At 57.6% G+C, this 113,647-nt stretch carries 112 protein-coding genes, 1 tRNA gene, 1 pseudogene and 1 riboswitch (1 of these 115 only partly in view); of the genes and pseudogenes, 61 read left to right on the top strand and 53 right to left on the bottom strand.

Features of this window, described 5'->3' with window-relative positions:
• Positions 1–18: 18 nt before the first annotated feature.
• From radC to SLH49_RS15255, 4 genes are all read right to left on the bottom strand, one after another.
• The gene (gene radC, locus SLH49_RS15270; RefSeq protein WP_320270025.1) at positions 19–780 is read right to left on the bottom strand and encodes a RadC family protein; all 762 of its coding nucleotides are present in this window, start codon (positions 778–780) and stop codon (positions 19–21) included.
• Positions 781–821: 41 nt separating this feature from the next.
• The gene (gene dnaJ / locus SLH49_RS15265; protein ID WP_320270024.1) at positions 822–1,958 is read right to left on the bottom strand and encodes a molecular chaperone DnaJ; all 1,137 of its coding nucleotides are present in this window, start codon (positions 1,956–1,958) and stop codon (positions 822–824) included.
• A gap of 75 nt (positions 1,959–2,033) precedes the next feature.
• Positions 2,034–3,944, bottom strand: a complete 1,911-nt coding sequence (dnaK, locus tag SLH49_RS15260; protein ID WP_320270023.1) for a molecular chaperone DnaK — start codon at positions 3,942–3,944, stop codon at positions 2,034–2,036.
• Positions 3,945–4,148: 204 nt separating this feature from the next.
• Positions 4,149–4,970 (bottom strand): ABC transporter permease, encoded by an 822-nt coding sequence (locus SLH49_RS15255; protein WP_320270022.1) that lies wholly within the window; start codon positions 4,968–4,970, stop codon positions 4,149–4,151.
• Positions 4,971–5,094: 124 nt separating this feature from the next.
• On the opposite strand from SLH49_RS15255, the gene cysQ reads away from it, so the two are divergent.
• The 7 genes from cysQ (at position 5,095) to SLH49_RS15220 (ending at position 12,930) form a co-directional block, all read left to right on the top strand.
• Positions 5,095–5,892, top strand: a complete 798-nt coding sequence (gene cysQ, locus SLH49_RS15250) for a 3'(2'),5'-bisphosphate nucleotidase CysQ (protein WP_320270021.1) — start codon at positions 5,095–5,097, stop codon at positions 5,890–5,892.
• Positions 5,892–6,692, top strand: a complete 801-nt coding sequence (gene kdsB / locus SLH49_RS15245; protein ID WP_320270020.1) for a 3-deoxy-manno-octulosonate cytidylyltransferase — start codon at positions 5,892–5,894, stop codon at positions 6,690–6,692. The genes cysQ and kdsB overlap by 1 nt, the downstream gene beginning before the upstream one ends.
• A 122-nt stretch (positions 6,693–6,814) precedes the next feature.
• On the top strand, positions 6,815–7,708 hold the full coding sequence (locus tag SLH49_RS15240) for a UTP--glucose-1-phosphate uridylyltransferase (RefSeq protein ID WP_320239692.1): 894 nt from the start codon (positions 6,815–6,817) through the stop codon (positions 7,706–7,708).
• 8 nt (positions 7,709–7,716) lie between these two features.
• Positions 7,717–8,754 carry a glycosyltransferase family 2 protein gene (locus SLH49_RS15235; protein ID WP_320270019.1) on the top strand — a complete coding sequence of 346 codons (1,038 nt, stop codon included), beginning with the start codon at positions 7,717–7,719 and terminating at the stop codon, positions 8,752–8,754.
• 86 nt (positions 8,755–8,840) lie between these two features.
• Positions 8,841–9,800, top strand: a complete 960-nt coding sequence (locus tag SLH49_RS15230; protein WP_320270018.1) for a glycosyltransferase family 2 protein — start codon at positions 8,841–8,843, stop codon at positions 9,798–9,800.
• The gene (locus SLH49_RS15225; protein ID WP_320270017.1) at positions 9,797–11,500 is read left to right on the top strand and encodes a beta-1,6-N-acetylglucosaminyltransferase; all 1,704 of its coding nucleotides are present in this window, start codon (positions 9,797–9,799) and stop codon (positions 11,498–11,500) included. The genes SLH49_RS15230 and SLH49_RS15225 overlap by 4 nt, the downstream gene beginning before the upstream one ends.
• Complete coding sequence (locus tag SLH49_RS15220; RefSeq protein WP_320270016.1) at positions 11,497–12,930, top strand: sulfotransferase family 2 domain-containing protein; 1,434 nt, start codon at positions 11,497–11,499, stop codon at positions 12,928–12,930. Before SLH49_RS15225 ends, SLH49_RS15220 begins: the two co-directional genes overlap by 4 nt.
• Before the next feature lie 6 nt (positions 12,931–12,936).
• On the opposite strand, the gene SLH49_RS15215 is transcribed toward SLH49_RS15220, so the two are convergent.
• The 10 genes from SLH49_RS15215 to SLH49_RS15170 form a co-directional block, all read right to left on the bottom strand.
• On the bottom strand, positions 12,937–13,401 hold the full coding sequence (locus SLH49_RS15215) for a PTS sugar transporter subunit IIA (RefSeq protein WP_320270015.1): 465 nt from the start codon (positions 13,399–13,401) through the stop codon (positions 12,937–12,939).
• A 27-nt stretch (positions 13,402–13,428) separates the two neighbouring features.
• Entirely contained in the window at positions 13,429–14,013 is a 585-nt protein-coding gene (gene hpf / locus SLH49_RS15210; RefSeq protein ID WP_320270014.1) for a ribosome hibernation-promoting factor, HPF/YfiA family, read from the bottom strand.
• Positions 14,014–14,246: 233 nt separating this feature from the next.
• Entirely contained in the window at positions 14,247–15,008 is a 762-nt protein-coding gene (lptB, locus tag SLH49_RS15205; protein ID WP_320270013.1) for an LPS export ABC transporter ATP-binding protein, read from the bottom strand.
• Positions 15,008–15,493: an LptA/OstA family protein gene (locus tag SLH49_RS15200; protein WP_320270012.1), complete on the bottom strand. Its 486-nt coding sequence runs from the start codon at positions 15,491–15,493 to the stop codon at positions 15,008–15,010. Before SLH49_RS15200 ends, lptB begins: the two co-directional genes overlap by 1 nt.
• A gap of 31 nt (positions 15,494–15,524) precedes the next feature.
• A complete protein-coding gene (locus SLH49_RS15195; protein WP_320270011.1) occupies positions 15,525–16,124 on the bottom strand; it encodes a hypothetical protein in 600 nt (199 codons plus the stop codon).
• 2 nt (positions 16,125–16,126) lie between these two features.
• A complete protein-coding gene (locus SLH49_RS15190; protein WP_320270010.1) occupies positions 16,127–17,095 on the bottom strand; it encodes a KpsF/GutQ family sugar-phosphate isomerase in 969 nt (322 codons plus the stop codon).
• Entirely contained in the window at positions 17,095–17,706 is a 612-nt protein-coding gene (locus SLH49_RS15185; RefSeq protein WP_320270009.1) for a ribonuclease D, read from the bottom strand. Before SLH49_RS15185 ends, SLH49_RS15190 begins: the two co-directional genes overlap by 1 nt.
• Before the next feature lie 57 nt (positions 17,707–17,763).
• Positions 17,764–19,815, bottom strand: coding sequence for a bifunctional diguanylate cyclase/phosphodiesterase (locus SLH49_RS15180; RefSeq protein ID WP_320270008.1), 2,052 nt, complete (start codon positions 19,813–19,815; stop codon positions 17,764–17,766).
• Between the two features lie 54 nt (positions 19,816–19,869).
• Positions 19,870–20,403 carry a GNAT family N-acetyltransferase gene (locus SLH49_RS15175; RefSeq protein WP_320270007.1) on the bottom strand — a complete coding sequence of 178 codons (534 nt, stop codon included), beginning with the start codon at positions 20,401–20,403 and terminating at the stop codon, positions 19,870–19,872.
• The gene (locus SLH49_RS15170) at positions 20,400–20,990 is read right to left on the bottom strand and encodes an HD family hydrolase (RefSeq protein WP_320270006.1); all 591 of its coding nucleotides are present in this window, start codon (positions 20,988–20,990) and stop codon (positions 20,400–20,402) included. Before SLH49_RS15170 ends, SLH49_RS15175 begins: the two co-directional genes overlap by 4 nt.
• 373 nt (positions 20,991–21,363) lie before the next feature.
• Here SLH49_RS15170 and ahcY point away from each other — a divergent pair, with 373 nt between their 5' ends.
• Both ahcY and SLH49_RS15160 read left to right on the top strand, forming a co-directional pair.
• Positions 21,364–22,749 carry an adenosylhomocysteinase gene (gene ahcY, locus SLH49_RS15165; RefSeq protein ID WP_320270005.1) on the top strand — a complete coding sequence of 462 codons (1,386 nt, stop codon included), beginning with the start codon at positions 21,364–21,366 and terminating at the stop codon, positions 22,747–22,749.
• Positions 22,750–22,755: 6 nt separating this feature from the next.
• Positions 22,756–23,538: an extensin family protein gene (locus SLH49_RS15160; protein WP_320270004.1), complete on the top strand. Its 783-nt coding sequence runs from the start codon at positions 22,756–22,758 to the stop codon at positions 23,536–23,538.
• A 51-nt stretch (positions 23,539–23,589) separates the two neighbouring features.
• On the opposite strand, the gene SLH49_RS15155 is transcribed toward SLH49_RS15160, so the two are convergent.
• Positions 23,590–24,120, bottom strand: a complete 531-nt coding sequence (locus SLH49_RS15155) for an outer membrane protein (RefSeq protein WP_320270003.1) — start codon at positions 24,118–24,120, stop codon at positions 23,590–23,592.
• A 267-nt stretch (positions 24,121–24,387) separates the two neighbouring features.
• Here SLH49_RS15155 and SLH49_RS15150 point away from each other — a divergent pair, with 267 nt between their 5' ends.
• Complete coding sequence (locus SLH49_RS15150; protein ID WP_320270002.1) at positions 24,388–24,729, top strand: DUF2853 family protein; 342 nt, start codon at positions 24,388–24,390, stop codon at positions 24,727–24,729.
• 222 nt (positions 24,730–24,951) lie between these two features.
• On the opposite strand, the gene SLH49_RS15145 is transcribed toward SLH49_RS15150, so the two are convergent.
• From SLH49_RS15145 to tsaD, 5 genes are read right to left on the bottom strand one after another with little or no spacing between them, the layout of a single operon-like run.
• Positions 24,952–25,347: a DUF1761 domain-containing protein gene (locus SLH49_RS15145; RefSeq protein ID WP_320270001.1), complete on the bottom strand. Its 396-nt coding sequence runs from the start codon at positions 25,345–25,347 to the stop codon at positions 24,952–24,954.
• Between the two features lie 51 nt (positions 25,348–25,398).
• Positions 25,399–25,818: an EVE domain-containing protein gene (locus SLH49_RS15140; RefSeq protein ID WP_320270000.1), complete on the bottom strand. Its 420-nt coding sequence runs from the start codon at positions 25,816–25,818 to the stop codon at positions 25,399–25,401.
• Positions 25,818–26,090 (bottom strand): YciI family protein, encoded by a 273-nt coding sequence (locus tag SLH49_RS15135; RefSeq protein WP_320269999.1) that lies wholly within the window; start codon positions 26,088–26,090, stop codon positions 25,818–25,820. The genes SLH49_RS15140 and SLH49_RS15135 overlap by 1 nt, the downstream gene beginning before the upstream one ends.
• The gene (locus SLH49_RS15130; RefSeq protein ID WP_320269998.1) at positions 26,091–27,053 is read right to left on the bottom strand and encodes an NAD(P)H-dependent glycerol-3-phosphate dehydrogenase; all 963 of its coding nucleotides are present in this window, start codon (positions 27,051–27,053) and stop codon (positions 26,091–26,093) included.
• On the bottom strand, positions 27,050–28,132 hold the full coding sequence (tsaD, locus tag SLH49_RS15125; protein WP_320269997.1) for a tRNA (adenosine(37)-N6)-threonylcarbamoyltransferase complex transferase subunit TsaD: 1,083 nt from the start codon (positions 28,130–28,132) through the stop codon (positions 27,050–27,052). The genes SLH49_RS15130 and tsaD overlap by 4 nt, the downstream gene beginning before the upstream one ends.
• 67 nt (positions 28,133–28,199) lie before the next feature.
• On the opposite strand from tsaD, the gene SLH49_RS15120 reads away from it, so the two are divergent.
• The 4 genes from SLH49_RS15120 (at position 28,200) to SLH49_RS15105 (ending at position 31,959) form a co-directional block, all read left to right on the top strand.
• Positions 28,200–28,916 carry a uroporphyrinogen-III synthase gene (locus SLH49_RS15120; RefSeq protein WP_320269996.1) on the top strand — a complete coding sequence of 239 codons (717 nt, stop codon included), beginning with the start codon at positions 28,200–28,202 and terminating at the stop codon, positions 28,914–28,916.
• 90 nt (positions 28,917–29,006) lie between these two features.
• The gene (locus SLH49_RS15115) at positions 29,007–30,239 is read left to right on the top strand and encodes a hypothetical protein (protein WP_320269995.1); all 1,233 of its coding nucleotides are present in this window, start codon (positions 29,007–29,009) and stop codon (positions 30,237–30,239) included.
• Between the two features lie 11 nt (positions 30,240–30,250).
• Positions 30,251–31,735, top strand: a complete 1,485-nt coding sequence (locus tag SLH49_RS15110) for a heme biosynthesis protein HemY (protein WP_320269994.1) — start codon at positions 30,251–30,253, stop codon at positions 31,733–31,735.
• A 148-nt stretch (positions 31,736–31,883) separates the two neighbouring features.
• Positions 31,884–31,959 (top strand) — tRNA-Thr (locus SLH49_RS15105).
• A 789-nt stretch (positions 31,960–32,748) separates the two neighbouring features.
• Here SLH49_RS15105 and kduD read toward each other — a convergent pair.
• The 3 genes from kduD to SLH49_RS15090 form a co-directional block, all read right to left on the bottom strand.
• Entirely contained in the window at positions 32,749–33,504 is a 756-nt protein-coding gene (gene kduD / locus SLH49_RS15100) for a 2-dehydro-3-deoxy-D-gluconate 5-dehydrogenase KduD (RefSeq protein ID WP_320269993.1), read from the bottom strand.
• Between the two features lie 13 nt (positions 33,505–33,517).
• Positions 33,518–34,897: an MATE family efflux transporter gene (locus tag SLH49_RS15095; RefSeq protein WP_320269992.1), complete on the bottom strand. Its 1,380-nt coding sequence runs from the start codon at positions 34,895–34,897 to the stop codon at positions 33,518–33,520.
• A 61-nt stretch (positions 34,898–34,958) separates the two neighbouring features.
• Positions 34,959–35,651: a GntR family transcriptional regulator gene (locus SLH49_RS15090; RefSeq protein ID WP_320269991.1), complete on the bottom strand. Its 693-nt coding sequence runs from the start codon at positions 35,649–35,651 to the stop codon at positions 34,959–34,961.
• Positions 35,652–35,808: 157 nt separating this feature from the next.
• Between SLH49_RS15090 and SLH49_RS15085 the strand changes: the two genes are divergently transcribed.
• The 10 genes from SLH49_RS15085 (at position 35,809) to uxuA (ending at position 46,928) form a co-directional block, all read left to right on the top strand.
• Positions 35,809–36,885, top strand: coding sequence for a sn-glycerol-3-phosphate ABC transporter ATP-binding protein UgpC (locus tag SLH49_RS15085; protein ID WP_320269990.1), 1,077 nt, complete (start codon positions 35,809–35,811; stop codon positions 36,883–36,885).
• Between the two features lie 4 nt (positions 36,886–36,889).
• Positions 36,890–37,900: a sugar ABC transporter permease gene (locus SLH49_RS15080; protein WP_320269989.1), complete on the top strand. Its 1,011-nt coding sequence runs from the start codon at positions 36,890–36,892 to the stop codon at positions 37,898–37,900.
• A 9-nt stretch (positions 37,901–37,909) separates the two neighbouring features.
• Positions 37,910–38,791, top strand: a complete 882-nt coding sequence (locus tag SLH49_RS15075; protein ID WP_320269988.1) for a carbohydrate ABC transporter permease — start codon at positions 37,910–37,912, stop codon at positions 38,789–38,791.
• Positions 38,792–38,816: 25 nt separating this feature from the next.
• Positions 38,817–40,376 carry an extracellular solute-binding protein gene (locus tag SLH49_RS15070; protein ID WP_320269987.1) on the top strand — a complete coding sequence of 520 codons (1,560 nt, stop codon included), beginning with the start codon at positions 38,817–38,819 and terminating at the stop codon, positions 40,374–40,376.
• A gap of 79 nt (positions 40,377–40,455) precedes the next feature.
• The gene (locus SLH49_RS15065; protein ID WP_320269986.1) at positions 40,456–42,777 is read left to right on the top strand and encodes a DUF4962 domain-containing protein; all 2,322 of its coding nucleotides are present in this window, start codon (positions 40,456–40,458) and stop codon (positions 42,775–42,777) included.
• 16 nt (positions 42,778–42,793) lie between these two features.
• Entirely contained in the window at positions 42,794–43,126 is a 333-nt protein-coding gene (locus SLH49_RS15060; protein ID WP_320269985.1) for a cupin domain-containing protein, read from the top strand.
• Positions 43,127–43,163: 37 nt separating this feature from the next.
• Positions 43,164–44,045 carry an NAD(P)-dependent oxidoreductase gene (locus tag SLH49_RS15055; protein ID WP_320270121.1) on the top strand — a complete coding sequence of 294 codons (882 nt, stop codon included), beginning with the start codon at positions 43,164–43,166 and terminating at the stop codon, positions 44,043–44,045.
• Between the two features lie 44 nt (positions 44,046–44,089).
• The gene (locus SLH49_RS15050) at positions 44,090–44,833 is read left to right on the top strand and encodes a glucose 1-dehydrogenase (RefSeq protein WP_320269984.1); all 744 of its coding nucleotides are present in this window, start codon (positions 44,090–44,092) and stop codon (positions 44,831–44,833) included.
• Positions 44,834–44,845: 12 nt separating this feature from the next.
• Positions 44,846–45,787 (top strand): sugar kinase, encoded by a 942-nt coding sequence (locus SLH49_RS15045; RefSeq protein ID WP_320269983.1) that lies wholly within the window; start codon positions 44,846–44,848, stop codon positions 45,785–45,787.
• Positions 45,780–46,928, top strand: a complete 1,149-nt coding sequence (gene uxuA / locus SLH49_RS15040; protein WP_320269982.1) for a mannonate dehydratase — start codon at positions 45,780–45,782, stop codon at positions 46,926–46,928. Before SLH49_RS15045 ends, uxuA begins: the two co-directional genes overlap by 8 nt.
• Here the strand turns inward: uxuA and SLH49_RS15035 are convergent.
• The 3 genes from SLH49_RS15035 to SLH49_RS15025 all read right to left on the bottom strand — a co-directional run bounded on the left by SLH49_RS15035 (position 46,925) and on the right by SLH49_RS15025 (position 49,802).
• Positions 46,925–48,208 carry a TRAP transporter large permease gene (locus SLH49_RS15035; protein ID WP_320269981.1) on the bottom strand — a complete coding sequence of 428 codons (1,284 nt, stop codon included), beginning with the start codon at positions 48,206–48,208 and terminating at the stop codon, positions 46,925–46,927. The genes uxuA and SLH49_RS15035 overlap by 4 nt on opposite strands.
• A gap of 10 nt (positions 48,209–48,218) precedes the next feature.
• Complete coding sequence (locus tag SLH49_RS15030; protein ID WP_320269980.1) at positions 48,219–48,746, bottom strand: TRAP transporter small permease; 528 nt, start codon at positions 48,744–48,746, stop codon at positions 48,219–48,221.
• Positions 48,747–48,818: 72 nt separating this feature from the next.
• Entirely contained in the window at positions 48,819–49,802 is a 984-nt protein-coding gene (locus SLH49_RS15025) for a TRAP transporter substrate-binding protein (RefSeq protein WP_320269979.1), read from the bottom strand.
• Positions 49,803–50,059: 257 nt separating this feature from the next.
• Between SLH49_RS15025 and SLH49_RS15020 the strand changes: the two genes are divergently transcribed.
• From SLH49_RS15020 to SLH49_RS15000, 5 genes are all read left to right on the top strand, one after another.
• Positions 50,060–50,740 carry a GntR family transcriptional regulator gene (locus SLH49_RS15020; protein WP_320269978.1) on the top strand — a complete coding sequence of 227 codons (681 nt, stop codon included), beginning with the start codon at positions 50,060–50,062 and terminating at the stop codon, positions 50,738–50,740.
• A 21-nt stretch (positions 50,741–50,761) separates the two neighbouring features.
• Complete coding sequence (locus tag SLH49_RS15015; RefSeq protein ID WP_320269977.1) at positions 50,762–51,280, top strand: redoxin domain-containing protein; 519 nt, start codon at positions 50,762–50,764, stop codon at positions 51,278–51,280.
• Between the two features lie 108 nt (positions 51,281–51,388).
• Positions 51,389–52,795, top strand: a complete 1,407-nt coding sequence (gene uxaC, locus SLH49_RS15010) for a glucuronate isomerase (protein ID WP_320269976.1) — start codon at positions 51,389–51,391, stop codon at positions 52,793–52,795.
• A 49-nt stretch (positions 52,796–52,844) separates the two neighbouring features.
• The gene (kduI, locus tag SLH49_RS15005) at positions 52,845–53,672 is read left to right on the top strand and encodes a 5-dehydro-4-deoxy-D-glucuronate isomerase (protein WP_320269975.1); all 828 of its coding nucleotides are present in this window, start codon (positions 52,845–52,847) and stop codon (positions 53,670–53,672) included.
• Positions 53,669–55,033 (top strand): mannitol dehydrogenase family protein, encoded by a 1,365-nt coding sequence (locus SLH49_RS15000; RefSeq protein ID WP_320269974.1) that lies wholly within the window; start codon positions 53,669–53,671, stop codon positions 55,031–55,033. Before kduI ends, SLH49_RS15000 begins: the two co-directional genes overlap by 4 nt.
• Positions 55,034–55,331: 298 nt before the next feature.
• Here the strand turns inward: SLH49_RS15000 and SLH49_RS14995 are convergent, their stop codons facing one another.
• Positions 55,332–56,603 carry a hypothetical protein gene (locus SLH49_RS14995; RefSeq protein WP_320269973.1) on the bottom strand — a complete coding sequence of 424 codons (1,272 nt, stop codon included), beginning with the start codon at positions 56,601–56,603 and terminating at the stop codon, positions 55,332–55,334.
• 155 nt (positions 56,604–56,758) lie between these two features.
• Between SLH49_RS14995 and SLH49_RS14990 the strand changes: the two genes are divergently transcribed.
• The 15 genes from SLH49_RS14990 (at position 56,759) to SLH49_RS14925 (ending at position 69,139) form a co-directional block, all read left to right on the top strand.
• Positions 56,759–57,130, top strand: coding sequence for a hypothetical protein (locus SLH49_RS14990; RefSeq protein ID WP_320269972.1), 372 nt, complete (start codon positions 56,759–56,761; stop codon positions 57,128–57,130).
• 38 nt (positions 57,131–57,168) lie between these two features.
• On the top strand, positions 57,169–58,119 hold the full coding sequence (locus SLH49_RS14985) for a hypothetical protein (protein ID WP_320269971.1): 951 nt from the start codon (positions 57,169–57,171) through the stop codon (positions 58,117–58,119).
• A gap of 8 nt (positions 58,120–58,127) precedes the next feature.
• The gene (gene pseG, locus SLH49_RS14980) at positions 58,128–59,189 is read left to right on the top strand and encodes a UDP-2,4-diacetamido-2,4,6-trideoxy-beta-L-altropyranose hydrolase (RefSeq protein WP_320269970.1); all 1,062 of its coding nucleotides are present in this window, start codon (positions 58,128–58,130) and stop codon (positions 59,187–59,189) included.
• Positions 59,186–59,698: a UDP-4-amino-4,6-dideoxy-N-acetyl-beta-L-altrosamine N-acetyltransferase gene (gene pseH, locus SLH49_RS14975; RefSeq protein WP_320269969.1), complete on the top strand. Its 513-nt coding sequence runs from the start codon at positions 59,186–59,188 to the stop codon at positions 59,696–59,698. The genes pseG and pseH overlap by 4 nt, the downstream gene beginning before the upstream one ends.
• 48 nt (positions 59,699–59,746) lie before the next feature.
• A complete protein-coding gene (locus tag SLH49_RS14970) occupies positions 59,747–60,676 on the top strand; it encodes an ATP-grasp domain-containing protein (RefSeq protein ID WP_320269968.1) in 930 nt (309 codons plus the stop codon).
• A complete protein-coding gene (locus SLH49_RS14965) occupies positions 60,673–61,713 on the top strand; it encodes an N-acetylneuraminate synthase family protein (protein ID WP_320269967.1) in 1,041 nt (346 codons plus the stop codon). The genes SLH49_RS14970 and SLH49_RS14965 overlap by 4 nt, the downstream gene beginning before the upstream one ends.
• A complete protein-coding gene (locus tag SLH49_RS14960) occupies positions 61,698–62,579 on the top strand; it encodes an NAD(P)-dependent oxidoreductase (protein WP_320269966.1) in 882 nt (293 codons plus the stop codon). Before SLH49_RS14965 ends, SLH49_RS14960 begins: the two co-directional genes overlap by 16 nt.
• Positions 62,579–63,382 (top strand): inositol monophosphatase family protein, encoded by an 804-nt coding sequence (locus SLH49_RS14955; RefSeq protein ID WP_320269965.1) that lies wholly within the window; start codon positions 62,579–62,581, stop codon positions 63,380–63,382. Before SLH49_RS14960 ends, SLH49_RS14955 begins: the two co-directional genes overlap by 1 nt.
• On the top strand, positions 63,382–64,056 hold the full coding sequence (locus tag SLH49_RS14950; RefSeq protein WP_320269964.1) for a PIG-L deacetylase family protein: 675 nt from the start codon (positions 63,382–63,384) through the stop codon (positions 64,054–64,056). Before SLH49_RS14955 ends, SLH49_RS14950 begins: the two co-directional genes overlap by 1 nt.
• A 27-nt stretch (positions 64,057–64,083) precedes the next feature.
• Positions 64,084–64,851 (top strand): hypothetical protein, encoded by a 768-nt coding sequence (locus SLH49_RS14945; protein ID WP_320269963.1) that lies wholly within the window; start codon positions 64,084–64,086, stop codon positions 64,849–64,851.
• 186 nt (positions 64,852–65,037) lie between these two features.
• Positions 65,038–65,193, top strand: coding sequence for a hypothetical protein (locus SLH49_RS22390; RefSeq protein ID WP_413785301.1), 156 nt, complete (start codon positions 65,038–65,040; stop codon positions 65,191–65,193).
• A 426-nt stretch (positions 65,194–65,619) separates the two neighbouring features.
• Positions 65,620–65,835: riboswitch (cobalamin riboswitch) on the top strand.
• Between the two features lie 122 nt (positions 65,836–65,957).
• The gene (locus SLH49_RS14940; RefSeq protein ID WP_320269962.1) at positions 65,958–66,353 is read left to right on the top strand and encodes a DUF1636 domain-containing protein; all 396 of its coding nucleotides are present in this window, start codon (positions 65,958–65,960) and stop codon (positions 66,351–66,353) included.
• Entirely contained in the window at positions 66,350–67,150 is an 801-nt protein-coding gene (locus SLH49_RS14935) for an ABC transporter ATP-binding protein (RefSeq protein ID WP_320269961.1), read from the top strand. Before SLH49_RS14940 ends, SLH49_RS14935 begins: the two co-directional genes overlap by 4 nt.
• Positions 67,147–68,082 carry an ABC transporter substrate-binding protein gene (locus SLH49_RS14930; RefSeq protein ID WP_320269960.1) on the top strand — a complete coding sequence of 312 codons (936 nt, stop codon included), beginning with the start codon at positions 67,147–67,149 and terminating at the stop codon, positions 68,080–68,082. The genes SLH49_RS14935 and SLH49_RS14930 overlap by 4 nt, the downstream gene beginning before the upstream one ends.
• Before the next feature lie 55 nt (positions 68,083–68,137).
• Positions 68,138–69,139: an iron ABC transporter permease gene (locus SLH49_RS14925; RefSeq protein WP_320269959.1), complete on the top strand. Its 1,002-nt coding sequence runs from the start codon at positions 68,138–68,140 to the stop codon at positions 69,137–69,139.
• 4 nt (positions 69,140–69,143) lie between these two features.
• On the opposite strand, the gene SLH49_RS14920 is transcribed toward SLH49_RS14925, so the two are convergent.
• The 3 genes from SLH49_RS14920 to SLH49_RS14910 are packed head-to-tail and all read right to left on the bottom strand — an operon-like array spanning position 69,144 to position 71,181.
• On the bottom strand, positions 69,144–69,941 hold the full coding sequence (locus SLH49_RS14920; protein ID WP_320269958.1) for a metal ABC transporter permease: 798 nt from the start codon (positions 69,939–69,941) through the stop codon (positions 69,144–69,146).
• A complete protein-coding gene (locus tag SLH49_RS14915; protein ID WP_320269957.1) occupies positions 69,941–70,666 on the bottom strand; it encodes a metal ABC transporter ATP-binding protein in 726 nt (241 codons plus the stop codon). The genes SLH49_RS14920 and SLH49_RS14915 overlap by 1 nt, the downstream gene beginning before the upstream one ends.
• Entirely contained in the window at positions 70,663–71,181 is a 519-nt protein-coding gene (locus tag SLH49_RS14910) for a transcriptional repressor (RefSeq protein ID WP_320269956.1), read from the bottom strand. The genes SLH49_RS14915 and SLH49_RS14910 overlap by 4 nt, the downstream gene beginning before the upstream one ends.
• 56 nt (positions 71,182–71,237) lie before the next feature.
• Here SLH49_RS14910 and SLH49_RS14905 point away from each other — a divergent pair, with 56 nt between their 5' ends.
• Positions 71,238–72,365, top strand: coding sequence for a zinc ABC transporter substrate-binding protein (locus tag SLH49_RS14905; protein WP_320269955.1), 1,128 nt, complete (start codon positions 71,238–71,240; stop codon positions 72,363–72,365).
• Positions 72,366–72,404: 39 nt separating this feature from the next.
• Here SLH49_RS14905 and SLH49_RS14900 read toward each other — a convergent pair whose 3' ends face one another.
• On the bottom strand, positions 72,405–73,319 hold the full coding sequence (locus tag SLH49_RS14900) for a LysR family transcriptional regulator (RefSeq protein ID WP_320269954.1): 915 nt from the start codon (positions 73,317–73,319) through the stop codon (positions 72,405–72,407).
• Between the two features lie 114 nt (positions 73,320–73,433).
• On the opposite strand from SLH49_RS14900, the gene SLH49_RS14895 reads away from it, so the two are divergent.
• The 5 genes from SLH49_RS14895 (at position 73,434) to SLH49_RS14875 (ending at position 78,854) form a co-directional block, all read left to right on the top strand.
• The gene (locus SLH49_RS14895; RefSeq protein ID WP_320269953.1) at positions 73,434–74,456 is read left to right on the top strand and encodes a D-cysteine desulfhydrase; all 1,023 of its coding nucleotides are present in this window, start codon (positions 73,434–73,436) and stop codon (positions 74,454–74,456) included.
• Positions 74,453–75,244, top strand: coding sequence for an aspartate/glutamate racemase family protein (locus tag SLH49_RS14890; protein ID WP_320269952.1), 792 nt, complete (start codon positions 74,453–74,455; stop codon positions 75,242–75,244). The genes SLH49_RS14895 and SLH49_RS14890 overlap by 4 nt, the downstream gene beginning before the upstream one ends.
• 5 nt (positions 75,245–75,249) lie before the next feature.
• On the top strand, positions 75,250–76,200 hold the full coding sequence (locus SLH49_RS14885) for a glycine betaine ABC transporter substrate-binding protein (protein WP_320269951.1): 951 nt from the start codon (positions 75,250–75,252) through the stop codon (positions 76,198–76,200).
• A 66-nt stretch (positions 76,201–76,266) separates the two neighbouring features.
• Complete coding sequence (locus SLH49_RS14880; protein ID WP_320269950.1) at positions 76,267–77,304, top strand: betaine/proline/choline family ABC transporter ATP-binding protein; 1,038 nt, start codon at positions 76,267–76,269, stop codon at positions 77,302–77,304.
• Positions 77,301–78,854, top strand: a complete 1,554-nt coding sequence (locus SLH49_RS14875) for an ABC transporter permease (RefSeq protein WP_320269949.1) — start codon at positions 77,301–77,303, stop codon at positions 78,852–78,854. Before SLH49_RS14880 ends, SLH49_RS14875 begins: the two co-directional genes overlap by 4 nt.
• Positions 78,855–78,943: 89 nt before the next feature.
• Here the strand turns inward: SLH49_RS14875 and SLH49_RS14870 are convergent, their stop codons facing one another.
• The 4 genes from SLH49_RS14870 to SLH49_RS14855 all read right to left on the bottom strand — a co-directional run bounded on the left by SLH49_RS14870 (position 78,944) and on the right by SLH49_RS14855 (position 82,842).
• Positions 78,944–79,336, bottom strand: coding sequence for a carboxymuconolactone decarboxylase family protein (locus tag SLH49_RS14870; protein ID WP_320269948.1), 393 nt, complete (start codon positions 79,334–79,336; stop codon positions 78,944–78,946).
• A gap of 3 nt (positions 79,337–79,339) precedes the next feature.
• Positions 79,340–80,785 (bottom strand): aldehyde dehydrogenase family protein, encoded by a 1,446-nt coding sequence (locus tag SLH49_RS14865; RefSeq protein WP_320269947.1) that lies wholly within the window; start codon positions 80,783–80,785, stop codon positions 79,340–79,342.
• Positions 80,786–80,878: 93 nt separating this feature from the next.
• A complete protein-coding gene (locus SLH49_RS14860) occupies positions 80,879–81,958 on the bottom strand; it encodes an aromatic ring-hydroxylating dioxygenase subunit alpha (RefSeq protein WP_320269946.1) in 1,080 nt (359 codons plus the stop codon).
• Positions 81,955–82,842 (bottom strand): MurR/RpiR family transcriptional regulator, encoded by an 888-nt coding sequence (locus tag SLH49_RS14855; protein ID WP_320269945.1) that lies wholly within the window; start codon positions 82,840–82,842, stop codon positions 81,955–81,957. The genes SLH49_RS14860 and SLH49_RS14855 overlap by 4 nt, the downstream gene beginning before the upstream one ends.
• 69 nt (positions 82,843–82,911) lie before the next feature.
• Between SLH49_RS14855 and SLH49_RS14850 the strand changes: the two genes are divergently transcribed.
• The 6 genes from SLH49_RS14850 to SLH49_RS14825 are packed head-to-tail and all read left to right on the top strand — an operon-like array spanning position 82,912 to position 91,024.
• Complete coding sequence (locus SLH49_RS14850; protein WP_320269944.1) at positions 82,912–85,362, top strand: FAD-dependent oxidoreductase; 2,451 nt, start codon at positions 82,912–82,914, stop codon at positions 85,360–85,362.
• A complete protein-coding gene (locus SLH49_RS14845; protein WP_320269943.1) occupies positions 85,359–86,441 on the top strand; it encodes an alcohol dehydrogenase family protein in 1,083 nt (360 codons plus the stop codon). The genes SLH49_RS14850 and SLH49_RS14845 overlap by 4 nt, the downstream gene beginning before the upstream one ends.
• The gene (locus SLH49_RS14840; RefSeq protein ID WP_320269942.1) at positions 86,438–87,544 is read left to right on the top strand and encodes a mandelate racemase/muconate lactonizing enzyme family protein; all 1,107 of its coding nucleotides are present in this window, start codon (positions 86,438–86,440) and stop codon (positions 87,542–87,544) included. The genes SLH49_RS14845 and SLH49_RS14840 overlap by 4 nt, the downstream gene beginning before the upstream one ends.
• Positions 87,541–88,647 (top strand): mandelate racemase/muconate lactonizing enzyme family protein, encoded by a 1,107-nt coding sequence (locus SLH49_RS14835; RefSeq protein ID WP_320269941.1) that lies wholly within the window; start codon positions 87,541–87,543, stop codon positions 88,645–88,647. Before SLH49_RS14840 ends, SLH49_RS14835 begins: the two co-directional genes overlap by 4 nt.
• On the top strand, positions 88,644–89,747 hold the full coding sequence (locus SLH49_RS14830) for a mandelate racemase/muconate lactonizing enzyme family protein (protein ID WP_320269940.1): 1,104 nt from the start codon (positions 88,644–88,646) through the stop codon (positions 89,745–89,747). Before SLH49_RS14835 ends, SLH49_RS14830 begins: the two co-directional genes overlap by 4 nt.
• A complete protein-coding gene (locus SLH49_RS14825) occupies positions 89,747–91,024 on the top strand; it encodes an aspartate aminotransferase family protein (protein ID WP_320269939.1) in 1,278 nt (425 codons plus the stop codon). Before SLH49_RS14830 ends, SLH49_RS14825 begins: the two co-directional genes overlap by 1 nt.
• A 93-nt stretch (positions 91,025–91,117) precedes the next feature.
• Here the strand turns inward: SLH49_RS14825 and SLH49_RS14820 are convergent, their stop codons facing one another.
• The 9 genes from SLH49_RS14820 to SLH49_RS14780 form a co-directional block, all read right to left on the bottom strand.
• A complete protein-coding gene (locus SLH49_RS14820; protein WP_320269938.1) occupies positions 91,118–92,146 on the bottom strand; it encodes a P1 family peptidase in 1,029 nt (342 codons plus the stop codon).
• Entirely contained in the window at positions 92,127–92,864 is a 738-nt protein-coding gene (locus SLH49_RS14815; RefSeq protein ID WP_320269937.1) for an SDR family oxidoreductase, read from the bottom strand. The genes SLH49_RS14820 and SLH49_RS14815 overlap by 20 nt, the downstream gene beginning before the upstream one ends.
• A 4-nt stretch (positions 92,865–92,868) precedes the next feature.
• The gene (locus SLH49_RS14810) at positions 92,869–94,311 is read right to left on the bottom strand and encodes an aldehyde dehydrogenase family protein (protein WP_320269936.1); all 1,443 of its coding nucleotides are present in this window, start codon (positions 94,309–94,311) and stop codon (positions 92,869–92,871) included.
• On the bottom strand, positions 94,292–95,896 hold the full coding sequence (locus SLH49_RS14805) for a dipeptide ABC transporter ATP-binding protein (protein ID WP_320269935.1): 1,605 nt from the start codon (positions 95,894–95,896) through the stop codon (positions 94,292–94,294). The genes SLH49_RS14810 and SLH49_RS14805 overlap by 20 nt, the downstream gene beginning before the upstream one ends.
• Positions 95,893–96,708 carry an ABC transporter permease gene (locus SLH49_RS14800; RefSeq protein WP_320269934.1) on the bottom strand — a complete coding sequence of 272 codons (816 nt, stop codon included), beginning with the start codon at positions 96,706–96,708 and terminating at the stop codon, positions 95,893–95,895. The genes SLH49_RS14805 and SLH49_RS14800 overlap by 4 nt, the downstream gene beginning before the upstream one ends.
• The gene (locus SLH49_RS14795; RefSeq protein ID WP_320269933.1) at positions 96,705–97,649 is read right to left on the bottom strand and encodes an ABC transporter permease; all 945 of its coding nucleotides are present in this window, start codon (positions 97,647–97,649) and stop codon (positions 96,705–96,707) included. The genes SLH49_RS14800 and SLH49_RS14795 overlap by 4 nt, the downstream gene beginning before the upstream one ends.
• Positions 97,646–98,785 (bottom strand): N-acetyltransferase, encoded by a 1,140-nt coding sequence (locus tag SLH49_RS14790; RefSeq protein ID WP_320269932.1) that lies wholly within the window; start codon positions 98,783–98,785, stop codon positions 97,646–97,648. Before SLH49_RS14790 ends, SLH49_RS14795 begins: the two co-directional genes overlap by 4 nt.
• A gap of 61 nt (positions 98,786–98,846) precedes the next feature.
• Positions 98,847–100,322: an ABC transporter substrate-binding protein gene (locus tag SLH49_RS14785; RefSeq protein WP_320269931.1), complete on the bottom strand. Its 1,476-nt coding sequence runs from the start codon at positions 100,320–100,322 to the stop codon at positions 98,847–98,849.
• A gap of 87 nt (positions 100,323–100,409) precedes the next feature.
• A complete protein-coding gene (locus SLH49_RS14780; protein WP_320269930.1) occupies positions 100,410–100,745 on the bottom strand; it encodes a multidrug efflux SMR transporter in 336 nt (111 codons plus the stop codon).
• 94 nt (positions 100,746–100,839) lie between these two features.
• Here SLH49_RS14780 and SLH49_RS14775 point away from each other — a divergent pair, with 94 nt between their 5' ends.
• From SLH49_RS14775 to SLH49_RS14760, 4 genes are all read left to right on the top strand, one after another.
• Positions 100,840–101,598 carry a LytTR family DNA-binding domain-containing protein gene (locus SLH49_RS14775; RefSeq protein WP_320269929.1) on the top strand — a complete coding sequence of 253 codons (759 nt, stop codon included), beginning with the start codon at positions 100,840–100,842 and terminating at the stop codon, positions 101,596–101,598.
• Between the two features lie 100 nt (positions 101,599–101,698).
• Complete coding sequence (panB, locus tag SLH49_RS14770; protein WP_320269928.1) at positions 101,699–102,523, top strand: 3-methyl-2-oxobutanoate hydroxymethyltransferase; 825 nt, start codon at positions 101,699–101,701, stop codon at positions 102,521–102,523.
• Positions 102,520–103,362, top strand: a complete 843-nt coding sequence (gene panC, locus SLH49_RS14765; RefSeq protein ID WP_320269927.1) for a pantoate--beta-alanine ligase — start codon at positions 102,520–102,522, stop codon at positions 103,360–103,362. The genes panB and panC overlap by 4 nt, the downstream gene beginning before the upstream one ends.
• 100 nt (positions 103,363–103,462) lie before the next feature.
• Positions 103,463–105,043, top strand: a complete 1,581-nt coding sequence (locus tag SLH49_RS14760; RefSeq protein WP_320269926.1) for an FkbM family methyltransferase — start codon at positions 103,463–103,465, stop codon at positions 105,041–105,043.
• Between the two features lie 130 nt (positions 105,044–105,173).
• Here SLH49_RS14760 and SLH49_RS22385 read toward each other — a convergent pair.
• From SLH49_RS22385 to SLH49_RS14730, 7 genes and pseudogenes are all read right to left on the bottom strand, one after another.
• Positions 105,174–105,368: pseudogene (locus tag SLH49_RS22385) on the bottom strand (Stf0 family sulfotransferase); the annotation flags it as partial.
• 270 nt (positions 105,369–105,638) lie between these two features.
• Entirely contained in the window at positions 105,639–106,835 is a 1,197-nt protein-coding gene (locus tag SLH49_RS14755; RefSeq protein WP_320269925.1) for a glycosyltransferase family 4 protein, read from the bottom strand.
• Positions 106,835–107,704 carry a glucose-1-phosphate thymidylyltransferase RfbA gene (gene rfbA / locus SLH49_RS14750; RefSeq protein WP_320269924.1) on the bottom strand — a complete coding sequence of 290 codons (870 nt, stop codon included), beginning with the start codon at positions 107,702–107,704 and terminating at the stop codon, positions 106,835–106,837. Before rfbA ends, SLH49_RS14755 begins: the two co-directional genes overlap by 1 nt.
• On the bottom strand, positions 107,701–108,564 hold the full coding sequence (gene rfbD / locus SLH49_RS14745) for a dTDP-4-dehydrorhamnose reductase (protein ID WP_320269923.1): 864 nt from the start codon (positions 108,562–108,564) through the stop codon (positions 107,701–107,703). The genes rfbA and rfbD overlap by 4 nt, the downstream gene beginning before the upstream one ends.
• Positions 108,561–109,598: a dTDP-glucose 4,6-dehydratase gene (gene rfbB, locus SLH49_RS14740; RefSeq protein WP_320269922.1), complete on the bottom strand. Its 1,038-nt coding sequence runs from the start codon at positions 109,596–109,598 to the stop codon at positions 108,561–108,563. The genes rfbD and rfbB overlap by 4 nt, the downstream gene beginning before the upstream one ends.
• Positions 109,595–110,164, bottom strand: a complete 570-nt coding sequence (rfbC, locus tag SLH49_RS14735; protein WP_320269921.1) for a dTDP-4-dehydrorhamnose 3,5-epimerase — start codon at positions 110,162–110,164, stop codon at positions 109,595–109,597. The genes rfbB and rfbC overlap by 4 nt, the downstream gene beginning before the upstream one ends.
• 93 nt (positions 110,165–110,257) lie before the next feature.
• Positions 110,258–111,094, bottom strand: a complete 837-nt coding sequence (locus SLH49_RS14730; protein WP_320269920.1) for a 2OG-Fe(II) oxygenase — start codon at positions 111,092–111,094, stop codon at positions 110,258–110,260.
• Positions 111,095–111,304: 210 nt separating this feature from the next.
• Between SLH49_RS14730 and SLH49_RS14725 the strand changes: the two genes are divergently transcribed.
• A complete protein-coding gene (locus tag SLH49_RS14725) occupies positions 111,305–112,168 on the top strand; it encodes a hypothetical protein (RefSeq protein WP_320269919.1) in 864 nt (287 codons plus the stop codon).
• Between the two features lie 2 nt (positions 112,169–112,170).
• Here SLH49_RS14725 and SLH49_RS14720 read toward each other — a convergent pair whose 3' ends face one another.
• Positions 112,171–113,253 (bottom strand): WavE lipopolysaccharide synthesis family protein, encoded by a 1,083-nt coding sequence (locus SLH49_RS14720; RefSeq protein WP_320269918.1) that lies wholly within the window; start codon positions 113,251–113,253, stop codon positions 112,171–112,173.
• Positions 113,250–113,647, bottom strand: partial view of a glycosyltransferase family 2 protein gene (locus SLH49_RS14715; RefSeq protein WP_320269917.1) — the 3' portion only. Its footprint extends 367 nt past the window's final position; 398 of the gene's 765 nt are visible here — the last part of the coding sequence; its start codon lies off the right edge, out of view — the gene reads right to left on this strand; the stop codon is at positions 113,250–113,252. Before SLH49_RS14715 ends, SLH49_RS14720 begins: the two co-directional genes overlap by 4 nt.

Here is a 113,647-nt window from a genome sequence, read left to right as displayed (position 1 = left end):
AGATTCCCCATAGACGATTTAGGCGTCAAACAACCCCCGTGCACGAAAACTGAGCTCACAGGCTTTTCCGATGATCAGGTGATCATGCACCGTGATCCCCAGCGCCTTAGCAGCTGAAGTGATCTGCCGCGTCATCTGAATGTCGGCCTCTGAAGGGGTTGGATCGCCGGAAGGGTGGTTGTGGACAAGGATGAGCGACGCGGCATTTAGCTCCAGCGCCCGCTTGACGACTTCGCGCGGATAAACTGGCACGTGATCCACTGTGCCTTGGGCCTGTTCTTCATCTGCGATCACGGCGTTCTTTGTGTCCAAAAACAGAATGCGAAACTGTTCGGTCGTCAGATGCGCCATGGTGGTGTGGCAGTAATCCAGCAAGGCGTCCCAGCTAGAAACAACATGCCGTTGCATGACCTTCGCGCGGGCGAGCCTGTGGGCCGCAGCCTCCACAATTTTGAGCTCAACAGCCACAGCATCCCCGACACCGTCGACTTGCCGCAATTGGGTGATCGGCGCTGAGAGAACACGATTGAAATCTCCGAATTGGTCGATCAAGCGGCGCGCCAGCGGCTTGACGTCTTGCCGTGGGATCGCACGAAAAAGGACGAGTTCAAGCAGTTCATAATCGGGAACAGCAGATGCACCGCCGTTGAGAAACCGCTCGCGCAAGCGTTTGCGGTGATCACGGATGTAAGATGGGGGTTTGCCGCTTGACAGTGCTGCGAACTCGTCCACTTCATCAAGATCAGCAAACAGGTTTCTTGTTTCGGCAAACTGAGACATGGGCTCAGCTTGCCGTCACTTTGGTTACTTTGCCGTTAACACTAACTCTTCATCGAGTCCCAGAAGCTTTTCACCGATGCAAAAAAGCTTGAGCCTTGCGGATTGTTGTCCTCGCTCAGCTTGTCGAACTCGCGCAAGATTTCGCGCTGCCTGGCCGTCAGTTTCACCGGTGTTTCGACAGCCAGTTCAATGAACATGTCGCCCAACTGACCGCCGCGCAAAGCTGGCATGCCTTTGCCGCGCAAGCGCATCTGTCGCCCGGATTGCGAACCTTCGGGCACTTTCACCCGGCTGCGCCCACCATCGATAGTGGGGACTTCGATCTCGCCACCCAGCGCGGCCGTGGCGATGGAGACCGGCACACGACAGAACAGATTGGTGTTCTCACGTTCGAAAAGCGCGTGATCGTTGACCTCAATAAAGATGTAAAGATCACCGGTTGGCCCACTGCGCATGCCTGCCTCACCCTCACCAGCAAGGCGAATACGCGTGCCGGTTTCAACACCGGCGGGGATGTTGACCGAGAGCGATTTCTCTTTTTCGACACGTCCAGCGCCACCGCAGACACGGCAAGGGTCTTTGATGATCTGACCCAGCCCGTTACAGGTCGGGCAAGTGCGTTCGACGGTAAAGAAGCCCTGCTGCGCGCGGACTTTGCCCATGCCGTTACAGGTGGGGCACGTCTGCGGCTCTGACCCGCCTTCAGCACCAGTACCGTTACATGCGGTGCAGCCAACGGCCGTCGGCACCGTGATCGTCTTTTGCAGACCGGCAAATGCGTCTTCGAGATTGATGCGCAGGTTGTAGCGCAGGTCATTGCCGCGCTGTGCGCCGCTGCGGCGTCCTCCACCGCGCCCGCCGCCCATGAAGTCACCGAAAAGGTCATCAAAGACGTCAGAGAATGCGCTGGCAAAGTCGCCTTGCTGGCCGCCACGCCCGCCGCCCATGCCGTTTTCAAACGCGGCATGGCCAAAGCGGTCATAGGCCGCCTTCTTATCAGCGTCCTTCAGGACCTCGTAAGCCTCGTTCGCTTCTTTGAACTGCGCTTCGGCGTCTGGATTGTCGGCATTGCGGTCCGGGTGCAGCTCTTTCGCTTTCTGGCGATAGGCCTTTTTGATCGCTGCGGCGTCAGCACCTTTGGCAACACCCAAAACTTCGTAATAGTCACGTTTAGCCATGATACTTTCCCCCTTGGGAAAGGAAAAGACCGACCCTTCAGCCGGGCCGGTCTAATTCCTTAATGGCGTGCCGCCTTAATTGTCACGCTTGTCGTCGTCCAGGTCTTCGAAATCGGCATCAAGGATGTCGTCATCGGCAGCGCTGGCTTCGGGCTCGGCTTCGCCTTCTTCCTCTTGTTGCGCCTTGTAGATGGCTTCACCCAGCTTCATCGCGGCTTCAGTCACGTTCTGGATGCCAGACTTGATCTTCTCGGCCTTCGCATCGTCGGCTTCCAGATCATCTTTCAGCGCAGCAATGGCCAGTTCGATGGCTTCGATCGTGGTTGGGTCGACCTTGTCGGAATGCTCTTCCATCGACTTTTCGGTCGAGTGGATCAGGCTTTCTGCCTGATTCTTGGCATCGACCAGTTCGCGACGTTCCTTGTCGGCCTCGGCATTTGCCTCGGCGTCCTTGACCATCGCTTCGATATCCTCCTCCGACAGACCGCCAGAGGCCTGGATCGTGATCTTCTGCTCCTTGCCGGTGCCTTTGTCCTTGGCGCCGACCTCGACAATGCCGTTGGCGTCAATGTCAAAGGTCACCTCAATCTGCGGCATGCCACGTGGGGCAGGCGGGATGTCTTCGAGGTTGAATTGACCGAGCATCTTATTGTCGGCGGCCATCTCACGCTCACCCTGGAACACGCGCAGCGTCACGGCGTTCTGGTTGTCTTCGGCGGTCGAGAAGACCTGAGACTTCTTCGTCGGGATCGTCGTGTTGCGGTCGATCAGGCGGGTGAAGACACCACCAAGCGTTTCGATGCCGAGCGACAGTGGCGTCACGTCCAAAAGAACGACGTCTTTCACGTCACCCTGCAGAACACCGGCCTGAATGGCCGCACCCATGGCGACAACTTCGTCGGGGTTCACGCCCTGATGCGCTTCCTTGCCGAAGAACTTCGCAACTTCTTCCTTCACCTTCGGCATGCGGGTCATACCGCCGACCAGGACCACCTCATCAATGTCGCTGACCGACAGGCCCGCATCCTTGATGGCGTCTTTACATGGCTTGATGGACTGCTTGATCAGGTCGGAAACCAGGCTTTCCAGCTTCGCGCGGGTCAGCTTCATGACCATGTGCAGTGGCTGACCGTTTGATCCCATCGAGATAAACGGCTGGTTGATTTCGGTGCTGGAAGAAGAAGACAGTTCGATCTTGGCTTTCTCAGCAGCTTCTTTCAGACGCTGCAACGCCATCTTGTCTTGTGTCAAATCGACGGAGTTCTCTTTCTTGAACTCATCGGCCAGGTAATTGACGATGCGCATGTCAAAGTCTTCACCGCCCAGGAACGTGTCACCATTGGTGGATTTCACTTCGAAGAGGCCGTCATCAATCTCAAGGATCGTCACGTCGAACGTACCGCCACCAAGGTCATAAACAGCGATGGTTTTGCTGTCTTTCTTGTCGAGACCATAGGCCAAAGCAGCAGCTGTCGGTTCGTTGATGATCCGCAGCACTTCGAGGCCCGCGATCTTGCCGGCGTCTTTCGTGGCCTGACGCTGGGCGTCGTTAAAATAGGCGGGGACGGTGATCACGGCTTGCGTGACGTCTTCGCCAAGATATGTCTCGGCGGTTTCCTTCATCTTGCCCAGGATGAAGGCGGAAATCTGGGATGGGGAGTATTTCTCGCCCTTGCTTTCGACCCATGCATCGCCGTTGCCGCCATCGACAACTGCAAACGGCATGTTCTTTTTATCTTTCGACAAATCCTTGTCGTCAAACCGGCGCCCGATCAGGCGCTTGACGGCAAAGATGGTGTTTTCTGGGTTGGTGACGGCCTGACGCTTGGCCGGTTGGCCGACGAGGCGCTCGTCATCTGTAAATGCGACAATCGAAGGTGTTGTGCGTGCACCTTCGGAGTTTTCGATCACACGCGGCTCAGAGCCGTCCATGATCGCGATACAAGAGTTGGTCGTTCCAAGGTCGATGCCAATCACTTTAGCCATTTTTCAAATCCCTCTACTTCAGGCGGTTTGAGAGGCGCGAACCCATTGCGGCACCCGCGCCAGTAAGTTGATTACGTCCGGGTCCCATGCCCCGAAACTCGATCTTTGGGTATATAGGGTCGGGATCTGGGGGCTGCAAGCGTCCGAAGCCCTGTAAAACAAAGAAATGCAGCATGCCCAAACGGCATCACTCCTTAACCTTTGTTAACGTCCTGCCGACCAGCTGAGCGAGACGCTGCGGCGCGTGAAGAATTCACCCAGCATACCAATCATTAGCACCGCCAGCGAGAAATAGATCGGATACATGATCGACGTGACAAAGGGGTTGTAGTGCAGAAAGACAAAGCCGCGCATCTGGTCGATGATGTGAAACAGCGGGTTCCAGTCAAACAAGGCGACCATGCTGGCGGGCAGGGTGTTCACCACAAACATCTTGCCTGATGCGATCATGTTCACGCGCACATAGAAGGTACGCAGCAGTTGGCCGAAATCTGGGATCCACGGGGTGACCGCCAAAAACACGGTGCCAACCGCGATGCCAGAGAACCAGGCGACCAACAACATGCCCATCGCGTTGACTGGCTGATCAATCGTAATGGGTGTGAACACGATATGATAGACAACCAAGATGGTCCCCAAGGCGAGGATCTGAGTGTAAAGGGCCGAAAACGCAGCTGAGACGATAGCGATCAGCGTGTTCATCGGAGCGTGTTTCATCATTGCGGCCGTCGGCCCCTCGGCCCCGGCGACCGCGGTCAGCGCTCGGATATGCGTCATGTAGACAAAGATGCCGGTCATGATGAACAATAGGAAGTCGCCCCGGATGGGTGAGCTGCGTAGGCCCAACACCAGAAAAATGACAAAGAAGGCCAAAACCATCACGATACTGCGCAGCACATCCAGTGCGATGCCGACAACCGCGTTGCGGTGTCCCTGTCGGATTTTCCGCACGATCGTGTGGTACATGACGTCGATCATGCTCCAGAAGCTCTGGCTTGGTGTTGTTAGGGTCTTTGGTTCAAACATCTGCTATTGTTAGTTTTGCCCGGCCTTGCCCGATATGGCCGTTTCTGCCACACGATCCTTGCTGATCCATTGATGGGGCACCATAAGGGCGGCAATGCGTCAATTCAACAATAGGGACAATGGGATGGATTATGAGCGGCTCATCCCTCTTATGCGGCGCCTGGCGCTAGAGGCGGGCGATGCGATCATGGACATCTACAATGCCGATGATCTTGAGGTGCGCAGCAAAAGCGACGACAGCCCCGTTACCGCAGCCGATGAGGCAGCCGACGCCATAATCAGTGCCGGATTGCGTGCTGCATTTCCCGACGTCCCGCTTGTGACCGAGGAACAGGCGGCGTCTCATGGGCAGGACGTGCAGACTTTCCTGATCGTCGACCCGTTGGACGGAACGAAGGAGTTCATCAAGCGCCGGGGCGAGTTCACCGTCAACATCGCCTATGTAGACGACGGCTCACCGATCCGTGGGGTGGTTTACGCGCCCGCAATCGGGCGGATGTTCTTTACGGGTGCTGATGGTGCCACAGTCGAGGAAACGGGTGCCTTGGATAAGGCGGTCATTGGTCCGACACAGCCCTTGCGCGTCACAGATCCCGACAACGATGCTCTTTTGATTGTCGCCTCGAAATCGCACCGTGATCAAGCAACCGAGGATTACACTGCGAAGTACAAGATCGCGGATATGAAAAGTGCCGGTTCGTCGCTGAAATTCTGCCTTGTCGCTGCAGGTGAGGCCGACTTCTACCCGCGGCTGGGCCGCACGATGGAGTGGGACACGGCTGCTGGGCACGCCGTTTTGGCCGGTGCCGGCGGCGCGGTTTTGCGCTTCGATGATCATACGCCACTGGGCTATGGCAAACCGGGCTTCGAAAACCCGTTCTTCCTTGCCCTCGCTCCAGGCGTCGCGCTGGAAAAAGCCTGATGTCAGTGCTGATCGTTATACCTGCGCGCTACGCGTCCACCCGGTATCCGGGCAAGCCACTGGTCGCCCTGCAGGGTGCGACGGGGCAGCGCAAAAGCCTCGTCCAGCGGTCATGGGAGGCAGCGATGCAGGTGCAGGGCGCCGACCGCGTGGTTGTTGCGACCGACGATGATCGTATCGCGGACGCCGCACGGGAATTTGGCGCCGAGGTCGTGATGACCTCCACCACCTGCCAGAACGGCACCGAACGCTGTGCGCAGGCTGTGGCGAATTTGGCGGCAGACGCTGAGATTGTCGTCAATCTGCAAGGCGATGCGCCACTCACCCCTGCCTGGTTTGTGGAAGACCTTGTTTCGGGATTACGTGCCGCGCCGCAATCCGGGGTCGCAACACCGGTCCTGCGCACGGATGGCGCCACACTGAACGCATTGCGCGCCGACAGGCAGGCGGGGCGCGTTGGCGGCACGACGGCGGTGTTCGGGGCCGATCACAATGCGCTCTATTTCTCGAAAGAGGTGATTCCCTTCACCGGCCCTTCATATGCCGACGGCGAAGATACGCCGGTCTTTCACCATGTTGGTGTTTATGCCTACAGACCCGACGCCCTTGCCGCCTACGCTGCCTGGCCAATGGGGCCGCTTGAACGCCTTGAAGGCCTTGAGCAGCTGCGGTTTGTCGAGCGTGGTGTCCCGGTTCTCTGCGTCGAAGTTGCCGCCAGAGGGCGACAGTTCTGGGAGCTGAACAACCCTGAAGATGTGCCGAAAATCGAGGCGATGATGGTGCAGATTGGGCTGACCTGACAAGCATTTGGCGGAATTACGACCAAATTTCTGAAATCCATTCAGATTGACATGTTTTTTGACTTAATATGGTCGCGTTAACTCGCTACATCGCGTGGCATTATCCTAGGAAAGGCATTGCAATGCATAAAAGAGTTACCAAAGCGATTTTTCCCGTCGCGGGCCTTGGCACGCGCTTCCTGCCAGCGACAAAGTCGGTCCCGAAAGAGATCATGACACTGGTTGACCGACCACTTATCCAATACGCGATTGACGAGGCGCGCGCCGCCGGGATCGAGGATTTCATCTTTGTCACCTCTCGCGGCAAGTCCGCCCTTGAAGACTATTTCGACCACGCGCCTGACCTGGAGGCGTCGCTGAAAGCCTCCGGCAAGACCGAGTTGCTGGAGATCCTGCAAAACACCAACATGGATAGCGGCACGATCGCCTATCTGCGCCAGCACAAGCCCCTTGGTCTGGGCCATGCGGTGTCTTGCGCCCGCAAGCTGATCGGTAATGAGCCCTTTGCAGTCATCCTGCCAGACGATCTGATTGCCGCTGAAAAGCCCTGCCTCCAGCAGATGGTCGAGGCTTATGAAGAAACTGGCGGCGCGATGGTTGCCGCGATGGAAGTGCCGCCAGAAAAGATCTCGGCCTATGGTGTTCTGGATGTCGAAAGCCAGGACGGTGCCGTGATGAAGGTCAAAGGCATGGTGGAAAAACCAGCCAAGGATGCCGCGCCATCGAACCTTGCCGTCATCGGCCGCTACATCCTGAACCCGAACGTCCTCTGCAACTTTGATCATCTGGGCCGCGGTGCTGGCGGTGAGTACCAGCTGACCGACGCCATCGCGCATGAGATTGTGGCTGGTCGTGGTGTCTATGGCTATCGCTTCGACGGCCAGCGTTTTGATTGCGGGTCAAAGGCCGGCTTCTTGCAGGCGACCGTTGCCTTTGCACTGGCCCGCGATGATCTGCGGGATGAGTTGTCGGATTACCTCGCCGGGCTGCACGCAACACGGCAGGCCGCGCAGTAATACCCGATATGACGACTTTCCATCGCGGTCCGGTGGCGGAGGCGACTTTTGCCTACCGGATGCGATGGAAAAGGCGCCGGTTTCTCTTTCGGATCTGGCGCAAGCGCCATCAGATCAGCAATGCTGTGGACCGAACCGCCGGGATTGCGCCGAACCACATCCTTTGCTTCTCGACAATACGCAACGAGATGCTGCGCTTGCCGTACTTTTTGCAGCATTACCGTGCGCTGGGCGTGCAGCACTTCCTGATTGTCGATAACGGCAGTGATGATGGTACTGCCGCCTATCTGGCTGATCAGCCCGACGTGTCGCTTTGGACCACCGCGCACAGCTACCGTCTGTCCCGCTTTGGCATGGACTGGCTCGGTTGGCTGCAATGGCGATACGGACACGGGCATTGGTGCCTGACGGTGGATGCGGATGAACTGCTGGTTTATCCGCACTGCGCGGAGCGTGATCTTTCTGCGCTGACAGCATGGCTTGAAGGTGAGGGTGCCGTTTCTTTCGGCGCATTGATGCTGGACCTCTATCCAAAGGGGCCGCTCGGCAAAGCTAATTATGCGCCGGGTGATGACCCAACCAAACAGCTCAACTGGTTTGATGCAGACAGTTACCGTCACCAGCAACACCCGGTTTACGATAACCTTTGGATCCAGGGTGGGGTAAGAGAGCGTGTCTTTTTCGCGGATGAGCCGGCAAAGGCGCCGACGCTCAGCAAGACACCCCTGATCCGCTGGCATTGGCGGCATGTCTATGTTAGCTCAACCCATCAGATGCTGCCGCGCCGCCTGAACCACGTCTTTGACAAGGACGGTGACACAAAAACGACGGGTGTACTGCTTCATACCAAGTTTCTGCCCAACATTGCCGAGAAGTCGGCAGAAGAACTTACCCGCCGTCAACACTTTGAGAATAGTGATCTTTATCAGGATTATCACCGGCAGCTCGCCGAAGGCCCGGATCTGTGGTCGCCTGCATCGCAACGATACGAGGGCACCGAACAGTTGATTGCGTTAGGACTGATGTCCAAAGGGCTTTGGGTCTGATATGCCGGGGTGCAAGTAACGGGAATTGGCCGCTTTTGGGAATTGCGACGTCATATCGGCTGCGGTGGCAGCGCAAGCGCTGGAAGATGCGCGCACGGCTGAAGGCGCGTGAACTGACGCCGGCGCGTGATCGGACGGCGCAAATCCGGGCCGATGACATCCTGCTGTTCTGCACGTTGCGCAACGAAGATGTCCGCCTGCCGTATTTCCTCAGCTACTATCGCGATCTTGGCATCAACCACTTCCTGTTTGTAGACAACAACAGTGAGGATGGCGGGGACGCATATCTGGCCGAGCAAGAGGATGTCTCGCTGTGGACGACCAAGGCAGGCTATGGCGACGCACGCTATGGCGTCGACTGGCTGACTTATCTGCAAGGCAAATATGCCCATGATCATTGGGCGCTGACCGTCGATGTGGATGAGTTTTTCGTCTACCCGTTCTGCGACACGCGACCCATCCGCGCGCTAACCGATTGGCTGGACGCCTGCGCCGTGCGGTCATTCGGGGCGATGCTGCTTGATATGTATCCCAAGGGTCCGGTGAGCGATGCGGCTTACGCGCGTGGCCAGGACCCGCTGGAGGTCGCGAACTGGTTTGACCCTGGTAATTACGTGATGAGCCGGAACAAGCTTCTGCGCAATCTCTGGATTCAGGGTGGCCCGAGGGCGCGGATGTTCTTTGCTGAGAAACCGAAGAAAGCGCCGGCGCTTAACAAGATCCCGCTGGTGAAATGGCGCAAACCTTATGCCTATGTCAGCTCGACCCATATGATGCTGCCACGGGGGCTGAACCTTGTTTACGATCAGGGTGGCGGCGAAAAAACCTCTGGCATCCTGCTGCACGCCAAGTTCCTGAACACCTTCCACGAACGCGCGCCGCAAGAGGCGGAACGGGCGCAGCATTACAAGAAGGGCCAAGAATACCAGTCCTACGTGGCCCGCCATGGCGCTGATCCCACCTTTTGGTCGCAGTGGAGCGAGCAATACATCAACTGGCGCCAGCTTGAAGCGCTGGGCCTTATGTCCAAGGGAAACTGGGCATGAGTGTTGGCGTCATCATGTTGGTTCACACGGCCTTTGACCGGGCCGAGCAGATGATCCGCCATTGGGTCGATGGCGGCTGTCCGGTTGTAGTGCATGTTGACGCGAAGGTGGATCAGCAGAGCTATGACAGCTTTGCAAAAGCGCTGGGCGAGATGGACAATGTGCTGCTTTGCAGGCGGCATCGCTGCGAATGGGGGGGCTGGGGCCTTGTCGCGGCGTCGCAGGCGGCGGCCACCTTGATGCTGGATAGTTTTCCCGATGTCCGCCACGTCTATCTGGCCTCAGGTGCTTGCCTGCCTTTGCGCCCGGTGACCGAACTTTGCGCTTATCTGGAAGCGCATCCTGACACCGATTTCATCGAAAGTGCGACGACGGCCGATGTGCCCTGGCCGGTGGGTGGCCTTGACCGTGAAAGGTTCACATTGCTGTTTCCGTTTTCCTGGAAAAAGCAGCGCTGGCTTTTCGACAAATTTGTGAGGCTGCAGCAATTGGTGCGTTTCCGCCGCAAGCTACCAGAAGGTGTCGTGCCTCATATGGGGTCGCAATGGTGGTGCCTCACGCGCCAGACACTACGCGCGATTCTGGATGACCCGCAGCGCGGCGTCTTCGACCGCTTCTTCAGGCATGTCTGGATCCCCGATGAAAGCTATTACCAGACGCTGGTTCGCCGTCATGCAACCAGGATCGAGAGCCGCTCTCTCACCCTGTCCAAGTTCGATTTTCAAGGCAAACCCCATATTTTTTACGATGATCATGCCCCGCTGCTGATGCGTTCCGGCTGTTTCGTCGCGCGCAAGGCTTGGCCGCATGCCGATGGGCTATATCGGGCGTTTCCTCGCAAGACGACGGATCTTCCCGTCCTGCAGGAGCCCGACACGGCACGGATCGACCGTATTTTTGCAAGTGCCGTGGACCGGCGGCTGCGCGGGCGGCATGGCCTTTACATGCAAAGCCGTTTCCCCAACCGCGACCATGAAAACGGTTTGGCGGCGGCTCCCTATTCGGTGTTTCAGGGCTTTGACGATATTGTCCCTGATTTCGCGCAATGGCTGGCCAAACGCACGGGCGCCGAAGTGCATGGGCATCTTTTTGCAAAGGACCGTGCGCATTTTGCCAGTGGTGCCACACTGGACCGGGGTGGGCTCTCTGACAGCGCGCGACTGCGTGACTATAACGGGCGGATGTTCCTGACCAACCTGATCTGGAACGGGCGCGAGACTCATCAATGTTTTCAATTCGGGCCAGCGGACACGCAAGATATCCGGTGGATGTTGGCCAAAGACACGCAGGCGCGGATCTGGGTGGTCTCGGGCGCCTGGGCGGTGCCGCTATTCCTGTCTGGCCGTGCGGCGAGCGAGGTTCGGTCAGAGGCCGCGCGTCTACAGCGGATTGAGCATAAGTTTCTGAACGTCCTCCGCGCACCCCATGCCCGCGCGCGAATTCAGATCATGACCCTCGCCGAATTCGTCGAGGCACCTACCGAAGTCCTGCAATCCATCATTGACGAGATTGCCGGCCACCGCGGGAGCGCAGTGACAGCCCTGCCGCAGATGGCGGATTTGCAGGGGCTGGCCGGCTTTCTGCAAGACCTGAAGAACCAGGGTATGCATCCCTTCCTCACCGGTCAGTTTAGCGCACAGCAGGCCCCGACCGCTGACCGCAGCGCCATACCCAAACCTTACATCGTCGGGCGTCAATGACGAAATTCACGTCCTTCATCGTTCTGGCCGAGATGCGGACTGGATCCAACTTTCTTGAGGCGAACCTGAACGATCTGAAAGGCGTTCACTGTTTCGGAGAGTTGTTTAACCCCGCCTTCATCGGTTACCCGAAGACGCAAGACATCCTGGGCATCACACTTCAGGCGCGGGAGGACGATCCGCTTGCCATGCTCGATCGGATCAAGGCGCAGGACGGCCTTTGCGGGTTTCGTTACTTTCATGACCATGATCCCCGTGTGTTGGACCGCTGCCTGAACGACCCGCATTGCGCCAAGATCATCCTGACACGCAATCCGCTCGACAGTTTTGTCAGCTGGAAGCTCGCGCAAGCCACTGGCCAGTGGAAGCTGACCAACGCGACCCATGCAAAATCGACGCAAATCGCGTTCGATACCGCCGCGTTTGAGGCGCATATGCGCAAGCTTCAGGACTTCCAGATCAAGGTCCTGAACACGCTGCAGCGTGCGGGGCAAACGGCCTTCTACATGGGCTATGACGATCTGCGCGACGTCGAAATCATCAACGGTCTGGCGGCCTATCTGGGTGTTGCTGCGCGTCTGTCAAACCTCAACAGGAAGCTGAAGAAACAGAACCCGGAACCGTTGGAGGCGCGTGTTGCCAACTACGCAGAGATGCAGGCGGGCTTGCAGGCAATGGACCGTTTTGATCTGGACCGCACGCCGCATTTTGAACCGCGCCGTGGCCCCGCCATCCCGACATATGTCGCCGCCGCCAAAAGCGGGCTGATCCACATGCCGCTCCGCTCTGGCCCAGAGGACGCGATCGCGCAATGGCTCGCCGGGATTGACGGCGTAAGTGTGTCAGAACTGAAAACTGGTTTCACGCAGAAGACCTTGCGACAATGGCAGCAGTACCATGTCAAACACCGGGCCTTTACTGTTCTACGGCATCCTGTCGCCCGTGCGCATGCGGCGTTTTGCGACCGCATCCTACTGGATGGGCCGGGCAGTTTTGGCCAAATCCGCGCCAGTCTGCGCAAGGTTCACAGATTGCCAATTCCGGCGCACGCGCCTGATCTCTCAAAAACCAATGACTACGATGTCGCGGCGCATCGTGCGGCATTTCTGGCGTTCTTGCGGTTTTTGCGGAACAACTTGTCTGCGCAAACCAGCATTCGGGTTGACCCGTCCTGGGCTGGACAATCCACGTTACTGCAAGGCTTTGCGCAATTCATGATGCCCGATGCCATCCTACGAGAGGAGCGATTGCAGGATGATCTGCCAGATTTGGTAGGGCAGATTGGGATCAAGACTGACATGACCGTTCTCGATACGGAGCATCCTCACGAAAGCTGGCTCGCAGCAATCTATGACGCACAAGTGGAAGAAGCTGCGCGTGCTGCTTACACGCGCGATTATGCCGTATTCGGATTTGAAAACTGGGGATAGTGGCCCCTAGGCCGCCTGAGATGATTGCTGTTCGGTCAGGATTGTGTGCAGTGTCGCCGGGTCGCTGTTGGCGCGCAGCTTGGAGCAGACAGAGGCGTCGCGCAACGTTCTTGAGACAAGCGCCAAGGCTTTGAGGTGATCCACGCCCGCGCTTTCCGGTGCAATCAACGCGAACACCAGATCGACTGGTTGACGGTCAACCGCATCGAAATTCAGAGGCTTTTCAAGCCGCAGAAAAATGCCTTTGACGGCATCCGCACCCGCGATCCGGGCGTGAGGAAGGGCCACACCATGTCCAACACCTGTCGGACCTAGCCCTTCGCGTTCGATCAGCGCTTCGATTACCGCGGTCGCGTTCAGCTCATAACTGCTCTCTGCCAGCTCTCCCAGATCATGGAAGAGACGTTTCTTGCTGGTGCATGATGAAATCGTCTTGACCGCAGATTGCTGCAAAATCTCGCCGAGTTGCATAGGATCGTCTCACCAAATCTGAGCGGGTCAACCCGCATTTCTTGGGTCAATCCAGCCAATATTACCATCGTCGCGTCGATAGACGACGTTTATTCCATTATGTTTCTCATTGCGGAACACAAGTACAGGAGCACTTGCGATTTCCATCTGCATCACTGCTTCACCGACAGACAAAGATTGGATCTTGGTCTCTGTCTCTGCCACGATCATGGCGTTAACAGCGTCTTCGGTTTCCGCTGAAGCCTCTTCCGACTCGTCCTTTGGCTGCAGGATATATGACCCGGCATCTGAAAGTTCAACTGGTTGTGAACGCCCCGCATGATGATCTTTCAGGCGCCGTTTGTAGCGGCGCAGCTGTTTGTCCATCTTCTCACCGCTGCTGTCGAAAGCTGCATAAATCTCGTTCGCTTTACCAGTCGCCTGCGCTGTCAATCCGGTCGAAAGATGAACGATGGATTCGCAGACATATTCATGCCCCGACTTGGAGAAAACCACATGTGCGTCGGTCGGGCGCCCGGCATATTTGCTGAGGATGTCGGCAAGCTCAGTCTGTACATGCGTCTGCAATGCCGTTCCGATGTCGATCTGTTTTCCACTGATTTGATACCGCATCGCTTCTCCCGTAGTTGCTATTCTGACATGGTTGCGCAGCCTCCCCCGGGGGGCTGTCTCACCGCTGTCATGTCATTGGAAAACGATAACGCCCGTCTTTTCTTCGCTGAGCCGGTCGGTGCGTCGACCAGATGCACGCGATCGTGCGTAAAGAGATCGAGTCAGTCATCTCACCCATTTGGCGACGAAATGGTGTGGGTTGTCAATGATGCTATGAGGTGGGCGCTACGCCCTTAATTCACGCGGAAGTTGTTTCCGAGATAGACCCGGCGCACGTTTTCGTCCTGAATCACTTCGTCGGTTGTCCCGTTCATCAGCACCTTGCCGTCATGCAGAATATAGGCGCGGTCGACGATCTGTAACGTCTCTTGCACGTTGTGATCGGTGATCAGTACGCCAATGCCACGGTTTTTGAGATCCGCCACAAGGTGGCGAATTTCGCCAACAGCAATGGGATCAACACCCGCAAAAGGTTCATCCAGAAGCACGTATTTGGGCCCGGCGGCAAGGCAGCGCGCGATCTCCACGCGACGCCGTTCACCACCGGACAGCGCCAGTGCCGAGGCGCGGCGCAGATGCTCAATCGAAAACTCTGACAGCAACGCTTCCAGGCGCTCTCTTCTGCGGTGCCGATCAGATTCAGCAATCTCAAGAATAGACATGATGTTGTCTTCAACTGTCATGCCGCGAAAGATCGACATTTCTTGCGGCAGGTAGCCGATGCCAAGCTGGGCGCGGCGATACATCGGCAGCGTCGTCACGTCGCGCCCATCGATGATGACCTTGCCACCTTCTGCTGTGATCAGCCCTGCGATGGCGTAGAAGCACGTTGTCTTGCCCGACCCGTTCGGACCCAGCAATGCAACAACCTCGCCCCTGCCGAGATCGATGCTGACATCACGAATGACAGGACGTTTACGATAACTCTTACGCAGGCTGACAATGTGAAGCCCGACGTCACCGTCACGCACGCTGAGGTTGGGGGGCGTTTCCATCAATTCTGACCTTGTTGCAACACAGTGCGGACCCGACCATCCATGGTAGCCGTCCCATCGGTGAGATTGATGATCATCGTTTCAGCCGAAATCGCGCTGGCCCCTTGGGTCAACAGAACATCGCCGTTGAGAGTCAGCAGCCCGGTTTCGACATTGTAATCGGCGTCTTGTGCTTCGGCCGCCTCGCTGGCCGTCACAAATGTGACGCCGTCAGTGGCGATCAGGCGTGCGATGGCGCTACTTTCGGCAACATAAATCACCTCAACCAGGCCAGCCGACAGGCGCAGATCGCCTTGGCCGATCACCACATTCCCGCTGAAGACGGCGGAGCCTGTATCCTGATCCACAGCCAGGCTGTCGGCGGTCACCTCGATGGCAGCCGATGTGTCCACCTCAACCCCGCCTAGATCGATACTGGTCTGTGCAAGCGCTGTGCCTGCACAAAGACAGACTGATGCAATCACAGGTAGAATGATTCTGAACACGGGAAACAGGCGTCCTTTGATGCTTCGGCAGTTACTCTTGCGGTTCGTATAGCAGCCTTACACCATCGGTGAACAGCATCTGCTGTCCAGTATTCTCGGCAGAGACCTGAAATGTCACTTGCCCGGCAGTCAGTTCCCCAAATGGGGCATGGATTTCAAGCAATCCGTCCGACGTCACGAGACCGGAATCAAGTTCAGCAATCAGCCCATTCGTCTCCATCTGGAAACCCGAAGACGTCTCGAGCCGCGCTAGACCCAGAAACCGCGCCAGGCGGCTGCGTCCGTCCAACTCCCCTTCCGTTGCTGTTACGGTCAAATGGCTTCCGCCAGGGTTGTCGATCCGCATTTGCAAGTCATCGATGTTGACGGTATCTGGCTGCGTTGTATCGGGCCGGGCCGAGCGTGCATGGATCGACAGGATCGCGCCGTCATCAGTGACACCCGAAAACCTCGGTGCTGAAAGCCGCTGTTCCCTCGCGATGGCCTCGACTTCGGAAAAGGTGATTTCGGTAGGCTCGTTTTGCCCCCGCGCGAACAGAAACAGCGTGGCGAGGAGTGCAAGCGCGCAAAGCGGCAGCAGGATTTTGGCCCAACCGACCATTGCAGAATACAGATTGTCGTTGCCGCGCATGTTTAGACAATACCAGCACGCAGGCAGTCATGAATATGCAAAATACCGGCAACCTTGCCTGCGGCGTCGGGATCCACCGCGAATAGAGTTGTAATTTCCCGATTGTTCATCAAAGCCAACGCCTCTTCAGCCAAGGCGTGCGGGGCGATGGTCTGAGGTTGCGGTGTCATCACTTCGCCCGCCTGATGGGTCAATAATCCATCCATGTGCCGTCGCAAATCACCATCAGTGATAATGCCGACAAGGCCGTCTTTGCCGTCGAGCACGCCAACGACGCCAAATCCCTTCTGGCTGATGGTCAGCAAAACATCACTCATTGGCGTATCAACCTGGACAAGAGGCACAGTGTCACCCACATGCATGAGGTCTGCCACTTTGGAAAGCTGCGCGCCGAGTTTGCCCCCCGGGTGAAAGTCGCGGAAGTTCTCCGGGGTGAAATCGCGATATTTCATGAGCGCGATTGCCAATGCGTCTCCCAGTGCAAGGGTCATTGTTGTCGATGTGGTCGGGACAATTCCCGTTCCGCAGGCCTCGCCCAGATTGGGCAGAACAATCGAGATATCCGCTCGTTGCAGCAAGGTGCTGCCCGGCTTGCTCGCCACGCCGATCATCGGGATGTCAAAGCGGCGGGTATAGGCCACAAGATCTGCCAATTCGGGCGTTTCACCAGAATTCGACAATACGAGCACCACATCACCGCGTGTCATCATACCGAGGTCGCCGTGGCTCGCCTCAGCCGGATGGACAAAATGCGCAGGCGTCCCCGTACTGGCAAATGTCGCCGCTATTTTGCGTGCGATATGTCCGGATTTGCCCATGCCAGAGACAATTACGCGGCCGCTTGTGTTCAGTAAAAGTGTCACTGCCGCATCAAAAGAACTATCAAGCTGCTCGGCGAGGCGTTCTAGTGCGGTAGCCTCAGTCTTAATCACCTCTCGCCCGGTTTCCAGAAAGTGAGAATGCGCTGTCATCAATGTGCGAAAATGTCTACATCGGGCCATCCGGCGAGGTCGAGTTTCGCACGTGTTGGCAGGAATTCGAAACAGGATTGCGCCAATTCTGCCCGCCCCTCGCGCACCAACAACCCATCAAGCGCGGTTTTGAGCCGATGAAGGTAAATCACATCTGAGGCTGCGTAGTCCAACTGCGCGTCGGTCAATCTCTTTGCGCCCCAGTCACTTTGCTGTTGATGCTTTGAGATGTCGACGCCTAACATGTCCTGCAAAAGCGTTTTAAGTCCGTGTCGGTCAGTGAAAGTACGGACCAGTTTTGACGCTATTTTGGTACAATAGACCGGCTTTGTTAGTACACCAAATGTTTGATGGAGGGCAGCAATGTCAAAGCGCCCAAAGTGAAACAGCTTCAGAACATCGGGGTTCTCCAACATTGCACAAAGATTTGGCGCGCCGAAATGATTAGGTTGGATCTGGACTAGATGGCAATCACCGTCTCCGGCTGACATCTGGATCAGGCATAGACGGTCGCGATACGGGTTCAACCCCATCGTTTCGCAATCGATTGCCACAATCGGACCAAGATCCAAACCCTCTGGCAGATCATTTGCATAAAGGTGATTTGCCATCTGACGCGGCTCACTTTGCTGCTACTGTTCTGCAAATACGTGGTGCAAGCCGGATGCTCAAGCCCGCTTTGCAGCGACCTGAGGCTCTTGGCCAGCTTGCAGGGTGCGATGAGCGTTTTGGTTCAACCAATCGCGGAATTCGTCGGGCGGCATGGGCCTGCCATAGCCGTAGCCTTGGCCGAAGGCGCAACCGCGACTGTTTAAATGGTTAGCCTGAACATCTTCCTCAATGCCTTCGGCGACCACATGCAACCCAAGCTCACCGGCCAGTGCCAGGATTGCCCGCACCACGCTGTCCGCGCTTTGATCGGGCAAAGGCGCAACAAGCGACCGATCCAGCTTAATTCCGCTGAGTGGAAGCTGAGTCAGCTTAGAAAGCGAGGCGTAGCCGGTGCCAAAGTCGTCAAGTTCGAGCGCGATACCGCACTCGGCGAGGCTATCGATATTGATCGCAGCCATATCATCGTTGCCTTCAATCAATGTCGTTTCTAACACCTCAATCACGACCTGATCCGCTTCAAGCCCAGATTTTTGCAGCTGAAAAAGAAAACGTTCGATCAGGTAGGGGTCTGAGATCGTATCTGGTGCAGCGTTAAGTGAGATGCATGGCCGCCAAAGGTTTTCGTATTGCCAACGATCTGCCAGCTTAATTGCCGTCTGCCAGATGCTGTGATCGACATCAACCATCAGGCCAGATAACTCTGCCGCTGGGAGAAACTTGTCGGGCGTTAACAGGCCCCGTTTGGGGTGGCGCCAGCGGGCCAAAACCTCTGCGCCGTGTAGTGTGCCATCAGACAGCCGGATTTGCGGTTGAAACCAGGGCTCAATCTCTCCGTTTTTGATGGCGTCGACAAGATCAAGTTGCAACTGGCGCATGCTGCCGATTTCATCGCGGAGTTGATCGTGAAAATGCTGTGACCGGTTGCCACCTTGGTTCTTGGCAACCTGCAACGCCAAGCCGAGATCTGCAATCACGCTTAGCGGATCCTGTTTGCCGGCGGAGATCTCCATGTAACCGATGCTCATCGAAAGCGGGATACGCCGGGCATTCACCTCAAGCGGCTCCGCAAATGATGCGCGAATCCGGCCAACCAATTCCAGTGCAGCTTCATCGGAAATCAACACAAACTCATCACCGCCGATCCGCGCAACGACGTGGTCATCGTCGACACAACTTTTGAGAACAAGCGCCATCTCGCAAAGCACTGCATCGCCAAAGTCATGACCCGCAGAATCGTTGATCGACTTGAAATCGTCCAAACCAATCAGGATGACACTCATCTCTGGTCCGTCCTGATCGGAGAGAGCGGCCTTCAACGATGTCATCAGCGAACTGCGATTGGGCAGGCCGGTCAGCGGGTCATGGTTGATCATGTAATTCAACCAGCTGTTGGCATCTTGCAGCTCTTCACGCGATGTTTGCAGACGTTCGCTTTGCTTGCGAAGCTTTTGGATATTGGCCGTGACCGTCAGTTGTGCGGGGGCGAAGACAATCAGAATCTCGATGACCAGCATTGCAACGGACAGCTTGATCAGCGTCGCTTGCAGATCTGACAATCGGTCAATTTCTGCCCGTGCCGTGCTTTCGATCAGTTCCGTTGCCGCCCGCAATTCCCCTTTCAAACCACGAGCCGTGTAGCGTTCGTTCAAGGCTCTCTGAATAATGCTTTGTTCAACCGGCCCGGCCGTCGGTAAGCGCTTTGCAAGATCGGCAAAAATCCTAACGCGGTCATCCAACGGCCGCTCGGTTTCGAAGTAGTGGTTCTGCAATGCATCAGACCAGATTGGCGATGAGATGACGTAAGCATGCGCTTGCTCAAATGCAGCGATGTTTTGATCAAGCGTCTGGAAGAGCCGGGCGTCGTCGTCGATCGCAGCTTCGGTTTGCAGCAAGATATCGTAACCCAGAAGCACCTGATTGCTACCAACGCTCATCACAGTTTTTGCCGCGGTTCCACGTTCGGTGATCGTGCGATTGACCTGATCTATGGCAAAAAGCAGCGCAAAGATGATGGACAGCGCAAAGGCATAGTGCATCCAAAGACGCTCGGCATTCCGGCGCGACAAAAACTTGAATGCACGACGTGCAATTGACGTAAAAAGCTGCATCCAACGGGATCCTGCGAATTCTCACCGGACAGACCCTGACGCAGATTGATTAAGTTAGAGTTGAGCCAATTTTGACTTTTCGGGGTCATCGCCCTGCGGCAGATCGTAGCGCTTGCGCAGACGGTCGATGCGCGTGCCGTCGCGCAAGGGAACGTCGTTGAGACGATCGTAATCCTGAAATCCTAAACCGCTGTAGTAGCGTAGACCCGGCACATTGTCGGCGCGAATCGTGGCATCTATTGTCTCAACGCCAGCGGCCTGCGCGCTTGCTCGTGTCGCTGCGAAAAGGTGTTGTCCAACCCCCTTTCCGGCCACGTCCTGGGCCACAAAGGTCGCGATGTAAGCCCATCCCACCAATTCCGAATTTGTTTCTGGACCTGGTCTGACCAATGACTGAAACCCGGCGACCCGACCGTCAATTTCGGCCACATGACAGGCGATGTTCATCTCGGGCGCAATGTATTCCGTCTGCATCCGCTGGTCATCAAAGGGCCGTTGATGGGCGGTCGTTCCGCCTGCCGCGATGATTTCGTTCAAAAGGGCCGTCATATCTGCCGCATCTGAGGGTTTGGCCAGACGAATGATCATAGTGATGCCATCAATGTATGATGCCTGCGTGTGAAATCATCGCGGACATCCAATGGGGGACGCAATCTGATCTGAAACTCCGCCACCAAAGCTGCGTCTTGTTTGCCGAAGAACTTGTTCGCCTCAGTTTGCGTGAAACCCGCGATTTGCACCGCTTCAAGCCAAGCGGACAGTTTATCCGCGCGCTTGATCTGTTTCTTGATGGTCGCGGGAAGCAGAGCTGGAAGACCAAAGCGGCGATGGATCGCTGCGGTCAAACGTTCGTCGAGCGCGCCGTAATCCGGCCCGACCGCCGCCTTCACCGGGCTGATCATATCTCCGATCACATATTCCGGGGCGTCGTGAAGAAGTGCGGCAAGCTGCCACTTGGTCGGCGCCTGAGGTTGCTGCCGGGCAAAGATATCGGCCACAAGTAAGGAGTGTTCAGCCACCGAGTAGGCATAGTCGCCCTTGGTTTGCCCGTTCCACCGGGCTACAAACGCCAGACCGTGGGCGATATCCTCGATCTCGATATCCACTGGTGTGGGATCCAAAAGGTCCAAACGCCGCCCCGACAGCATGCGTTGCCATGCGCGGTGTTGTTTCATGCCATTGCCTGCATGGGGATGCTCCGCAACCAAGGGGGATCATTGTTGGCAACATCAGATAGAGGCGATTTCACGGCGATCGACATAGGGCTGTCATAGGATGATCTGGACTAGGGTTGCCAGTGTAAACTGCAACGGTTTCGCAGCTAAAGATGATGCGCATGACTGTACATTCGATAAAAATCAGCACGGAAAATAGTGCAAAATGCCCTTGCTGCACTTCGCACCCCTTGGTTGTTAGGACGACATTAACCACAGACTGCAATCGATACCCATGGAACGCCTTTCGGGCGCGACAAAGGCACCATTGCCGCACCAGCACGGCCCTGCTATCAGCGCCGCAACCCACACTGACACGGCCCAGGAGGCGGGAATGAAAGACTACGTTGTCAAAGACATCGACCTTGCAGATTTTGGTCGCAAAGAGCTCGATATTGCAGAGACCGAAATGCCGGGTCTGATGGCCCTGCGCGAGGAATATGGTGACAAAAAGCCGCTGGCTGGCGCGCGCATTGTCGGCTCGCTGCATATGACGATCCAGACGGCGGTTTTGATTGAAACGCTGGTCGAGCTGGGTGCCGATGTGCGCTGGGCGTCGTGCAATATCTTCTCGACGCAAGACCATGCGGCGGCAGCAATTGCAGCGGGTGGCACGCCGGTTTTTGCCGTCAAGGGGCAGACACTGGAAGAACACTGGGACTACCTCGATAAATCTTTCATGTTCCCCGAAGGCCCCAACATGATCCTCGATGACGGCGGCGATGCGACACTATACGTTTTGCTCGGTGCGCGTATGGAAGCAGGCGAGGATGTGCTGGCCGTCCCCACCTCGGAAGAGGAAGAGGTGATCAAGAAGCAAATCCAGAAGCGTATGGCTGAAAGCCCCGGCTGGTTTGCAAAGACCAAGGCCGCGATCAAAGGTGTGTCGGAAGAGACGACCACCGGTGTGCATCGCCTTTACGATCTGCACAAGAATGGGCAACTGCCATTCCCCGCGATCAACGTCAACGACTCGGTCACAAAGTCGAAGTTTGACAACAAATATGGCTGTAAGGAATCGCTGGTTGACGGCATTCGCCGTGCAACTGACACGATGATGGCCGGTAAGGTCGCTGTCGTCTGCGGCTATGGCGATGTGGGCAAGGGTTCTGCTGCGTCACTCGCTGGCGCGGGCGCCCGTGTGAAGGTGACGGAAGTCGATCCGATCTGCGCATTGCAGGCCGCGATGGACGGGTTTGAGGTCGTGCTGCTGGAAGACGTGCTCGACTCGGCTGATGTCTTCATCACCACCACTGGGAACAAGGACGTGATCCGCATCGAACATATGCGTGAGATGAAGGATATGGCGATTGTCGGCAATATCGGCCATTTCGACAATGAGATTCAGGTCGCGGCGCTCAAGAACCACAAATGGACCAACATCAAGGAACAGGTGGACATGATCGAGATGCCATCCGGCAACCGGATCATCCTTCTGTCCGAAGGGCGGCTTTTGAACCTCGGCAATGCGACGGGCCACCCGTCATTTGTGATGTCCGCGTCCTTTACCAATCAGGTGCTGGCGCAGATGGAACTGTGGAACAACGGTGACGCGTACGAGATCGGCGTGCATATCCTGCCCAAGCATCTGGATGAAAAGGTCGCGCGCCTGCATCTGAAACGGATCGGCGTGAAGCTGACTGAACTCAAAAAAGAGCAGGCGGATTACATCGGCGTCACCGTCGAAGGGCCGTTCAAGCCAGAGCATTACCGGTACTAAGCGCCCATGCGGCATGCCAGACGTCAGGCAATGGCGCAGGATGCCGCGAAGCAGACGCGCAAAAACAAGGGACGCAGCCTTGCCCTGATCAGGGGCCTGGCTGCGTTTGTTTTTGTCGGTGTGCTCGGTTTCGGCCTCTATCAGCTTCTGGTCCATCCCGGCACGCCACTGCCACCGCACTGGAACCCGACCAAGCCGCTGGTCGTCAGCCAGCCGGTAACGGCGCTGACCGAGTGGAAGCTGAACCGGGCGTTAGCCTCGACCGAAAGCTGTCTGACGACGATTGAGGGCTTCGCAGCACTGCAGCCCATGTCTGACTTCCGGGAAAGTGATCAATGCGGCATCACGGGTCGCGTCAATCTGCGCGCGGTGGGTGAGACGCGGATGAGCCCCATCGAGACCCGCTGTGCCATCGCCCTGCGCATGGCGATGTGGGAGCGGCACGGGCTGCAGCCTGCCGCACGCGATATTCTGGGAACGACCTTGGCGCGTGTGGATCAATCGGGCAGCTATAATTGCCGCACCATCCGCACCACCTCCGGCCCGTCAGAACGGATGAGCACCCATGCCACCGCAGATGCCATCGATATCTCGGGATTTGCCTTTGCCGATGGACGCCAGATCAGCCTGCTGCGCGATTGGGATGGGGCGGGGCCTGAGGCCGCCTTTCTGCGTGCCGCACGGGACAGCGCCTGCGACTGGTTCCGCGTGACCCTTTCGCCAGATTTCAACGCGCTCCACGCGGATCACTTTCACTTGCAATCAGTGGGCTGGGGACTGTGCCGATAGCAAAAGGGCGCGAACTGTGCCGCGCCCTTTCTGATGAGGCTGCGACCGATATCAGAAGTTGAACGCGATCCGCGCTTTCAGCGTCGTCACACCCACATCGATACCTGAATCGTTGTAATCCTCGAATTCGTGGTTCAGCAATTCGGCACCTAGATCGATGTTTTCGGTGATGGGAAAATCGTACCCGATTCCAACAAGATAGCCTGTATCATCACCGAGTTCAGGCGACGTCGCACTGACGAAACCTAGCGTACCGTAGACCAGACCCCTGCCAAGTTCGGTACCCAAACGCCCCTTGATCCGTGCGGTCGAATCCACTTCAACAGCACCATCGCCAATGTCATATTCGGTTTCGTCATAATCGACTTCAATACCAGAGACGAGACCGCCGCCAAGGTTGAACAGGTAGCCCGCAAAGATACCGAGTGAGTTGCCGTCACCGTCAAGCTCGGCACCTTCGTCGGTGTCGATTTCAGCGCTGCCGGCGGCAATACCCGCATAGGGGCCATTCCAGTCGCTTGCAAAGCCAGCCGCAGGGAAGGTGACAATGGCCGATGCCAGTAAGATATTCTTAAGTGTCATTACGATTTCCTTTATCTTTCGTTGACCATCGGTTTACGGCGCGATCCATGGGATGGATTTGCCTTCTTCTGGAACGTTTTTGTGAGGTATTTCCGGCGGCAAATTCCTGGATTTCTCATGCCCTTGACCTAGGCGGGGTCCAAAGCAAAACATCGCCGCCTGCTTTGGTTTGGGCTTTACCGGAAGTCGCATCTGCCATTAACGTGCCCGAGCGTTGCTTTGGGCAGCGGATATTGACCAATAACACGAACAGCGGGGGACACTCTCATGGGTAAAAGAGACGAGTTGATTGAAAAGTACGCGGACGACCTCAAGAACAAATGTGGCATAACGCCTGACATGGACCTTTTGACCAAGGTCACAATCGGTTGCGGCCCGGCGATCTATAATGCCGATGCGTCCACGGTGGCGAGCAGTCAGCCCGCCGAACTTGAGACGGTGAAAAATAACTTTTTGATCAAGAAGCTCGGTCTGAAAGACAGCCCAGAACTTGATGGCGCAATTTCATCGGTCCTCGATACTTATGGCAAATCGGAGCGCAATAAGTATCGCGCGGTGGTGTACTACATGCTGACCAAGCATTTCAAAAAAGAAGCAGTCTACGGCTAACTCACACACCATTGCGCCTGCCAAAGGTTTGGCGGGCGCGCTCTGTCTCTGCCACTCATTTGACTAAAGTTTTCAGGGCTATTTCGTTGCACGAGACCGTCGAAATTCTGTATGAGAAGTACAGGGTCAGAATGATCCGAACCTAGAGATTTCTTTGCGTGTGGTGGCTTGGTACGCGCGGGGTGAAAGAGGGTTCGGAGTTTCTCCGGACCCTCATTTCATTTAGAGCGCTATCAACACGCCGCCGATGATTGCAGCGGCAAGAGTCGCATATCCACCGTCGATGACGGCCAGCTTCCATGGTCGATCAGAATAGCCGGTATTGATGAAGATCCACGGAGTGATGAAGAACAGCCCGATTCCAAGACCGGACTGAACGCCCTTGGAGACTGTGTCGATCCCGGAAAGCGCAAAGGTGTGCCGCATCATGCCAGCCACCAGAATAATGCAGATGAACGACACGATGTAGGGTGTTGGATTGCTGCTATTGACTGGTTTGCCGTCATCACCAATGGCAATCTGTGCGGCTTCCATCCATGGCTTTGACAGTACCATGTAATAGACAGCGCCGAACACGAATGCAGCGAAAGCCGCAACCAGCACCGAAAGAATTTCCATGTTTATCCCCCATCTTTTGGAGGGGACTATGCCGCGCCGACTTGTCGCAGGCTAGGGCTTTGTCGCACCCATCGCGCAGATCAGCTGCCATTCGTCCGATGTCACCGGTTGGACGGACAGACGTGAATTGTTGACGAGTACCATGTCTTTCAACCGAGGTTCGGCCTTGATCATCTCAAGGCTGACGGGTTTTTCGAACGGCTTCACCGCTTTGATATCGACGCATTCCCAACGGTCGTCGTCGGTGGTGCTGTCGGGATGGGCCTCTGCACAGACTTCGACGATCCCGACAATCTCCAGCCCGGTGCGGGAATGATAGAAGAACCCGAGATCCCCCAGCTTCATGGCGCGCATGTTGTTGCGGGCCTGATAATTGCGCACGCCATCCCATTCCTCGCCCACCGCGCCCTTGGCCACCTGTTTGTCCCAGCCCCAGACATCGGGTTCGGATTTGAAAAGCCAATATGCCATCAGCCAACCACCTTCTTCCACGCGCGCAATGTCACTTCTTCAAAGAGGCCGGCCTTGGCATAAGGGTCATTCGCAGCCCATGCTTCTGCCGCTGCCATATCGGGAACCTCAAGTACGATGAGCGATCCGCACATCTGCCCATCATCGTCCAGAAACGGGCCTGCCACCTCGACCACGCCAGTTTCGGCAACGTAGTCGAGATGCGCCGCGCGATTATCCATCCGGGTTTGCAGCGCGCCGGGTTTGTCTTTGGTCATCAGGGCAAAACGCATTCATTCTTCCTTTAAGGGGCGTGACAACAAGGTGTTCAACGCAGTTGGCACGTCAGTTTGTCCATCTGTAAGGTCGGCCACAACCCTGCAGATCGGCATATCAAGTTCAAGCTTTGCAGCCAATTGGCGCACGGCCCGTGCTGTGGCCGCACCTTCGACTGTTGTGCCTGCGTCGAAATCCTGTCCACGACCAAGGGCCAGACCATAACGATAGTTGCGGGACTGGTCCGAGGTGCACGTCAGTACCAGATCGCCAAAGCCAGAGAGCCCGGCCAGCGTGTCGGGTTTTGCACCCAATGCCATCGCCAGCCGCTGCATCTCGGGAAATCCTCGGGTGATCAAGGCGGCGCGGGCGCTTCCGCCGAAGCCGGCCCCAATCGTGACACCGGCCGCGATGGCCATCACGTTTTTCAGCGCCCCGCCGAGTTCCGCCCCGACAGCATCAGTCGTCCGGTAAAGCCGCATGGCGGTTGTGGACAGGGCGGTCTGTAGGATCGCCCCCGCAGCCTCCTCATCGCAGGCGATGGTAAGCGCCGTGGGCAGACCGCGTGCGATGTCTGCGGCAAAGCTCGGGCCGGTCAGCATCGCGGCAATAGCGTCAGGAACCACATCGCGGATCATGCTTGCGGGGCCGGTCATGCGGGTTAGGTCGATGCCCTTGCAGCAGGCGACCAGATACTTGCCATCCAGATGAGTCTTATGGGTGGTCAGAAAGTCCCGCAATGTCTGCGCCGGGATGACGAGCAGGATGATGTCACAGGCAAAAAGGGGTTCTAGCGCCGCAGCGAAAGTCATCGCTTGCGGAAGCACGACGCCGGGCAGTCGCGCGTTAGTTCGCTCGGCCTGCATTGTGACCACGGCATCGGCGTTCCGCGCCCATAGCACGACCTCATTGTGATCAAGTGCGAGGGCAACGCCCAATGCGGTGCCGAAAGCTCCCCCGCCTGCAATCCCGATCTTCACGCCTTTGCCCCCTTCTTGCCAAAGCCCAGCATCGGTGCTGCCTGATCATCCAACGGCCAGCGCGGTCGCGCGGCGAGGGTGAGATCATCCACGCCGCCATGCATCATCTTCTCAATCCCTGCATAGGCGATCATCGCGGCATTGTCGGTGCAGAGATGCAAGGGTGGCGCGATGAACGCGGTGCCCGATGCCGCGCAAAGTTGCAGCATCGCATCTCTGATCGGCCCGTTCGCAGCGACACCACCCGCAATCGCAAAGCTGGGCTTTGCGGGGTCCTGTGCCAGATAGATGTCCAGTGAGCGGCGTGTTTTTTCGCGCAACACGTCGGTTACAGCGGCCTGAAACCCGGCGCAGAGGTCCGCTTGATCTTCAATTGTCAGTCCACCTTTTTCGGCAACGATGCTGTCGCGCGCCCGCAGGATTGCGGTTTTCAATCCGGAAAACGACAGGTCGCAACCCGGCTGGTTCAAGAGTGGGCGCGGCAGCATGAACCGCGTCGGATCGCCGCCCTTCGCCGCCGCTTCAACCGCGGGTCCGCCTGGTTGTGGAAGGCCGAGAATACGCGCGGTCTTGTCAAAGGCTTCACCCGGAGCGTCATCTATTGTGCCGCCCAGCCGCGTGTAGCTGTCATGCGCGTTGACCAAGAGGAACTGACAATGCCCGCCAGAGACAAGCAGCATCAGGTAAGGGTAGGCGATCTGATCAGTCAGTCGCGGCGTCAGCGCATGGCCCGCCAAATGGTTCACGCCGATAAGCGGCAATCCTGTCGCGGCGCAGATCCCCTTGGCGCACATGACGCCCGACAAGACCCCGCCGATCAGGCCGGGTCCGGCGGTCACAGCCACGCCATCAAGGGCAGCAAAAGACAGATCCGCCTCGCGCAAAGCAGCCTCAACACAGTGATCGAGCTTCTCGGCATGTGCGCGGGCAGCGATTTCGGGAACGACGCCCCCAAAATCGGCGTGCAGGGCGGTTTGGCCATAGACGATGGACGACAAAATCTCCGTCCCGCGCACAACGGCCGCTGCCGTGTCATCACAGCTGCTTTCGATCCCAAGAAGCGTCAGGTCTGCGGTCATCTGCCATCCGGTTGCGTGTTCCCCGATGGCAGGTAACACTGCCCGCCAGTGCAAACAATGGTGCCCCATGACCCCAACGCTGATCGTGACACGCCCTGAAGCGCAGGGATTGGGTTTTGCAAGGGCCTTGGAAAGCCGTTGGGATGGGCCGCTGGATACCGTTCTGTCGCCCCTGATCGCGATCAGTTTCCAACCGATCGTAAATGATCTTTCGGATGTCACCGATCTTGTTTTCACATCCGCCCATGGGGTGACCGCCGCTGCCAGTGTCGGCCTTGGTCCGGGTCTTAGCGCGTGGTGTGTAGGGCCGAAAACGGCCGAATTGGCTCGTTCGGCAGGTTTTGAAACCATCACCGGCCCCGGAGATGCTGCGGCACTCGCCAATCTGATCATTGCACAGTCCCAGAAGGGAGAATTTGCGCATCTGCGGGGCAGGCATAGCCGTGGCGACTTGAGCTCAGAGCTTGGGGTCGCAGGCATCCCATGCCGCGATGTGATTGCGTATGACCAGATCGCCCAGCCGCTCGCGGTTGAAGCGCAGAAGGTTCTGAATGAAACCCGGCCCGTTCTTTGCCCTCTATTTTCACCACGCACCGCGACGATCCTTGGCAAACAAGGTCCGTTCTCAGCACCGCTTGATATCGTCGCGATGAGTCAGGCGGTTGCCGATGCCGCGTATGAGGTCGCACCACGCTCGGTCACAATCGCCGCCCACCCCGATGAGGACGCGATGATCGCCGCAACACTGGTACAGCTTCATCGCATTTCACATGATGATGACTGACCGTCGGATCGCTTGAGGGTTGGCAAGGGTCGGGATAACATAATATGTCACTTGCCCACTGGCGGGTCGGGGCGCAAAAAGGGTGAAAACGTGGCAAAACAGCCAGCCAAGGGGCGTAAGGCGCCCCCCAAGTCAGCAGAATCGGCACCAGCGCCACAGAACGCGACCGAATCGGACAATGCGCAAAAGCTGCTTTTTGATGCCATTCCCGCCGAAATTCTGATCAAACCGGCGGTTGAGGCCGCGTCTGCGGCGCCATCCGTTCCGGTTGTTGAGAAAACCGGTGATGATGCCTCTGCGGATCAGCCTGACGCAGCGGCTGAAGCCGCGCCGCGAGATGCACCGACCTCCGCGCCAGTGAAGCCCGCACCGGAAAAGCAACGTGGCGGGTTCATTCCACTTTTGCTTGGCGGGCTGATCGCGGGTGGGATCGGCTATGCGGTCGCACAAGTGAACATGCCGCAACCGGATACGGAATTGCCTGCGCAGGTTGCAGCCCAGGCGGATGCGATTGCAGCGCTGCAGGATGCAGTGGATAACCCACCACCACCGATTGATTTGAGTGGCATGGAGGCGGCGCAAGCCGCGCTTTCCGATCAGATTGCCGAGATGACAGATCAGATCGCCACGCTCGATGACCGGCTGACGGCGCTGGAAAACCTGCCGCGTGGCGAAGGCGCTGCCTCTGTGCCCGCTTTGGCCAATTATGAGGCTGAGATTGCCGCACTCAGAGAAGAGATTGCCGCAATGGCAGGTGCGGCTCAAACGCAGCTTGATACCGCGCGGGCCGAGGCCGCAGCCATTGAGGAGAATGCCGCATCGGCAGCGCGCGCTGCGGCAGGGCGCGCTGCACTGTCCCGGTTGCAAACTGGTATGGAAAGCGGCGCCCCGCTTGGAGCGGCTCTCGTCGATTTGGAAGAGGCATTGGGAGCGCCAGCCCCCGACGCCTTGACGGCGGCACAAGACGGCATACCGACATTGGCCAGTCTGCAGGACACATTCCCCGAAGTGGCGCGCGCCGCATTGGCAACGGCGCGCCGCGAAGGTGTGTCGGGTGAGGAGACGACCGGCTTTGGTGCCTTCCTGCGTAATCAGTTCGATGTCCGCTCGGTCACGCCGCAGGAAGGCATCAGCGCTGATGCGGTCCTTTCGCGGGCTGAAGCTGCGGTACGCACAGGGCGTCTCGCCGATGCACTGGCCGAAATCAGTGCGCTGCCCGAAGTGGCGCGTGCCGAGATGTCCGAATGGCTGGCCCAGGCCGAAATCCGGGCCGACGCAGTGGCGGCCATCGATATGCTTTTCACCTCACTCAGCGATAGTTAAGGGCGTTAGATATGCTTTGGTCATTGATTAAAATCCTGGCGTTTGTGGCGATCGTCACCGCCCTCACCTATGGCGGCACGCAATTGATGGAGGTCGATGGCGGCGCCACAATCAGCGTGATGGGCTTTGAATTCACGCTCAGCCCGCTTGAGATGGTGTTTGCCTTTGTCGCCTTTGTCGTGGCGGTCTGGTTGGGGCTGAAGCTGCTCGCGCTTTGTGTGGCAACGTTCAAGTTTCTCAATGGTGATGAGACTGCAATCTCGCGCTACTTCGACCGTAATCGCGAACGCAAAGGGTATGAGGCGTTGTCCGAAGGGATGATGGCGCTCGCCTCGGGCGAAGGTCATCTGGCCATGACCAAGGCAGCGCGAGCCGACAAGTATCTGCAACAGCCTCAATTGACTAACCTGCTGACGGCGCAGGCGGCTGAGATGACCGGCGACCGGCGCAAGGCGGAAGAGACTTACAAAAAGCTCCTGTCGGACGACAAGACCCGCTTTGTCGGTGTGCGTGGGATCATGAAGCAGAAGCTTTCGGATGGAGACACAGATACGGCATTGGCACTGGCGCAAAAGGCTTTTGCGCTGAAACCCAAACATGAAGAAACGCAGGATGTGCTTTTGCGTCTGCAGGCCGAAAAGTCGGACTGGGCCGGTGCCCGCAAGACGCTGAGCGCGAAGCTGAAATCAGGTGGGCTGCCGCGCGACGTGCACAAACGCCGCGACGCTGTGCTGGCCTTGTCAGAGGCACGCGATGTGCTGGAGGATGGCAAATCCATCGAAGCGCGCGAAACCGCGATTGAGGCGAACCGGCTCTCACCCGATCTGATCCCCGCAGCTGTCATGGCAGCGCGCAGCTATATCGGCGAAGGCAATGCCCGCTATGCAACGCGGGTGTTAACCAAAGCGTGGAACGCGCAGCCACATCCCGATATCGCCGCAGCATTCGCTGAAATTGCGCCCGATGAAAACGCCGAGGCGCGTTTGAAGCGCTTTCGCACACTGACCAAGCCAACGGCCGATCATCCGGAAACCAAGATGCTGATGGCCGAGCTTTATATCTCGGCCGAGGATTTTCCGGCTGCCAAACGTGTGCTTGGCGACCTTGTTGAGACCGATCCATCAGCGCGGAGCCTGACGCTAATGGCGGCAATCGAACGCGGCGAAGGTGCGGACGATTCCGTTGTGCGTGGCTGGCTGACCCGCGCATTAACGGCACCGCGCGGCCCGCAATGGATTTGTGACAACTGCCAGCACATTCAGGCGGGCTGGGCCGCAACCTGCAGCAATTGCGGATCGTTTGACACGCTGGCCTGGCGCAAACCACCTGAAGGCGATGTGGCGATGCCCGCTGGCACGGAGATGCTTCCGCTGATTGTCGGAGCGCCGACGCAAAACGTGGTGACGATGCCCGAAGACGTTATGGAAGATGCCGAGATTTTGGCAACTGATCCTGAGCCAATTGATCAGACTGGCGTGTCTCAGGCCGAAAAATAAGCCTTTCCCGGCACATAGCATGATGCTACCACCGATGCTGTTGCAGTACGCAATTTGTCGGTAGCAGGTTCATACGCGATTGACGTGGGAGGCCCGTGAGTTAGAAAGTGGGCACAAATAGCTGGTGGGATCAAATGCAGAGAGGAATGCCGCTGTAGCTCAGATGGTAGAGCACGTCATTCGTAATGATGGGGTCGGGGGTTCGAGTCCCTTCAGCGGCACCAGTTCTAAAAACCGTTGAAAAAGTCGCTTACGCAGCCTGAGATTCTGCGTTCTTCAAACCAGCGAGCTCCAAGCCCCGTTTGATATCTTCGTTCAATCGGTCAAGCGAAAGGCCTACTGCCCACAACTCACAGCCGGTTGCTGCAGTTCCAAATTCCCGTACTCGTACGTCAGTTTCGTCGGGAAAGAACAGTATCGCCTTTTTTGCCTCATACTCGATGCCGCCAGGATCATAGAGCAACCCGGTCGACTCACCGTATCAGCGAAGTAAACCTTTGATTGTGCTCCAACTCGCAATCCGAAACCGCGCAGTTGGTCGTCCAGGTAGAGAATCTGACCGCTGGTTGGATGCTTGATCGCGTCAACGGCCTTCTTAGTGAAACGAATGTTTGGCATTGAGACGCGGTTTATTGGCGTTACGCCTCAGGGCCTCAACAGGTTCTTGAAAATTGTCATCGCGACATCGATTGACCTTGACAGCCTACGCTTGTGCAGGCCGCAGCTTTGGCTGCTGACTGTCCGAGCGCGCCTCAGTGCCGCAGGCGCCGCCCGAATTGCGGTCATTCGTCGCGATGTAGTATTTGGGGACATGCGAACTCAATGATCGTGGGCCAAGGTTAGCTTCGACCCATTTTGGACAAATGGCTGCGCTGAAAAACTCTTGTGAATAACTGCCATGTTCCAAATTTCACTCTTTGTGGGTGCCGGCCTTCGAACACTTGTCATACAGATGGCTCTGGCCGCGAAACCGGATTGAGCGGAAAAGCCGATCATCCACTTGGCATCAACGGCTATCTGCCAAGCCACCCACCATCGACGGGTAGTGTAATGCCCGTAACATAGTGCGCGGCGGAACCAGCCAGAAAGGTAACTGCCCCTGCAATGTCTTCTGGCTCTGCCCATCGGCCTAAGGGGATGCGGTCGAGGATCGCCTTATTGCGGTCGGGGTCGTTGCGCAGATCGGTCGTGTTGTTGCTGATCACATAGCCCGGCGCCACCGCATTTACGGTGATCCCCTTGCCCGACCATTCGTTCGACAATATCTTGGTCAATCCTGCAACGCCGCTTTTTGAGGCCGTGTAGGATGGTACCCTTATGCCTCCTTGGAATGACAGGAGCGAGGCAATGTTGATAATACTACCGCCAGCACCAGCGGCCACACGAGACTTTGCAAAGCTTTGGCTAAGGAAGAAGACGACCTTAAGGTTGATATCCATGACCGCGTCCCAGTCTTCCTCGGTAAAGGTCAGACTGTCGTCGCGGCGGATGATGCCCGCGTTATTCACAAGCGTGCCGATTTGACCGAACCGGTCTTCGGCCTCGGCAAAGGCGGCCTGCGCCCCGGCTACAGTGCCCAGATCGGCTTTCAGCGCCGCCGCGTTACCACCGACAGTGGCGATCTTGGCCAGGGTATCGTCCATTGATGATCGACCAACCGCAATCACATGCGCCCCGGCTGCTGCTAGATCAACAGCAATGGCTTGTCCAATGCCGGTATTGGCCCCTGTGACAAAGGCGCGTGTACCATCTAGAGAAAATCGGTTCATGGCGGTCTTTCCTTTATGAATGCTTGGGTGAGGTGACGTCGGACTGCTTCCAGTCACCGCGCCAGAGCCTGCGGTGAAATGCCGGGAATTTCAGAACTTCTTCCCACAAGAACAGCGACAATATCCAAAAGGCGGACAGATCAAGATAAAGGACAAAAAGAGCTGTGGCAGGCACGCGGAAGGCCCATTGCGACCAGATAAAGACATGCATGACATAGACCGTGTCCCCAGACGCGCGCAGCGTGTTGCCACAGATCGCATTGGTTGCGCGGGGAAACTGGATGATCAGAAGAATAGGCAGGAAACCGAACAGGATCGCGCGGGTTTCAGCCTCAAGATTGGGATAAATCCGGTCGAGTGACAGGCACATGATCAGGAAAATCGCGGCAACAATACCTGCAGCAACAAACGCTCCGTTCCAGGCTCTTGAGAGGAACCGATCCAGCACTTCCTCGGACGTGCGCTGACCCAGGAGTTGCGCGACCAGTATGCCTGTGGCCTGCGTCCATTGCATCGCCACCTGCCCAGCCAGCAGGTTCCACGGCGCAATCAGCGTCATCGCGGCAAACCCATTCAGGGACATTCTTGCGTAGATCAATGAACAGACATGCGTGGACAGCGTGGCGCTGACAAATGTTGCTGCAATCGGCAGTGCAAAGCGAACATGCGCCCGGACGGTCGGCAGAAAGGTTGCATGATGCCAGCCTACGACATGGCGCAGATACCCGTTGCCGCGCAACAGCAGGAGCGTCCAAAAAAATGTCTGCACCATGATCGCAATCGCACTGCCAAGCGCGGCACCAGCCACACCAAATGCGGGCAATCCGAAATATCCATGGATCAACACAACGCTGCTGCAGATGTTGATCGGAACAGACAGCAGGTAGCCATAAAGCGGCAGCTTGGTCCGACTACAGCCGTTGAAGAAACTCGCGATACACTGGCCAACCGCTTCACCAAGAATGACGATAGTGAATATCATCAAATAGGTTTGTGCGGCTGCCCCGACCTCAACCGAGGGCGCGAGTGCATCAATCAGGGTGCCGCCCCAGACGTAGATCAGCACGACACCAGCCGCACCCATACCGACACTGATGGTCAATCCCGATCCAAGGACGGATTTGAGAAACACTTGATCGCCGCTGCCGAAGGCCTGCGCAGTGCGGATCTGCATGGCGTGGGAAAAGGCAAAGATAACGCCCAGCATGATGCCACCAAGGGCGGCAGCCAGACCCATCGCGGCCAAGGCGGCTTCACCCAAGGATGATAAGAGAAACCCGTCAACAACGACGGTCCCATGTAGGAAGATCGCCCTGAGCGTCATCGGCCAGGCCAAAGCTAAAACATCCCCTGCGCCGGGCTGTCGCGTCACGTGATCTATCCGGATCGTCATGGACCAGGTTCCATTGCTGCATGTTGCTTCACGGCCTGACCTTCAGACAGGCCCGCTCACATCAGGCAGTTTCGCTTTCGAAGTAATTCGCGTTCGTCGCAGTGATCCGCTCGATCGTGACATCAAGGCGAGACAGATGCTTCAGACAAGCCTCGACCGCCGCATCCGTATCATGGGCGATAACTGCCATTGCAATTGCCTTGTGATCGGCAAGCAGTTCAGGGATGCGCTGTTCTTTTTCGATCCCAAGCATGCACAGCCGGTCAACCTTGGCCTTTTCTTCAAGGATGACCTCAAATGCGTAGTCAACACCCGCGATGCTGCACAGGATTTCGTGAAACGCATAGTCAAGCTGGCCGAAGCGTTCGACATCTTTTGCCGCTATTGCTGCTTCCTGTTCGGCCAATGCGTCGTTCAACCGCGTCTCACCCGCTGCATCGCAACAGGTTGTTGCGCGGCATATCACCTCTTTCTCGATGGCGGCCCGGATAAAACGGGCCTTTTCGATCTTACGCATTGAAAAACGCCGCACTTCGGTTGCGCGTTGCGGTCTAATCAGCAGCAAGTCGAGGTTGGCGAGGCGGCTGAAAGCATCACGGACAGGTTGCCTGGATACACCGAATTGGGCGGCAATATCTGCTTCAGAAATCCGATCACCAGGCTTGAGCTGCAAGGTTGCGATCTGTTCGTGCAGGGTGTCAAAAACGTCGTCAACACTCGTCCGCCGTTCGTTTCGCGTCAGCGTCTGAACCATAAAGAACTCCCCTTTTGAACAGAAGATAACGAAAACGTAACAGAAATCAAACTAGTATACCAGACTGGCATTCTAGTTTTTTTACTAGTATACCAGATATGAGAAGCCGAATCGTTTTTGCCAGACGAGAATGGTCGAGACACGTCAGGGAGGGGCAATGTCCGGGGTAGAGCTAGACGGAATCGTAAAGGCTTACGGTGCCTTGCAGGTCGTCCACGGCATTGATCTGAATGTTGCCGAAAAGGAATTCGTGGTGCTGGTCGGCCCGTCCGGTTGCGGTAAGTCCACCACCCTGCGGATGGTTGCTGGACTGGAAGAGATCACGGAGGGTGATCTGACAATTGACGGGCGCCGGATGAACCGTGTTGCGCCGAAAGACCGCGATGTGGCGATGGTTTTCCAGAACTACGCGCTTTACCCCCATTTGAATGTGGCCGACAACATGGCCTTCGGTCTGCGCATACGAAAGATGCCGAAGGCGGAAATCGCCACAACCATCGCCGATGTCGCCGAAATCCTTGGCCTGACCCCATATCTTGATCGCCGCCCTGCCGATTTGTCGGGTGGACAGCGCCAGCGGGTCGCCATGGGGCGAGCCATCGTGCGCCACCCCAAGGTTTTCCTGTTTGATGAACCCCTGTCGAACCTCGATGCGAAACTGCGGACGCAGATGCGCGCCGAAATCAAACGCCTGCACAATCGGCTGGGCGTCACCTCAATTTACGTGACACATGATCAGGTCGAGGCGATGACGCTTGCCGACAGGATCGTCGTCATGAATGACGGTCGGATCGAACAGGTCGGCACGCCGATGGAGCTGTTCAACCATCCAGCAAATACATTCGTTGCAGGCTTTCTGGGGTCGCCGCCGATGAATCAGATCAAAGGCGTGCTGACTGAAACAGGGGCCAAGATCGGCAATACCGAGATCAAATTACAAGGCGCCATCAACGGGCATGCCGGGCGCGATGTCATCGTCGGTATCCGACCTGAACACGTCACGCTTGGCCAGACCGCTGAGACGTCATCGCTTCCAATCGAACTTGATCTTGTCGAGCCGCTAGGGTCAGAGGCCTTGCTGCACGCACGCTATGGCAACGACAACATGGTCTTCAAGGCCGACACCAACGGAGATATCGCCCACCTTTCGGGTGTTGAAGAAGTCCACGTACCCGCCCACCTCGTGAAACTCTTTGATGCAGAGACAGGCCGCGCCCTGGCTTTAGGGGCCTAGTCGGATGTCTGATCGCAATTCCGACTTTGGCGGTCTTCCGGTCGATGAGCTGGTGGCCAAGGCTGACGCGGCACTAGGCCAGCGCAAAACCCGCGTGCGGGATAGCCATTGGGTCAGGACCTGGGACCATTTTCGGCGCGAGTGGCAGATATATGTCATGCTGCTGCCGACGATCATCTGGTTCATCGTCTTTCTGTATAAGCCGATGTACGGGCTGCAGATCGCGTTCAAGGACTATTCGATCTTCCGCGGTGTCGCGAATAGCCCTTGGGTCGGCTTCGAACATTTTCAGACGCTGTTTTCGAACGATCAGTTCATTCGCGCCGTGCGAAACACGGTCACCATCAGCTTTTACAACCTGCTCTTCGGCTTTCCGGCGCCGATCATTCTGGCGCTGATGTTCAACGAAATCATCAATGCGACCTACAAACGCACCGCCCAGACAATTGTCTACCTGCCGCATTTCATCTCATCAGTCATCATCGCGGGCATTGTCATCACCGCTTTTTCACCGACCGCCGGGATCATCAACACCATCATCAGCTGGCTTGGCTTCGATCCGGTTTACTTCCTGACCCAACCTGAGTGGTTCCGCCCGATCTTTGTTGGCACCGGCATCTGGCAAGAGGCCGGTTTCGGATCAATTGTTTTTCTTGCCGCCATCGCCGGGGTCAACCCGTCGCTGTATGAAAGCGCGGTTGTCGACGGGGCCAACCGCTGGCAAATGATGTGGAAGATCACCATTCCATCGATTCTACCGACCATCCTGATCATGCTGATCATCCGCATCGGCAATATCATGGAAGTCTCATTCGAGCTCGTGATCCTGCTCTACCAGCCGTCCACCTACGAAACGGCGGATGTCGTGAACACCTGGGTCTACCGTCAAGGTCTGCAATCCGGTCAATACGACCTAGCTGCCGCTGCGGGTCTGTTCAACGCTGTCGTCGCCTTTGTGCTCGTGATGACCGCCAACACCCTCTCGCGTCGTTTCTCGCGCACGTCGCTCTGGTAGGGGGAAAAGATGCAAAAGTGGTCTCTTTACTCTCGTGGCGACAAGTTCTTTGCAGTGGTCGTGTCCATCCTGATCGGGATGTTCACAGTCGCGACGCTCTACCCGTTCATTTATATCGCGGCGGTTTCGTTCAGTTCTGGTTTTGCCGCCCAAGCAGGCAAGGTCGTTCTGACTCCAATCGACGCTACGGTAGAGGCTTACGGTTACATCCTGCGCGACCCGCAATTCTGGATCAGCTATCGCAACACCTTCATCTACACGATTGGCGGCACGATCATGTCGCTGGCGTTTATCATTCCAGGGGCCTATGCGCTCAGCCGTCCGCAACTGAAAGGGCGGCGGTTCTTCAACCTCTTCATCGCCTTCACTATGTGGTTCAACGCCGGCCTGATCCCCTTCTTTCTGAACATGCGTGATCTGAACCTGCTCGACAGTATGTTCGGCATCATCCTCGCCTTCGCGGTCAACGCCTTCAACATCATCCTGTTGCGGAACTTTTTTGAGGCTATCCCGCAGAGTTTTGAAGAAGCCGCACGGATGGACGGGGCCAACGACTTTCAGGTGCTTTGGAAAGTCTTCATTCCGCTCAGCAAGCCCGCAATCGCCACGATCACGCTGTTCTGCATCGTGTCGCGCTGGAACGGCTTTTTCTGGGCGATGGTGCTCTTGCAATCAGAGGACAAGATCCCGCTGCAGGTTTTTCTGCGCCACACGATTGCGAACCTCAGCGACGACGATGAATTCGCCATCGTTCAAACCGCCGCCGGTTTCAGCGCAGAGACCGTTACCGCGGCCATCATCGTGTGTTCGATCATCCCCGTGCTGATCGTCTACCCGTTCATCCAGAAATACTTTGAGAAGGGCATCCTGCTTGGGGGTGTCAAAGAATAATGAAACGCAAATGGGAGGAAACGAAATGCGTAAACTAGGACTTGCGGCAGCGCTGCTGGCGGGCAGTGCTCTGTCGGCCCCCGCCTTTGCGGATGGGCACCTGCGGATCGTAGAGGAGCCGCTGGAACTGACCATTCAGATGAACCATGCGCGCTATCCCATCTATGAAGAAGATTGGCCGGTTGAGCAGACCGCGCGAGAGTTGACCGGCATTCACCTGCTGAACGATACGGTTGGCGCGAACATGCGGACCGATGAAAACACGGGTCGAACCGAGGCGCTGAACCTGATGCTGGCATCGGGCAATATCCCGGACATCGTCGGATCCAGTCGCATCCGCGACTTCGTCAATCAGTACGGCCCTGAGGGCGCATTTGTACCGCTAAACGACCTGATCGCAGAGCACGCCCCAAACATCGCCGCCTATTATGCCGAACGTCCTGACATCGAAGCCGCGGTAAAGGCCGCAGATGGGCAAATGTACTACGTTCCCTATCTGCCAGACGGCAAATACGGGCGCGCCTACTGGATTAGGACCGATTGGCTCGACGCCTTGGGGCTTGAGGTGCCGCAGACCGTCGCGGAATACGAAGAGGTCCTGCGTGCCTTCAAAACACAAGACCCCAATGGCAACGGCGAAGCCGACGAAGTGCCGTTCTTTGCGCGCCAGTGGCCGGAACTGATCCGTCTTGTCACGCTTTGGGACGGTCGGGCGCATGGCTCTGACACCTACCACGACTTCCTTGTCGAAGATGGACGGATCGACCATGGCTATATCGGCGAAGGGTACCGCGAAGGCATTAAGAACCTTGCACGGTGGTATGATGAAGGGCTGATTGATGCCGAAATCTTCACCCGTGGTTCATCAGCTCGCGATTTCCTTCTGTCTGAAAATCTCGGCGGCTCGACCCATGACTGGTTTGCATCGACAGGTGGGTACAACAGCCTTTCGTCCGAGATCGAAGGGTTCCGCTTTGAGGCCATGGTGCCACCTGCATCCGTTGGCGGTAACCGTATCCAGGAACACCGCCGCATCCTTGTGAAACCCGATGGCTGGGCGATCGGACACACCAATGAACATGTTGTCGAAACCATCAAGTATTTCGACTTCTGGTTCACCGAGGAAGGGCGTCGTCTGGCGAACTTCGGCGTCGAGGGTGTGCATTACGAGATGATCGACGGAGAGCCGATCTTCACGGAAGAGTTCCTGAATGCCGGTCCGGTCAACCGCTCGCTTTATCAGAATGGGGCACAGCTACAGGCCCGCGGATACTTTCAGGACTACAGTTACGAGATCCAATGGACCAACGAATTCGCACTCGCCGGGATCGAACTGTATGAACAGGGCGATTACCTGATCCCGGATTTTCTGGGCGTCGCATTCAACGCGGAAGAACAGCGGGTCTATGACCGGACCTGGGGTTCCATCCGCGACTACATGCTTGAAAAGCAGCAAAGCTGGATCCTCGGCTCTGCCGATGTAGAGGCCGAATGGGATGACTACCTCGCCCAGCTGGATGACATGGGAATGCAGGAATTGCTGGCGGTGATGCAATCAGCTTACGACCGCCAATACGGCGGCTGACTTTCCTCCCGTTGGGGGCGGTGCACAGGTGCCGCCCCTGACATCCCCCAACATAAAAAAGCAGCAGACAAGACACGCGATGCCCGCAGACGCTCTTCCTACGCTCGACGAACCAAAAGCTGGCCGATTGACCATTCAATATGGCCCGACCGAACTTGATGAGATCGTGGAAAACCCGCCGCGCTTTACCTGGATTCCCGTGATTGACGATGAGGCGTCCTATGCTTTGCGTGTTTCGTCGGACCCGAAATTCCGCAAAGCCGACACTTTCTTTTTCAACGCCATTCCTCACAATTTTTTCACACCAGACAAAGTTCTGGCACCGGGTAGCTACCATTGGTCTTATGCGACATGGGATGAGAGCACCGGCAAACCCACCAGCAGTTGGAGCAGTACACGCAGCTTTACAATTGCCGACGGACTGCCTGAAACCCCCCTGCCCGCACGCACCATGCGTCTTTCGCAGGTCACGACCGCGCATCCGCGCCTTTGGATGACGCCGGATCGCCTCAAGGATTTCAAAGCTGCAGCTGTGGCTGACCCGGATCATTGCGCTTGGTCCACATTCTACGACAAATCCGTCGTGCCATGGCTGGATCGCCCGGTGATGTCCGAACCGGATGGCTATCCCAACCACCAACGCACGGCCCCCGTCTGGCGGCAGACGTACATCGATCTGCAAGAGGTTTGGTATGCGATCCGCCACCTCGCCATTGGGGGCAAGGTCACAGACAACGCGGAGATGACAGCCCGCGCCAAGGAATGGCTGCTGGAAACTGCAAGCTGGGATCCGATGGGTGTTACATCGCGTGCGTATACGGACGAATGGGCCTACCGCGTCTGCAATGCGTTGGCCTGGGGATACGACTGGCTCTACGACGAGTTGTCCGAAGACGAACGCATAAAAGTCCGTGCCTCACTTCTGGCGCGGACCCGCGACATCGCGGAGCATGCGATCCTGAACGCCAAAATCCACCTTTTCCCTTACGACAGCCACGCCGTCCGCTCTGTCTCGCTGGTGATTGTGCCCGCCTGCATCGCTTTGCTTGGTGATGATGAAGAGGACGAGGCGCGCGCTTGGCTGCACTATGCCATCGAATTCCTGATGACCGTCTATTCGCCGTGGGGCGACAGTGACGGTGGCTGGGCCGAGGGGGCGCAGTACTGGATGATGGGCATGGCCTATCTGATCGACGCAGCCAACCGGCTGAAAAGCTATACCGGCATCGACATTTACAAACGCCCCTTTTTTCAGAACACGGCGGACTTCCCTTTGTTCTGCAACGCGCCCAATACCAGCAGGGCATCATTTGGCGACGACAGCGCACTGGGCGATCTGCCTGCTATCAAAACCGGGCTCAATATGCGCCAGTTCGCCGGTGTCACCGGCAAAGGCGACTATCAATGGTACGCCGAGGAAAATTTGCGCACCAATCCGGGCACCGAAATGGCCTTCTATAACTGGGGTTGGTGGGACACGAATTTCGATGAAATGGTCTTCCAGACCGATTTCCCGGTTGTAGCGGCACAGTCGCCAAAGGGCGGTCTGCGACATTTCAAGGGGATCGGCTGGGTCGGTGTGCAGCACGCGATGGATGACCCCGACAACCACATCCAGTTCGTCTTCAAGTCATCCCGGTTCGGCTCGGTGAGCCACAGCCATGGCGACCAGAACGCGTTCTGCCTTTCTGCTTATGGCGAGGATCTGGCAATCCAGTCAGGTTATTACGTCGCATTCAATTCAACCATGCACCGCAACTGGCGGCGCCAGACCAGATCGAAGAATGCGATCCTGATCAACGGCAAAGGTCAGTATGCTGAAAAAGACAAGGCAAAGGCGCTTGCAGCGACAGGCAAGATCATTGCGGCCGAACAACGCGATGATCACGTCTATATCTGCGGTGACGCCACGCCGGCCTACCAAAGCCTCTCACCCGAAGTGAACCGCGCTGTGCGCGAGGTTTACTTCGTGCGCAACTCCTACTTTGTCATCGTTGACAAGGTGGACGCCGACACGCCCGTCACGGTTGATTGGCTTCTGCACGCCAATGAACCATTCGCGTTGGGCAGATCGACATTCCGCAACACGCAGAAACGTGCCGGTTTTTATGGACAGGTTGTGTGGTCCGAAGGTGGCAAACCGGAAATCAGCCAGGCAACCGAATTTACCGATGTGGATCCCGCGGAGTATGAAGGCCTGCCCGTCAGCACCTGTCTGACGGCACATTACCCGGCCGCAACCCGCCACCGGATTGCGACCTTGCTGGTGCCTTATCGGTTGAGCGAACCGAAGCGTATTTTCAATTTCATGGACGATCAGGGTTATGACGCTGATCTTTACTTCACTGACCCCGATGAACACACGTTCAAGGTCGTGATGAAGAAGCTTGCGAACAGCTGAAGGTGCGGAGAACCACATGAGCGTGAAAAACTACTTCCCAAGCAGTGACAATGAGCTTGAAACGGTGGCCGCCGGCCTTAGCCGTAAGATCGGAGCACATAACGACAATCTGATGGTTGTCGAGGTGCACTTTGATGCGGGCACCACAGCTCCAATGCATCACCATCCACACGAACAGATTACTTACGTCATGTCCGGGAAATTTGAATTCACCGTCGGAACAGTGACTTACATCGTGGGTCCGGGAGACTCACTCTACAAGGAACCCAACATCGAACACGGGGCCACTTGTCTGGAAGCGGGCACCCTATTGGACGTCTTCACTCCTCACCGAGAGGATTTCCTGTGATCCCCGCAACACCAAATCCCCCAGCGGAGCGTATATGATGAGCAAACCCGTCATCGGTTTTATTGGCCTCGGGCTTATGGGCGGCAACATGGTTGCCAACCTGCAGAAACGTGGGTTCGAGATGGTCGTCATGGGCCGTAAGAAAGATGTCATTGACGCAGTCCTGGCGCGCGGAAATGCGCGGGTGGTGACGAGCCCCAAAGAGCTGGCTGAAGCCAGCGATATCATCATGCTCTGCGTCACAACCTCTGATGTGGTTGAATCACTTGTCTATGGCGATGACGGTATCCTTGCAGGGATCAAACCGGGTGCTGTGCTCATCGACTTTGGTACATCCGTTCCAGCCTCGACCCGTAAGATCGGCGCAGATTTGGCAGAAAGAGAGGCCGGGATGATCGACGCCCCGCTCGGGCGCACGCCAGCACACGCGAAAGATGGGCTGCTGAACATCATGGCTGCTGGTGACAGGGCGACATTCGACAAGGTGAAACCGATCCTTGATGAACAGGGCGAGAACGTCTTCTACCTTGGCGCATTGGGATCGGGACATGTGACCAAGCTGATCAACAATTACATGGGCATGACGACCGTTTGCGCGATGAGCCAGGCCTTCGCGGTGGCCGAACGTGCCGGTGTGGATCGCGCCCAGCTTTATGACATCATGTCGGCAGGGCCATCTAATTCGCCCTTTATGGGGTTTTGCAAGAACTACGCCGTGGACGGTGTGAGTGATCTTGGATTTTCAATTAACAACGCCAACAAGGATCTGGGCTATTTTCTGCAGATGGTCGACGATATCGGGACACGCGCGGAAATCGCTGAAGGAACAACGCAAAACCTGAAGGCCGCTGTAGATGCCGGCCTGGGCGATGGTAACGTGCCTGAGATTTTCGACTATTACAGACAACTTGAAAGCTAAGAAACCTCCGCTCGGATATCGGGCGACGCATAAGGAACGCCGCCATGAAGCTTGCTGGAAAAACCGCCATTGTGACGGGTGGTGGCCGAGATATCGGCGCGGCGGCGGCCAGAAAACTGGCCGCTGAAGGGGCAAACGTGGCGATCAGCTATTATGAAAGCGCGAGGGGTGCGGATACGGTTGTCGCGAATATCAAGGCTGCAGGCGGTGCGGCCATGGCCGTGCAGGCCGACCTGAATACACTGGATGGGGTTAATCGGCTGGTGGGTAAAAGTATCGACCAATTCGGCAGCATCGACGTGCTGGTGAACAACGCTGGTGGATTGATCGCGCGCAAAACCCTGGCCGAGATGGACCTCGCACATTGGAACGCTGTCATGACGCTGAATCTGACATCTACTTTCATGATGACCAAGGCCTGTCTGGCGCATATGAAGGCTGGCACAATCGTAAACCTCGCCTCGCAAGCCGGGCGTGACGGCGGCGGGCCCGGTGCTGTGGCCTATGCCGCGTCAAAGGGTGCGATCATGACCATGACGCGCGGCCTTGCCAAGGAACTGGGCCCAGATATCCGCGTCAACGCGCTCTGCCCCGGTATGATCGATACGGACTTTCACAACATTCACACACCCGATGCGGGCCGCCGTGGGTTTGAGGCGAACGCACCACTCAAACGTCAGGGCAATGTGGAAGATGCGGCGAACCTTGTCCTGTTTCTGGCTTGCGATGACAGCGCATTTCTGACGGGAACGAACATCGACATCAATGGCGGCATGCTGTTTTCGTAGGAAGGACCTGCCATGCGCTTTCTGGCGATAGGCGAATGTATGGCAGAAATGGCTCCAACCGATAGGGATGGCGATTATCGTCTGGGCTTTGCTGGCGACACCTTCAACACAACCTGGTATCTGGCCCGTACGGCGTCTGATGTGCAGCTTCTCTACCTCACGGCCATTGGCGACGACGCCCTGTCGCAGCAGATGCGCTCATTCATGTGTGAAAGCGGCATTGACGACCAGTTTGTGCAGGTCGCGCAAGGTCGCACAGTTGGGCTTTACCTGATTTCGCTCAATCACGGTGAACGCAGTTTCTCCTATTGGCGCGGACAGTCTGCGGCCAAGACACTGGCCGACGACTCGACCAAACTGGATATCGCAATGGCCTTCGCGGACCTGATCTATTTCTCTGGCATCACGCTGGCGATCCTCACGCCGGACCGCCGCGACGTCTTGCTGAACGCCTTGCGTGCAGCGCGTTCAAACGGCAAGACCGTTGCCTTCGATCCCAACCTACGGCCAAAACTCTGGTCCACGGAAACCGAGATGACAGATACGATCATGCAAGGTGCCGCCGTGAGTGACATCTTGCTGCCGTCATTTGAAGATGAAGCCACGTGGTTCAATGATGCGGACCCGCAGGCCACGGCAGAACGCTACCGCGCGGTCGGGGCAAAGACGGTCATCGTCAAAAACGGCGCGGATCCGGTGCACTATGTCGACGGAGAAGCCAGCGGCCAGATAGCGTTCGCACCCGTAGACACCGTTGTCGATACAACCGCCGCCGGTGACAGCTTTAATGCTGGCGTCTTTGGGCGCTACGCTGCAGGCGAAGATATTGCTGCCAGCATTACCTATGGCTGCACCTTATCGCGCGCTGTGATCATGCAACGGGGGGCTCTGGTCCCGGTTGAGCCTGCGAGCCTTGAAACCGCGAATTACATGCAGGCGCGGAGCGATGCGTGAAACCTGGCGTTGGTTCGGAGAATTCGACCCTCTTTCTTTGAGCGAAGTCGCCCAGACAGGCGCCGCTGGTATTGTCAGCGCCCTGCATGCTGTGCCCTACGGTGATCTATGGACGTCAGAGGCTATTGTCAGGCGCCGCGCAGAGATTGAAGCTGCCGGTTTTACCTGGGATGTGGTCGAAAGCCTGCCCGTCCACGGGGATATCAAACGTGGCACCGGCCCCCTGTCCCGGCATTTCGACACCTACCGCGCATCGCTTGCAAACCTGGCGCAGGCAGGCGTCAAAACGGTCTGCTACAACTTCATGCCAATCCTCGACTGGACCCGTACGGATCTATCGCTTCCGGTGCCGCGCGGCGGCACCTGCCTGCATTTCTCGACATCAAGGATGGCTGCATTTGAAATCCATATGCTCGGCCGAGAAGCCGCCCATGACACCTATGACCCTGAGGCGATCCGTGCAGGCGACATGTGGTTTCAAGACAGCACCGAAGCGACGCGCGACGCGCTTTTGCACGCGATCATGGCCGGATTGCCTGGCGCCGTTGACCGCTTTGACGTGGCCGGACTGAAAGATGCGCTTGATAGGTATGAAGGTCTTTCTCACGACGATCTGCGCGCCAACCTCAAACGGTTCCTTGAAGAGGTGATCCCGACGGCCAGCGCGCTTGGCATTCATATGTGCATCCATCCGGATGACCCGCCGCGCGATATTCTTGGACTACCACGGATCGTATCGACCGAAGAGGACATCAGATGGATCATGCAGGCCGTTGATGACCCAGCAAATGGCCTGACGCTATGCACCGGCTCGCTTGGGGCGAACCCACGCAACGATCTGCCGTCCATCGCCCGCTCCTTTGGGCACCGAACGCATTTCGCGCATTTGCGCAATGTCATCAAGGAGCAGGACGGGTCTTTCACCGAAAGCGCGCATCTGGCCGGTGACATTGATCTGGTCGCCGTCATTGACGAACTGCTTGAGGCTGAGGCCAACCGAGACACGAACATCCCCTTTCGCGCCGATCACGGGCATGCGCTGTTGTCAGACATCGGCCAAACGTTCCAGCCAGGCTATACCCTGATCGGGCGGTTGCGCGGATTAGCAGAGCTGCGCGGCGTCATCGCCGCCCTGTCTTAGCCACCCAGCAGGTTTGGCAGGGTCATGGAAATGGCTGGGACAAAGGTGATCAGCATCAGCGCAACAAAGATAGCGATGTAAAACGGCCAGATCGTTCGAATGGCTTGTTCCATCGGTAACTTGCCAACGGCGCATCCCACAAAGAGACACGAACCAACAGGCGGTGTGCAAAGGCCCAGCCCGAGGTTCACCAGCAGGATCATCCCGAACTGCACCGGGTCCACACCCAAGGCCTGTGCTACCGGCAGAAAGATCGGCGTACAGATCAGGATCAGCGCCGCCATGTCCATGATCATGCCCAGCAGCAGCAGAACCACGTTGATCATCAATAGTATCAGGATCGGGTTGTCGGTGATCCCTGTCAGCAGCGTGACCATCTTTGTCGGCACACGGTAGTAGGTCAACATATAGGCAAAGGCCGCTGCACAGGCGATCAGGATCATCACCATCGCCGTCGTCTTGACCGACTGATTGACCGCCGTCTTGAAATTTTCCCACGTGATTGACCGGTAAACCAGCAAAGTCACGATGAACGCATAGATCACGCCAAAGGCCCCGGACTCGGTTACCGTAAACACGCCCGACAGCACGCCACCGACAATGATCACCGCTGTAAGCAGCCCCGGTATCGCGCCGACAAAGGCCAGAAACAGCGCTGTCCAGCCTGGGAATTGCTCGGCCCGGTAACCGCGTTTGATGGCAACGATGTATGCGGCTGCAGCCAGACAGATGCACATCAGGATGCCCGGTACAACTCCGGCAAGGAACAGCTTCGATATCGACACCGCCCCACCTGCGGCGATAGCGTAGATGATCATGTTGTGGCTCGGCGGAATAATGATCCCGGCAATCGAAGAGGTGACCGTGACGTTGACCGCATAGTCCGCGTCATAGCCCTTGTCCTTCATCACAGGGATCAGGATCGAACCAAGTGCCGAGATATCGGCAATAGCAGAGCCGGAGATCCCGCCAAACAACATCGACGACAGAACATTCACAATGCCGAGCCCACCGCGCACTGCACCGACAGCGGCCTGCGCGAACCGGACAAGGCGCACGGCGATACCGCCGTGAAACATCAACTCGCCCGCGAAGATGAAAAAGGGGATTGCCAACAGCGAAAAGACATTGATCCCCGCAACGATCCGCTGAAACCCGACCATCAGCGGCAAGCCTTCGAACCAGAACGCGGCAATGGCGGAAATGCCCAGCGCGAAAGCGACCGGCGTTCCAATCACCACGCACAAGGCGAAGAGGCCCAGAAGTAAAGCAAGTCCCATCAATCAGGCCCTATTCAATGCTGTCCGTGCGTGTATCCCGGCCCAACAGGTGTCGCGCGAGATGGCCAAGCGAAAAGACAAGGATCATGCCGCCACAAATGGTCAGCGGCAAGGATCGCAAACCTTCAGGCCATTGGATCAGCGGTATGAGTGAGTTCCACTTGAACAATGTCAGTTGACCGCCATACCAGAGCATCAATCCACCAAAGACTGTCATGAACACATCGGTCATAATGATCATTACAGACCGAACCTTGCGTGCGACCATCTTGCGAAAGACCACGACCGAGAGATGGGTGTGTTCATAAACACCGATCCCCGCGCCCAGAAACGCGATGAGCATCACAAGAAGCAATGAGAGCGGATCAACCCATGTCGGCGTATCGTTCAAGACGTATCTGCCAAATACCTGATATCCAAGCAAAAGCGTCATTGAGACGAGGGCAATAACAGCCACGACGCGACAGATGAAAACGACTCCGCGAAAGACACTGTCGATAGGGCCAAGCCCGGTATGTTTGTTTGGCAAATCGCTCATCCCTGTCGACCTTTGGTGCAACACAGCGCCCGGTCAGCTGACCGGGCGCCATGTCTGCAGATTATCCGAAGATCACTCGGTCGCTTGTGCGAGAGCGACCAGTTCGGCCATGTCCGGGTTGGCGGCCAGATAGTTTTCGTAAACCGGGACCATAGCTTCTTGGAATGGGGTCTTGTCGGCGATCTGGTTGATCTTGACACCCGCGGCCTCGACCGCCTCGCGGCTGGCTTGGGTCTGTTCGTTCCATAGCTCGCGCTGGAAGGCAGCGGCTTCTTCTGCTGCTGCGACGACAGCAGACTGCATGTCAGCTGACAAAGCTTCAAACTTTGCGGTGTTCACACAGACACATTCCGGAATGATCAGATGCTCTGACATTGAATAGAAGCCCGCAACCTCATAATGGCCGACGGATTGGAAAGACGGCAGGTTGTTTTCCGCACCGTCTACGACTCCAGTGCTAAGTGATTGGTAGACTTCGGAGAAGGCGATCGGCGTGCCGTTGCCGCCCATGGCATTCACCATCCCCGTGAAGAGGTCATTGTTCATCACGCGGATTTTCATGCCTGCCACATCGTCTGGCGTATTGATCGGGCCGGAATTGTTATAGAATGACCGCGCACCAGCGTCGAACCACGCAATCGGCAAGAGGTCAGCGTCACCCATTGCGCTAGTGATCTGCTCTCCTGCGGGGCCGTCCAACACCCGGAACATGTGGTCGACATCGCGGAAGATGAATGGAAGCGAGACGAGGTTGGCTTCATTCACGATGGAACCGAGCGGTCCAAGGTTGAAGTTGCCGACGTCGATCGCGCCCAGCTGCACCTGTTCGATAGCGTCCGGCTGGGTGCCCAGAACGCCACCATGGAAGACCTCCACATTGACTTCGCCGCCTGTCTTTTCGGCGACCAGCTCGGCAAAAAGGTCCATCGCTGCTGTGTTGGGATGGCCATCTGAGTGGATGTTCCACGCGCGCCAATCCTCGGCAATCGCTACAGATGCAACAAAGGACAGCGCGGTCGCGGTGCCCAGAAATGCCTTCGAAACTGATAAGTTCATTGTTCTCTCCCTGTGTTCATAATTCGGTGCTTTGCGATGCATCCAACCTTTCCTCCACAGTCTGATGCAGCACCTGGCGGCACGGAGGCGCATGAACAGCACCCCGCTATTGACTTACTGGAGACTAGTATCCCAGAATTGTCAAGAGAGTTGTCATTAAGTCATTTTGGTGGTGTTAAAGAGCGGACCGCAGGGCTGTCTGAAGGAATGGCGCCGACCCAAAAGCGCGCCCGGCGGCCGGCAAGGAGGGACAAAAGATGTATGACGCATCGCGCGTCAGCACGTCCAAATCGACTGCTGACGTGGTTTTTGAAAAGCTGCACGCCGACATTGTTGCGCTGACGATCCTGCCGGGTGCCAAGATTTCTGAAGCCGATGTGGCGCGACAATACGGGGTGTCGCGACAACCGGTTCGTGACGCTTTTCGAAGATTGCATAATCTCGATCTCATCGAAATTCGCCCGCAGCGCGCGACGATCATCAGGCGGTTTTCTCGGCCCGAAATCGAAAACACCCGTTTTGTCCGGCTCGCGGTCGAGTTGGAGGTTCTGGACCGCGCCTGCGCGATTTGGGATCAGCCTCGTTCGGAAAATCTCGCCAAAAACCTGTCCGAGCAGTCTGAGGCATTGGCGTCCGACGACCTCGCCAGCTTTCACGCGCTCGACTACGGTTTCCATGAATGTATCTGCGATCTGACGGGCCTGCCGATGGCGTTCGAGACGATCAAAAGCTGCAAGCATAAAATTGATCGCCTTTGCCTACTCAGCCTTTCGGACTACGAAAATGTGGCGGATGTTCTGGCCGATCATCGTGCGATTGCCAACGCGCTCGACCGCCGCTGTGCCGCAGATGCGCGCGAACTTATCCGGCACCACATCAGTCGCCTGGATACAACAATCGCGGAAATTCATCGGAAGAATGCGGCCTTTTTTCGGTAAGACAACAGGAAGGGTACGCCCATGGCAGATGACAAACCCAGAGTTGGAGCTCCGGTTGGCCCATTGACGCTCCCGATGGTCGGGAAAGACCAAAGCTATGTCATTGGCGGGCGCAATGACCGCTGGACGATGCTGTTTGTTTACCGCGGTCGGCACTGTCCGCGGTGCAAAAGGTTCCTGAACAAGCTGAACGCGTCCCTCTCGGACTGGACCGGGCATATGAATGTTGTCGTGGCCTCTGCCGACCCCGCTGACAAAGCAGCCGCCGATCAGAAGGAACATGGCTGGGCCTTTGATCTTTGCTACGGCATGACCGAAGAACAGATGCGCGGTCTTGGGCTTTACGTGTCCGTTCCGTTATCAGACGCAGAAACCGAAAACATCTTTGCCGAACCCGGCGCTTTCGCGATCCGCCCTAACGGCACATTGATGCTGGTCGATATCTCGAACGGCCCCGCAGCACGGCCCGATCTGGAAGAGCTTCTGGATGGGATGATCTTCAACATCACCAATGACAGGCCGGTACGCGGAACCGCGTAAAGGGGCCATCACGTGGTTTGACACTACTAGTATACTAGAATATCTTCGACGAGGAGTGACACCCATCCGCCGTGTCTCTCAGTAATTGCGCGCAAACGGGGGGACGCGATGCCAAAACTCGATGCTGATCGCCTCTTCCCGCTGGAGAAATCAGCGCGGGGCCATGCGCGCGATCTTTACGAAAGCGTTGCAGACCTGCCGATCATCAGTCCGCATGGCCATACCGACCCCTCATGGTTCGCGCTAAACGCGCCCTTTCCTGATCCCGCGCGGCTGTTCGTCACGCCAGATCATTACCTGCTGCGGATGCTCTGTTCGCAAGGTGTGCCGCTAGAGGAGCTTGGCATCGCTAGAACCGATGGCACGCAGGGCGAAAGTGACGGACGCACGATCTGGCGCAAGTTCGCTGCGCATTACCATCTCTTTCGCGCGACCCCGTCGCAGCTTTGGATGGATCACGCACTGGCAGAGGTTTTCAGCGTCACCGAACCCCTGAATGCGGATACCGCAGACGCGATCTATGATCATATCAGTGCGTGTCTGGCAGAACCCACCTATCGTCCCCGCGCGCTTTTTGATCGCTTCGGCATTGCCGCCTTGGCAACAACAGATGCCGCACTTGACCCGCTTGACCATCACCAGACCATCGCCAATGCCGACTGGTCCGGGCGGGTCATACCCACCTACCGCCCCGACGCCACGGTTGATCCGGATGCGCCCGGGTTCATCGATAACGTCGCGGCACTCGGAGGCCTGACCGGCGAGGATACGCAGACATGGCGGGGATATCTGAAAACACATCGTGCGCGCCGGGCATTCTTCAAATCACGCGGTGCCACAGCAACTGATCACGGCCATCCAGACCCCACGACGGCCGATCTTACCCCTGCCGAAGCAACCGCCCTCTTCGACAAGGTCATAGCCTGTGATGCCTCCCCGGACGATCACGCCCTTTTCCGCGCCCAGATGCTCACCGAAATGGCCGGAATGAGTGTTGAGGATGGCCTTGTCATGCAGATCCACCCCGGATCGCATCGTAACCACGCCGCCCACATTCTTGACACTTACGGACCCGACAAAGGGTTCGATATCCCCAAGGCCGTTGACTACACGACAGCACTCAAACCGCTCCTGAACAAACACGGGCTGAACCCCGATTTCACCCTGATCGTTTTCACACTGGACGAGACCACCTACGCGCGCGAACTCGCCCCACTCGCCGGTGTCTACCCCGCCCTGAAACTCGGCCCGGCCTGGTGGTTTTTTGACAGCCCCGAAGGCATGCGCCGGTACCGCGAAGCCACGACCGAAACCGCCGGCTTCTACAACACTGTCGGCTTCAACGATGACACCCGCGCCTTTTGCTCGATCCCCGCCCGCCATGATGTCGCGCGGCGCGTTGATTGCGCCTATCTCGCCACCCTTGTCGCGACCGGGCGGCTTGCCCGTGCTGACGCGACCGAAGTAGCCCATGACCTCGCCTATCGGCTGGCCAAACAGGCCTACAGGCTGTGACAGCAATGCAAACACTCGCCTTCCCATCCATCTGTTCAAAGGACATCTCATGACCCTCAAGACCGAAACCCGCTACGGGATCGACCCGGAAACAGCCAAAGGTTTGGATACGGATGGCCTACGCCGCCATTTCCACAAGGATGGACTATTTGAGGAGGGCGAAATCAATCTGGTCTATACACATTATGACCGGTTGATCCTCGGGTCTGCCGTACCGGGCGGTGGCAGCCTTGTGCTGGATCACATGGAAGAGACCGGCACACCGGGGTTTCTGGACCGCCGCGAGATGGGCATCCTCAATATCGGTGAGACCGGCACGGTCGAGGTGAACGGCGACACACACACGCTGGAACCCGGTGAACTCCTGTATATCGGGATGGGCGGCGGACCGGTGACTTTCGCGGGCGGTGGACGTTTCTACATCACCTCCTCACCAGCACATCGCCGTTGCCCGACCAAACTGATCAAGCTGGAAGACGCGCGCCGGGTGGAACTGGGCAGTCGCGAAACCGCAAACGAACGGGTGATCATCCAATTCTTGCACCCCGAAGTGTGCGACACATGTCAGCTGCTCATGGGCTATACACAATTCGCCCCTGGATCACTGTGGAACACGATGCCGGCTCATCTGCATGATCGCCGGATGGAGGCGTATCTCTACTTCGATGTGCCTGAGGATGCCCGCGTGTTTCACTTCATGGGGACGCCGGATGAAACCCGCCACCTTGTCATGGCCAATGAAGAGGTTGTGATTTCACCGCCCTGGTCGATCCATTGCGGCGCAGGCACGGCAGCTTACACATTCTGCTGGACGATGGCGGGCGACAATGTCGACTTCGGCGACATGGATATGGTCGCGATGTCCGACCTGCGATGACCGTGGCCCAAAGGCCAATCAGGATCGTGCATCTTGGTCTGGGTGCCTTCTACCGCGCGCATGCCTGCACATATCTGCAAAAGCTGGAAGGTTGGGGTGTTCTGGGCGTCAGCCTTCGCTCTGCTTCTGTCCGGGACGCGATGCGACCGCGCAACTACCGCTACACAGCGGCGGCGCTGACACCGGACGGGATGGATCTGCAGCAGATCGACGTTGTTCAGGACATGCTGGTAGCACCCGAGAATCCAGTCGCTGTCATTGCAGCCTTGGCTGATCCCGCAGTCTCGCTTGTCACTTTGACCGTGACTGAAAAGGGTTATTGCCACGACCCCGCAACGGGAACACTCAATGCCCATCATATTGGGGTAAAATCCGATATTACAAACGTGCTTCCGCGAACCGCCCTGGGGTTTCTGGTACGCGGCTTGCAGGCGCGACGGGCGGCAGGGCTCTCGCCCTTCACGGTACTATCCTGTGACAACCTGCCCACAAACGGCGCCGTCGCGCGCCGGGTCACGATTGAGCTTGCACGTCATATTGACCCAGACCTCGCAGACTGGATTTCGGCAGAGGTCGCCTTTCCTGCCTCGATGGTGGATCGCATTGTACCGGCCACGACAGCAGAGGATGTCGCACGGATTACCGCGCTGTCCGGCCAAACCGATGCAGCACCGGTCGTGCATGAGCCCTTTACACAATGGATCATCACAGATGAATTCGCTGGCGATCTGCCAGACCTTGCAGCGGTAGGTGCGCAGATCGTGCCCGACATTGCGCCTTTTGAGCGGATGAAGCTGCGCATGCTGAACGGAGCGCATTCGGCGTTGGCCTATCTTGGCAGCTTGGCAGGGTTCGAGACGGTAGCGGACGCTGTCGCAGATGACTCAGTCGCGTGCTATCTGCGCGCACTTTGGCACAACGAAGTCATCCCGACACTCACAGCACCACCCAACACACGCCTCGAAGACTACGCCGGCGCACTCCTCTCCCGCTTTGCCAATCGTGGGATCCAGCACAGGCTGTCGCAAATTGCCATGGATGGCAGTCAAAAACTGCCGCAACGCTTTCTGGGCACGATCGAAGACAGGTTGGCGCAGGGCGGCAGGATCGACGCACTGTTAATCGCCCTTGCAGGTTGGATAGCCTGCACAGCCAATCAAAGTAACGACGCAGACCCGATGGCGGCTGATCTGCGGGACTGTCACACGACTGACCCCCGACAAACGGTGCGCAATATCCTGTCACTATCGGCGATCTTCAAGGATACACTATCGACCCGATTGATGGACCCCCTGTCAGATGTCTACACGGAGCTAACGAAGAAAGGTGCACGTAACATGCTTACCGCTGCGGCACACTGAAAGGGGAAGCTATCGGTTCTTAGAACGTGAAGGGTACCTAGTGTGATGTTGTCTAAAGCGAGGGAATGGGAGAATTCCCCATTTCTTGTGGTCTTGAGCGGGCGCTTTCAAGATCAATTGACAGCGACTTCGCAGCAGAAGCGAAGGTCCATTTTTGCCCAAGACTCCTGCAAACTGGACAAGATCCGTGCTGCGCTGCAGCAAGGATCCAACGTCTGATCGGAAGGGTGTTCACACCCGTTCTGCTAAAAACCATCCTACCTTCGGCAAGCAGCTCAAAAATGCTCTTGCGCCGACCTTAAGGCAGTTTTGGAAAGAGAATTTGTGCCAAACGGTTTCGATAAGGTATATGTATTGCGATGAGCGTCTTGAATATGGCGCTGTGAAGACGCCTCGCCGAGTTTGCAAATACAAAGCCCCCATTAGTGTTTGGCTCTTTATCAATGGGGACAAAGACATCTTCATATGACCGGAAAATCTGAGCAATATCTGAAATGGCGTTGGTGGCGGTAAAGTCACCATTGGAAAAGTCTCTTTCCAGCTGGCGCCAACCCTGTTTTGGAAAGCTGCGGTGACCCTCGGCCAAGAGCTTGCATAGCAATGGATAGACCTCGTCCTTGTTTTTGACTACGGGTAGCTGCCCCCTTTCTACAAAAGGTGAGTTCTCAGTGAGATAGCTAAATGCAAATGACGGGCCATTCATAAGGCCTTTCTCCAAAAGCATTGTGCTCGAGATCGAGGTGACGCAATCCGCATGCCAGGTTGCCTCGTGAGGATCGATCGCTTCATCGCCGGAACCTGGACGCACAAAGACTGGTAGATCAGTTGATATCATCTTCTTTAGCTGACGCTGCAAAATGCTCTCGTGTTGCACAGGCGGCAGCCTAACGAGCAACTGGCAGTCAGCTCTGCGACAAGCGTTGTATAGATCAAACACAGCGTCGGCCTGGCGCAATCGCGCCTGTTTGGTATCTGTGACATTGTCGAGTGTTTGCGCACAGAACATGACGATCTTTTGGTCTTTATTCAGTCCCAGGCGGTGGCAATACGCGTCACGCGAGAGGCGCGGGGTGTAGTTTGCAGCTTTTTGAAGTTTTGGTGAGGAAACGATTGATATCTTTTCCGGTGGAAAACCGCGTTTGACCATGATGTCCTTCTGAAGATTGCCCCAAGCCAGAAATCTGTCGGCGATTGAGCAGTTGATCCCGGAAAACGGATCGCGATAGAACCGACGCTCGTCCATAAAGGCGCCTTCATGCGGAAGCAGGATAACGGGCATTCCATGGCTTTGGGCAACTTCGACAGCAATGCGCATTGGTGCAGCCCAATCCAGGGTCAGCACCATGCCGTGCACCGGTTGGTCCAGCTGCAGCAGTTGTCGTTCAAAGAGACGCGCATATGTCCTTGGATGGCGTAACGCAAAATGAAAAAGGGCGCGCCGTGAAGCGCTATCCCCCTTAGGTGTTAACCTGAGCGGAATCAGGGAGAGTTCGGGATCTTGACCGAAGACATCGCGCAGCAGGACATCGCCATGCGCTTCGATCCAAGGAATGTACACAAATGTTCTCATGACGAAACTAATCTCAAGTGCAGATGACTTTGCCTGTTCTCGGCGTAGAAGCGCCGGCGCAGCCCTAGCATGCTCGGTTGCGGGGTGCCAACCTTGACTGTTGAAGAGCGTTGGTGCTTAACCGGGGTCCGAAGCAATCGGTATGGAGGACTTGGATGTCGTACATCCGATTTCAGGAAATGCGCGAGAAGACGAACATCCTGCGTGTTCAGACCGATCCAGTGACTGGAAAACTGTCGCGCTTGGTCATTGGTAGCATTCGCAAATACCCTCAACCAGCGCGCGTCGTCCTGACAGCAACAGTGGCTTCGGAGGAGCAAAAGATCATTGATCAACGGCTAGGGATGCTCAATGAGCAAGCTATGCAAGTCAAGATACTGGAAGCTGCAGAGCTGCCAGCTATGATCCGCGATGCGGTGGGGCTAGTCGGTTCTGGAGTTGTTAGCGACTTGTCGTTGCTTGATGACTTGGAACACGCAGCACGTCAGCTCTTGCGCGCAATCAAAGAATATAATTCTCCCAGCTAATCACTGATTGATCTACGCTTTAAGAAGGGCAGCGAAAGATGGCTCGCAAAAGGATTCACCTCCACTTGGGTGGGCACAAAACGGCAACCACCTCTTTCCAACGTTTCTTAAAGATCAATAGTCAGTACTTTGAGGAGCAATATGGCCTTCGCAATATGCTCCCAGAAGAGTTGCGCACCATGCAGATCTATAAACTTATATCGCTTGCGCGCGCTGGTAGAGAGCTATCACCCGATGATCTGGAAACGGCGAGAACGGAGGCCCGGGATTGGTTCAATGATTGTTCGACCGACAACGTGATATTGTCGCATGAGGGTTTGGTCGGTCAGCATAATCTTTTCAAAGATCGTGGTATGTACCCAGGGATTTCGGATGCATGTGCGGTTATTGCAGACGCCTTTCAAGACGTAGATATCACCGCTGTATTTGTCATCAGGTCTCAGGCTGCTTTCCTGGAGAGTACGTATATGCAAGCAGTCCATTACGCGAACTACATGCCTTTCGATGAGTATGTTGAAGGTATCGATATGTCGACGCTATCTTGGAAGCGTATTGCAGATGTGCTCTACCACCATTTTGGCAGAGAAAATGTTGAGGTGATACCTTTTGAGGCCATAAAGCAAGGCGAGGGTGCGTTCTTTTCTTCTTTACTTAAGCAAATCCTACCCGGGAACGAAAAGTCAGCCGTTGATGGAGCAGTATTTGAAGACAGCTCACAGCAAAACGCAAGCCTGTCGGACACAGCATTAAGGATTGTTGGACGTGCGGCACCGTTAACAACGAAAAGTGAGTTAAAGGACCTAATCGCATATCTGCGAAAAAACTTCTCTAATCGGACCCATCCACGCGCATCGCTTTGCTCACCAGATCTTAAGCGCCGTATCAAACGACACTTCACCGTGGAGAATCAACAAGTGTTTGAAGATATCGCGCCGGAGTTTCACCACTTGCTCGATGCGTACATTGATATGGAAGCTCCGGGAAAGTGAAGCCCGGGATGGCACAGCGTGTGGCAATTCGGGCGGATGCGTCCTCTTTGATTGGTACTGGCCATATCTTTCGCAGTATCGCCATATTTGAGGGCTGGCGGGATCGCGGGGTTGCGTGTCTTTTCGTTTGTAGCGATGTGCCAGGGAACATGATCGGAGGTCTCAAGGCGATGGGCTTCGAAGCGGTCGCCATTCCGGCCACTACAGATCAAGTCGTTGATGCAACTGCCTTTTGCGCCGCCGTTAGAAGATGGGGCGGTGCAGATATTGTATGGGTCGATCACTACGCTTTAGATGCGCGATGGGAAAATCACGCGCGAACGGTCGGCGGCATTCTATGTGTGATTGATGATCTCGCGAACCGGCGCCACTCGTGCGACCTTCTGGTGGATAGCAGCCACGGTGCTGATGAGCGCCAAGTATACCGCAATTTGCTCCAAAACGACGACAGTGTTTGCCTGATCGGAACGGATTATGTCCCGCTTCGAAAGCAATTTACGGAGCATATGCGGATTGTTCCGGACCATCCATCGCATGTAAAATGTGTTTTGGTTACTTTGGGTGGGAATGACCCTGTGAACGCTTCCACATTGGTGCTTGACGCCATAGACTGTCCGGAACTGTCACAGATCGCGTTTCGTATGACCGTTGGAAGTGCAAACCCAAGGGCTGATGAGCTTCTGGCACGCGGTGATATGATGCCAAATGTTTCGATGCTCTATCAGCATCATGACATGGTCGGTTTGATGGCTTGGGCTGATCTGTGCATCGGGGCAGGAGGAACAACCTCTTGGGAGCGTTGCTACATGGGGTTGCCAACGCTTGGGTTAACGCTGGCTGACAATCAGTCAACCTTTATTGAGCGGTTAGAGCGCTTAGGGGTTGCACGTCACATTGGATGGGCGAACCTGATTTCGGTGCGCGACCTCCGCGCTGCTATTGTAAATTCAGTTGGGGACATCGCATGGCGGACGCGGGCTAGCACCGTAGGATTTTCCTTGATCGACGGGCAAGGTGTCAATCGCATAACCGAAACGATGCAGGCTGTTTATCGGCAGAGGACGGCATGACACCAGACGATGGCATTCTCCGTCCCATCAGTATCTTGGACGCGGATTTGACGAGAAAATGGCGTAACCAGGACGCAGTACGGCATTTCATGTTCAATACAGCGGTTGTTCAAGCCAACGACCACCAGAACTGGCTACAGGGCGTCATCAATGACCCCGAACGGTTCTACTATGTCTACGAAGAGAACAGCGCTGCCATCGGCTTGGTCGGGTTAATTTTTACTGATCTGGACGCAGGTGAGGCAGATTGGAGCTTCTACAAGGGAGCAGCGCACGCAAGGCGGGGTGCCGGTTTCCGAATGTTGCGAGTGGCGCTCACCCAATTCTTCAGTCAACTGGAAGGAAAGAGGTTACGCGGCGAGGTTTTGGAAGACAATATCGCCTCAAGAATACTTCATCAGAAACTTGGTTTTGAGATGGTCGAACCGTCAAGTAGAACGGTCTTGCATCGGGGTACTCAAAAACAAGTATTTCACTTTAGACTGCATCGTTCGGCATGGCACGCATGATGTTGCACCGTAGATAAAGACCCAAGGGCAGGCACAGAAGGGTATTTGATGGCAAGAATTCTGTTCACTGGCGGTGGCGGCGCAGGGAACGAGGCGCTCTACCGCTATCTAGGCGAGAAGCATGAGTTATACTTTGCAGATGCAGACATCACCAGCATAAGTCCTATGATCCCGGTTGACCGTCGGTTCGAGATTCCATGGGCGAATGACCCTGATTTCTGTGATGTCGTAATGGAACTCTGTACAAGCCGCGGCATGGACTACCTCGTCCCGGGAGTGGATGAAGAGCTTGCGCAATTGGCATCGTACAAGAACGGTTCCGTCCAGATTCTGGTGCCGCAGCGCGAATTTGTAGAAGAGATGCTGGACAAATACGGTTTTGCAATGGCCTTGGCGAAAGCCGGATTGCCTGTACCTGAAACGCGGCTTCTACATGATTGTGATGGTATGGATTTCCCGTTGATCGCGAAGCCACGATCAGGAAGGGGTTCACGCGCGGTGGCTCGTGTTGAGAGCCCGGCCCAGATAGATGCTTACCTGATCTTGCAAGGGAAGCCTGGCTCAGAATATGTTGCGCAAGCGATCGCCCCGGGCCACGAATATACCGTTTGTGTTCATGCCGATAGTACCGGTGAGTTGCAAACAGTTGTGCCTGTAAAAGTAGGCATCAAAAGGGGCATAACGCTGTCAGCAACTGCAAAGGCGTCGACCCCCATCTACAATTACGTCAAAGCCTTCCAGCAGAAGTTCCGGCCGCAGGGCATCTACAACATCCAATGTATGATGGATGAGCATGGCAATGTGAGCCCCTTTGAAGTAAATCCACGCGTATCGACCACATTTTGCCTCGCGCTGCAGGCCGGATTTGACCCATTTGATCATCAAAGTACCCCGCCCAAAGGGTGCATCCCGCAAAGCCCTATCCACCTTCGACGCCACTGGGCTAACTTTATCACATCAGAGAGAGCCGCTGAATGAATAAGACGTTCGAAATTGGAGACCGGACTGTTGGGGATGGTCAAAGCTGCTATTTGATCGCGGAGATTGGTTCCAATCACAATCAAGATTGGGACCTTGCTTTGCGGCTGATCGATGCAGCAGCGGAGGCTGGTGCAGACGCCGTGAAGTTTCAGACCTTCAAGAGTGAAACTCACGTCTCAAAGTTTGCGAAGATGCCATCCTACCTAATGGAGGGCGAGAGCATTCAGGAACTGCTAAAGACGCTGGAGCTTGACCGCGAATGGCAAAAGCCCTTGCAAACTCACGCACATAAGCGCGGTGTACATTTCTTTTCCTCGCCATGCGATATTGAGGCCGTCGATCTACTGGCTGAAATTGGTGCACCCGCAATGAAAGTTGCCTCATTTGATTTGCCCGATTTGCGACTGATAAGACATATCGCGAAAACTCAAGTCCCGGTCATTCTTTCGACCGGGATGGCGGATTGGATGGATATCCAACGCGCAATTGATGTTTGTGAAGATGTGGGCAATCCCAATATTGTTTTATTGCAGTGCACCTCGCTCTATCCAGCGCCTGTTGAACTCTCCAACCTCAGGGCCATGACAGCCATGCGCAACACCTTTGACGTGCTGACAGGCTATAGCGACCATACACTAGGCGATACGGTGAGCTGTGCGGCGGTTGCCATGGGTGCATGTATGATCGAGAAGCACTTTACCCTTGACCGAACCCTTGATGGTCCAGACCATTCGTTTGCTATGGAACCTGCGGAGTTTGCCGAAATGGTAACGCGGATCCGGGCGACGGAAGCGGCCTTCGGTGATGGCGCAAAGAACGGACCACGTGGCCCAGAGGTCGAGATGGCGGACAAAGTGCGCCGCTCCACACACGCTGAGCGGAACATCGCAAAGGGGGAGAGAATTACAGAGGACATGCTTGTCATCAAGCGACCCGGTAAAGGGATACCTCCCCATCTAATTGATCAAGTGATCGGACGCACGGCACGACAGGATATCCAAGCTGACCAATGGATCGAGTGGTCGATGATCTGAAGCGAAATATGCCCTTAGACGACCTTTCTCCAATCTTGATTACGGGTGCCAATGGCTATTTGGGGCGAAGTTTGATGACGACTTTTCGCGGTCGCGGACTGCCCGTTTTGGGCGTCGCACGAAAGCCATCAGGTCCGCATTGCGATTTTGTCGCAGACTTGCGTCATTCGGATGCGCTGGAAGATGCATTGGCGTCACTTTCGCTTTCGCGCATTGTTCATGCTGCTGCTGTAGTGCCCAAGACGAACGCAGACTACGCTAATGCAGCCGCTGCTGAGGAAAATGCTATCATGGCGCAAAACGTAGCAAACTATGCGCAGTCAAAGAACGTCCCACTGATCCTGGTATCCTCGATGACTGTCTATTCCGCAGCGGCAACGAACCCTGTTGTGGAGGACAACATGATCGGGAAACCCGGCTCTGCATACGCTGTCGCAAAACGCCGGGCGGAGGCGATCTGCCGATACACGGGTGTGACGGGTTTTGCTGCGCGTATCCCTGGGCTTTTTGGTGGGGACCGGGCGGATGGGCTCGTAGCCAACGTCAAACGGGCCCTAAAAAGCGGTGACAATCTGGTCCTACCGGGGGAGCCTGTCCAGTGGGCGGCTATGCACGTCCAAGACGCTGCGGACGCGATCGCAGAACTGTGCCAGATTCGCGCAATGACTTTTCAAGCTGTGAATGTTGGCTACGAAGGGCCAATGTCGATCAGTCGCCTCTATTCCATCGCTTGCGAGTTATTTGGGAGAGAGACCGACCATACAGTGGATCATCCAGATTTTGAGTTTGATCTGCATCGATGGAAAAGCCTCACCGGTCAGTCGCCCAAGCGCTTTCATGATGTACTAGAAGGATATTTGACTTGATGACGAAACGCCTCGTCCAGGTCGCGCCGTTAATCGAAGAGATGCGAAGGCTTGGGGCCGACCTACTGCTCTGGCGAACCGACACGGAAGCCTCGCATATCCATGCGAAAGCGGAGTTGAAGACGGAAGCCGACCGTCGCGCGCATCTCCGGTTGAAAGCTGCTTTGAATAAGCTGGATGCTGGCGTTCCAATCATCAGTGAAGAAGACGCGGTGCACGAGTCAAACCGGCCGTTGAGATACTGGCTGATAGACCCAATTGACGGTACGGCAAGCTGGCTGGAGGGGTTTGATGGTTTCGTGTCTCAAGTTGCATTGATGGAAGGTTCTGAACCGGTGTTGGGCCTGGTCTATGCCCCAGCACTTGATCTATTTTACATGGCTGCGAAAGGCGAAGGAGCGTGGCTAAACGGTCGGCGCATGCCAGAATTAGGCAGGCGCGAAGGACTGACGATGATAGACAACACACCAGAGCCTCGCGGTCTGTGTGCATCTCTTTTTGCTCACATGAGTGCAACCGGATACGTCGAAAGCGGGAGTCTGGGTCTTAAGCTGTGCCGCATCGCCGATGGAACAGCAGATTTGTTTGTCAAAGACGTTGTTGTCAGGGACTGGGACCTTGCACCCGCCAAGGTCTTGCTGGATGAACTCGGTGGAATGCTGACCGATCTTGACGCCGTACCTTACCGTTTCAGCGGTGCTTGGGAAAAAGCAAGCGGATTCATTGCGGCGCGAGATCCAGCGACAGTGTTATCATGTGTTAGCGCAATCGATGCGCTGGGTGGCAAAGCGAAGGAGTGTTGATGTCCAGTCGTTCTGTCCTTGTGGTAGCGGCACACGCCGATGATGAAGTCCTTGGCTGTGGTGGTACCATCGCCAAACATGTTGAAGCTGGCGATGCTGTTTCCGTGTGTTTTATGACAGATGGTGTCGGCGCCAGAGCGCAAGGGCATCGGGAGGCGACTGAACGGCAGCTTGCTGCGAAGGCGGCATTAGCCGAATTGGGCGTGACACAACTTGAGCAGCACGCTTTTCCCGACAACCAGATGGACACGGTCTCCTGCCTATCACTCACAAAAATCATAGAGGCAGCGGTGCAACGCAACCGGCCAGACATTGTCTATACCCACCATAGCGGTGACCTGAACGTCGATCATAGGGCCACGCATGAGGCAGTTATGACAGCGTTGCGACCGCAACCCGGAACGCATACCGCCACGATACTAACCTTCGAGGTCATGTCGAGCACAGAGTGGAGAGCACCTTCTCCAGCGTCTACCTTTGCCCCAGACTGGTATGTCGATATCGCCGATTTTCTCGAACTTAAGATGGCCGCACTAGGCCATTATCAAGCAGAAATGCGTGCATGGCCCCACGCTAGGTCGATGCAGGCGGTCGAACATCTGGCAAGATATCGCGGTGCCTGTGTCGGAGTGGCAGCCGCCGAGGGTTTCAAACTGGTCCGCAACATCCAGTAGGTCTCCGCAGGACATAGAAGAACAGCCATGCTTTATAATCGATCGGACAACGAGCGCGCTTTGAACCGCTTGTTTTCAGAGCATACGGATCTGCCGCAGCTAAATCTACTCACCGTCCCAGTGACCTATATCATTCATTTTTCACCACGGGATGTTTCCATACTCAGACAGAGCGCCCTAAACCTCATAGAGAATTTTCTTCCTCCAGATTGGTACGATGTCGGTGTTGTCGCGCAGCAAATGGAAACAACACCGGCGTCATCACTTGGCGCGCTGTTAAAGACCCGACTCGAAGCCATCACGACAAGCGCAATAATTCCGATCCATGCCGAAGACTTCTTCGCTTGCGAGCGCCTAGGTGCGTTTCAGATCACTTTAGGTGAAATGGGGTTTAACGTGCTTGGTCGACGCCTCATGCACGAGATAGCGACTTCAAACTTCATTGATGAAGGGCGATTGGGCCATAAGAGTCTCGCCGAGTTGACCCAGGATGATTTCATATGGCTCTTTGAGCGCGCTTTCACCGTTAGCCAGCAGAGGTCGGTCGTGACGACATACTCTGACGCAATCTACTCAGCCCATGTTCCATTGAGCTTCGACACATGGCGACGGGAGCCATCAGAGGCTTTCATTCGGTACTTTCGCAAGCTTTCGCTAGATTTTGAAGGCGCGGAAGCAACCAATCCGGAACCTATGGAGCGTTCAGGCCGGGAGAAGCAATTGGCCAACTGGTTTGCGGACCGGTTGCGCGCGCAGGCAAGCCAGTGGAATGAAGTTGGCTGGCCGGAATTATGATGAGTCGGTAGTATCTTAGCCAGGGGTTAAGCAGTTGGTAATGCGGATCTCTTTTGTTCGAGTTGCCGTCGAGTCCTCGTGTTGTTTGCGTTCTTAGAGATGTTTCTGGAAGGGACCGCAGCGCCCTTTCATTTAAGTAGCCTCCTGTCCAGAAGAGCAAAATTGTATCGCTAGCATTATGCTTTTCTGAACCACCGACGGATCAGCGAGGCCAAGCGACTGCTTCTTCAACGTGACATAGCAATCAGCGAAGTTGCTCATGCCGTTGGTTGCAATAGCCGATCAATCGTCAACGCAGCGTTCGAGCCGGCAACCGGAACCTCTCCCTGCGACGGGCCGTGAACTTTTCATTCCACACCTCGTCGTGATCCATGTAAGTTAGAAAGTTCATCACGAGTTAAATGGTTTTCTAGAATGCTCGTTAGGCCCTTGCCATCCGCCAAAACGTGGGGCATTCGACCGGAGATACTCCAAAAGGGCATGGATCAAGTAGACTAGGTTCAAGTTGGTTTCCTTCGGGTGCATCAGCTCTTCCAAAACACTTTTTAACTCTGGTAATTTAGGCACCTTCAGCATTGGCGCATTGGTTAGCTTCACTACAACCGATGCCCGGAGATTTCCATTTCAGCAGTTGCTACCACAACTCTTGTCATTTGCCGGTTCATGGTCCTGGTCCTAGACAGACATACCTTCCCGAGGGCAAAAGTTTCATTCGCAATGCTGGTTCCACATGCATGACGAATGCCTATTGACCCCACCCGCAACTTTCATTTCACTGACAGCGATGGTTCTTGGACGCCAAAAGTGCTGACAAGATGAAAAGGGAACACGGTGCGGCGTAGCCATAAGGCACCAAATCCGTGACTGCCCCCGCAACTGTGAGCGGTGAGCGACCCCAAAACACCACTGGGCCAAAGGTTCGGGAAGGTTGGGGCAAGCATTGACCCGCAAGTCAGGAGACCTGCCATCACCGGTGCCGCGTGCACCGGCATGTCAACACCCATCAGGCGGGGTGCCTGGTCTGGAGCATATGATGGCAAAGCGGTTCAACGACCCGCGACAACATGGTTCTGTATCCCTTGCCCCCGCCCAAGGCGGAGGGCCTTATGGAACATCGTATTACAATCTGCACATCCTGTCGGCACAAGGGCACCGAATGTCGTCCGGGCTATGAGCTGATCGACCGCCTACGCAAGGCCATGGCGGCCGCGGGCGACGCTGTCACCGAGGACTTTGAGATCTCCGGCGTGGCTTGCATGGCCGGATGCGACCGTCCTTGTACGGTGGCTTATCATGGCACACGAAAGGCCACGTATCTTTTCGGTGATATCGATCCTGAGACGGACATTGATGATCTCGTCGCCTTCGCCCGCCAATATGCCTATCTGCATGACGGCTGGTGCTCGTCCGTGGACCGGCCCGGCAAGCTGCGCAAGTCGACGTTGGCCCGCGTCCCCGCAGCGATTGTCGCGATTGAGGAAAGCGAGGCGCGAGCCTCGTGACCGCCGCCCATCTTTCCGTGCACGACCTGTCATGGTCGCCGGGGCGAGGCGCGCCGCAGATCCTGCAGGCAACCAGCTTTGATCTGCCTGCGGGTGGTGTGCTGGGCATCGTAGGTCCGAACGGTGCGGGCAAAACCACGTTGTTGCGCCTGCTCTACCGGTTTCACCGGCCGCGCACCGGCGCGGTGCAGGTTGATGGCGCGGATATCTGGAGCCTCAGCGCGAAAGAGGTCGCGCAACGGATTGCCGCCGTTTTGCAGGAACAACCCAGCGACTTCGCCCTGACGGTCCGCGAAATTGTCACTTTAGGACGCACCCCGCATCGGCGCGGCTTTGGTGGCAGTGCCGGTGCGCATGATGCGGAGATCATTGATAGCGCGTTGGGGCAGCTTGGGCTGCATGGCCTCGCACATCGCCATCTTGGAACACTTTCAGGAGGTGAGCGTCAGCGGGTCATGGTGGCCCGCGCGCTCACACAGCAACCGCGCCTTTTGATCCTGGACGAGCCGACCAACCACCTCGACATCCGCCATCAGCTTGAGGTGCTGGACCTGATCCGGCACCTGCCGCTGACGATTGTGACCTCTCTGCATGATCTTAATCTCGCGGCTGATATCTGCGATCACATCCTGCTTTTGCAGAACGGGCGGCCCGTTGGGTTCGGCACCCCTGATGAGGTGCTGTCCGAAGCCGCCGTCTCAAACGCCTTCCATGTGCAAGCGCGGCGCGAACATCTCGCGCCGAGCAACACCAATCATCTGACCTTTCATCTTCAGACCGAGGAAACGATATCATGAAGAATGCAATCTACGGCGCGACAGCACTCGCCCTTATCGGGAGCTTCGTACAGGCCGAAGTGACAGTGCAAAGCTGCAACCGCACGGTGACCTTCGATGCGCCGCCGCAACGGGCCATCTCAAACGACGTCAACCTGACGGAGATGATGCTGGTCCTCGGCCTCGCCGACAACATGGTGGGCTATACCGGCATTTCGGGCTGGAAGACGCTGGACGAAGAGATGCGGTTTGGTATCGATGAATTGCCTGAGCTGTCCGCGCGCTACCCGTCGAAAGAGGTGCTTGTGGGCGCCGATGCCGACTTTTTCTTTGCTGGATGGAACTACGGCATGAAAGTTGGCGGTGAAGTCACACCCGAAACGCTGGAGCCGTTTGGCATTCAGGTCTACGAACTCACCGAATCCTGCACCCATATAATGGACAAGGAAAAGGCCAGCATCGAGGACATGTATGCCGACCTGATGAACCTTGGTCGCATCTTCGATGTTGAGGATGCGGCGACCGAACTCGTCGATGGATACCGCGCCGATCTTGCTGCCTTCACGGAAACGCTGCAAACGGGCGAGCCGCTGCGCGTCTTTGTCTATGACAGCGGTGAGGATACGCCGTTTACTGCCGGGCGTTATGCCATGCCGACCGCGCTGATCGAGGCGGCGGGTGGCGTCAACATCATGGATGATTTTAAGAAAAGCTGGGCCACCGTCACATGGGAAGCGGTGGTTGAGCGGAACCCCGAAGTCGTCGTCATCGTGAATTACGGTGAGGTCACAGCAGAGGAAAAGCGCGACTTCATGATGTCCAACCCCGCCTTTGCGGACATTGATGCCGTGAAGAACGACCGCTTTGTGACGCTGGAATATGTCGAGGCGACACCGGGGCCGCGCAATATCCGCGCGATCAAGACCCTCGCCGACGCGTTCTGGAGCGAATAAGCCCGTGAGCGAGGCCGTCAGCACAGGGCAGCAATCCCGTCGCTTGAGCAGGACGATGATGTTCGTCTTGGGCGGGCTTGCGGTGCTTTTGGCCTCGCTCTCACTCGCGATTTCGGTTGGGGCTGTACCGGTTCCCCTCGGCACCGTCTGGGGTGTCTTTGCCAACAAGCTGTCGCCGGGTTTTGTCGAACAAACATGGTCGCAAGGCCGCGAGGCGATTGTGTGGGAGATCCGTTTTCCACGCGCGCTCTTGGCCATGATGGTGGGCGCGGGCCTTGCCATGGTGGGTGCCAGCCTGCAGGCGGTGACGCGCAACCCGCTGGCCGACCCGCATCTGCTCGGTATCTCGTCAGGCGGCGCATTCGGAGCCATTCTGGCGCTTTTGCATACCGGGCTTTTCATCGGCTTGCTGACCGTGCCGCTTCTGGCCTTTCTTGGCGCACTGGGCGCGACGGCCATTGTGCTGGGCGTGTCCCGCTTTGCCGATGCGACAAGCGCGGATAGGCTGGTGCTTGCAGGCGTTGCGGTGTCGTTCATCATCATGGCGGGGGCCAATGTGCTGATTTTCCTCGGCGATCCGCGCGCGACCCATACGGTTGTGTTTTGGATGCTGGGTGGCCTCGGCCTCGCCCAATGGGGGCAGTTGATCTATCCGCTGGTGATCCTGCTGGTCTGCGGTGCCTGGCTGATCGCGCAGGCTGGTGCGCTGAATGCGATGACCATCGGCGATGAGAGTGCCGCGACCCTCGGTATTCCCGTGGCGCGCTTTCGTCTTGTTGTCTTTGTCGTCGGCGCTCTGATCACCGGAGTTATGGTCGCGTTTTCGGGCATCATCGGTTTTGTTGGCCTGATGGTGCCGCATGTGGTGCGCATGCTGGTTGGGGGCGATTACATGCGCGTCCTGCCCAGTTCGGCACTTGTGGGCGCGATCTTCCTGCTTTGGGCCGATATCGCGGCGCGGACGATCATGGCACCAGAGGATATGCCGATTGGCATTGTCACAGGCTTGATTGGCGGTCTGTTCTTTGTCTGGCTTCTTGGGCGCAGGCGCGGTTGAGCCGCTACCGCTGCCTTTGCCCGCGCCAACCGAGCGTGCTGAAAACCGCAAAGAGCACAGCCGCAACACAAACGATGGAGGGTCCGGCGGGCGTGTCAAAAACATAAGCCGCCCGCAATCCGGTGACCGCCGACCCCGCCCCAATGGCCGCAGCAATCAAGGCCATCGCCTCAGGCGTGCGGGCGAGACCGCGCGCGGCGGCGGCGGGGATGATTAGGAGTGCGGCGATCAACAGGACACCGACAACCTTGATAGCCACAGCAACCGTGATGGCCAGCGACAGGGTCAGGATCAGTTGTTCTCGCTTGGGATCAAGGCCGCTGGCATAGGCCAGTTCCTCGTTCAACGTTGCGGCCAAAAGCGCCGACCACCGCCACATGATCAGCCCCACGACCAGCGCAGCACCGCCCCAGATCACCAAGAGGTCCATTCGCGAGACGGCGAGGATGTCGCCGAACAGATATGCCATCAGATCAATACGGATACCCGACAGGAACGACACCGCGACAAGCCCGAATGCCAGCGCGGAATGGGCCAGCACACCCAGCAGCGTATCCATCGCATAGCCGCGCCCGGAAAGCAGAGTAACGGTCACTGCCATGATCAGCGCAACCGCGACCGTACCGAGGAAGATCGACATCTGCATGGCCAGCGACAGTGCAACACCCAGCATCGCCGCATGGGCTGTGGCATCGCCGAAATAGGCCATGCGGCGCCACACAACAAAGCAACCCAAAGGGGCGGCGGCAAAGGCCACGCCGACACCCGCAAGCGTGGCGCGCACCATAAAATCGTCTAACATTACTCGGCGGCCTCGTGATGATGGTGATGATCGTGGTCATGCCGGTAAAGCGCCAGCGCACCCCCGGTGCCGGTGCCAAAGAGCGCGCGGTATTCCGGCGCCGAGGCGACAACGGCCGGCGTGCCTTCGCAGCAGACATGACCATTCAGGCAGATCACACGGTCAGAGGCGCTCATCACCACATGGAGTTCGTGGCTGATCATCAGGATGGCGCAGCCTGTCTCGGCCCGCACAGCCTCAATCTGGCGGTAAAAGGCGGCAGAGCCGGGCTGGTCGAGGCCCTGTGTCGCCTCATCCAGCAGCAGTATATCGGGCTGGTTGATCAGGGCGCGCGCCAGAAGCACGCGCTGAAACTGCCCACCGGAAAGCCGCGACATCTGCCGGTTGAAGAGGTCCGGCACACCTGCGGTGTCAAGCGCTTTTGTGCATGTCTTTCGGTCCACCCGATCGGTCAGCCGCATAAAGCGCCCCACCGTGATGGGTAGCGTCGGATCGATGTGCAGACGCTGCGGGACATAACCGACGCGCAGATCAGGGCGCCGCGTCACCTCTCCGGTAGCTGGTTGCAGCGCGCCGATAATGGCTTTGAGCAGGCTGGTCTTGCCAGACCCGTTCGGGCCAACGATGGTCACGATCTCACCGGGTGCCACATGCATGCTGACATTCTGCAGCACGGCATTTGCGCCGTAAGAGACGCCGAGGCCCTTCACGTCGATCAGGTTCATGAGGTGGCCTTGTCTACACAAGCGGGGCAGACGCCTTCGGCTTCGACAACGGTGCGCTCAATCTGGAATCCTGCAGCGCGGGCTGCCGCGCCTAACGCACCTTTGCTAGGGGTGGAATAGGCCTCTGCCACCGCATCGCAAACCCGGCAGATCATGAATGCAGGCGAGTGGTTTTCGCCAGGATGGGCGCAGGCGACAAAGGCGTTCAGGCGTTCGACCTTGTGCACGAACCCATTCTCAACCAGAAAATCAAGCGCACGATAGGCGACGGGCGGTTGCGAGCCGAAGCCGGCATCACGCAACAAATCCAATATCGTATAGGCCCCCAGCGCGCGATGTTCCTGCAGCAGAAGCTCAAGCACCTTGCGGCGCACCGGTGTCAGGCGCAGGCCCTTTTCGGCGCATCGTTCGTCGGCGGCTGCGAGCGCCCCGCTCACGCATGTGTCGTGATCATGCTCGTGAAAGCCCAAGGCTGGCGCTTCCTTGTCAGACAGGGATGCGAGGTCGCTTGTCATGTTATTCCATATCATATATGCCGCTGCTAATGTTATAAGATCACATGAGATATCCAATGTCTAGAAAGCTGCTCCCCCTCTCGGTCACCGCAATTCTGATGGGCGGCACCGCCATGGCCGATGTGCCGAATGTCGCGGTCGATATCGCACCCGTGCATTCGCTGGTGGCCCGTGTGATGGAGGGGGTCGGCACGCCCGATCTGATCATCCAGCCCGGCGCGTCGCCGCACGAATACAGCCTGCGTCCGTCAGAGGCCGCGGCCCTGCAGAATGCTGATCTCGTCTTTTGGATCGGCGAGGATCTGACGCCATGGATGGAAGGTGCCGTGGACACGCTGGCCGAAGGTGCGGCGGTCACAACATTGCTTGAGACCGACGGCACGACATTGCTCGATTTCCGCGAAGATGCCCTGTTTGAAGCGCATGATCATGGACACGACGATCATGACGAGCATGGGCATGACGACCATGACCATGACGCGGCAAAAGAAGCCAGCGATCATGATCATGACCATGATGAGCATGATCACGACGAACACGCTGACGGGCATGATCACGACCACGAGGAACATGCCGAGGCTGAGGCGCATGACCACGATCACGACCATGAGGAACATGCGGAAGCCGACGCGCATGATCACGACCATGACGATCACGCGGGCCACGATCACGGCGAGCATGACCCCCATGCATGGCTTTCCCCCACAAATGCCTCCACATGGCTGAACGTGATCGCCGCACAGCTTTCAGCGGCCGACCCTGACAATGCGGGCACCTACTTTGCCAACGCGGCGGCAGCGCGGGCCGAGATGGAGGCTTTGTCAGCCGAGATCAACTCCACACTTGATCCGGCACGCGGCGGCAGCTTCATCGTCTTCCACGACGCCTATCAATATTTTGAGGCTGATTTTGACTTCCCGGCCTCCGGTGCGATCTCACTTGGCGACGCAACCGATCCTAGCCCGGCGCGGATCGCCGAAATCCAGGGCCGTATCCGTGATGAAGGCGTGGATTGCGTGCTGGCCGAGCCCCAATACAACCCCGGCATCGTTGCGACCGTTCTGGAAGGCACCGAGGCTAGCACCGGTGTTATCGACCCGCTTGGTGCGGCGCTAGAGCCGGGCCCAGCGCTTTATCCGCAACTGATGCGCAACATGGCGGCCACATTGGCGGACTGCCTCTAAACGACCCAGGGATCGGCTGACCGCCTTTTACAACTGCGGTCAGCCAGACATCTCGGCATTGGAAATCGACAAAAGATGCTGCCAGAGCAGCGTGTTGGCCTTGTTGCTGCTGCCAGCGACGCGCACCGCCGTGACATCAAGGTTGATCGACGGCAATGTGCTCGATAAGTCAACAAGCTGGTCGTTGTTTATGTGCCGGTAGGCCAAGGATGCGGGCACCCAGGCCACCGCAATGCCCATGATCGCTAATTCCATCGCAGCTAAGGTCAGCGCGGTTTCCACCTTTGGCACAGGACGGACCATCTGGTTCAATGTGGGCAGGATATTCTTGTCCAATATCTGCCCCAGGAACACATCGCGAGGATAGGCCACCACGGGCAAATGGCCCGATAAATACTGCTCGTTCAGGTCTCCCCACATGTCCTGGGCAAAAACCGGGATGAGCCGGTCCTGCCCCAAAGTGAGGGTTTCCAGAAATGCCGCCTCAATCGGATGCGCGTCCCCTGTGGCACGGTAGACAAAGGCCAGATCAGCCTGGCGCGACAGTAAAAGAGCAAAGCATTCGTCCTGATTGGCCGAACGCAGTCTGACATAAACATCCGGCGCCTGCGTTCCCAGCCAGCGCAAGAGATCAGGTGTGAGTGAGGTGGTGAGCGCATGCTGGCTGGCAAAGACAACGCGGTTCTGGCTGGCCTCACTGCCGATGCGCAGGTCAGAGACAAGTTGCTGCATTTCGTCGGCTAGCTTGGCGATCTGATCACGCTGCCGCAGGGTTGTAGGATGCATTTGCAGCGGCTTGCGCCCGCGATCAAAGAGCGGCACACCGACATAATCCTCAATCGCGCGGATGCGCCGTGAAAAGGCCGATTGCGTCAGGTTGCGGCGGTCCGCAGCTTCAGACAAAGACCCGGTTTCTGCAACTGCCAGGATATCATTCAACCATTCCAAACGCATAAATTCACCCTAACATGCAGGTTTTGCATTTTGATAGGTGTTTTTCGAATTTGAAATCTCCGGACAACTTTGGCAGCGTGACGCGAGATGTCACATAACTGGGGGTAAGCATCGATGCATCTGGCGCGCTTTCCGCGGCTCAAATTTGCCCATCTGCCGACACCGCTCGAACCGCTGCCAAGGCTCAGCAAGGAGCTCGGCGGGCCGGAGATTTGGATCAAGCGGGACGATTGCACGGGGATCAGCAGCGGCGGTAACAAGACGCGCAAGTTGGAATTTCTGATGGCAGAGGCCGAGAAAATCGGCGCCGATATCGTGATGACGCAAGGTGCGACGCAGTCGAACCACGCCCGGCAAACCGCTGCCTTTGCGGCGCGTCTGGGGATGGATTGTCATATACTGCTGGAGGATCGGACGGGCTACACCGATCACAACTACAATCAGAACGGCAATGTTCTGCTGGATCATTTGCATGGTGCGACAACGCAGAAATATCCCGGCGGCCATGACATGGTCGGCGAGATGGACAAGAGTGCGGACGCCGCGCGCGCAAATGGCAAGGTGGTTTACGTTATTCCTGGCGGCGGGTCTAACCCGACCGGTGCATTGGGATATGTGAATTGCGCGATGGAACTTGTCGGGCAGGCAAATGATTTGGGCCTCGTGATCGACCATCTGGTGCACGCCACGGGCTCATCCGGCACGCAGGCGGGGCTGATCGCAGGGCTGAAGGCCATCAATGCGGCCATTCCGCTTTTGGGTTTCGGCACCCGCGCGCCGCAGCCCAAGCAAGAGCAGATGGTTTACGATCTGGCGGTCCGGACCGCTGATCTTCTGGGCTGTCCGGGCATTGTCGCGCGCGAAGATGTGCGGGCCGACACGAACTACGTGGGCGAAGGCTATGGCTTGCCTCGTGCGGACACACTGGAGGCCATTCGGATGTTTGCAGAGCTTGAGGGGATCCTGCTTGATCCGGTCTATTCCGGCAAAGGGGCGGCGGGCCTGATCGATTACTGCAGGACGGGCAAGTTCAAACCGGGTGAGCGGGTGGTCTTTTTGCATACGGGTGGTTCTGCGGGCCTCTTTGGCTACGATTCCGTCCTGCTTGATCACAGTAGCAGCCTCGCAGCCGAGTGAGCGTTTTGCGACCCATCGGCATTCTTGGCGGCATGGGGCCAAAGGCGACGGTGCATCTGATGCAGCGGGTTATTGATGCCGTGCCCGCCAATGATGATTCCGACCACATTCCACTGATCGTCGATCAGAACCCGCAGGTGCCATCGCGGATCGCGCACCTGATCGAGGGACGCTGCGGCGACCCTACGCCAGTGCTGGTTGCGATGGCGCAGCGCCTTGAAAACGCCGGTGTTCAAGCGCTCGCCATGCCCTGCAACACTGCCCATCATTTCGCCCCGCAGATCAGGGCGGCTGTCAGAATCCCATTCCTCAACATGGTTGAACTGGCCGTGCAAGAGGCTGCGGCGCATTGCGTGGAAAGCCGCAAAGTTGGTGTGCTTTCCTCGCCCGCGCTGCGACAGGTTGGTCTTTTTGACAAGGCCCTTGAAGAGGCGGGACTAGAGGCCGTCTATCCAGACGACGACGCGGCGATGCTCGCCGCCATCCGGCAGATCAAGGCAGAGGGCCCGCACTCCATCGCACGCACGACTCTCGCCACTGCATCAAGCGAACTGCTCAAGAAACGCGCGGAAATTCAACTTATTGCCTGCACCGAGTTCTCGACAATTGCCCGGCACTTGCCAAAGGAAGTCCGTCGGGTCGACACTCTGGACTGTCTTGTGAAGGGTATCTTGACGTTTGCAAAGGGGCAGCCACACTCAAAAAACAGTTTTGACGCACGACGGTCGCGTGCGTCGGAGCAACAATACCAGACCGATCAACAGGGAAAGGAAGAATACCTATGTTAAAAACGATGATACGTTCGACGCTTGGCGCAAGCGCGATCAGCGTGGCGAGTTTCGGAATGGCTCATGCGCAAGACCTGGTGCTGGGCATGCCCAACTGGCCCTCTGGCGTGGCGACGTCTCATATCCTCAAGCAAGTGATCGAAACGAACTTCGGTCTAGACGTTGAACTGCAAAGCGGGACAAACCCCATTATCTTTGAGGCGATGGATGCAGGCTCCATGCATGTGCATCCCGAGGTTTGGATGCCAAACCAGCAAAACCTGCATGATACCTATGTTCAGGATCGCGGCTCTGTCGTGATGAACGACAACCCCGTGCAAGCGGTGCAAGGGATGTGTGTCACCAAGTATACGGCTGACACCTACGGTATCACATCAATCGAAGATCTGACTGATCCCGAAAAGACCGCGATCTTTGACACTGACGGCGATGGCACGCCTCAGGTCTGGATCGGCGCGCCCGGTTGGGCCTCAACTGTGATCGAACGCATTCGCGCAAAATCCTATGGCTATGACGCTGTCATGGACCTTGAGGAATATGACGGCACCGTCGCTTGGGGTGCGCTGGGTGCTGCTGTGGAAGCAAACGAGCCATGGATCGGCTTCTGCTATGAGCCGCACTTTATCTTCGTGGCCTATGACCTCGTCTATCTCGAAGAGCCTGCCCATGATCCGGCGACCTGGACCATCGTTCAGCCAACCGACGATCCGCAATGGCTGGAGAAATCCCAGGCCTCGACCGCATGGAAAGGTGCTACCCTGCACCTGCATTATGCTGCTGAGGTAAAAGAGAACCACCCAGACGTCGCAGCGCTCTTTGACGCATACGAGATGCCGGCAGAAACACTGTCGACCATGGGTCTGGAACTCAGCCTCAACGACGTTGATCCCGAAGACTTTGCCACGCAGTGGATCGCCGACAACGAAGAACTCGTGTTTGAGTGGCTCACGAACTAAGCCATCACACATGCCGCTGCGCGGGGTGTTCCGCGCAGCGCAACCTTTTTGCATCCGGGAAGACCGATGAGTGAAGCCGTAGTAGAATTGTCCGACGTCTGGAAGGTCTTCGGGAACCGCGACAAAGAAACCATAGACGCCGCAAAATCACGTGGGCTGACCAAGCCCGAAGCCCTTGAAGAATTCGGAACCGTCATCGGTGTCCGCGAAGCGACATTCTCGGTCGCACGCGGTGAGATTTTCTGCATCATGGGCCTGTCGGGCTCTGGCAAGTCGACGCTCGTGCGCCACGTCAACCGGTTGATTGAGCCCAGCGCCGGGACGATCCGCGTGCTGGGCGAGGATGTTGGCAAAAAGAATGCCAAAGACCTACGCGAGATGCGCGCTAAGCATATCGGGATGGTCTTTCAGCACATGGCGCTGATGCCGCACCGGTCGGTGCGGGATAACGTGGCCTATCCGCTTGAAATTCGTGGCGTGCCCAAGTCACGGCGCTGGGCGGTGAGTGAGCATACGCTCAACCTTGTGAATCTGGACGGCTACGAAGACCGATTGCCACGCGAATTGTCGGGGGGCATGCAGCAGCGGGTGGGGATCGCGCGCGCCCTTGCGTCTGACCCCGAGATTCTGCTGATGGACGAACCGTTCTCGGCGCTCGATCCGCTGATCCGATTGCAATTGCAGGACCAATTCAAGTCGCTGGTTGAGGACTTGAAGAAAACGACGCTCTTCATCACGCATGATCTGGATGAGGCGATCCGCATCGGCCACCGCATCGCGATCATGAAAGATGGCGTAATCGTTCAGATTGGGACGCCCGAGGAAATCGTGACCCAGCCCGCAGACGATTACGTGCGTGAGTTTGTCCAAGGCATCAGCCGACTGAAACTCGTGCGGGCGCATACAATTATGGAACCGTTGGAAGAGGCTGAAATCGGCCATCTGAACGGCGCGCCCCGCGCAGAGGGGGATAGCGATCTGGACGCGCTGATCGATCTTTCTGTCGGGACCGAGGGGCCGATCATCATTACCAAAGACGGCCAGGATGTGGGCCGGGTGAGCAAGGAAACGCTTCTGCGTGGTATTCAGGGGGGCAAAGGATGACCGATGTAACCGCAGCGCCCAAGGCCGCAAATGTGGCTGAAATCAAAGCGGACCGTGAGGCGCTTGACGCCTCTGTTGCGGAATTTGCCGGGCAGAATGCTGAATACTATCAGGGCGCATTTCGCAAGATCCAGGAGGCGACCGGCCCATACGCGTTTACCTTCAACACGGCCGCCGCACTTTTAGGCCCAATCTGGTCCGCCGCCCGCGGGCTGTGGGGTGGCTTCTGGGGCTTCCTGATCCTTGAGATCGTCGCCTGGGTGCAAATCGGGCGCGGTACCTGGGGCGAGCTTGGGGCAGAGAACCTTGCCCGCGCCGCACAACAGGAAGAACGCGCGCAGCAGTTCATGGAACGCGCGGCGCAAGCGACGGCAGCAGGCGAAGACCCGACTCGGTTTGAGACACTTGGTAACAACCTTCTCCGTGCTGCAGAGGCCAGCCGGGCGGAGGCGGCTGCATTGGCCGCTGACAGCCTGCAGATCCTCATTGCCGGTTTGTTGATCCTGGTTGCGATCCGTGTGGCGCAGGGCCTCTGGGCGAACGGCGCCCTTGAGCACAAATACGAGGAATGGCGCATCGATCCCAAGAGCGTGCAATCGGGCTGGAGCACGCCCAACATGATCTGGGGTATCGTGCTCGCGCTGATCATCGCACCGCTGACGATCTATCGTTTCACCGTCGATGACGTGACCGAATGGCTGACCACTTTCCCGGCCAACCCGGATATCTATGGCAACACGGCCCGATGGCTTGAGGATGTCATCGACTCCGCCGCTGTCGCCGGTGCTGGTGCCTTTGACGGGATCGTGCTCGGCGTCCGGCGTGTGCTTGACGGGATATCGCTGGCGCTGATCGGAACGCCGTGGCCCGTGGTGATGGCCGTGATCTGCGTCGTCGCATGGCGCTCCGCCGGGCCGCGCGTGGCGATTTTCACCGCTGCCGCGCTCGCCTATATTGCCTTCCTTGGCTATTGGGAAATCGCGATGGAGACGGTGGCGCTGGTAGGTGCTGCGGTGTTCCTCTGCGTGATCATCGGCATTCCGCTGGGCATCTGGTTCGGGAAATCTCCGCGCGCCTACCGCTTCGCCGAGCCGGTGCTCGACCTGATGCAGACTTTGCCAGCCTTCGTGTATCTGATCCCCATCATCGCGTTCTTTGGCACCGGCAACCCGCCGGGCATTCTGGCCACGATCATCTTCGGCATGCCGCCTGTGATCCGCCTGACAGCCTTGGGCATGCGTGGAGTACCTGAAAGCATCAAGGAAGCGGCATCCGCCTTCGGTGCCTCAAACTGGCAAATCCTGCGCGATGTGGAGCTGCCTTTGGCGCGGCCATCGATCATGACGGGGGTCAACCAGACCATTCTGATGTGCCTTTCAATGGTGGTGATCATCTCACTCATCGGCGGCGGTGGTTTGGGCCAGACGATCCTTGAGGCATTGCAATTTGCAGCGAAAGGGCCTGGTATCCTCGGTGGCCTCGCCATCTTGCTTGTTGCCATGGTGATCGACCGCATCGTTCAGGGCGCGTTCCGGCGAAAGGACCTGTAGCGAAAGCACGTCGGGTCGAGGTCGTTGAGGTGTCCCCGACGTCCTATCCACCCGCAAACAATTCGATGCGGCTGTTTTGCAAGGAGTATTCAGGCGTCAGATTCATTGTCCGCCAAGACTTTCCGGGCAACGCGAAAGCATTGGAGTGCCTGCGGTACCCCGCAATAAATACCGATCACATGGATGATCGCCCGGATCTCGTCCCGAGAGACGCCATTATTGATCGCGCCACGACAATGTGTCTCCCATTCGTCCATCTTGCCCAAGGCGCCGATCATCGAAAGGTTCATCATCGACCGTGTTTTTGCGTCGATGACGTCGTCACCCCAGCCAAAGCCCCAGCACCAAGCCGTCATTGCCTCTTGAAAGGGGCGGGTGAAGTCATCGGCTGCGGCGAGGTTCTTTTCGACATAGGCAGTCCCCAGCGTTGACTTGCGCTGTTCTAGCCCTTTGAGAAACAGATCCTCGTCAAACACGCTCATCCCCTATCCTTTCAGTCTAATTGCGATGTTTTTGGTCTGGACGTAGTTCCACAGCGCCTCGCGCCCCTTTTCGCGACCATAGCCGGATTTCCCGTAGCCGCCGAAAGGCGTCTCAACGCCACCGGCATACCATTCGTTGACGAAAACCTGGCCCGTCCGCAGCTTGCGCGCCGCATGCGTTGCCCGGTCGAGATCGCGGGTGAATATGCCGCTCACCAGACCGTAGGGCGTGCCATTGGCGATTCTGATTGCCTCATCGTCCGACGAAAACTTCAGAACGGACAGAACCGGGCCAAAAACCTCCTCATTGGCGATTGTCATATCCGGGGTGACCTTGGTCAGGATCGTTGGCTCCAGAAACGCGCCCGAAATATTTGGCTTACGGCCCCCTGTTGCGACATGGGCGCCCTGTTCCTGCGCTGCGGCGATCATGTCGGCAGCACGGTCGCGTTGCGCCTCCGATACCATGGCGCCCATTGTCGGTCCGAATTCCGGCTGTTCGATGCCGGGGCGGACAGAGAGCGATTGCGCCACGCCCACCATGCGACCGACCAAAGCGTCGTGGACGCTATCATGCACAATCACCCGGCTCATGGCAGAGCAGACCTGCCCGGCATTGAAATAGATGCCCCAGCGCACGTCATTCTCGAATGCTGCAAGATCGGCGTCGTCATGGACGATGGCCGCCGATTTCCCACCAAGCTCCAGCACGCAAGGCACAACGTTTTGAGCTGCAGCCTTTGCAATCGCGATGCCAGTGGGGACGGAGCCGGTAAACACGATCTGGTTCACGTCGGGATGGGCCGAGAGTGCCGCACCCGCGTCCTGCCCCAAACCACACAGGATATTGACCGCCCCGTTGGGCAGGCCCACCGCCTCTGCCGCATGGGCAAAGCAGGCATTGCTGAGCGGTGTCAGTTCGGGCGTCTTGATCACGCAGGCATTGCCAGTTGCCAAGGCGGCGGAGAGCGACCGCGCAGTCATTTCAACAGGATAGTTCCACGGGATGATCTGCGCCGAGACGCCAAACGGCTCATAGGTTGTGAAATCAAAGTAGTTCTTGCCAAGCGGGATAGAGCGGCCTTCGACGGTTTCCGCCTGATTGCCATAATATTCAAAGTAACGGGCTGCGCCCTCAACCTCGATCCGGGCTTCCCAAAGTGGCTTGCCTTGTTCAAGCGTCAGGGTCCGCGCGATGTCGTCGATGTTTTCCAGCAGGTAGCGGCCCATGGCCTGTACCATGCGCCCACGCTCAACAGGTCGCAGATCAGACAATGCGCCGGAGTGATGCATGTGCCGGGCTGCCGCGACAGCGCGGTCCACATCGGTGGCATCGGCCAGCGCATGTTCTGCAAGCTTTTTGCCGGTGCCGGGATTGATCACATCAATCCGGCCTGCGCCGCCATCAATCCACGCGCCGTCAATGTAGTTTTGCCAATAGGATTTCATGAGGATCGTGTCCGATCGGTTTCAATGAATTCCCCGTCCCGACGGACGCGGAAGAGCCGACGCACGGGCACCAGCCTCTCGGATATGACAGAGTTAGCCATCAATCGCGTCTCGCATCCATTTTTGCAGGTGCATCACAGGATGCTCTGAATTCACGCCGCCGCGCGGGTCAACAACCAGCGGACCGGGTCGATATCCGCGCGACTGCAGCCCGCGCTGAACGGATTCGACGAGGTGAATGTCCTCTTCCACCGTTGTCTGGCGGTCTTGGAGGGCCAATTTGCGAACCTTTTCATCCTCAACCCCTCGCGCAGAATACCATCCCCGCCAGACAACCACATGCCCCGCATCCACCACGCGCCAATGATAGGTGTTCAACACGTTGCCGGGATAGACCTGGAACGAGAACACCGGCCACAGAAACCAGCTGGAATATTCATGGCTATGCGCAAAACCCGAATTGATGTCATAGGTCATGTCTTCCAGGCTCTGGCACTCGGTTGTGTGACGCAGGCACTTGCCTTGCGGCTGGATGTCATAGGTCTCCGGCTTCACCACGCCATTGGCGAAGGTCGGGTGGTTCAGGCTGCAATGATAGCATTCGGAGTAGTTTTCGACCGACACCTTCCAATTGCAGCTTTCGGGAATTTCGACCCATTCCAGAGGCTTGAGATCGCGCCATTGGGGCACCCACTCCTCAAGCTCCGCCCGCGCATCCGGGAACCAATCATCCATCGGGGCCGCGTCCGGGTCGAGATTGACGAAGACGAAGCCCAAGAACTCTTCCGCCCGCACTTCCGTCAGGCAAATCGTGGATTTGTTGAGGCCTTCCACCGCGTTGAGATTGGGACCGGAGCGCAAGGCGCCGCTTAGCTCATAGGTCCATGCGTGATAGGGGCAGACCACGACGCGCGTTTTGCCTTTGCCGCTGAGCAACTGATGCGCGCGGTGCTGACAGACATTGTAGAACACCCGAATTCTGTCATCCCGCCCCCGGATCGCAAAAAGGCTTTCGCCAGCAATCTCAAAGGTGGCATAGGCCCCCGGTTCCGCCAGATCAGCGGCATGGCATCCAAATTGCCACGTTTTGGCCAGAAGCCCCTGCTTCTCAACCTCGAAGACCTGAGGGTCTGTATAGTAGCGGGCGTCGAGAGAGCGGATGGGCATTGTCATGATGGCTCTTCATGGTACAGGCCCAGTTCATGACGGCGGGCGTGGAAGGTCGTGACCCGTTCCACGATCTCGTCGCTGGCCACGGCGATCACGAAAGACAGCAGCGTCTCCAAAAGTGCGACGGTGGTGACTGATGACGGGAAGAACTGCGGTGTATCGCAGGCGATGACAAAGCCATGATCCGCCATCCGAATGATCGGGCTGGCCGGGCTGTCAGAGATTGCGACGATCCGCATGCCTTGCGTTTGTGCGCGCGCCACTGCCTCCACCACTTCGGCCCGGTAGGGTTTGCAGGTGATGGCGATCAAGACGTCATCATTATCGGCCCAGGCCAGATCATCGATCGCGTTCGAACCGGCCCTTGGGATCGCGTGAAACCGCACCATGCCGGTTGAGGCGAGATAGGTGAAGTTGCGCGCGCTTGAGTTATTCACCCCGACGCCCAGCGTGAAGACGTTATCCGAGCCCCAGATCACTTCAGCTGCCGCTTTCAGATCTTCGGCAGAAATCGCCGCAAAGGTCTCTTCAATATTGCGCAGCGTGGCTTGCACCATATCAGCATAGAGGCCGCCAAGATCGCCTGATTTGCGGATATCCTGCAGCCATCTGGCACGCTCAGGAAAATCGGCGGCACCGTGCCTGATCGCCTCTCGAAACGGGGCACGGAAATCCTCGTATCCTTCGAACCCGACCTGCCGGGCCATGCGTACCACTGTGTTGGGTTTCACATTGGCCGCATCAGCAATTTCGCGGACGGTTGAGACGCCAACATCGCGCGGGTTCTCCAGCACATAGGTGGCCGCCTTGCGGGCCTCTGGCGTCAGCTCCCCCAACTCACCGGCCAGCCGCTCCAGAATCGTGTTTGATACATTTGTCCCATTCATGATTGACGATGGTATTTTTGTTTGATTAGCCTGTCGAGAGGAAAAACCGACTCGTATTGGGAAAAAGCCGTGGCGAATGAATTTCCAAGTCAGGCCCGTGTTGTCATCGTCGGCGGCGGGATCATGGGGGTCGGCCTTGCCTATCATCTGGGGCACGAGGGTTGGGGTCCGGACACGGTACTGCTGGAAAAGGCAGAGCTGACATCGGGCAGCACCTGGCATGCGGCGGGTCAGATCACCCATTCCACCTCCAGCTTCAGCCTTGGCAAATGTGTGGACTACAATATCGGCCTTTACTCCGGTGCACTTGAGGCCGAGACGGGCCAGCCGGTGACATGGCATGGCTGCGGGTCTTTCCGTCTGGCCTATACCGAGGATGAGATGGATTGGCTGCGCCACACCCTGTCTGTCGGGCGTTCCCTCGGGTTCAACATTAACCTTGTCGGCCCGGAACGGGTCGCCGAGTTGCACCCGTTTTACAATCTCGATGGTGTTCTGGGTGCCTTGCACACGCCCGATGACGGCCATGTGGACCCCACCAACGTGACCATGGCAATGGCCGCCGGTGCGCGCCAAAAGGGTGTGAGGATCATCCGCAATTGTCGTGCGACGAACATCACGCTGGGTAAAGACGGCGCGTGGATTGTCGAGACCGAGAGAGGCACGATCAACTGCGAACACGTGGTCAATGCGGGCGGCACCTATGCGCGGCAGATGGGCGAATGGTCAGGGCTGCAATTGCCCATGACCTCAATGACCCACCATTACTTCGTCACCGAACCTGTGCCCGAATTTGCCGCACTTGACACCGAACTGCCCGTCATCCGCGACGACAAGAAGGTCTCTGGCTATATCCGGATGGAACAAAAACGCGGACTGATCGGGATTTACGAGAAGGAAAACCCGAACTCCGTCTGGCACGATCATTGCCCGTGGGACTATGAAAACTGGCTCTTTGACGCGGATTACGACCGGGTGATGCCTTATCTTGAGGAAAGCCTGAACCGGATGCCGATCTTTGCCGATCTTGGCATTCAGCGCGAAGTGCACGGCGCCATCAGCCACCCGCCTGATGGTAACCCGCTGATCGGTCCGGCCCCCGGCGTGCGGAACTACTGGTGCTGTTGCGGCACCCAGATCGGCATCGGCTGGGGTCCTGGGCTGACGCGGGAATTGGCGCGCTGGATGGTCCATGGGGCAGCCGACATTTCGATGCGTGACTACGATCCGCGCCGCTTCGGAGGCTATGCCACGAAAGATTGGCAGGTGGTGAAGGCTGAGGAAGACTATTGCCTGCGCCACGAAATCCCCTTTCCGCATTTCAATCGCCTCGCCGGGCGGCCTATCAAACCTTCGCCTTTGCATGACCTCCTGAAATCCAAAGGGGCCGTGCATGAAGAAGTGTACGGTTTCGAACGCCCTCGCTTCTTCGCCAACGGAATCGCGCAGCGCGATCATTACGCGTTCAGCCGCACTCCAGTCGACGACATGGTCGCGCAAGAGGTGAAGGCGGTGCGCGAGCGTGTCGGCATCATGGATGTCACCGCATTTACCAAGGTGATGGTCGAAGGCCCCGGCGCCTATGCGTTGCTCGACCGGCTGACCGCGAACCGCATGCCGCAAAAGGACGGATCAATCACGCTGACCCATATGCTGAACCGGCGCGGCCGGATCGAGCTTGAAACAACGATCCTGAGGATGGCGGGGGACCGTTTCTACCTTGTCTGCGCGGCCTTTTTCGAACAACGGCTGATCGATCATCTCACGCAGCATCGCGATGGCGAAGATGCGACGATCACCGCCTTGTCCGAGGACTGGTCTGCGCTTGCGATCAACGGGCCTAGGGCGCGTGACGTGCTGGCGGCTTGCACCGATGCGGATCTTTCGAATGCGGGGTTCCGGTGGCTCGGCGCGCAACAGATCACCGTCGCCGGTCACAGACTTTGGGCGCTCCGCATGTCCTATGCGGGTGAGTTGGGGTGGGAGTTGCACATGCCCAACACCGCTTGCCGCGCCGTCTATGAGGCTCTTTGGGCCGCTGGTGAAACGCATGGGATCGCCGATTATGGCTCCTTCGCGATGAATGCGATGCGGATGGAAAAGGGGTTCAAAGGTGCGGGTGAACTCACCAACGAAGTGACGCTGGCCGAAGCCGATGTCCTGCAATTCGCCCGGAAAGACAAAGCGTTCCTTGGCAGCGATCACACCTTCAATGCAAACCTGCGATGGGTGTGCGCCTATCTTGAGATCGCACCAGACGGCAAGGCCGACGGCCATGGTGGCGAGGCCGTGCTGCTTGAGGGCAAGGTGGTCGGTTCCACCGCCTCTGTCGCCTTCGGCCCGACCGTCGGCAGAATCCTCGCCTTCGCCTATCTCGACCCCGACGCTGCACAGCCCGGCACTGATCTTGAGGTCATCATCCATGGCCAACCACGGCCTGCAAAGGTCCTTGGTGCCCCCGCCTATGACCCGCAAAGCCTGTTGCCGCGTACCGATACCATTGTGGAGGCCGCCGAATGACCCTGCCAGCAACGATGACAGCCATGGTCACGATGGGCCATGGCGATCTTGACCAGATTGTACTGCATGAAGATTGGCCACGGCCTGATCCAGCACCCGGTGAAGTCCTGATCAAGGTCGGGGCTTGCGGGCTGAACAATACGGATGTGAACACGCGCACCGGCTGGTACTCAAAAGCCGTCACCGAGGCGACGACAGGCGTCGGCCATGTGGAAATCGACGAAGATGACCCCGCATGGGGCGGTGCGCCCATTGCCTTTCCGCGCATTCAGGGCGCGGATGTCTGCGGTCGGATTGTCGCGGTCGGCGCAGATGTCGACCCAGCCCGCGTCGGAGAGCGTGTGATCACCGACGCGTGGCTGCGCGACCCTGGCGACCTGGAAGATATCAACAAGACCGGCTATTTCGGATCGGAAAGCGACGGTGGTTTTGCAGAATACACCACCATACCGGCGCGCAATGCGCTGGCCATCCGCTCTGATCTGAGTGATGCGGAATTGGCGACATTCTCATGCTCTTACTCAACCGCAGAGGGTATGCTGACCCGTGCCAACGTCACCGAACACGACACCATTCTCGTACCCGGCGCATCTGGCGGCGTTGGTGGCGCGCTGGTGCAACTCGCCAAGCGCCGCGGTGCGCAGGTGATTGCCATGGCGTCAGAAGCGAAGCATGACGACGTCGCCAGACTTGGCCCCGACAAACTGCTGCCACGTGCGCCAGCTGATCTGCGTAAGGCGCTCGGCCAATCCAAAATCACCGTGGTTGCCGATGTGGTCGGCGGCCCCGACTGGCCAAAGCTATTGGACGTGCTTGAGCGCGGTGGTCGCTACACATGTTCTGGTGCGATTGCCGGGCCGATGGTGACGCTTGATTTGCGCACGCTCTACCTGCGGGACCTGACATTCACCGGCTCCACCGTCATTACACCCGAAGTCATGCCAAATCTGGTTCGTTACATCGAAGAGGGTGAGATCAAACCAGCCCTGGCCGCGACTTATGCGCTAAAAGACTTGCGTGAGGCGCAGACCGCCTTCATCGCCAAAGAGCATACGGGCAACATCGTGGTTGTCCCGTGAAGATTAACCGCATCCGCCTTTACAGGACCAACCTTCCTTACATCGGCGGCGCGTATGGCTGGGGTGCGGGCAATGTGATCGAAACCGCAGTGGCGAGCGTGGTTGTCATTGACACCGATGCCGGTCTGCAGGGCTGCGGTGAATTCACACCTTGTGGTGAGAACTACATGGTTGCCCATTCCGCTGGGGTCGCGGCGTTGGCCGAGCTCGTGGCGCCCAAACTGATTGGCGAAGACCCGCGCCAAGTTGGGCGCATCGAACGGATCGTGGATCAGACCGTTCAGGGTCACGGCTATGCCAAAGCGCCTTTCGATGCCGCATGTTGGGATATTCTTGGGCAGGCGACGGAGCAGCCGGTCTGGATGCTGCTCGGCGGCAAGCTCACCGATGGGGCGCCAATGTACCGCGTCGCACCTCAGAAAGCGACGGATGAGACATTGGCCGAGATGCAACGCTACCGCAGTGACGGCTATCGCCAGTTTCAGATCAAGATCGGCGGTGACTGGGCCACTGATATCGACCGCGTCCGGGCAGGTGTCGGCCTGCTGGAACCGGGTGAGACTGCAATGGCGGATGCCAATCAGGGCTGGCGGGTCGACAATGCGGTGCGTGTGGCCATTGCCACCAAAGACCTTGACTACATCCTTGAACAGCCATGTCGGACCTATGAAGAATGCCAGCAAGTGCGGCGGGTGGCTGAGCAGCCGATGAAGCTCGACGAATGCATCACTGGCCTCGGCGCGGCGCAAAGGATCGTGCAGGACCGTGGTGCCGAAATCTGCTGCTTGAAGGTTTCGAACCTTGGCGGGCTCAGCAAGGCGCGGCGGGTTCGCGACTTTCTGGTGGAAAACCGCATCCCTGTGGTTTGTGAAGATACGTGGGGCGGGGAAATCACTTCGTCAGTTGTCGCACATTTTGCTGCATCGACGCCCGAGGAATACCTGCAGAATACGACCGACCTGATGAACTACAACACACGCTCAACTGGGATTGGCGGCCCTGTATCGAAAGACGGCAAGCTCTACGCAACCGATACTCCCGGCCTCGGCGTGCGTCCTGATTTTGAGAGCCTTGGTGCGCCAGTCGCGGAGTATTGTGCATGAAGGTGACCCGCATCTCGGTCTACCAGGTCGACCTGCCGCTTGCGCATCCATATTGGCTTTCGGGCGGCCGCCTCAAGTTTGAGGTTCTGGACGCGACATTCGTCAAACTCGAAACCGATACTGACTTTGTTGGTTGGGGTGAGGGGACGCCCTGGGGCCATACTTATGTCGCTGCACACGGGCCTGGTATCCGTGCGGGTATTAAGACGATGGCACCGTTCATTCTGGGCCTTGATCCACGACGCTTTCTCGATGTCGAACGCGCGATGGATTTGGCACTGCCCGGTCATCTTTATGCCAAGGCCCCCATCGACATGGCCTGCTGGGATATTGCGGGCCATGCGGCGGGGTTGCCCATTGCCGACCTCATGGGCGGCGGGTCCCGCACAGCCCGGCCTATCGCGTCGTCGGTCGGGGCCAAAACGGTCGAAGAAACCCGAGCCGTTATCGCTCGTTACCGCGAACGCGGCTATATTGCCCATTCCGTCAAGATAGGTGGCGATGTCACCCGCGACATTGCACGTATCCGCGATGTCGAGGCGTTCCGGCGCGACGGTGAAATTATCCTTTATGACGTCAATCGTGGCTGGAGCCGGGCGCAGGCCTTGCAGGCGATGTCGGCCACCGCAGATCTGCATGTGATGTTCGAGCAGCCTTGCGAAACGCTCCACGATATTGCGGCCGTTTCCGGGAAGCACAGCGCCGCAATCTCCATCGATGAGACGCTTGTGACCCTGCAAGACGCCACCCGCATTGCCCGTGATGGCATTGCCGAGGTCTTTGGCATCAAGCTCAACCGCGTCGGCGGCCTGACCAAGGCCGCACGTATCCGAGACGTTGCCTTGGCTCATGGCATCGACATGTTTGTTATGGCAACGGGCGGCTCGGTTCTGGCGGATACCGAAGCGCTGCACCTTGCCGCGACAATTCCAGATGACCATTGTCAAGCGGTTTGGGCCTGTCAGGACATGATCACTACCGAGATCGCTGGTGGGCGCGGGCCGCGCAATGTCGATGGCCATTTGCACCTGCCGGAGACAGCAGGTCTTGGCGTGCACCCGTATGAGGACGCGTTGGGTGACCCCATCGCGGTCTACGCGTGAAGGTCCGGCGCATCACCCTGTGGTCAGTCGATCTGACGAGCCATGAAACCTATTACATGGCCGATGGGAAGACTTGCGACACGGTGAAATCCCACATTCTGTGTCTCGAAACCGATACCGGTTTGAAAGGCTGGGGTGAGGTGTGTCCGATCCCGCATTACCTGCCCGCTTTCGCAGATGGTGTCCCGAGCGCGATCACCGAGATGGCCCCCGCCATTTTGGAGATCTCTCCATTGGGTGTGGATGCGCCGATGCGTAAGCTCGACGGCTTTTTGCAAGGTCACGACCATGCGAAATCCATTGTGGATATGGCGCTTTGGGACCTGTTCGGTCGGGCGACGCAACTGCCGCTTTACGCCTTGCTCGGTGGGCGCACCCGTGCTGACATGCCGCTTTATCACTCCATCACCTGCATCGCGCCCGATGAAATGGCGCGCATTGCGACAGAAGCCTACGCAACGGGTATCCGGCAATTTCAAGCGAAACTTGGCGCTGATGACAACTGGGAGGCTGATGCCGAGCGTCTGATCAAGGTACGCGAAGCCATTGGCCCCGGCCCACTTGTTTATGGCGACTGGAACTGTGGCGCCAGCAAGCTGCATGCCACCCGTACAGGCCGTGCGGTCGCACATCTCGACATCATGCTCGAACAGCCCTGCAAGACGCTGGAGGATTGTGCCGCCGTGCGGCAAGCGACGGGCCTGCCCATGAAGCTTGACGAAAGCGTCCACGATATGACGACTTTGTTGCGTGCAGCGGAACTCGGCGTTTTGGATGCGGTGGCCCTGAAACTCTCTAAGTTCGGTGGCCTGTCGGCCATGCGCCGCGCCCGCGATCTGACGGTGCACCTGGGGGCCCTGATCTGCGCGGAATGCACCTGGGGGTCGGACATCGTGACCGCGGCAAGTCTGCATTTCGCGGCCTCCACCCCGCATGGTGCGCTTCTGAACACCTGCGATCTGTCTGGCTATGTCTGGCCGCGAATTGCCCCCGATTGCCCCACACGCGGCAATGGCCGCATCGCACCACCTGACGGTCCGGGCCTCGGAGTCACACCCGACCCAGATGTTCTGGGCGATCCAATTCTGGAGCTTTCTTGATGCAAAAACTGACTTCACAAGCCGAATGGATCGCGCGCGCGCAAGAGGTATTACCGGCAGGCGGCTTCGGCAACTTTGACCCCGGCATAATCATCTCTCACGGGAAGGGATCGCGCGTTTGGGACGAAGACGGCAATGAATACATCGACTATCTGATCGGGTCCGGTCCAATGCTGTTGGGTCACGGCCACCCCGAAGTGATGGAGGCCGTGCTGGAACAATTGCCAAAGGGCATGACATTCTTTGCCAACAACACGAAAGGTATTGAGCTTGCCGAGGCGATTGTCGATGCCGTGCCCTGTTGTGAACAGGTTCGCTTTGTCACCTCGGGTGGCGAGGCTGACATGTATGCAATCCGCCTCGCCCGCGCCTATACCGGCCGTGACAAGATCATCAAATTCGAAGGGGGTTATCACGGCATGAGCGCCGAGGCGCAGATGAGCCTCGCGCCCGAAAGACAAGTCAACTTCCCGCTGGCCGTACCCGACAGCGCAGGGATTCCGCGTGCAGTTGCCGATCAGATGCTGATTGCTCCTTTCAACGATCTCGCCGCTGTCGAGGCTTTGCTGGGCGAGCATCACGACATTGCCGCGATCATCGTCGAACCACTTCAACGGATCATCCCTGCTATTCCCGGCTATCTGCAGGGGCTGCGTGAATTGTGCGACAAGCACTATGTCTTGCTAGTTTTCGACGAAATTGTCACCGGTTTTCGGCTGGCCTATGGCGGCGCGCAGGAACGATATGGTGTGACACCCGACATCTGCACATTGGGCAAGATCATCGGCGGTGGATTTCCATTAGCCGCTGTCGGCGCAAGCGCCGAAATCATGCAGCATTTCGACAAGAAGTTGGCCGGTGCAGGCAATTGGCTGATGCAATTGGGAACGCTGTCCGGCAATCCGGTTGCAGCAGTTGCCGGTCTTAAAACAATGGAGATACTCCGCTGTGAAGGAACCTACGAACGACTACGCAAAATCGGCCGTTCTTTGCAGGATATTCAAAGCGACGCGCTCACCAACGCCGGTATTCCGCACCAGATTTGCGGCGACGAGACGCTGTTCGATATCTATTTCACCGCCAACAAGTGCCGCGACTTCCGTTCTGCAAAGCACGATAGGCCTGAACAGAACGTCAGATACAATGAAACGATGCGTGACCATGGTATCCTCAAGTCACCTGCTAAACTTTACTCGTCCCTCGCAATTACGTCAGCCGATCTTGAAAGGACCAAAGCCGCTGTGAACCAGGCCGTGACATCTATTCTGGGAGGCTAAGTGCTTTTGATGCATGCGCTCCCTTTTTGAGGTCGCTAGTTTGCACTAGTCTTGTTCGGTTTTTGGTTTTGTCGACAGGGCTCTAGCGACGCTCTATGCCCACTGGTTGGTGGCGCGATAAGTCTCAATGATGTCACCCTCTGCGTGTGTTGCTTCATAGATTCCGCGGCATACTGCGCGACTGAGGCAGATCGCGGAAGCAGCGCAGATTTCGCCGAAAACGTGATGATCGACCGAACTGCCTGAGCCGGTTGAGACGCCGAACACAAGATCACCGTCAAGCGGCGTATGCGTCGGCACAATGGCACGGGCGAGCCCGTCATGCGCTGTCACGGCGAGCCTGTGGCATTGTGTTTTGCTAAGCGGGGCATCGGTCGCGACAATCGCAATTGTCGTGTTCGCCTGCGCGGTTGCGTGCAGCATCATCGCTTTTTCCTTGCGGCTGGGTTCGGGTGCCACCAACCCGGATGCGGGGTCAGGGCCAAGCCCGCCGAATTCACCGTCCATCTCAAACGCGGCGGCCCAGAAATGCCTGTCGCCCGGTGTCGTCACGCTGCCTAAAGAGTTCACGGCAACCAATGCGCCAACCGTTGTGCCGTTTGCGAGCACCATTGAAGCTGATCCGAGGCCACCCTTCTGCATCGCGGCCATTGCACCTGTGCCTGCACCGACCGAGCCGAGCGCGAAGTCCTCAGCCGCCGCATCCAACGCAGCGCGCCCCAGCGCCCTGTAGGGGTTCTCGTCCCAATCTTTGTCGCCCCCGTTGATCAAGTCAAACAGGATGGCCCCCGGCACAATCGGGATACGCATCGCGCCCACTGCATAGCCGCGCCCTTGCGCGCGCAGCCCGTCCATAACGCCGGAACACGCATCCAAACCAAAGGCCGACCCTCCTGACAGGACCAGCGCGTCGATAGCTGTGACGGTCTTGTCTGGCGCCAGCAGATCGGTCTCACGCGTGCCCGGCGCGCCGCCCATCACATGCACGCTAGCCTTGAACGGTTTGTCTGCGGTCAGCACAGTGCTGCCCGATTTCAGCCGATCATCCTGCGCGTTGCCTACCTTCAGCCCTGCGACATCCGTGATCAGGTTGCGCGGTCCTTTAGATACAACGGCCACCATCCACCTCCATCGCCACCCCTGTGATCATGCTCGCCTCATCCGAACAGAGAAAGCAGGCGGCGTTCGCCATATCCTCCGGCGTTGAAAACCGGCCCAGGGGGATTGTCGCCAGAAACTTTGCCCGTATCTCTGGCGTGTCCTCGCCCATGAATGACTTCAGGAGCGGCGTTTCCCCTGCCACCGGGTTCAGAGCGTTAACCCGAACGCCATGGGGCGCGAGTTCGATTGCCATCGCTTTCGTCGCGGTGATCATCCAGCCTTTCGAGGCATTGTACCAGTTCAGCCGCGGCCGGGGCGAAACCGCGGCGGTTGAGGCGATGTTCAGGATGGCGCCTGTTTCCCGCCCTTTGAAATGCGGGACAAAGGCGCGTGCGGTCAGATAGACCGACTTCATGTTCACATTATAGACCCGGTCGAAATCGGCCTCATTCACATCCTCTAGCGCGCTGGGCAGATGCGTCACACCGGCATTGTTCACCAAGATGTCGAGTGGACCGCGCTTCAGCACCTCTGCCGCCATCGCTGAGACCGATGCGCCATCAGCTACATCACAGGTGATGGCCACAGCGCCAATCTCATCCGCGATGGTCTGTGCCGCCGCGCCGTCGATATCGGCTACGTAAACCTGTGCGCCGACGGCCGCAAACCGCCGGGCAATGCCCGCACCAAAACCCGACCCGGCGCCGGTGACGATCGCCTTTTTGCCTTCCAGTCTCATCCCCTCACCCATGCCAAGCCGCGATAGTTTTCAGCGTAGAGAAGCCATAAAGCGCCTCAAACCCCTTTTCGCGCCCATGCCCCGATTTGCGGACCCCGCCGAAAGGCAGCTCAACCCCGCCGCCTGCGCCATAATTGTTGATAAAGACCTGCCCGGATTTCAGCCCCTTTGCTAGCCGCATCTGCCGTCCGCCGTCCCGGGTCCAGATGGCTGCCACAAGCCCATAATCGGTGCCATTGGCAATGCGCAGCGCCTCCGCTTCGTCTTCGAAGGGAATGATCACTTGAACCGGGCCAAAGATCTCGTCCTGCGCAAGGACATGATCCGGCGGGACATCGGCAAAGAGGGTGGGCGGGACGTAGTGGCCTGCGGCGTCGGTCACGACCTCCCCCTGCGCGGCGACGGTCAGATCGGCCCCTTTCTCAAGAAATCCGGTCACGATCTCCTTCTGCTTGGCCGAGATCAACGGGCCGATATCCAGATCGTCCATGGCTGGCCCCACCCTGATGTCGCGATAGGCCGCTGCCATCCGGCCCAGCACGTCCTCATAGACGCCGCGCTGCACCAGAATGCGGCTGGAGGCCGAACAGGTCTGTCCGGCATTCTGGATGCCCGCATTGATCAGGAAGGGCAGCGCGCGGTCGAGATCAGCGTCATCAAAGACGATTTGTGGGGACTTCCCGCCAAGTTCCAGCGTGACGGGGACCACGTTTCTCGCGGCGGCGGCCTGGATCACCTCACCGGTGCGGACCGACCCCGTGAATGACACATGTTGCAAACCCGGATGAGCGGCCAATGCGGCCCCAGCCTCGGAACCAAGGCCGGTGACAACGTTGAGCGCACCTGCGGGCAGCCCCGCCGCCATCGCGATTTGCGCAAAGGCGAGCGCGGTCAGGCAGGCATCCTCCGCCGGTTTCAGCACGCAGGCATTGCCCATGGCGAGTGCCGCGCCCACGGACCGCCCGATGATCTGCATCGGGTAATTCCACGGGATGATGTGGCCCGCCACCCCATGCGGTTCGCGCAGGGTGTAGACGGTATAGCCATCCAGATAAGGGATTGTTTCGCCGTGGATTTTATCCGCTGCACCACCGTAGAACTCCATGTAGCGGGCCAGCGCAACAGCATCCGCGCGCGCCTGTTTCAGCGGCTTGCCAACATCTTGCGCCTCTATTTCGGCCAGCGTTTCAGTCCGCTCCAACACCATCTGCCCGATCCGCGTCAGAATGCGCCCCCGCTCCAACGCGGTCATGCGGCCCCACTCCCCATCGCGCGCCGCCTGCGCAGCAATGACGGCGGCATCGATATCCGCTGCATCGCCCCGCGCGATAGTGGTCAGAGGCGCGCCAACAGACGGGTCCGCAACTTGGATCGTGGCCTTACCACTAATCCAAACGCCCCCGATCAGGTGGTGCGCCTGCGGAATATCAAACGGTTTCAATGGCATGGGGCAACTCCGGCAATTGGGGCGCGGCGGCGATCAGGGTTTGTGTGTAGGGGTGCTGCGGGTCGGTGAAGACGGTCTCGGTCTCGCCCTGTTCCACGATCCGACCCGCCTGCATTACCATTACCCGATCCGTGACTGAGCGCACGACGGAAAGATCATGGCTGATAAAGAGATAGGCCAGCGCGCGTTTGCGGCAGAGATCGGCAATCAGGTCGAGCACCTGCGCACGGACCGAGACATCGAGGGCCGAAACGGCTTCATCAAAGATGATCAGTTCGGGTGCGATGATCAGCGCGCGGGCGATGGCGAGGCGTTGGCGCTGGCCGCCGGAGAACTCGTGGATGTATTTGCCTGCGTCATCCGCTGCTAGGCCAACATCCTGTAAAGCCTTGGAAATCGCCGCTTCTCGGGCCTTGCCTTTGGGCGGTTTTTCCAACAGATGAAACGGTTCTGTGATCAGCCGATCCACCCGGTGGCGTGGGTTGAAACTGCCGTAGGGGTCCTGAAAAACCACCTGCATCTTGCGCCGCACGGCGAGGTTGGGGTGGTCGGTAAAGACCGGCTCGCCATCCAGCCGAATCTCTCCGCCCTGCACATCTTCCAGCCCCAGAATGGCGCGGGTCAGCGTGGATTTTCCGCAGCCGCTCTCGCCGACAAGACCAACCCGCTCGCCATGATCAATATGAAAATTGATGTCGTTGATCGCGCGGAACATAGGGCGCGGGCCGAAGAGTGTCCGCCGCGGCAAAGGGTAGTCTCGGAGGATATGCTTTGCGTACAGAAGCTGTACAGAACCTGTACGTACATCTGTCTTGCCGGGCAGGTCCACCTGATGGGTTGAGGCCTCGAACAGTGCCTTGGTGTACGGGTGCTGCATCCCAGCCAATAATTTCGGTGTCGGCCCGGCCTCTACCACGCGCCCCTTTTGCATGACGACGATCTGATCGGCGACATCTGCGACAACGGCGAGGTCATGGGTGATCAACAATAGGCCCATTTCGAAGTCGCAGACGAGGTCCTGCAGCAGGATCAGGATGCGCGCCTGCGTGGTGACATCGAGCGCGGTTGTGGGCTCATCCGCGATCAGCAGTTTCGGGCGCAGCGCGATGGCCATGGCGATGACAACACGCTGGCGCTGGCCGCCCGAAAGCTCGTGCGGATAGCGGGTGGGGGCCACCTTCAGCCCGACACGTTCGAGCATCTGGGCAGCGTGGGCATGGGCTGCGGCTTTGGACGTCTTTTCATGGATAAGGATCGTCTCGGCCACCTGATCGCCAATCGTCTGCACCGGGTTGAGCGCGGTCATCGGCTCCTGAAACACCATGCCCATCGTATTGCCGCGCATCTGGCAAAGATCGGGTTCGGATGTTTGCAGAATGTCGGTGCCGCCGAGGATGATTTGGCCTTGCGGTTTGGCCCCGCGTGGCAAGAGCCCCATGACCGACAGCGCGGTCATCGACTTGCCAGAGCCGCTTTCCCCGGTGATCGCGACAATCTCTCCATGCTGCACGGCAAGGTTCACATCGTGCAGGATATCGGTCGTGCCGATGCGCAGCGACAGGTTGCGGATGTCGAGGATGCTCATACCCGCGCCACCCTGATCCGTGGGTCGAGCCAGTCGCGCAGGCCGTCGCCCAAAAGGTTGAGCCCAAGCACCATCAGCAGGATCGCAAAACCGGGCACGAGCGCGGTATGTGGCGCGATGCTGACCAGCGTCTGCGCGTCGGCCAGCATACGCCCCCAACTGGCGGTGGGGGGCTGCGCGCCAAGGCCAATATAGGACAAAGCCGCCTCGGCCAGAATGCCGAGAGAGAACTGGATTGTCCCCTGCACAATCATCAGATTGGTGATGTTGGGCAGGATATGTTCGACCGAGATGCGGGTCGCCGACTTGCCGCAGACACGGGCGGCGAGGATGAAATCCCGCTCCCACAAGGGCAGGGCTGCGCCGCGCGCGAGCCGGGCGAAGACGGGGATGTTGAAGATGCCGATGGCGATGATCGCATTGACGGCGGAGGCGCCGAACACGGCTGTGATCAGAATGGCAATCACCAGCGACGGGAAGGCAAAGACAAGGTCATTGCCACGCATGATCACTTCATCCAGCAGCGATCCCTTGCGGGCTGCGGCGAGAAGTCCCAACGGGACGCCGAGCCCCATGCCGATACCCACGGCGACCAGCGCGACGGCAATCGAGGTCCGCGCGCCCATCATGATCATCGACAGGATATCGCGCCCGAACTGATCGGTGCCGAGCAGGTTTTCCCAAGACGGCGTCAGCAAGCGGTTCGGGATATCCAGCGTTTCGATATCGTAAGGTGTCCAGAGAAAGGATAATGCCGCCAGCCCCACGAAGAACACGCTCATCACCGCGCCGATGATCAGGTTGCGGTTCATGCCTTGGTCCTTAGGCGCGGGTCGACGGCGGCATAGGCCAGATCGACAAGGAAGTTGACGACGATCACGGTGAAGACCAACAGCATCACCACGCTTTCCACGACGATGAGGTCGCGCGCGCTGATGGATTGGAAGATTAATCGCCCGAGGCCTGGGAGGAAGAAGACCTGTTCGATGATGATCCCGCCTGCGAGCAGGAATGAGAATTGCAGGCCGATGATCGTCAGCACCGGGATCAGCGCGTTGCGGACGGCGTGCCTCCAAAGCGCTTGGCGGGCCGAAAGGCCCTTCGCGCGGGCGGTGCGGATGAAATCCTCCCCCAGCATGTCGAGGAGTGAGGAGCGCATGACACGCGCAAGGATCGCTGCCTGCGGCAGGGCGAGGGCGATGGCGGGGAGCGTCAGGGCTTTGACGGCTTGGAACGGGTCCCCCCATCCCGGAAACCCGCCTGCAGAGAACCAGCGCAGGTTGATCGCGAAGATCAGCACGAGGATCATCGCGAACCAGAAATTCGGGATCGCAACGCCCAATTGCGTGGCCCCCATGATCGTGATGTCGCCCGCGCCACCCCGACGGCTGGCGGCATAGATGCCCGCCGGGAAGGCGATGAGGGTGGACAGGATCAGCGCGTAGATGGCCAGTGGCAGGGAGACCCAGATGCGGTCGGCGATCAGTTCGGATACGGGTGTTTTGTAGGTCCAGGATTGCCCGAAATCACCCTGCAGCAGACCCGTGACCCAACTCAGATATCGTGTGATCAGCGGCTGATCGAGGCCCATCTCCGCCCGCAAAGCGGCAATTGTATCGGGCCGCGCATTGACCCCGAGCATGAAGGCTGCCGGGTCGCCGGGGATGACCTCAATCACCCCGAAAATGACGATGGAGGCGACAAAAAGGCTGATGATCAGCGATGTCAGGCGCCCTAGCGCATAGCGGATCATGGGCGCAGCGCCGTGTTGAGCGCGTCGGCAATGCCCGCCGCGATGGGATGGGCGCTGGTGGATGCCAAAGCAAGCGGCGTTTGCGGCCCACCATAGACTTGCATCGTCGCTTTCGGGTCGGCACCCGCTGCGATCAGCCGCTGGGCCATATAGGCGGCATTGATAGGCACAACCTGCCGATGCGATTCAACGCCGTTGCTGCCGAGATAGTGCAGGAGCGTCGCCCGGTGGCCGTATGAGGAACGTTGTCGGATCAGGTTCGGCGCGTCTTGCATCAAACGGAGCAGTGCAACCAAATTGCCGTCCAGCAACGCGTCAAGCGCCATTTCGAACGTCGGGTTGGCGGCCGCGTCTGGAACATCGTCCCATGCGGCATAGCCATATTCTCGGGCCATCGTTGTGTGAGCGTCGGACGGTGTGAATGCGCCATCAAATATCTGCGCAAGCGTCTGCCCTTGCGCCTTGGGCCACCAGGATTGGATGTGCATGCGTGCACGCGCATCGCGGTTCTGATGCGCCTTGAGCAGTGTCTTTGCCTGCCGGTCCAGTTGCTCGCGGATGGTCAGTTTGCGGAATGTTGGGGATTTCACATCTGGATGCAGGGCCAGAACGTCCGCGACGTCCGGCGCGACATAAACATGATTGGCGGGGTCGAAGGCGGGTGCGAAGGTGACGAAGCCCCTAGGCGCTGCACCATGCAGGCGCCGCCAGAGGACGTAACGGTCCTCGGTCCCGTCGTGATGCAGATTGCCATCACTGACAAAGCCGAGGCGCTCGTAAATGCTTGGGTTCCCGGTCAGGACGCACCCTGCCGCGCCACGTTCGGCCAGGATCGTAAGACCGGCTTCCACCAGCTTACGTCCGATACCCTGCCGCTGCCTGTCGGCGCGAACCGAGATGGGCCCGAGCGCATACCAAGCTCCCTCCGCATCAGTGATCTGGGCGGGCGAAAACGCTACATGGCCGATGATCTCGTCTTCATCGGCGACGAGCGAAAGAGCTAGATCGCCAGCATCGCGCAGCATATCGATCAGCGGCCCTTCGAAACCGTCCGCGAAGGGCTTTGGCGCGAAGGCCGCCTGCGTGAGGTCATGAATGGCCCGATGGTCTTCTGGGGCTTCAGCGCGGATCAGCATGAATGACCGACTTGAACATCTTGAGGGCAGAAGCCGCCCGGCGCATCGCCGGGCAGCGGCTCTATTCGGCCCAAGAGACCCCCGTCAGATCAACCGCCGCCGTGGGTTGGTTGACCCAGAGCCCCTGCAGCCCGGCCTTGGCGACCGTCGCCACCGCCAATTCGAACAGGAAGCCGTTGACATAATCCTCTGAGATGATCGTCTGCGCCTTGGCCAGAAGTTCGCTGCGACCCGCCGGATCAGTTGTTGCGTTCAGCTCCTCCATCAAGCCTTGGAATTCCGGGTTGTCGTACTGGAAGTAGTAGTCCGGGTTCGCATAGATGCCGATATCCATGGGCTCGGTATGGCTGACGATGGAAAGGCCGAAATCCTTGTTGGTAAAGACTTCTTCAATCCACTGCGCCCATTCGAGGTTCGTGATCTCAGTCTCGATCCCCACTTCGCGAAGCTGCGCCGCGATGATCTCACCACCGCGACGGGCGTAGGATGGCGGGGGCAGTTTCAGCGTTGTGGTGAAGCCATCGGCGAGCCCGGCCTCGGCGAGCAGTTCACGTGCCCGGTCCGGGTCATGGGGCGAATTGGCGAGCAAGTCGACATAATCGGGGTGATGCGGCGCGAAATGGGTGCCGATGGGTGTGCCAAGCCCAAACATGGCACCGTCGATGATCGCCTGTCGGTCGATGGCATGGGCGACGGCCTGCCGGACCAACACGTTATCAAAGGGCGGCATCATGTTGTTGGTGGACAGGATCGTCTCACCCTCAGTGTTGCCAACGAGGACCTGAAAGCGCGGATCGGCCTCGAACTGAGGCAAGTTTTCAGGGGCGGGGAAGCCGACAAAGGCGTCCACATCCTCGGCCATCACGGCCGCAAAAGCGGCGGTCGGATCGCTGATGAACCGGAACGTGGCACTTTCCAGCGCGGGGGCTGGACCCCAGTAATCATTGTTGCGCGTCAGCTCGATCCTGTCGCCCTGCACCCAGTCGGTGAAGGTAAACGGACCGGTGCCGATGGGGTTGGAGGCGATATCGGCAATGCTCTCTTCCGCGACGATCACCGCGTCGCCCCAGGCCATGTTGAAAAGGAAGTTGCCGTTGGGCTGATCCAGCGTGACCTGCACCACAAGCGGCTCAACTACGGTCACATCCGTAATCCCGGCAAAAAGCCCCTTTTGCGCGTTCGTGCTGTCCTCGGCCCGGGCGCGATCGAGGCTGAATTTCACATCTTCCGCATCCATCGTGGTGCCATCGTGAAACGTCACCCCGGCCGCGAGGTTGAATGTATAAACCGTCCCGTCCTCGGAAATCTCCCAGCTTTGGGCGAGACCTCGGCTGATTGACCCGTCTGCATCAAAGCGGGTCAACCCTTCAAACACATTGGCGTAAAGCACGCTATCAATCGCCTGCGCCGCGCCGCCCGTAGGGTCAAGGTTCGGCGGTTCGAGTTGGATCGCGACGGTGATGCTGTCTTGTGCAAGTGCGGTCGTGGCGTAAAGCGCGAATGCGGCGGCGAGGCTGGTACGTGCAGATTCCGTCATGATATCCCCCTAATAGCTGTCATCACTGTTGATGGAAGCGCAGGGCAAATCAAGTGTTTACGATTTCTTAACAGATGGCGTTGGCCGCTAGTGAACAGCAAAATCCGACAGTGCATTGATCACGACGATCCCCGCGATAATCAACGTCAGGCCGACAATCGCGGCAAGGTCGAGTTGCTGGCCAAAAACAATGACACCCGCAAGGCTGACCACAATGATCCCCAGACCAGAGGCGAGTGCGTAAGTGATCCCCAGCGGCATGTGTTCAAGCGCAAGGGTCAGGAAGTAGAATGACCCGCCCAGTCCAGCGACAACAAGCAGTGATGGCCAGAGCCTTGTGAACTGCTCACTGGCATTCAAAGCGGCGTAGCCAATAGCCTCTGCAATGACAGAGGCGATGAGGTAGAGGTAATGAACGGGCAAATCGGTCTCCTTGATCGCGGTTTGGTCGGTCTGTTAGCTTTCGGGAAAGACCATGAAAACGGGATTGACGTGAACGACATGGGAAAGGTCGCCAATGACCGTGTTGGCACATACAATTGCCGAGGCACGGGTTCTGGCACATGATCAGCGCTTTTGGTGGACGTTATTGTCGCTCGGTTGCGTTATCGGCCTGACCGGTCCGTTTGGTACGTTTGACGACCTGCCTCTGCTGCGCCGTATGGCTTATTGGCTGTTTGCTGTGATGACGACCTTCTGGCTTGGCTATCTGACTTCGTACGCTGTCACGAGTTTTGCCGAAATCCGCGGGATCGGCGGGGGTATGAGCCTTGTGATTGGCGCTTTTGCCGCTGGTGTTCTGGTGACCTTGTGGTTGTCTGCGTTCCACGGGATCGTTTTTGAAACGGCGTTTTGGTCTGAAACTGGCCGGTTGCTGCCTTATGTCATGGTGATCACCCTCCTCGCGGCCTTTGCGTCAGACTACGCGGCAACCCCACGCCATGTATCATCGCATCATGCACCACCGGCCAAGCCCGTTTGGCTTGCGCAATTGCCTGATCATCTTGGTACCAACCTGATCCTGCTGCAGGCAGAGGATCACTATGTGCGGGCTGAGACGGATCGCGGAGAAACGCTGTTGCGGACGACTTTGCAGGAGGCGTCAGAGGGTTTGGGGGATTATGGCATCCGCCTGCATCGGTCATGGTGGGTGGCGAAGGATGCGGTCGCGGCGTACCGGTATCGAAACGGGGCACCCGCAGTCGTGTTGCAGGATGGTCGGATTGTACCTGTTGGCCGCACATATCGGCGCGCCGTCAAAGAGGCGATGCGCTGACTGGTCACCTTGGCCTTGCGCCAACGCAACGTTTCATCTGTTCCTGCTAGCCTGTGGTTTTGTTGCCTGATATCTGCGCCCGAAAGCTGGAGGATGCGAAATGAGCGCCACTGCCAAGAAACGCGCACCGCTGCCCGATGATATCCGCGCAGCAAAGGGGGGCACGCCGCTGGTGAGCTTGACCGCTTATACGACGCCGATGGCGCAGATGATGGACGCACATTGCGACTTTGTGCTGGTGGGTGACTCTGTCGGGATGGTGTTGCATGGCCTGCCATCCACGCTTGGCGTGACGATGGAAATGATGGTCCTGCACGGGCAGGCGGTAGCGCGGGGGTTGTCCAGCGCCATGATGGTCATCGACATGCCGTTTGGGTCGTATGAGGAAAGCCGCGAGCAGGCGTTTCGCAATGCCGCGCGTCTGATGGCGGAGACGGGTGCCGGGGCGGTCAAGCTGGAAGGCGGGGTGGTTATGGCTGAGACCATCGCATTTCTTGTTGCGCGCGGCATTCCAGTGATGGCGCATATCGGGCTCACGCCGCAATCGATCAACACGCTGGGGGGCTACAAGGTGCAAGGGCGCGGGGATGCGCGGGATGCCGCCTTGGCCGATGCGGAGGCGGTCTCAGCCGCCGGTGCTTTTGCCATCGTGTTGGAGAAGATGCCGGAGAGTTTGGCTGACGAGATCACCGCGCGGGCGCCGATCCCCACGATTGGCATTGGGGCCAGCGCGAAATGCGACGGGCAGATATTGGTTGTTGATGACATGCTGGGATTGTTCACGGCTTTCAAGGCAAAGTTCGTCAAACGCTACGCGCATCTGGGCGACGATGGGGCGGCGGCCATTGCGGCCTACGCGGCAGAGGTGCGCGCGCGGACATTCCCGGCGGCAGAGCATGTCTTTGGCGATGAGGCGCCGAAGTGATAGCGCCCATCGAACAGACCCTGGCCGGGCTGCGGGCGCGGACGGCGCTTTGGCGCAGGGCCTACGAGACGATTGGCGTGGTCCCCACGATGGGCGCGCTGCATCAGGGGCATCTGTCGCTCGCGCGGGCGGCGAGGGCGCGTTGTGACCGGGTGATCGTGACGATCTTTGTGAACCCCAAACAGTTCAACAACCCCGACGATCTTGAGAACTATCCAAGGACCGAGGAAGACGACGCGCGCAAGCTGGAAAGCATCGGTGTGGACCTCATCTATGTCCCCGGTCCCGATCAGATTTATCCTGACGGGTTCGCGACGACGGTCACGGTGGCAGGGTTGACCGATATGCTATGCGGTGCGACCCGGCCCGGTCATTTCGACGGGGTGGCGACGGTTGTGCCGAAGCTGTTTCTGCAGACCTCGGCCGATTTCGCCTTCTTTGGCGAGAAGGATTATCAGCAATTGCAGGTGGTGCGCCGCCTTGCCGCTGATCTTGATATCCCCATCGAGGTCATCGGCTGCCCCACGATCCGCGAAGAGGACGGGCTGGCCATGTCGTCACGCAACCTGCTGCTGTCCGACCGATCACGGATCAAGGCGCCGGTGCTTGCCGAGGTCATGGAGGAAATGCGTGATGCGTTACTGAGTGGAGCAACCATGGGCGCTCTAACCCCTGACGCTAAGGCCCGCATACTGCATGCTGGCTTCAGCGACATCGACTATCTCGAACTACGTGGCGGAGAGGATTTGCAGCTCTTAAATCAGACCAAACCCGGCGCACGCATTTTTGCAGCCGCGTGGCTGGCTGGCGTGCGGCTAATCGACAACATCGCAGTTTGATGGCGCACGCCAGACAGTCACTACCGTTTACAAATTGACCGCAGGTATCGACGCAAGATAGGCGTAACAGTGATCTTCAGCGGTAGCATCCGACCGGTTCATGACAGATGTCGGTGTGCTTTGCGGAGACAACGTGAAAGAAAACACCAAAGCGCGCTATCTGCGCAAGTTAGAGCGGCAAGTGAACGAACGGCTGGCAGTCTACACAAATGTCCTGGGATGGGGTTACGAACTGCCGCCAGTCACGCCGTTCGAAAATGTGGACTACATTTGTTTCACGGATCAGAAAATCAAAACGCCGAATGGTTGGACATGCTTGTCGGTCACCTCGTTTCTGGAAGCTGATCCTTTCCGTAGTTCGCGTGAGCAGAAGATTCGCCCTCATCGTTGGTTAAGGCAGCACGATAAGTCACTCTACATTGATAGCACAGTATTGTTGAGGCGGGACCCGAACCAGATTTGGGAGAAGCTTGTTCCCGATAACGAGGTTGTCTTTGGTGGGATGTTTCATTCGTTTAGGGCAAGCGTCGCTGCCGAGTTCAGCGCCACCTTAAAGTACAATCTCGAACACCAGCATGTGCTTGATGAACATGAAGCATTCTATGAAGAACACTACTCCGAGGTGCTGCATGCGAGACCGGTTTGGGGTGGCATATTGGCGCGCCGTCATAACGACCCGCATTGTGTCGAGGCAATGGAGAGATGGTATGCGCATGTCTTGCGATATTCGAGGCGCGATCAACTGTCATTGCCCGCTGCCCTGACGGCGATCCCACCCAACAAAGTGAACATCATTTCCGAGAACATCAAAAGCTCGAAGTTTCATAAGTGGCCTCATGGCAGTCTTAAAAAGCCGCCATATCAGACGGTCGAAGATCCTGCTGAAAGGATTGCATTGTCGGCCACTACTCAGACAAAAACAGGAGAACCTGCCGTGACACAGGATCCTCAAGGCCAGAACATACCGCAGCCAACCCGCAAGTGCAGTTTTGGCTTTGATGAAGAAAAGCAGCTCTTCTTTGCCCAAGATCGCCGAACTGGAAAGAAGGTTTTCGTGTCTGACCGGGCGCGGCTGTCTTTGTACAGACGTGGCATCTTTCGTCGTCGCAAACAGCTTGTGAGCGACTATCGTTTGCCGCGAGGTCTCATCACCAAAGATGATGTTGTCCTTGATGTAGGCGCCAATATTGGTGAGATTGGCATGTGGTGTAATGACAATGGTGGAGGCTATTACGCCTTCGAACCTGATCCAAGCGCCTATGCCGCATTGCGCGAGAACGTCATCGGTCAATGCTACGATGTTGCGCTAAGCGACTCTAGTGGGACAGCAGAATTCTTTCTCAACACAGAATCTGCAGACTCAAGCCTGTTCAAACCCGATAAGCATAGTGGTGTCATTAGTGTCGATAAGGTTCGGCTTGACGACTTTGAGCCGATCTCCGGCCTTACCAAAATCAAGCTTCTGAAAGTTGAAGCAGAGGGGATGGAGCCGGAGGTTCTGAGCGGTGCGGAAAACACCCTGAAAAAAGTCGAATACATCGCAATTGATGCGGGTGCAGAAAGGGGTGGAGAAAACACCGTTCCGGAGGTCTTGAATTTTCTCACTGACCGTAGATTTAAGATCCTCGCTTGTTTTCTAACGCGCGGTACATTTTTGCTCCGCTCAAAGTCTTTTGAGTAATGCCTTCTGTCGAGTAAAGAGCAAGAGCGATCTGATGGCGAACGCCGAATTGCATGCTTGCGTCATCAAGGTCCACATTCGGATGTGGCATTGGGTGCGTTTTCAACACGGCTAACGCGATGGTCGCGCCTCAGACATGAAGCGCGCGCCAGTCTTCGTTTAGTCTTTCCGCGAGCCGGAAGGTCCGCACTGGTGTCATCCTTGCGACCGAGGCATCCAATCCAAGCGCTCTAAGTATGCTCGCCAAAGCGCTTTGCGGGTCCCTTGATAGTGCCTCGTAAGCAATTGAAAGGGGTGTGATGGGCTGCTCTGCAGACCATCTTTGCCGGGTGTAATTCTGCTCAAGGTGCTTTCGCGTGAGTTATGGAGCCATATGCGACATTAGTCGGTGGCAATGTGCTCAGTGTTTCAGACATCGCCAAAATGCTCCGACATGCCCGTAGCAGCATGGGGTGCCAAACTCACGACGCCAATGCGCTCAAATGTCTGCTAGGCACTATGGTCAGATCGCTTACTGTGCTGTGTTCAGAGAACTCTGACAACCGCAAATCGCCAGAGCATCATCCGAAGGCATCGGCTTTTGGTCTATGAAAGATCAGCTGTTTTGGCGCGGAAAGAACTTGCGTAGTTTTGCGGCGTTGCGGGATTGGTCATGTGCCTGGCCCACGCGCGCGGCGCCAGTTGCTCCCAGTGCAGCCAGAGTAGCCTCATCTGCTGACAACGCATTTTTGATTGCACCACGCAACGCGGACACATCTCCTGGCGGGACGATCCAACCGACCTTGTCGTCCACAAGTTCGGGGATGCCGGTGATTTGCGTGGTGACCACGGCCCGGCCCATGGCGAGGCTTTCCATCAGCACGATTGGCAGACCTTCGGCAAAGCTGGGCAGTGCGAAGATACGCGCGCCTTTTATGGCCGCACGAACCTCGTCCCCGGTGCCCCAACCGGGGAGCGAGACGTGATCCTGCAACCCCAGTTCGGCGATACGCGCCTCAATCCCCGCGCGATCCTCGCCATCGCCGATAAAAACCAGCTCCAGTTCAGGATGATCGGCGACCAACGGTGCGACCGCCTCAACCAGTAGCACCTGCGCCTTGGCAGGGCACAGACGCCCGACGCAGACGACGCGTTTGTTTTCGGGCGGCGGGGTTACGCTGAACTCATCGAGATCAATGCCGCAGCGGACCACTTGGACCTTGTCGGCACCGGCACCGCCGGTCGCCTGCAGAATGACGCCACGCGCATAATCGGTGATGGCGGCGACAAAGGCCGCGTGTTCGACCTTCACCGGCAAGCCATTCGCCGCCGGATCGTCAAATTCGTCAGGTCCATGGGCGGTGAAACTGTAACTCGGCCCGCCCATGCGCCGGGCCAGCAGGGCGACAGCGGCTGAGTTGGTCGAGAAATGTGCGTGGACGTGGTGGATACCGGCGGCGCGGGCGGCTTGTTTGAAGAACACGGCCTCGATTAGATAAGCGGCGTTCTTCAATCCCGTACTGCCGGGCCGGGTAGCAAGATGAACCATCGTGCCAAAGGCCCGCGCGAAGCCCAGCGGGTTGGTCACCGCCTCTTTCAGCGCGCGCCCGATCAGCGCCGCCGCACCTTGTTGCAGGATATAGGTCGTCTTGCCGATCTCATCGCGGTCGCGGGGGTCGACAAGGTCCTCACCCCAGTTGCGGATCGCAAAGCGCTTAACCGGCATGCCCGCCGCCTCATGCGCATGGATCTCGCGCCGCACGAAGGTGGTCGACGTGATCGGATAGGTGTTCATCAGGTAGGCGAGCGCCACTAAAGCAAACCTCGCAGATACGCGCCGTATTCGGTCTTCGCATAACGGTCGGCAAGCGCCTCTAGCGCGGTATCGTCGATCCAGCCTGCATTATAGGCAATCTCTTCCGGGCAACCGGTCTGCAGACCCTGCCGGCTTTGCAGCGTCCGCACAAAGTTGCTCGCATCCAGCAGGCTGCCATGGGTGCCCGTGTCGAGCCAGGCATAGCCGCGACCCATTGTTTCGACGTTCAGCATGCCGTCGGCAAGGTAGCTTTCCAGAAGTGTCACGATCTCCAACTCGCCCCGTGCGCTGGGTTTGATATCGCGCGCGCGTGCCGGGGCGGTGCCGTCGAGAAAGTAAAGCCCGGTGACGGCATAGTTCGAGGGCGGCACATCGGGCTTTTCGATAATCTGCGTGACCCGCCCACCATCGTCCATACCGACAACACCATAGCGTTCCGGGTCGGCAACCCGGTAGCCGAAGACCGTGCCGCCCGAGGCTTGGTTATCTGCGCTCTCCAGCAGTTCCGGCAGGCCGTGGCCGAAAAAGATGTTGTCGCCCAGCACCATGGCAGATGGACCACCGGCAAGAAACTCTTCCGCAATCAGATAGGCCTGCGCCAGACCGTCGGGACTGGGTTGCAAGAGCCATGTGATTTCAACCCCCCATTGGGACCCGTCGCCCAGCAAGTGCTGGAATTGCGCCTGATCCTGCGGGGTAGTGATAATCGCGATCTCACGGATATCCGTGAGCATCAGGACCGATAGCGGATAATAGATCATCGGCTTGTCGTAGATCGGCATCAGCTGCTTAGAGAGGCCCTGCGTAATCGGCCACAGGCGCGATCCGGTGCCGCCGGCAAGTATCACACCCTTGCGCATGCTCATGATGTGCTCCTCCGCGCCAGTATTTCGGTCAGGGCCGCCTGCCAATCCGGGCGTTTGATCCCGTAATCCGCCGCAAGCGAGGTACAATCGAGCCGCGAATTCGCCGGGCGCTTGGCCGGGGTCGGGTAGTCGGCGGTTGCGATATCCTTCACCGTCACATCCCGCCCCGCTGTGGCGAAGATCACGCGCGCGAAGTCGGCCCATGTCGTATCGGGGGTGCCGCTGAAATGGTAGATGCCGGTTTTGCCAAGTCCGGCCGCGAGGTCTTTCGCGATACGCAAACAGGCATCCGCAATCGCGGCGGCGGGGGTCGGTCCGCCATTCTGGTCGGCCACGATCGTCAAAGTATCGCGCGTCTCAGAGAGACGCAGCATTGTCGTGACGAAGTTCTTGCCCGTGCCGTCAAAGACCCATGCGGTGCGCAGGATGACGGATGTACCGCCTGCATCGGTAACCTGCTCCTCTCCAGCCAGCTTGGTCCGTCCATAAGCGCCCAGCGGATGGGTCGGGTCTGTGGGAAGCCAAGGGGCGCCTTCGCTGCCGTCAAAGACATAATCGGTTGAGATATGGACGAAGGGGATGTCCTTGGCCGCGCAGGCGCGAGCCATGGCTCCGGGCGCTTCAGCATTAATCACAAAGGCCGCATCTTCCTCTTCCTCTGCCGCATCGACAGCAGTCCAGGCGGCGGCGTTGATGACGGCGTCCACGTCACTTGCGGCGATGCGGTCGGCGCAGGCCTGCGGGTCGGCGAGGTCCGCTTCTTCGCGGCCCAGCGCGGTGATGGTGACGCCATGGGCCGGACCAGAAGCCATCAAAGCCCGCGCGACCTGGCCGGTTTTGCCGAAAACCAGAACCTTCATGCGGTGCCCAAGCGCTGGCCAACGCCATCCCGGTCCAGTAACGGTCGCCACCAGCTTTCGTTGGCCAGGTACCAATCCACCGTTTTTGCAAGGCCCTCATCCAGCGTCAGCGATGGCCGCCAGCCCAGCTCGTCCCGCATCCGGCTGGGGTCAATCGCATAGCGCAGATCATGGCCAGGGCGGTCGGTGACATAGGTGATCAGGTCGGCATGCGGCGTGTTGACTGGGCGGCGCGCGTCCAGGAGCGCGCAGATCTTGGTGACGAGATCGATATTCCGTGCCTCGTTCTCGCCACCGATATTGTAGCTGCGCCCCACCTGACCTTTCGCGAGCACCGTCAGCAGCGCATCTGCATGGTCCTCGACATAAAGCCAATCGCGCACATTCTCGCCTTTGCCGTAAACCGGGATGGGTTTGCCATGCAGCGCGTTCAGGATCACCACGGGGATCAGCTTTTCGGGGAAGTGGTACGGCCCGTAATTGTTCGAACAATTGGTCAGCACAACGGGCAAGCCATAGGTCTCACCCCATGCGCGCACTAGATGATCGCTTGCCGCTTTCGAGGCGGAATAGGGGCTGCGCGGGTCGTAAGGCGTCTCTTCGGTAAACTGACCCACAGCGCCCAGTGATCCATAAACCTCATCGGTCGAGATATGGTGGAACCGGAACGCATCCGGTTTGCCTTGCGCCTGCCAATAGGCGCGCGCGGCCTCAAGCAGCGTGTAGGTGCCGGTCACATTCGTCTCGATAAACGCGCCGGGGCCATCGATTGACCGGTCCACATGGGACTCAGCGGCCAGATGCATCACCGCGTCCGGTTGGTGGGCTGCGAAAATCCGATCAAGAGCCGCGCGATCACAGATATCGGCCTGCTCAAACGCGTAGTTTGGGTCATCGGCAACGCTCGCCACATTGGCAAGACAGGACGCATAGGTCAGCTTGTCGAGGTTCACGACCGCATGACCTTGCCCCACCGCCTGCCGCACCACCGCAGACCCGATAAAGCCAGCGCCACCTGTCACAAGGATCTTCATGAGGCAGGCTCGTACCGGAATGGCGATTGCAGATCACTGAAGGCGGGTGCCGCCGCGTCCTTGTCCGACAGAACCGCCGCATCATTGGCTATACCCCAGTCGATCCCAAGATCAGGATCATCAAACCGCACCGCACCTTCGGTTGCGGGCGCATAAGTGGCCGAGCACTTGTAGGCCACGACGCAATCTGGCGCCCGCGTGACAAAGCCATGCAGGAACCCCGCGGGTATCAGCAATTGATTGCCCTTCTCATCCGATAGCTCAATACCAACCCATTGCCCGAAGGTTGGTGAGCCGACGCGGATATCGACCGCGACATCAAATATCACCCCTTGCAAGGCGCGGATCAGCTTGGCCTGCGCGGCGGGGGGCGCCTGAAAATGCAGCCCGCGCACAGTTCCCTTGTCGGCGCTGTAGGACTGATTATCCTGCACAAAGGTCGTGTTGATACCGAACGCCGTAAGCGTCTCTGCATTATAGGTCTCGCTGAAATGACCGCGGCTGTCGGAAAAACGGCGCGGCGTGATCTCAACGACCCCCGGCAGATCGGTTTCCTTTATCATCACGGCAAAATCCCGACGTTGGAACTGTGGTCAATCATGACTCTCGCTAAGGGCTTTTGAAAGGAACAATCCACACGCGCCCGCACGATCGGGCCATTACCGCCGACGCAACCGCCCGAGCAAATTCCGCGTCTTACGATAGACAATGGGCGGCACAAACTCACGCACGACACGCAACGTGGCTTCGTGACTACGTGCATCGTTTGAACCAGGGCGCTGTTTGAACACGGTCGATTGGGCCACACGCCCTTCCTCCCATGTCGCAGTGTAGTAATAAAGCGCGATGGACAGACGCGGTTCGCCGTCAGGGTGGTTTACCGGTTCGGGGTTGCCATGCATCGTATTGGCCCCGGTCGAAAAACAGCACATCCGGTTCATGATCGGTACGAAAGAGTCGACCTTCTCGCTCATGTCATCTGTCCAGATTTCAAACGAGCCGCCATATTCCTCTTTCCAATCAGGATTGAGGTAGATCAGCACGTTCAACCGACGTTCAAGATTCATGATCTGATGGTGGTCGAAGTCCGCGTGAATATCCAGATAACCCGTTGTATTCGTGCGGTGAATCCCACCGCCACCATAGTAAGGATCAGGGATTAGGCCCTTTATGCCCGACATCTGCTCGAGAAACTGGATAAAAGGGCGCGAGTTCAGCGCATGAAACACCGCCTTGGAGTATTTCGGCATCCTGTCAGGGTTAAACGAGGTCTTGAGGTTTTCGTTCGCGCTCATATTCTCGGCGGGCTTGTCGCCCATCTGCAAGGCCTCTTCACGGACACGCGTGATCACCTCTTCCGGCAGGAAGTTGTCGACAGAGGTATAGTGATAGGGTGTCTTGGATTGGTAGTCGGCAGCCAAGGATGCGCCAAGTTCCTTGGCACGCTTCGACTCAATGCTTAATGTGTCAGGATCAAATGGAAAAAATTCTTTCATATCATTCACTTAAATAATGTACTCGTCGGTTGTTAGGATATTTTAGATGGGTGACAGGGTCAAGTTGAGGGCAGCCTATTCCGGCTAATTGTTGCACATCTAGGCAATAAAATTGACGACTGCCAAATCAGTAACATCTTGCCGTCTTAGGCTAGCTATGAAGACTTGTTTGGCGCCAGACTCAGGATATTTGAAAGGAGTTGGATAAAGATGCAGTTGAACAATTTGATTAAGATATTTGCGATGACGTGGCTAGCTGCGTCAGTGAACCTGGCCACATTTGTGACTGCGCAAGAGCGACCGCTAACCCTCCGTGTTGTCCAATCCGGCCATAGCCTGACGGATGTCATCCTGGAGCCACTGCGCCTGATCGTAGCGTCTGAAGGGGTAAGGGGCGCAATCATCGACAAATCCACCATACCGGGCAGTGGTATGGATTTCCGGTGGGATCATTCGAACGATTCCATTCAGACAGACGCACGCTACAACATCGACCGCTACGAGATGCTAGTGTTGACCGAGCGTGTTTCTTTGTCCGGGACGATGCGCTGGCACAACTCAACGGGCGAAGCGCTGAACTGGTTCACGCATGCCTGGCAAAATGGCAATGGGGGCGAGGGCGCTGAAACGGTTCTTTATGCCACTTGGGTCAACACCAACAGCGGCCCTGAGTTTGAGAACCCGTACAATGACCCTGACGGACATATCCCATTCCGCGAACGGCTGCCGCGTGAGATGGCGGGCTGGGAAGAAATTCAGAATCATGTGAACGTCAACCGTCCAGCTGGGGCGCCGCCGATGAAAATGATCCCCGGCCCGCTGTTGATGGCCGCGATCTATGACGATATCGCAGCAGGACGTGCACCGGGGCTCACACATATCAATGACTTGTTTCTGGACACAATCCACCTCAATGAGGTCGGCGGCTACTTTATCGCGCTGGCCCACTATGCGGTGATCTATGATCGCGACCCACGCGGCCTGCAGAACGTTGGCAGCGTGACGCCTGAACAGGCGGTCTACATGCAGGATCTAGTATGGCGCGTACTGTCAGAGCAGACGACGCCGAGTTGACCTCAATCCGCGATGTCAATGGCGCTCATGAACAACTGGTCAAGGGCGCCTTCGTAGCGGGCCGCGGCTTCCGGCGCGAGCGTACCTGAATACAGCAATATCCAATGGGCAAAGGTGATCTCGTGCCGCGTCCAGACCTTGTCATAGGCATGCATGAGCTCAAGTCGGCTCCAAGTTTGTGTCTTTTGCCAGAAAAAGTCGGTCGTCTGGTAGTCCACAAAGCAGAAACTGTCGCGATAGGCGGCCCAGGTGTCCTGCACGCTCCAATCAAGTTCTCTACCGATCCGGCTTAGATACTGCGACGCTATGTAGCTTTCTGGGGCAGCAAACCTGCATTCTTCGCCAATGGGGATCTGTGTATAGATTTCATTAGCTGTCTTGGGAAAATGCGCGGGCGGGGCATCTGCACGCAAAGGCGGCGTCCAATATTTCAGCATGTCATCGGCATGTCCGAAAACGGTCTGATCGGTCACATGATAGGGTGCGTATTTCAGCGATCCGTAGCCGATCCCGAAGATACGGTGCTTTTGATCGAACCCACCCATGACTGGGAAGGACTTCGCCATCGCCGCCAGTTCCGCCATGATATTGGGGTTGTAAAGCCGCTGATCGACACGGGTTTTCATCACCCATGTGGCGCCGTCTTCCACGGCCTTTTTGATGCCCGCACCTGCGCTGACAAGCTGCATGTTGATGTTGAAAAGTCCCGCAACGTCCGGCTTCTCGCACGGCACAACTTCGACGCCCAGATCGCGCATCGGGGCCAGATGCTCTTCGGGCGTATCGGCCCAGGTCGACAGGATCAGCTGCACATCCGGCATGTGGCGGCGATAGATCGCCATGGTCTCATATGCGAAATTGTCGGGCACAGGCAGCGGCCCCTGCATGACAATGGCCATCCTCTCCACATCCAGCGGACGATCCCGCTGCGTGCCGAGTTGAGCGGCGAATTTCGGGCGTTGGCGGTAGGTTGAATAGGTGTCAGAGCGCTTGTTCAGCCACCGGACAGAGCCATCGAGCAAGCGTTGCGCGACCTTGTTGCCGATCCGCGTCACCAGATCCTTTTTCGGCGCGTCTTTCGTCATGAAACAAGGCTTGGCAAGTTTGCGACGGCCTTTTGCGCAACAACACTACCCTCAAACGCCTTGAGGTCGGCGGGCACACCGATCCCATGCATCCCCGCGCCCACCTTCCCAATGGAATGACAGCGGATGTCAGCTCCTTCATCGGCCAGCGTGCTGTAGACCGGGGCCACGTAGAATTCGCCATTCACCCGCGCATCTGCAGCAATCATCGCATCAGCCCCGCGCACGAAATCCGCACCACGCGCAAAGTTGTAGATGCCGACCGTTGCTTCATCCGACACAACCACCTTTTCGACCACTTCAACGACCCGACCGGCCTCATCCCGGCGGACAAACGACCATTTGTCGTCATCGGCCCACATGGTCATGATCAGCCCGTCCGCGCCCTCCATAT

The sequence above is a fragment of the Cognatiyoonia sp. IB215446 genome (assembly GCF_033963825.1).
GTDB lineage: Bacteria > Pseudomonadota > Alphaproteobacteria > Rhodobacterales > Rhodobacteraceae > Yoonia.
The sequence above is the reverse complement of the archived record's forward strand: the minus strand, read 5'-3'. Positions and strand labels throughout refer to the sequence as shown.

What these genes read in the sequence shown, in the direction of transcription:
- SLH49_RS15190 (WP_320270010.1), bottom strand. Translation starts at nt 17,095, where the DNA reads ATGACAGCGCATTCTCACTTTCTGGAAACCGGGCGAGAGGTGATTAAG.
- SLH49_RS15095 (WP_320269992.1), bottom strand. Translation starts at nt 34,897, where the DNA reads ATGACGATCCGGATAGATCACGTGACGCGACAGCCCGGCGCAGGGGAT.
- SLH49_RS15160 (WP_320270004.1), top strand. Translation starts at nt 22,756, where the DNA reads ATGCGGCATGCCAGACGTCAGGCAATGGCGCAGGATGCCGCGAAGCAG.
- SLH49_RS14865 (WP_320269947.1), bottom strand. Translation starts at nt 80,785, where the DNA reads ATGAAATCCTATTGGCAAAACTACATTGACGGCGCGTGGATTGATGGC.
- kduD (WP_320269993.1), bottom strand. Translation starts at nt 33,504, where the DNA reads ATGAACCGATTTTCTCTAGATGGTACACGCGCCTTTGTCACAGGGGCC.
- SLH49_RS14795 (WP_320269933.1), bottom strand. Translation starts at nt 97,649, where the DNA reads ATGATCCGCTATGCGCTAGGGCGCCTGACATCGCTGATCATCAGCCTT.
- SLH49_RS14790 (WP_320269932.1), bottom strand. Translation starts at nt 98,785, where the DNA reads ATGCTGATCCGCGCTGAAGCCCCAGAAGACCATCGGGCCATTCATGAC.
- SLH49_RS14835 (WP_320269941.1), top strand. Translation starts at nt 87,541, where the DNA reads ATGAAGGTGACCCGCATCTCGGTCTACCAGGTCGACCTGCCGCTTGCG.
- SLH49_RS15195 (WP_320270011.1), bottom strand. Translation starts at nt 16,124, where the DNA reads ATGCGCGGCAACGACAATCTGTATTCTGCAATGGTCGGTTGGGCCAAA.
- SLH49_RS14910 (WP_320269956.1), bottom strand. Translation starts at nt 71,181, where the DNA reads ATGACAAGCGACCTCGCATCCCTGTCTGACAAGGAAGCGCCAGCCTTG.
- SLH49_RS14895 (WP_320269953.1), top strand. Translation starts at nt 73,434, where the DNA reads ATGCATCTGGCGCGCTTTCCGCGGCTCAAATTTGCCCATCTGCCGACA.
- kdsB (WP_320270020.1), top strand. Translation starts at nt 5,892, where the DNA reads ATGTCAGTGCTGATCGTTATACCTGCGCGCTACGCGTCCACCCGGTAT.
- SLH49_RS14930 (WP_320269960.1), top strand. Translation starts at nt 67,147, where the DNA reads ATGAAGAATGCAATCTACGGCGCGACAGCACTCGCCCTTATCGGGAGC.
- SLH49_RS14805 (WP_320269935.1), bottom strand. Translation starts at nt 95,896, where the DNA reads ATGAGCATCCTCGACATCCGCAACCTGTCGCTGCGCATCGGCACGACC.
- SLH49_RS15140 (WP_320270000.1), bottom strand. Translation starts at nt 25,818, where the DNA reads ATGGCATATTGGCTTTTCAAATCCGAACCCGATGTCTGGGGCTGGGAC.
- SLH49_RS15050 (WP_320269984.1), top strand. Translation starts at nt 44,090, where the DNA reads ATGAAGCTTGCTGGAAAAACCGCCATTGTGACGGGTGGTGGCCGAGAT.
- SLH49_RS14925 (WP_320269959.1), top strand. Translation starts at nt 68,138, where the DNA reads ATGATGTTCGTCTTGGGCGGGCTTGCGGTGCTTTTGGCCTCGCTCTCA.
- SLH49_RS14950 (WP_320269964.1), top strand. Translation starts at nt 63,382, where the DNA reads ATGTCCAGTCGTTCTGTCCTTGTGGTAGCGGCACACGCCGATGATGAA.
- pseG (WP_320269970.1), top strand. Translation starts at nt 58,128, where the DNA reads ATGGCACAGCGTGTGGCAATTCGGGCGGATGCGTCCTCTTTGATTGGT.
- SLH49_RS15065 (WP_320269986.1), top strand. Translation starts at nt 40,456, where the DNA reads ATGCCCGCAGACGCTCTTCCTACGCTCGACGAACCAAAAGCTGGCCGA.
- SLH49_RS14800 (WP_320269934.1), bottom strand. Translation starts at nt 96,708, where the DNA reads ATGAACCGCAACCTGATCATCGGCGCGGTGATGAGCGTGTTCTTCGTG.
- ahcY (WP_320270005.1), top strand. Translation starts at nt 21,364, where the DNA reads ATGAAAGACTACGTTGTCAAAGACATCGACCTTGCAGATTTTGGTCGC.
- SLH49_RS14785 (WP_320269931.1), bottom strand. Translation starts at nt 100,322, where the DNA reads ATGACGGAATCTGCACGTACCAGCCTCGCCGCCGCATTCGCGCTTTAC.
- uxuA (WP_320269982.1), top strand. Translation starts at nt 45,780, where the DNA reads ATGCGTGAAACCTGGCGTTGGTTCGGAGAATTCGACCCTCTTTCTTTG.
- SLH49_RS14945 (WP_320269963.1), top strand. Translation starts at nt 64,084, where the DNA reads ATGCTTTATAATCGATCGGACAACGAGCGCGCTTTGAACCGCTTGTTT.
- SLH49_RS14995 (WP_320269973.1), bottom strand. Translation starts at nt 56,603, where the DNA reads ATGAGAACATTTGTGTACATTCCTTGGATCGAAGCGCATGGCGATGTC.
- SLH49_RS15220 (WP_320270016.1), top strand. Translation starts at nt 11,497, where the DNA reads ATGACGAAATTCACGTCCTTCATCGTTCTGGCCGAGATGCGGACTGGA.
- SLH49_RS14965 (WP_320269967.1), top strand. Translation starts at nt 60,673, where the DNA reads ATGAATAAGACGTTCGAAATTGGAGACCGGACTGTTGGGGATGGTCAA.
- rfbA (WP_320269924.1), bottom strand. Translation starts at nt 107,704, where the DNA reads ATGAGCATGCGCAAGGGTGTGATACTTGCCGGCGGCACCGGATCGCGC.
- SLH49_RS15030 (WP_320269980.1), bottom strand. Translation starts at nt 48,746, where the DNA reads ATGAGCGATTTGCCAAACAAACATACCGGGCTTGGCCCTATCGACAGT.
- SLH49_RS15080 (WP_320269989.1), top strand. Translation starts at nt 36,890, where the DNA reads ATGTCTGATCGCAATTCCGACTTTGGCGGTCTTCCGGTCGATGAGCTG.
- rfbD (WP_320269923.1), bottom strand. Translation starts at nt 108,564, where the DNA reads ATGAAGGTTCTGGTTTTCGGCAAAACCGGCCAGGTCGCGCGGGCTTTG.
- SLH49_RS14970 (WP_320269968.1), top strand. Translation starts at nt 59,747, where the DNA reads ATGGCAAGAATTCTGTTCACTGGCGGTGGCGGCGCAGGGAACGAGGCG.
- cysQ (WP_320270021.1), top strand. Translation starts at nt 5,095, where the DNA reads ATGGATTATGAGCGGCTCATCCCTCTTATGCGGCGCCTGGCGCTAGAG.
- lptB (WP_320270013.1), bottom strand. Translation starts at nt 15,008, where the DNA reads ATGGAAACGCCCCCCAACCTCAGCGTGCGTGACGGTGACGTCGGGCTT.
- panB (WP_320269928.1), top strand. Translation starts at nt 101,699, where the DNA reads ATGAGCGCCACTGCCAAGAAACGCGCACCGCTGCCCGATGATATCCGC.
- SLH49_RS15000 (WP_320269974.1), top strand. Translation starts at nt 53,669, where the DNA reads ATGACCGTGGCCCAAAGGCCAATCAGGATCGTGCATCTTGGTCTGGGT.
- SLH49_RS14920 (WP_320269958.1), bottom strand. Translation starts at nt 69,941, where the DNA reads ATGTTAGACGATTTTATGGTGCGCGCCACGCTTGCGGGTGTCGGCGTG.
- SLH49_RS14760 (WP_320269926.1), top strand. Translation starts at nt 103,463, where the DNA reads ATGACAGATGTCGGTGTGCTTTGCGGAGACAACGTGAAAGAAAACACC.
- SLH49_RS14875 (WP_320269949.1), top strand. Translation starts at nt 77,301, where the DNA reads ATGACCGATGTAACCGCAGCGCCCAAGGCCGCAAATGTGGCTGAAATC.
- SLH49_RS15135 (WP_320269999.1), bottom strand. Translation starts at nt 26,090, where the DNA reads ATGCGTTTTGCCCTGATGACCAAAGACAAACCCGGCGCGCTGCAAACC.
- SLH49_RS15155 (WP_320270003.1), bottom strand. Translation starts at nt 24,120, where the DNA reads ATGACACTTAAGAATATCTTACTGGCATCGGCCATTGTCACCTTCCCT.
- SLH49_RS14940 (WP_320269962.1), top strand. Translation starts at nt 65,958, where the DNA reads ATGGAACATCGTATTACAATCTGCACATCCTGTCGGCACAAGGGCACC.
- dnaJ (WP_320270024.1), bottom strand. Translation starts at nt 1,958, where the DNA reads ATGGCTAAACGTGACTATTACGAAGTTTTGGGTGTTGCCAAAGGTGCT.
- SLH49_RS15120 (WP_320269996.1), top strand. Translation starts at nt 28,200, where the DNA reads ATGACCCCAACGCTGATCGTGACACGCCCTGAAGCGCAGGGATTGGGT.
- SLH49_RS15035 (WP_320269981.1), bottom strand. Translation starts at nt 48,208, where the DNA reads ATGGGACTTGCTTTACTTCTGGGCCTCTTCGCCTTGTGCGTGGTGATT.
- SLH49_RS14825 (WP_320269939.1), top strand. Translation starts at nt 89,747, where the DNA reads ATGCAAAAACTGACTTCACAAGCCGAATGGATCGCGCGCGCGCAAGAG.
- tsaD (WP_320269997.1), bottom strand. Translation starts at nt 28,132, where the DNA reads ATGACCGCAGACCTGACGCTTCTTGGGATCGAAAGCAGCTGTGATGAC.
- SLH49_RS15020 (WP_320269978.1), top strand. Translation starts at nt 50,060, where the DNA reads ATGTATGACGCATCGCGCGTCAGCACGTCCAAATCGACTGCTGACGTG.
- SLH49_RS14810 (WP_320269936.1), bottom strand. Translation starts at nt 94,311, where the DNA reads ATGCCATTGAAACCGTTTGATATTCCGCAGGCGCACCACCTGATCGGG.
- SLH49_RS14915 (WP_320269957.1), bottom strand. Translation starts at nt 70,666, where the DNA reads ATGAACCTGATCGACGTGAAGGGCCTCGGCGTCTCTTACGGCGCAAAT.
- SLH49_RS15170 (WP_320270006.1), bottom strand. Translation starts at nt 20,990, where the DNA reads ATGAAACAACACCGCGCATGGCAACGCATGCTGTCGGGGCGGCGTTTG.
- SLH49_RS14985 (WP_320269971.1), top strand. Translation starts at nt 57,169, where the DNA reads ATGGCTCGCAAAAGGATTCACCTCCACTTGGGTGGGCACAAAACGGCA.
- pseH (WP_320269969.1), top strand. Translation starts at nt 59,186, where the DNA reads ATGACACCAGACGATGGCATTCTCCGTCCCATCAGTATCTTGGACGCG.
- SLH49_RS14870 (WP_320269948.1), bottom strand. Translation starts at nt 79,336, where the DNA reads ATGAGCGTGTTTGACGAGGATCTGTTTCTCAAAGGGCTAGAACAGCGC.
- SLH49_RS15180 (WP_320270008.1), bottom strand. Translation starts at nt 19,815, where the DNA reads ATGCAGCTTTTTACGTCAATTGCACGTCGTGCATTCAAGTTTTTGTCG.
- SLH49_RS15175 (WP_320270007.1), bottom strand. Translation starts at nt 20,403, where the DNA reads ATGATCATTCGTCTGGCCAAACCCTCAGATGCGGCAGATATGACGGCC.
- SLH49_RS15110 (WP_320269994.1), top strand. Translation starts at nt 30,251, where the DNA reads ATGCTTTGGTCATTGATTAAAATCCTGGCGTTTGTGGCGATCGTCACC.
- SLH49_RS14855 (WP_320269945.1), bottom strand. Translation starts at nt 82,842, where the DNA reads ATGAATGGGACAAATGTATCAAACACGATTCTGGAGCGGCTGGCCGGT.
- SLH49_RS15085 (WP_320269990.1), top strand. Translation starts at nt 35,809, where the DNA reads ATGTCCGGGGTAGAGCTAGACGGAATCGTAAAGGCTTACGGTGCCTTG.
- hpf (WP_320270014.1), bottom strand. Translation starts at nt 14,013, where the DNA reads ATGCGGTATCAAATCAGTGGAAAACAGATCGACATCGGAACGGCATTG.
- SLH49_RS15150 (WP_320270002.1), top strand. Translation starts at nt 24,388, where the DNA reads ATGGGTAAAAGAGACGAGTTGATTGAAAAGTACGCGGACGACCTCAAG.
- SLH49_RS14880 (WP_320269950.1), top strand. Translation starts at nt 76,267, where the DNA reads ATGAGTGAAGCCGTAGTAGAATTGTCCGACGTCTGGAAGGTCTTCGGG.
- SLH49_RS14775 (WP_320269929.1), top strand. Translation starts at nt 100,840, where the DNA reads ATGACCGTGTTGGCACATACAATTGCCGAGGCACGGGTTCTGGCACAT.
- SLH49_RS15185 (WP_320270009.1), bottom strand. Translation starts at nt 17,706, where the DNA reads ATGGCAAATCACCTTTATGCAAATGATCTGCCAGAGGGTTTGGATCTT.
- SLH49_RS15025 (WP_320269979.1), bottom strand. Translation starts at nt 49,802, where the DNA reads ATGAACTTATCAGTTTCGAAGGCATTTCTGGGCACCGCGACCGCGCTG.
- SLH49_RS14820 (WP_320269938.1), bottom strand. Translation starts at nt 92,146, where the DNA reads ATGGTGGCCGTTGTATCTAAAGGACCGCGCAACCTGATCACGGATGTC.
- dnaK (WP_320270023.1), bottom strand. Translation starts at nt 3,944, where the DNA reads ATGGCTAAAGTGATTGGCATCGACCTTGGAACGACCAACTCTTGTATC.
- SLH49_RS15075 (WP_320269988.1), top strand. Translation starts at nt 37,910, where the DNA reads ATGCAAAAGTGGTCTCTTTACTCTCGTGGCGACAAGTTCTTTGCAGTG.
- SLH49_RS15230 (WP_320270018.1), top strand. Translation starts at nt 8,841, where the DNA reads ATGCGCGCACGGCTGAAGGCGCGTGAACTGACGCCGGCGCGTGATCGG.
- SLH49_RS15055 (WP_320270121.1), top strand. Translation starts at nt 43,164, where the DNA reads ATGAGCAAACCCGTCATCGGTTTTATTGGCCTCGGGCTTATGGGCGGC.
- SLH49_RS14725 (WP_320269919.1), top strand. Translation starts at nt 111,305, where the DNA reads ATGCAGTTGAACAATTTGATTAAGATATTTGCGATGACGTGGCTAGCT.
- SLH49_RS15045 (WP_320269983.1), top strand. Translation starts at nt 44,846, where the DNA reads ATGCGCTTTCTGGCGATAGGCGAATGTATGGCAGAAATGGCTCCAACC.
- SLH49_RS15225 (WP_320270017.1), top strand. Translation starts at nt 9,797, where the DNA reads ATGAGTGTTGGCGTCATCATGTTGGTTCACACGGCCTTTGACCGGGCC.
- SLH49_RS15145 (WP_320270001.1), bottom strand. Translation starts at nt 25,347, where the DNA reads ATGGAAATTCTTTCGGTGCTGGTTGCGGCTTTCGCTGCATTCGTGTTC.
- SLH49_RS14905 (WP_320269955.1), top strand. Translation starts at nt 71,238, where the DNA reads ATGTCTAGAAAGCTGCTCCCCCTCTCGGTCACCGCAATTCTGATGGGC.
- SLH49_RS14990 (WP_320269972.1), top strand. Translation starts at nt 56,759, where the DNA reads ATGTCGTACATCCGATTTCAGGAAATGCGCGAGAAGACGAACATCCTG.
- SLH49_RS14845 (WP_320269943.1), top strand. Translation starts at nt 85,359, where the DNA reads ATGACCCTGCCAGCAACGATGACAGCCATGGTCACGATGGGCCATGGC.
- SLH49_RS14860 (WP_320269946.1), bottom strand. Translation starts at nt 81,958, where the DNA reads ATGACAATGCCCATCCGCTCTCTCGACGCCCGCTACTATACAGACCCT.
- SLH49_RS14900 (WP_320269954.1), bottom strand. Translation starts at nt 73,319, where the DNA reads ATGCGTTTGGAATGGTTGAATGATATCCTGGCAGTTGCAGAAACCGGG.
- SLH49_RS15240 (WP_320239692.1), top strand. Translation starts at nt 6,815, where the DNA reads ATGCATAAAAGAGTTACCAAAGCGATTTTTCCCGTCGCGGGCCTTGGC.
- kduI (WP_320269975.1), top strand. Translation starts at nt 52,845, where the DNA reads ATGACCCTCAAGACCGAAACCCGCTACGGGATCGACCCGGAAACAGCC.
- SLH49_RS15235 (WP_320270019.1), top strand. Translation starts at nt 7,717, where the DNA reads ATGACGACTTTCCATCGCGGTCCGGTGGCGGAGGCGACTTTTGCCTAC.
- SLH49_RS15015 (WP_320269977.1), top strand. Translation starts at nt 50,762, where the DNA reads ATGGCAGATGACAAACCCAGAGTTGGAGCTCCGGTTGGCCCATTGACG.
- SLH49_RS15060 (WP_320269985.1), top strand. Translation starts at nt 42,794, where the DNA reads ATGAGCGTGAAAAACTACTTCCCAAGCAGTGACAATGAGCTTGAAACG.
- SLH49_RS14815 (WP_320269937.1), bottom strand. Translation starts at nt 92,864, where the DNA reads ATGAGACTGGAAGGCAAAAAGGCGATCGTCACCGGCGCCGGGTCGGGT.
- SLH49_RS15070 (WP_320269987.1), top strand. Translation starts at nt 38,817, where the DNA reads ATGCGTAAACTAGGACTTGCGGCAGCGCTGCTGGCGGGCAGTGCTCTG.
- SLH49_RS14885 (WP_320269951.1), top strand. Translation starts at nt 75,250, where the DNA reads ATGATACGTTCGACGCTTGGCGCAAGCGCGATCAGCGTGGCGAGTTTC.
- SLH49_RS14720 (WP_320269918.1), bottom strand. Translation starts at nt 113,253, where the DNA reads ATGACGAAAGACGCGCCGAAAAAGGATCTGGTGACGCGGATCGGCAAC.
- radC (WP_320270025.1), bottom strand. Translation starts at nt 780, where the DNA reads ATGTCTCAGTTTGCCGAAACAAGAAACCTGTTTGCTGATCTTGATGAA.
- SLH49_RS15090 (WP_320269991.1), bottom strand. Translation starts at nt 35,651, where the DNA reads ATGGTTCAGACGCTGACGCGAAACGAACGGCGGACGAGTGTTGACGAC.
- SLH49_RS15255 (WP_320270022.1), bottom strand. Translation starts at nt 4,970, where the DNA reads ATGTTTGAACCAAAGACCCTAACAACACCAAGCCAGAGCTTCTGGAGC.
- uxaC (WP_320269976.1), top strand. Translation starts at nt 51,389, where the DNA reads ATGCCAAAACTCGATGCTGATCGCCTCTTCCCGCTGGAGAAATCAGCG.
- rfbB (WP_320269922.1), bottom strand. Translation starts at nt 109,598, where the DNA reads ATGAAGATCCTTGTGACAGGTGGCGCTGGCTTTATCGGGTCTGCGGTG.
- SLH49_RS14730 (WP_320269920.1), bottom strand. Translation starts at nt 111,094, where the DNA reads ATGAAAGAATTTTTTCCATTTGATCCTGACACATTAAGCATTGAGTCG.
- SLH49_RS15215 (WP_320270015.1), bottom strand. Translation starts at nt 13,401, where the DNA reads ATGCAACTCGGCGAGATTTTGCAGCAATCTGCGGTCAAGACGATTTCA.
- SLH49_RS14955 (WP_320269965.1), top strand. Translation starts at nt 62,579, where the DNA reads ATGACGAAACGCCTCGTCCAGGTCGCGCCGTTAATCGAAGAGATGCGA.